Here is a 115,343-nt window from a genome sequence, read left to right as displayed (position 1 = left end):
TCGTGAGGGCGCTCGTGGACGTCGGCTCCACGGTGGGACAGGTGCTCACGGAGGTGGCCGGCCTCGCGGCGGCGCTCGTGGGCGAGGCCATCCTGGCGCTCCGGGAGGCCGCCGTCACCTTCGCCATGATCCTGCGCAGCGCCGCCGACCTCGCGGGAACAGCGCTGCGCAGGGTGGTCGGAGCGCTGATCGGCATCGGCCGCTCGGTCGTGCAGATCATGGCAGACGCCCTCGACGCCGCCGCGGGGATCCTGCGCGCGACCCTGGGCGCGCTGCTGGAGCTCGGCCGCACGGTGACCTCGCTGATCACCGACGTGATCACCGGTCGCCTGAGCCTGTTGGACGCCCTGGTGCGAGGCCTGCGGCAAGTGGGCCGGACCGTCTCCGACCTCCTCGACGCGGCCGCCGCCTCCGTGGCCGGCGCCGTCCGGGACGTGGTCCGCTCCCTGGTATCGATCGGGGAGACCGTCGCGGACCTGGTGCGCTGGGCGGCCGGCGCCGCCGTGGGCCTTGCCCGGGACGTGGTCGCGGCTCTGGTCGCCGTGGGCAAGTCCTTGGTCGACCTGGCGACCTCGGTGGGACAGTTCGGCCTGGCCCTGATGCGCACCGTCGTCGACGGCTTGTTCGCCCTCGGCCGCACGTTCGGGCAGCTGCTCCGGGAGGCGGCCGGGCTCGCGGCGGACCTGCTCACGAAGGTGGTCGAGGCGGCGTTCGCCCTGGGGAAGACCCTTGTCGAGTTCGTGGGGGAGACGCTGCGGACCACCTACCGGATCGCCAAGCGCCTGGTGGAGGCCGCGGTCCGGGCCGGCGCCGAGGTCGGTGCGCTCCTCCTCGAAGCGGCCAAGGGCACCTACTACACCCTGCGGAAGATCGTCGTGGGTCTCGCCGACGTCGTGGGAGTGGGCGACATCATGCGCTGGGCGCTGGACCACCTCGAGGGCGCCGTGGGGAACGTCGTGCACCAGGTCATGACGGCGCTGCGGTTCGCGGGCCGGAGATTGACGGAGGTGCTCGACTGGGTCGTCGGGCAGGGCGAGGCGGCGTTCGAGGCCGTGGTGGCGGCGTGGGAGTCGGTGCACGAGGACCTCCTCGACCTGTACCGGTGGGCGAAGGAGCAGGCGGCCGCCGTTGTCGACGAGGTGTGGGAGCAGATCGGCCGGGCCACCACCCGGCTGCGGAACTCCGTCACCTATGTCCTCAATTATCTGGAGACCGATTTCCTGCCGGGCGTCGGGCGCTTCGTCCGGGGGCTGCTCGACGCCGGGTACGAGCTCGCTGACCTGGCCGGTCGCCTGCTGCTGCGGTCCGTGGAGTTCGTGACCGCGGCCGTCCGAGCGATCCTGGAGCTCGGGGTCGAACTGGCCGACCTCTTCGCGGCCACGCTCCGGAACCCCGCCGCGGCGTGGGACAACCTCCTCACAGCGCTCCGGGACATCGGGTCCACCTGGACCGAGATCATGGCGGCCGCGCAGTCCGCAGGCGAGGACGCGGTGCGCGAAGTGATCGACGCCGCACGCCGCCTGGAACAGCCGCTGCGCGAGATGCTGGCGGGAGCCCTGGAGGTCGGGGGCGGTTTTCTCGGCACGGTCGTGGCCGGACTCCTCAACCTCCTGGCCACGTACCGGCCGCTCAGCGACCCCGAGAAGTTCGTCGCCGGACGCGTCTTCGGAGGCTCCATCGACCTCGACCTGGTGTCCATCTCGGCCGAGAGCCTGGACAACGACATCATCTTCGGCATTCAGGGCCTTTTCAACGACAGCCCGGAGGCCCGGGCCTTCGTCACGGGGACGCTGATCAACAGGGACGCTCGCGAGCCGCTCACGGACGCCGTCCTGATCCACGAACTGACGCACGTGTGGCAGAACTTCGCGGTGGGTCCCATCTACCTGATCGAAGCCATTCACGCGCAGACCACTCCGGAAGGCTACAACTACGGATACAACGAGAATCCCGAGGGTGAAGCCAGCGGCGAGGGCGCCCAGGACGAGCTGCGGGCAGCTCGGGGGAACTTCGAGTCGTTCAACCGCGAGCAGCAGGGGCAGATCGTGATGCACTACCACGTGCGGAAGTACGAGAGGGGGCTCGTGGAGATCGAGTGGGCCGACTGGCAGCCGTACATCGACGTGGTCCGGACGGCATGACGTGCCCGGTCACCTCCCGGCACGCCCGGAGGGTCCGGCGGGCCTGCGAGTCGTGGTGCTGGCCGCGTCCGGCGGGGAGGGGGCCCGTGCCGCAGCGGCCGAGGCGGCCCGGCGCCTCACGGCGTCGATCGGGGGCGGCAGGACGGACGTCGTGGTTCTCCCGGAGACCGGCACCAGGACCCGCGATCCGTTCCGCCTGCGCGAGCGGATCGCCGGGACGGATGCCGACGCGTTCGTCCTGGTGACCCCGCGCCGCTGGAGGCCGTACCGCTCGGTTCCCGCGCCGGCGATCGACGGCCGGGCAGTGGCGCTCGTCCGGGCCGACGTGCCGGCGGACCTGCCCGTCCCGGGTCCTCCGGCCGCTGCGGAAGCGCCGTGGGTGGTCTCCGCCATGGCCAAGGACGTGTTCCTCGGCCCCGCCGGGCGCTGGGCCGACACTTTGACCCGGGCCGGGTGCAGTGTGGCGGATCTGCGCGCCGACCGGGCGCGACGGGAGGACCTGGTCGCGGCGCTGCGGTCGGGCCCCTCGGTGGTGCTCTACGCCGGTCACGGGCGTCCGCGGGGATGGGGCGGATACCAGGGGGTGCGCTGGAACCACGTCGACCCCGCATCGGCAGGGCGGGGCCGTCCGGCAGGACTGGTCGTCGCCTTCGCCTGCGACACGCTGAAAGGTTCCCGCAGCGGTGTCCCCTTCGGCAACCGGGTCGTCGAGGGCGGCGTGGCGGGAGCCTATCTCGGGGCGGCCCGCGCCCTGCAAACGGCGGAGGCCGAGGATCTCGCCGACATCGTGGTGGGTCTTCTCGCTACGGGAACGGGCCCCACCGCGGCGCACCTCGTGGCGGCGGTCGACCACGAGGTGCGGGGCAACCCCGGTGCAGCACGCGCCTGGCGCCAGTTCCGCCTGGTGGGTGATCCCTTTGTCTCCCTCGAGCGCACCGTGGGGGAACGCCATGGCGCGCAGGCGCACGGCTGAACGAGACCGTGCCGTGGCCTCCCGGCTCCGGTCGCGGCGCCGAGGGCCGGCCATGACTCCCTGCTGCGGTAGGTGGTCGCGATTCTGGTGGCCGGACTCGTGCTGATGCTGGTGTTCGCAACGACCCCGCTGGTCACGGACGTCCCGGTGTTTCCGAGCGTCCTGGGTGAGAGCCCGGCCGTGATCCAGTTCGAGATGACGCCGACGGACCAGTACGGCGCGCCCCATCCCTGACGAGCAGGGTCCTGCTGTCGATGCCGGAAGTGCGTGATCTGGGCGGCGTGCAGGAAGGGACCACCCTCTGCCACGGCAGGATCCTGCTGTGACTGTGCCGTCGTTCAGCGCATGGGCCGCCCGTGCTAGCCTGGTGCGGTTGCCAAGGCGAGGGGACCCCTGCGGGTCCCGTGATCGACGACGGCTGGTTGAACGTTCCCGCCCCCACCGGTGCGGCGCCCCGCGAGGCGCGTCGCTCGGAGTCCAGACGACGGGGGAGGGTCTGCGGCCGGTATCGCCTGGCCATTCAGACGACAGACCCGACTTCGAGGAGTTCCCATGGCTGACACCATCCGCATCCCGGCCACCACGCGCAGCGACTTCGGCAAGGGCTACGCCCGCCGCATCCGCAACAACGACCAGATCCCCGCGGTCGTCTACGGCCACGGCGCCGAGCCGCAGCACGTGATCATCCCCGGCCACGAGACCATGCTCGCCGTGCGCCACTCCAACGCCGTGCTCGAGCTCGACGTCGAGGGCAGCACCCAGCTGGTCATGGTCAAGGACATCCAGCGCCACGCCACCCGCCCCGAGATCCTGCACATCGACCTGCTCGCCGTGCGCCGCGGCGAGCGCGTCGAGGTCGAGATCCCCGTCCACGTCATCGGCGAGGTCGACCCGACCGCCGTGCACAACGTCGAGGAGAACACCCTCACCGTCGAGGCCGACGCCCTGAACGTGCCCGACTCCGTCACCATCAACCTCGACGGCCACGGCGTGGGCGACCACGTCTACGCCGCCGACGTCCGCCTGCCCGAGGGCGTGACCATGGTCTCCGACGCGGAGCTGCTGGTCATCAACGTCTCCGAGCCCCAGGCCCAGGACCTCGGCGACACCGAGGGCGAGACCGAGGCCCCCACGGGCGACGTGGTCCCCGAGAACGAGGCCTGAGCCTCACCGCTCACCCGATCCACGTGATCCTCGAAGTGCGGGGCGGCTTGCGAGCCGCCCCGCACTTCGTATGACCGCACTCTTCACACCCCCACTCTTCTCACCTTTGATGGAGGCACCGATGTCCGACGCATGGCTGGTCGTGGGACTGGGCAACCCCGGGCCCGAGTACGCCCGGACCCGGCACAACGTGGGCCAGATGGTCCTCGACGAGCTCGCCTCCCGGCTCGGCGGCACCTTCAAGGTGCACAAGACCCGGGCCCAGGTCCTGGAATCCCGGCTGCGCCCGGGCGGCCCGCGGGTGGTGCTGGCCAAGCCCATGACCTACATGAACACCTCCGGCGGGCCCGTGGCCGGCCTCGCCAAGTTCTACGACATCCCCGCCGAGCGGGTGATTGCCGTGCACGACGAGATCGACATTCCCTTCGCCGCCCTCAAGCTCAAGATCGGCGGGGGAGAGGGCGGGCACAACGGCCTGCGGGACATGTCCAAGGCCCTGTCCACCAAGGACTACTACCGCGTGCGGGTGGGCGTGGGCCGCCCGCCGGGCCGGATGGACGCCGCCTCCTACGTGCTCAAGCCGTTCTCCTCCACCGAGGGGAAAGAACTGCCCTTCCTGCTCGACGACGCCGCCGACGCGGTGGAGCACCTTGTCGAGAACGGCCTGCTCGAGGCGCAGCAGAAGTTCCACGCGCGGTGACGCTCGCCCGCGAGCTGTGGGCGCGGAAGGCTGCCGTGCCTCGGCCCGTGCAGATCGCGGGTGTGGTCATGGTGGTGAACGCCCTGCTGCTGATCGCCCATGTCCTCCACCGCGGCGGATTCGTCCTGGACCCGGACGGCAGCTGGTTCCGCATCTTCCGCACGAGCACCCTCTGGAACGGCGGGATCGACGGCTCCCTGATGGAGCTCTTCGGGCTGCTCCAGCTCGGCGCCGCCGCCGTCCTGCTTCTTCGCCTGGGCCTGCGGCAGTCGGCGCACCGCGTGCTCGCCGCATGGGGCGGTGTCTTCCTGCTGCTGATCGCCGACGACCTCTTCCGCATCCACGAGCGGGTGGGCGCCCGCCTCGCCCTCGACCGGCTGCTGCCCTCGCTGGGCGCGACCACGGCCCAGGAGCTCGGCGGACTGCTGTTCTGGGCGGTGTCGGGACTCGTGCTGGTCGGTGGTCTGATCCACCTGCACCGCCGGAGCGGAGCCCGCGCGCGCACCGAGTCCTGGGCGCTGCTGGCCACCGTGGTGCCCTTCGTGCTCGTCGCCGTGGGCTACATCCTGGTGGGCGCCGTCCGCCCCGGCCTGTTCGGCGGTCCCTGGGGCGAGGTCGCGGCAATGGTGCGGATCACGGTGAAGCTGCTGACCATGACGCTCCTGCTCGTCCGGACGGTGCACTGGAGCGCGGCGTCCCAGTAGCGCGCGTCCGCGTTGTGCCGGACGCGTTCCGCGGTTGTGCCGAGATCAACGCCGGGACAGGAGGCGCTGGTTGCCACGGACCTCTGCTTCGGATCGTGCGTCCGTGTTCGTCCGAGGCGCTGTTTGGCGGGCATCAGTCATCGTCCGTGAGCAGTTCGCGCCGCAGGGTCTCCTGTAGTGCGTCGTTCGGTTCACCTTCTTCGCCGTCCAGGTCCAGGTAGATGCCCATTTCCGGGCCGTGGTACTCCCAATAGGCGAAGCTGAGGTCGTACTTCCGCAGCAGGGTCAGCACGTCGCTGACCCACTGATCGCCGCCTTTGCCGTCTATCTCGAAAACATGCCGGACCGCACCGAATTCGAGCACCGACATCGGAACCTCGTGCTCGGCGCCGAACCGGAGATTCTCCGCCATGATCTGGTCGAGATACTCGATGTCGCGCGCCATGAAGCCGTCTCCCGGCGCGTCGTGTTGTTCACCGTAGAGTTCCAACTGGAGTCCCACCCGGGGACTTCTGCCCTGGAGCCCGGTCACCTCGTCACCGCGCATGTATCCCTGAATGCGATATTGATTGCCGGGCACCACCGTGAACAGATTCTCGCTGCTGCTCCAACCAGCTCCGGACGTCACTGTTCCACTGATCGACAGGCTGGCGTCGTCCTGATGTCCCGAGGACTCCCTCATGTGCGTCACGGACGATGCTCCACCGTCTTGGCCCGTCCAGGGGAACCACGTGGTGGTGCTGTCCCCGGTCAGTTGATCTTGGAGGACCTCGCGGATTTCGACCCCGGAGGGGTCGTACTCCGTGACGCTGATGCTGTCGATGTGAACGGTCCCGCTCATTCCGCCCTCCACCACGATCTGAGGAGAAGCTGTCGTGGCGGCGCGTTCGTCGAGGGTGACCTTGCCGCTGTCGAACTCCGTCCAGCTGGTCGTCCCGGTCGGCAGGGGTGGCGTGCCGATGCGGTTACCCTTCAGCACCCGTGGCGGAGTGGTCGGGACCAGGTGATCGGGATCGGGATAGCGGCCGCCGTCCCGGAGCGTCGGCACCCACGACGCGAACTGGTGCGTGTACCGGTAGGGGTCGTAGAAGTGGAAGTCGTACATGACGTTGTCATCGTCCACGAGCAGATGACGTTTCGCTCCCTCCGGGTCGAAGGCGCCGTCTATACCGTAGACGGCGCCGACCACCAGAAGGTGGTTCTGGTCCACTGACCGGATCGCATCAGCGATGTCCTGTGCGAGACTCCGCCATTGCTCGCCGCTCGAATCAATCGTCACCGGCTCATTCAGCAGGTCGTAGGCCGCGACGGCAGGCTCCTCGCGGTAGCGCTTCGCGATGCTCGCCCAAAGATCGATGTTCTGCTGTCGGAGTTCGTCGTCGGTCCACATGTCGAAGTCGGCGGCGCCGGTGCTGGACCCCAGCCAATAGCCGCCGATGGGAATGTGGAGGTCGAGGATCAGCCGGACACCGTGCTGCCGGGCCCACTCCACGTTCTGGTCCAGCCACGCCCAGAACGACTCCGGGTCCTCCATGTACCAGTCACCCTTGAATGCGAAACGGATGCTGTCGAACCCCAGGTCCTTCACGCGCTCGTAGTCACGTTCGGAATGGTGGCCGGATGTCAGCAGCTCGTTGGGCGCGATGTCCAGTTCGTACTCGTTGGTGAAGTTGACGGCCTTGAGACGAGTGGGCTGTCCATCGACTACCAAGCCCCTGCCTTCTGCTCGCACGAACCCGGTGCGCACATCGCTCTCTGGGGCAGGACTGCTGTTTCCCAGATCGATGGTGCATCCGGAGCACACCAGGATCACGACCCCGAGCAATATCTTCAGCCGGGTGAGCCGTACCGTCATCCCACAGGGGTGAGGCGGTCTCGATGGGGGGACAGGCACAGGAGCCTCCTGCTCAATGCGTCACAAGTCACGGCTCGCCCGACGAGCTACGGTGCCAAGTCCGCGAATACGACAAGTATGTGGCTGCTTTCCGGGCAGCCGACCCACCGGCTGGACTCAGCGCTTCGCGAGCCAGGCCTCGGCCTCCTGGGACTGCAGGGACAGGGCCTTGCCGATGAACGGCTCGGCGGCCTCGGCGACCATCTTGCCCACGAACGGGATGTTGGCCTTGACCACGCAGTGCACGTGCACGTCGGTGGACCCGCCCTGCGGAGTGAGCGTCTGGGTGGCGGAGCCGGAGACCGGCAGGGCGCCCACGGAGATCTCGGTGCGAACGATCCGGATCCCGTCCGCGTCCGGGGTGTGGTAGGTGTCCACCTGGGTGAGCTGCACCGAGGAGCCCACGAACTTCCGGGCCATCTCCGGCAGCCGGTCCGCGGCCATGGTCCGCACCGTGGTCACGGCGAACTGCGCCTCGACGTCCCCGACGACCTCCACCGAGTCCAGGGTGGCCCCGGCGCGGTGGGTCACGTGCCGGATGAACTCCTCGTCGGTGAAGGTCACCACGACCTGGTCGAGGGGAGCGGGGACGGTGGTGGAGGCGGTGACGGCCATGGAGGACTCCTCGGTTGCGGCGGATCGGCAGCGGCGGTTGCGTGCTCCCATGGTAGGCGGGCGCCCGTGGCCCCGGGCTGTCGGCGGGACCGGGAGAACCGGACGGGGCCCTGTCGGGGCCCGGGAGTAAGCTGGGGCCCGCGAACGTTGGCTCCGACAGCCTCTGTGCTCCACCAGCACCCCACTCAGCGTCCCAGGAGACTGCCACCCCATGACCTTGTCCGGACTGCTCGCCGCCCTCGGGGCGGAGCGCTCCTTCGCCAATCTCCGCACCCAGGCCGGCCTGCCGCCGGGGGAGCGCAGCGCCGAGACCGTGATCAGCGCCCCGGACGGGATGCGCGCGGTGCTCACGGCCCAGCTGCGCGGCGCCCTCGACGACGCCCCCGCGCCGGCGGACTCCCGCGCCCCGGTGCTGCTGGCCGTGACCGCGACCGGCCGCGAGTCCGAGGACCTCGCCGCGGCCCTGGGCGCGTACCTGCCGGCCGAGGAGGTCGCGGAGTTCCCGGCGTGGGAGACCCTGCCGCACGAGCGGCTCTCGCCGCGCTCCGACACCGTGGGCCGCCGCCTGGACGTGCTGCGCCGGCTGGCCGGCAAGGACGCCGAGCGCCCGCTGCGGGTGGTCACGGCCCCGGTCCGCTCCGTGCTCCAGCCCGTCGTCGAAGGCCTGGGGGACATGGCCCCGGTGCGCTTCGCCCGGGGCGAGGAGCTCGACTTCGACGCCGCCGTGACCTCGCTCGCCGAGGCCGCCTACGCCCGGGTGGACATGGTGACCCGGCGCGGGGAGTTCGCCGTGCGCGGCGGGATCATCGACGTGTTCTCGCCGGTCGAGGACCACCCGGTGCGCATCGAGTTCTTCGGGGACGAGGTCGACGAGCTGCGCTGGTTCGCCGTGGCCGACCAGCGCACCCTGACCACCGGGGACCACCCGGAGCGGCTCGTGGCCCCGCCGTGCCGCGAGGTGCTCATCACCCCGTCCGTGATGTCCCGGGCCGCGAAGCTCAAGAACTCCCTGCCCGGCGCGGAGTCCATGCTCGAGCGGATCGCCGGCGGCATCTACGTGGAGGGCATGGAGTCCCTCGCGCCGCTGCTGGTGGACGGCTTGGTGCCCATGCTCTCCCTGCTCCCGCCCGGCTCGCTCGTGGTGGTCATGGAGCCGGAGAAGGTCCGCACCCGCGCCCACGACCTCGTGGCCACCAACGAGGAGTTCCTCCTCGCCGCGTGGGACTCCGCCTCGGACGGGCAGTCCGCGCCCATCGACATCACCTCCGCCGAGCACGTGGTGCGCAACGACGACGGCGAGGGCCGCACCCTGGCCTCCGGGTCCTTCCAGACCCTCGCCGAGGCCCGGGCCACCGCGCTGGAAACCGGTCTCGGCTGGTGGGCCGTCACCGCGCTCAACGTCAACGCGGTGGCCGGTCAGGACGTGGATGCGGACACCGCCGCGGAGGACATCGCGCTGATCGACTCGGACGCCGACACCCTCACCGTGGCCGCCCGGGATCCGCTGGGCTTCCACGGTGACGTCGAGGCGATGCTCGAGTTCCTGCAGGGGCGGGTGGCGGACGGCTGGCGCGTCGTCGCCGTCACGGAAGGACCCGGTCCGCTGACCCGGATCGCGGAGCTGCTGCACGAGGCGGAGATCCCCGCCGCCCGCCGCGAGACCCTCGCCGAGCAGCCGCAGCCCGGGATCGTGGAGCTCACCACCGCCGTGGCCGGCAAGGGCTTCGCCCTGGACGGGCCGCGGATCGTGCTGCTCACCGAGGCGGACCTGCTGGGCAAGGCCAGCCCCTACACCACCAAGGACATGCGCAAGCTCCCGGTGCGGCGCAAGCGCAACGCCGTGGACCCCCTGGCGCTGAGCCAGGGCGACTTCGTGGTGCACGAGCAGCACGGCATCGGCCAGTTCGTGGAGCTCATCCAGCGGCCCATCGCCGGGGCGATGATCAAGCCCGGCCAGCCCAAGCCCGTGCGCGAGTACCTGGTGCTCGAGTACGCGCCCTCCAAGCGCAACGGCCCGCGGGACCGCCTGTTCGTGCCCACCGACCAGCTGGACCAGGTCACCAACTACGTGGGCGGCGAGACCCCCACCCTGTCCAAGATGGGCGGGACGGACTGGAACAAGACCAAGCGCGCCGCCAAGAAGGCCGTCCGGGACATCGCCAACGAGCTGATCCGCCTGTACTCGGCGCGGATGGCCTCCCGCGGGCACGCCTTCGCGGAGGACACCCCGTGGCAGCGCGAGCTCGAGGAGGCGTTCCCCTACATCGAGACGCCGGACCAGCTGACCACCATCGACGAGGTCAAGGCGGACATGGAGCGGGAGGTCCCCATGGACCGGCTGATCTCCGGGGACGTGGGCTACGGCAAGACCGAGGTGGCGGTGCGCGCGGCGTTCAAGGCCGTGCAGGACGGCAAGCAGGTGGCTGTGCTCGTGCCCACCACGCTGCTGGCCCAGCAGCACGCCGAGACGTTCACCGAGCGCTTCTCCGGCTTCCCGGTGCGCCTGGCCGCACTCTCCCGGTTCCAGACCGCCAAGGAGACCAAGGAGACGCTCGCCGGGCTGAAGGACGGGTCCGTGGACGTGGTGATCGGCACCCACCGGCTGCTGTCCAAGGAGGTCCAGTTCAAGGACCTCGGCCTCGTGGTCATCGACGAGGAGCAGCGCTTCGGCGTGGAGCACAAGGAGAAGCTCAAGGCGATGCGGACCAACGTGGACGTCCTGGCGATGTCCGCGACCCCCATCCCGCGCACCCTGGAGATGTCGCTGACCGGCATCCGCGAGACCTCCACCCTGGCCACCCCGCCGGAGGAGCGCCACCCCGTGCTCACCTACGTGGGCGCCTACACCGACAAGCAGGTCTCCGCCGCCGTCCGGCGCGAGCTCATGCGCGAGGGCCAGGTGTTCTACATCCACAACCGGGTCTCCTCGATCGAGCGCAAGGCCAAGGAGCTCGCCGAGCTCGTGCCCGAGGCCCGGATCGCCGTGGCGCACGGGCAGATGTCCGAGTCCCGGCTCGAGCAGATCATCGTGGACTTCTGGGAGAAGAAGTTCGACGTTCTGGTCTGCACCACCATCGTGGAGACCGGCCTGGACATCGCCAACGCCAACACCCTGATCGTCGACGGCGCGGACCGCTACGGCCTCTCGCAGCTCCACCAGCTGCGCGGGCGCGTGGGCCGCGGCCGGGAGCGGGCCTACGCCTACTTCCTGTACCAGGCCGAGAAGCCGCTCTCCGAGACGGCGCTGGAGCGGCTCAAGGCCGTCGCCGCCCACAACGAGCTCGGCGCCGGCATGCAGCTGGCCGTCAAGGACCTCGAGATCCGCGGCGCCGGCAACCTGCTGGGCGGGGAGCAGTCCGGGCACATCGCCGGGGTGGGCTTCGACATGTACCTGCGCCTGGTCGGCGAGGCCGTCGCCGAGTACCGCGGCGAGGAGGACGAGCGGCCCACCGAGATGAAGATCGAGCTGCCGGTCAACGCCTACCTGCCGCACGACTACGTCCCGGGGGAGCGGCTGCGCCTGGAGGCCTACCGCAACCTCGCCAACGCCGCCACGGAGGAGGCGATCCAGGAGGTCGCCGACGAGCTCGTGGACCGCTACGGCGAGGTGCCCGAACCCGTGCAGAACCTGCTCGAGGTCGCCCGCTTCCGGGTGACCGCCCGCGCCGCCGGCCTCACCGACGTCGCGGCGCAGGGCAACATGGTCCGCTTCGCCCCGGCCGACCTCCCCGAGTCCCGGCAGATGCGGCTCACCCGCCTCTACCCGGGCGCGCAGGTCAAGGCGGTGCCCGGCACCGACACCTTCCAGGTGCTCATCCCCAAGCCCAAGACCGAGCGGATCGGCGGCAAGGACCTCGTGGACGGCGCAGTGCTCGCCTGGGCCCGCGGCGTGGTCGAGGCCGTCTTCGCGAAGGAGCCGGCCACGGCCTGATCCATCGGCCCAGCCTCCGCAGTCCGGGCCACCGGGCACGGAAAAGGTCCCCTCCCGCGGTGGGAGGGGACCTTTGCGGTGCGAGCGGTCGTCGGGTCGTCGTCGTCGGACCCGGCGCGGCCCTACTCGACGTTCTTGCCGTACTTGTCGCCGTGGTGGACGGCCGCGGTCCTGGCGTCGCGCTCGCGGGCGTCGCGGGGGCCGTCGTCGAACGCGGCGGCGGTGCGGCCCCGCCCCATCTCGGGGACCTCGGTGGTCGAGGGGACGTCCATGAGGACCGTGCGGCCGCCGAAGGCCTTCTTGGCGGTGCTGTTCTGCAGGATGCCCACCGGGATGAGCAGGGCCAGGGCGTAGAGGCCAAGGCCGAGGATCCAGATCAGAGGGCTGTTCGGGTAGCTGGCGAAGGCGATGAAGCTGCCGATCATGATGGCCATGCACAGCGCGAGGAACACGAGGTTGTTGACCGTGCGTCCCTGGCCCGAGTGCGAGCGGACGGTGGCGCCGCCGCTGCGGCCGGTCGACGCGTCCGCCGAGGCGCTGGGGGAGGACTGGGCTCTGTTGGCCATGGATCTAACCCTTCTGGCGGTGTGAGGCGGCCGGTCACAGGCGGCCGCGAAGCATTCCCAGCCAGTCTAGTCGCACCGACCGACGCCCGGCTGCTCCGCGCGACCGCCTCGTCCGGAACGCCGACGGCCCCCTGCCGCGGGTGCGGGAGGGGGCCGTGCGTCGTGGTGCGGGACGGGCTACTGGGTCGCCTTGCCCAGGGTGTCGTTCTTGTGCTCGGCACGGACCTCGGCGTCCCGGGTGCCGATGTTGCGGGGCGGGTCCGGGAAGGCCGCCGCGGTGGTCGGCTCGCCGGCGACCTCCGTGCTCGGCGGGACGTGCATGAGGATGGTGCGCCCGCCTTCGGCCTTCTTCGCGGTGCTGTTCTGCAGGATGCCCACGGGGATCAGCAGTGCCAGGGCGTAGAGGCCAAGGCCGATGAACCAGATCAGCGGGCTGTTGGGGTAGCTGGCGAAGGCGACGAAGCTGCCGATCATGATGGCCATGCACAGCACGAGGAAGATCAGGTTGTTGACCGTGCGTCCCTGGCCCGAGTGGGAGCGGACGGTGGCGCCGCCGCTGCGGCCGGTCGACGCGTCCGCCGCGGTGCTGATGGACGACTGGGCTCGGTTGGCCATGGATCCAATCCTTCTGACGGTGGGAGCGGCCGGCCACGGCGGCCGCTGAGGGCTCGCGGTCAGTCTAGTCGCTCGGGCGCGGGCCGCGGCGGTGTCCGGTGGAGGGCGCGGCGGACTCAGCCGAGGAGGGCGGGACCGCTGCTGGCGCCGATCCGGGAGGCGCCGGCATCGATCATCGCCAGGGCGTCCTCACGGGTGCGGATCCCGCCGGAGGCCTTGACGCCGATGTCCGGGCCCACGGTGGCCCGCATCAGCCGGACGTCCGCCACGGTGGCCCCGGCGGTCGAGAAGCCCGTGGAGGTCTTCACGTAGTCCGCGCCGGCGGCCACGGCGGCCTCGCAGGCGAGGACCTTCTGCTCGTCGGTCAGCAGGCACGTCTCGATGATCACCTTCAGCCGGGCCCCGCCCTGGTGGGCGGCCTCGGCCACGGCGCGCACATCGGCCTCGACCCGCTCGCGCTCGCCGGCGCGGGCGGCGGCGATGTCGATGACCATGTCGATCTCGTCGGCCCCGGCGGCCACGGCCGTGGCCGTCTCGAACGCCTTGACCTCCGTGGCGGACGCGCCCAGCGGGAAGCCGACCACGGCACAGGTCAGCACGTCGCTGCCCGCGAGCTGCTCCCGCACGAACGGCGTCCACAGCGGGTTGGCGCACACCGAGGCGAATCCGTACTGCCTGGCCTCCGCGCACAGGGTGGCGATCTGCTCGCGGGACGCCTCCGGCTTGAGCAGCGTGTGGTCGACGTAGGAGGCGAGCTGGGGGATGGTCACGGGCGGCCTTTCGACAGGACGGGCGGGTCGCGCCCAGCCTACCGGCGATTCAACGACGCCTTGAGCTGGCTCACTTGAGTTCGGACACCTGCACGAACTCGAATCCGAGGTCCTTGAGGCCCTGCACCGTCTTCTTCAAGTACTCCAGATCGAGATAGGGGTGGAAGAAGAAGCTGGCCGTTGACTCGCGCACCACCAGGTTCGCTTCGGCACGGGAGACGAGGAACTTCGGATCACGGACGGCGTGGTTGTTCTGCTCGGTCTCGGTGATGTTCCCCAAGTTCTCGGGGTAGACCTTGGTCCCGTAGATGTCATGGACGGTGTAGGGGAAATGCTGGCTGTAGGCCTTCCCGGGCTCGCTGGGCTTCTGCGACAGTATGCCCGCGAAGTAGTCCGACTGCTCGTAGCGGGCATCGTAGACCTCGGATATGGCGGCGTATGCGTTGACTGAGGCGGCGTAGTGCGGAGTTTCGAAGATCACCGGTTCACCCAGACCAGCATCCTTCATGACCTGACGACCCTGCTCGATCCGGGCGACATGCTGCTCCACGCTGTCCTCGGCCACGGGTCCGATCTGGCGGATGTAGGAGTCGTTCTTGCACTTGCCGAATTCATACGGTTCTTGTGCCCTCGTGCTGCAGCCGTATCGATAGAACTCGTAGTCCTCGCCGGTGCGCCCGCTGTAAGGGTTGTCGGCCGCCCCGAACTGATGGGTCGTTCCGTGCTGAATCAACGTCCCTCCCCGTTCCTGCATGTATTTGAGGGCGTCCACCACCTCAGGACGATCCAGCAGGCTCAGCCCGTACCAGTCGTTTCCATCCGGCGTTCGTGCGACGTGGATCGGCATCACTGCAACCTGGAAAGGCACGCCGGCCCCGTGCAGAAAATCGGCCACGGCACGGAGGTCCTGCGGGTCCGCCTCCGGGCCGACATCCTCGAGCCGCACTGCGGCCTGCTTCACTTCAGGCGTCTCCGGGGCCAGGAGGTCGTAGAACAAGTCGGAGTAGATGAGGTAGACATCGTTCACGTCGATGTAGTCCAGAGGAATCTCCGCGACATAGGTGAGGTTTCCGGAGCGAATCGCCCACGGGGCTTCACTGGACGGCACACGTTGCTCCGGACTGCACTGCGTCGCTCCGTCGTCGTTCCGGCACTGGGAGGTCGCGAGAACCTCCACGGCCTCGTCAACCTCGATGACCGGCGCCGCGAGTTCCGCAACACCCTCGGCTGTGCGGGACACCTCACGGTCCTTGTACGCGACTGTCCTCACCAGTCCGCTGTCCACCGTGAGGGACTTGTGCGGGTCCCAACCGTACTGATCGACGAACGCGGCCGAACTGCCGGCTTCCCACCCTGCGAGGTCGTCGATGTTCTGATCGACCCACATCACCGGTATCCCGCCTTCACGGACATCGTCGAGGAATCCTCGAGGAGGGGAGGCCGCGAAGTCGGTCCCGATGTAGATGACGGCGTCGAATGACTCCATCGTGTTCGCCGCATAGTCAGCCACCGGCTGGATCTCTGCTTCACCGAAGTGCGTCGCCAGATTGGCCGTTGCCACGGCATACATTTCAGCGTCGTCGGACGTCTCACCGGTGTTGTCGTAGAGGACCAAGGTGGACATCTTTCCGGTCTGCCCGAATCGACGATCGAATACCGCTTCCGCAGCGCGAGCATCTGGGCCCTCCTTCGCCTCGGCTGCATACTGCTGCGCTAGAGGAGAGCCTTCCCCCTCCACCAGGGTGTCATCGGTGAGACCGAAGACAGTTCCGACGGACACGGCCAGCAGGGCGGCCAGACCGACGAACCACTCGACTCGCCCCCGTCTCGTCAGCTGGAAGGGCTTGCTCATGAAATCTCCTCAGCGAGGCTCCCCGGGACCCCAGTGGAACGGCCCGGGGAGCTCGGCGTGCAATATCTGATATGGATCAGCTGGTGGTTGACGCAGCGAACTGGGGTTCGTAGGTGAACTCCTCGACGAGATCGTCGAACCCAAAGTGTCGAGCCAGGGCGCGCACAGTGCGCTCCGCAGCGCGTCCGTCACCGTAGGGATTGAGAGCCCTGGCCATGCGGCTGTACTCGTCCTGATCCGTGATGAGTATCGAGACCTCTCGCACGATCGCCTCTTCGTCGGTGCCCACGAGCTTGACGGCCCCGGCAACAACGGCTTCCGGACGCTCAGTGGTTTCCCTCATGACGAGAACCGGCTTGCCGAGGGACGGGCCCTCCTCCTGGACGCCTCCGCTGTCGGTGAGGATGATGGACGCCCGTTCGAGCAGGGCGCAGAACTGTGCGTAGGGAAGAGGCTCCGTCATCAGGACGTTCTTCACATCTTGAACGGCCGGCCGGATTGCATCGCGAACCAGAGGATTACGGTGCGCGGGGAAGACAAAGTCGTGATCGGGATGCCGTCGAGCAAGTGCTGCTATCGCTCTGCCGACAGCCTCGAGAGGCTTACCCCACGACTCGCGCCGATGCGCGGTCACGAGGACCACGGGTCGTCCCTCTGCGAGGCGCTCCGCCAGAGCCGGCTCCTCAATCCGAGGCAGTGAAGCCACGGTGATGAGCAGAGCATCGATGACAGAGTTGCCGGTGACCACGATCGTCGACGCATCGATGTTCTCCTTCAGGAGGTTCTCGCGGCTCGCCGCCGTCGGAGCCAGGTGCAGGCTGGCGATCTGCCCGGTCAGCCGGCGGTTGATCTCTTCGGGGAACGGGGAGTACTTGTTGCCCGTCCGCAGTCCTGCCTCCGTGTGCACCACGGGGATCTCCGCGTAGAAGGCGGCCAAGGCGCCTACGAAGGTGGTAGAAGTGTCTCCTTGTACGAGAACGGCATCGGGGCGGTCTTTTTTCAAAACCTCTGTGAGGCCTTCCAGCGTGCGATTGCTGATCTGCGTCAGGCTCTGCCCAGGCGCGTGGATGTCGAGGTCGCTGTCGGGGACGATGCCGAAGCTCTGGTTCACCTGGTCGAGCATCTCCCTGTGCTGTCCCGTGACGACTACGCGTACTTCGAAGCGCGGATCGTCGCGGAGCGCGAGGACGAGAGGGGCCATCTTGATGCCCTCTGGGCGAGTGCCATAGATCGCCATGATGGTGATGGGCTTGCTGGGGGACGTACTGGACATGGTTGCTCCTGATCCATCAATGGGTCCGCGCTGATGCAGCGGATATCACGCGTTCGTGCTGTCGTTGACTTCCAGGTCCTGGAATCGGACGCGGGCGTCCTCGGTGTACAGGCCGATGGCGCCGCCGCGGTACGGCCGCTCGTCATCGACGATGGTGGTCAGTTCTCGGCCGTCGACGCGTACGGTCATTCGAGGCCAGTCCTGCTCGACCTCGACCCGGTACGCCTGACCGACAGGGAAGGTCCGGTCGTCACCGGTTGCGAGGAATCGCTGACTCCCGGGATAGGCCGGGTCCTGTTTCGAGATCTCCCACCCGTTGGGCTTGAGCGCGACGGCATAGAAGTGGTCGTTGTCCTTGAAGTTCCAGAGGACCCAGCCCACTTCCCACACATTCGGGTCGCCCTGCCGGAGTTGTTCCTCCGTCTTCATCGTGATGGCGAAATCAGCGTCCTCATAGGCCTGCGTGGTGTGCACCAGCGATCCATGGGTGACGTCAGGTGATGCAGCGGAGTTCGGCTCCAGGACCACCTGCTTGTCCGAGCCAACAACGCGTCCGTATCCGGTGTAGAGGGCGGACCACTGGCCATGGGTCTCGCCGTCGGACCACGGTTGAATACGCCACATGTTGTTGACCCCTGCCACGACGACCAGAACAATGATCCCGAGTGCTAGAACGATTCGTACGGGTTTCCTCATGTGCGCACCTCGGTGGCGAGCTCCTTCGCCGACGAGTCGACCTGGGCTTTGTTCTCGACGATACGTTCGGTCTTCGACCAACCGTTGTGCCCGCGCGCCGCTCTGTAGGCCGCCTTCCATCCTGCGAGATACCACAGCGTCGCGTAGAGCACGTACGCGTGCATGAGGAGCACAGCAGTCGGCGCTCGCAGGCCGTGGTGCCGTTCTTGGGACCAGTACACGAGACCGAACAGGAGGGCCGGCCCGAATGCGACGAGATAGGCCGAGATCCACCACCGTGAGACGACGGCGTCGCCCACCACGATCCCGAGGATGACGTCGAATGCCCACAGGGCGAAGGCCACACTGAGGAATGACGTGATCAGCAGGAGAAACGGACTGGTCAGGTGGTACACCAGGTCGGCTCGCCGTGTACCGGTGAGGTCGCGGAGCACCCAGGGGACCAGGCCCCAGGACTGCAGGTGTCCCTGGAACCAGCGCGTCCGTTGCTTCACCCATCGTTTGATGTCCACGAGTCCTTGCTGGTGCACCGACGACGTCGAACAGAACTCCGTCTCCCATCCATCGATGAGGAGCCGCACACCCAGGTCGAGGTCTTCCGTGAGGCTGCGCGACCACGGTGACTCTCCCAGCCCGTTGAGGGCGGAGAGTCGGACGAATTGACCGTTGCCACCGAGTCCGACGCTCCTGAGATGACGTCGCCCACGCTGGAAGACGTGTGTGTAGAGCACGAACTCCAGATCCTGCATACGAGCCAACAGGCTTTGGTGCCGGTTGTTGATACGGACGCCGATCTGGGCCGCACCGAGCCGGTCGTCCAAGAAGAGCGGCATCACGTCACGAAGAGCATGGGAATCGAGTCGCCCGTCTGCGTCCATGACGCAGACGACCACGTCCGATTGCGGTGTGCCGGCGATCAGATCGCTGGTCCGCAGATGTTGGATCGCGGCGTTCAAGGCCTCCCCCTTGCCTTGGCGTGCCTCGGGCAAGGTTCGCTGGAAGATGTGTACCCGCGGGTCAGGATGTGATTGGACGATGGCGGCTGTGTCGTCGTCGGAGCCGTCGTCGATCACCAGAATGTGCACACGCGGATGCTCGAGACTCGCGAGACGGTCGAGGCTGGCCCCGAGAACGCGATCCTCGTTCAGGCACGGAACGACGAACACGACGGTCTTGTCGTCCCGCATGTTCGACACCTGACGTCGGCGTGCCCGCGCGTGCCGGGGTTCAGAACGGGAAAGTACGAGAAGCGTCATGCCGTACAGCACGCTGAGTGAGACCAATAGGACGGCGAGAGCCAGGATCAAATCGATCCGCTCTCCGAAGAGCATGATCATGTCGGAAAGCTCAGGCGCTCATGGCGCGCTCATCGGGGCCCGGGACCAGTCGATTTCCCCAGCCGTCATCGAGAGGCAGCGGAAGGGACGTCACAGTGGCCCTGGGCTCGGTGGTGAGGGGACGACGCAACGCATTCACCTTGGTGATGGCGCCGGAAATCGTCACCGCACTCAGCATGAACAGCAGATAGGCTAGGAACAGCGCCATGGCGATCATGAGTAAGACACGACTTCCGCTCTGCAGGAACGACTGTGCCGATTCCGCGACGGAAATAGTACTCATAGGCATGACAAAAAAAATCGGCATGAGAAACTCCCCTGAGAAAGGCTGGCCCGTCCCCCCGACGCGCCGGTCGATCTCCTTCCCCAAGGCGACCGACCAGAATTAGCCTTTCAGAATCCCGATACCTCCGCAAAGCCGCTGTGGGCGTGGCGCCCACCTCGGAGGGGTTACAATAGCAAACGCTATTTGGCCAAACGTTGAAAACGCTTCTATTTGCCTGGCCACGATCGGTGGTCGGTCTCTATTTGTGGACCGCTTGGGGGACAGGCCCCTGGGATACCGAGGCGAAGCCAGATTATTGACATCCGAAGGTTCGTCGACAGATGACGGCTTGTTGCACTCCGTAAAGGCGCCGGGGAGGGAAGCATGGGTGGTGCGTCGACCATCGGTGGCCGGGTGGGTGTACTGCTGGATACCCGTCGAGGCCGGTGACGTCCGGACCGTGACCATTCCGACACAATTACATCAGGAAAGTGTTCGCTAATCCGGTGTGATCTGCTACATTCGGTGCACGGCGAACAAAATGTCCGCCTGACCTGCGGCCTTGGCGGTTGCCGAGCGGTCGCAGGGGTGCGTCGGGATACCCCCGGTTCCCCTGACCCCCGTCCTGGCGCGCCCCCGCAATCGTCCCGCGCCCGCCCAGGCGCCGGGTCTGCCCGCGGTCGGAGCGGCTACTGCCCGTTGTCGTCGGGCTGTGCGCCGGAGAGGGCGTCGGTGAGCTGCTTGAGCATCGCGCCCATCCGGAACCGCTCCGGCACGAGCGGCTCGATCCCGAGCTCCAGCAGCGGCGCGGCCGTCACGGGCCCCACGGTCGCGGCGAGCATCCCGCCGCGGAACGCCGCCAGCAGCTCCTCGTGCAGCCCCAGCTCCTCGGCCGTACTGAACAGCGCGTCCACGGCCGGGGCGGCGGTGAACGTCACGGCGTCCACCCGCCCGGCGGCGGCCTCGCGCACGAGCACGGGCACCTGCCCGGCGTCGTCGGCGGAGGCCCACCGGTAGGGGGTCACGGTGAGCACGCGGGCCCCGGCGTCGGTGAGCCGCCGGCGCTGGACCACGTCGGCGATCCCGTGCAGCTGCAGGCCGATGGTGCGCCCGGTGAGGTCCCCGCCGTGCTCGGCCAGGACGAGGTCCACGAGCCCGGCGGTGGTCTCGTCCGCGGACATCCCGGCGTCCTCCAGGCCCAGGCCGCGCACCGCGCCCCGGCCCTTGGGCCCGCGCACGTAGACGGCGGCCTCGCGCAGGCACAGCAGCAGGTCCGCGTCGAAGCCCTGGGCCACGGCGGCGTCGTGCCAGCGGCGCAGGCCGTAGCCGGTGGTCAGCAGCACGAGGTCCGGGCGGGCCTCGAACATCGCCCGGGAGGCGGCCGCGAGCCCGGCGTCCTCGCCGACCGGCTCCACGCGCAGGGCGGGGGCGTGCAGCACGCGGGCGCCGCGGCGCTCGAGGGCCGCGATCTGGTCCTCGGAGCGGCGGTGCGCGGTCACGCCCACCACCCGGCCGGCCAGCGGCAGGTCCTCAGCAGCCATGGGCGGTGACCTCCGCGAGGAACGCGTCCCGCTCGGCGGTCGCCAGGCGGACCACGGGACCGACGACGACGACGGCGGGCGAGCCGCAGCCCGCCGCCGCGGTGTCCGCGACCGCCGTGGCGAGCGTGGTGATGGTGGAGCGCTGCCGGTCGGTGAACCCGCGCTCCACCACAGCGAGCGGGGTCTTCGGATCGGCGCCGTTGCGGACCAGGCCGGCCACGAGGTGGGGGAGGGTGGCCACCCCCATGAGCACCACTAGGGTGCCCCCGCCGGCGCCGAGTCCGGCGAAGTGGGCGAGCTCCGCCTCGGAGAACGGCACGTGCCCGGAGGCGACCGTGAACATCCGGGAGACCTCGCGGAAGGTCACGGGGATCCCGGCCGCGCCCGGCACCGAGACTGCGCTGGTGATCCCCGGGACCACGTCCACGGGGATGCCGTGGGCGGCGCACGCGGCGAGCTCCTCGGCGCCGCGGCCGAAGACGTAGGGGTCCCCGCCCTTGAGCCGGACGACCGAGCGGCCGGCCAGGGCGTGCTCCACCATGAGGTCCTGGATCTGCGACTGCGGGACCGGGTGGTGGCCGGGGGTCTTCCCGACCGGGACGATCTCGGCGCCGGGGGCCGCGGCGGCCACGGCGCCCGCGGGGGCGAGCCGGTCGACGAACACCACGTCCGCGTCCTGCAGGGCCGCCACGGCGCGCACGGTGAGCAGGTCGTCCGCGCCGGGGCCGCCGCCGACCAGGGTCACCCGGCCGCCGGTGCGGGCCGCGGGCTCCTGGACCACGGGTGCGCGGGCGCCGGCCGCGTCCAGGGCCTCGCGCCAGCGCTGCGCCGCCGGGCCCACGACCACGGCGAGCGCGACGCCCGCGAGGTCCGCCCGGCCGAGCAGCGCGGGCTCGGCCACGGAGCGGACGGCGGCGCCCGCCGCCTCGTAGCGGCGCCGGGCGCGGCGGGCGTCGTCCGGGGCGCCGAGGACGAGCACCGGGACTCCGGTGAGGTCGGCGGTCAACAGCATGCGGTCCTCCAGGGGGAGAGCGGGGGTCGAGGCGGGCCGGCCGCCACTACCAGGATGCGGCACGCGTGTTACAGCACGGTTGCCCCCATGACGTCGCGTGACGCCGGCGACCGCCGCGGGCCGTCTTTCGTAGGCTGGGATCCATGACGACCTCCGACGCCCCCGTCCTGCTCGCCTGCGCCCACGGCACCAGCTCCCCGTCCGGGCGCACCGCCGTGCAGCGCCTCGTGGACGCCCTCGCCGCCGAGCTGCCGGACGTCGAGGTGGTGCCCACCTGGGTGGACGTGCAGACCCCCGACCTGGCCGAGCGCACCGAACAGTACGCCGGACGCCCCGCGGTGGTGGTCCCGCTGCTGCTCTCCGCCGGCTACCACGTCTACGTGGACGTGGCCGAGGCGGTCGCCGCCGACGACCTCCACCGGGTTTCGGCCGCCCTGGGCCCGGACCGGTCGCTCGCCCGGCTGCTCGCCCGGCGGGTGCACGAGGCGTGCACGGCCGCCGGGGCCCCGCTGGCGGAGCACGACGCCGTGGTGCTGGCCACCGCCGGGTCCTCCGACCGCCGCGCGGTGGTGGACTGCGCCGCGGTGGCGGACCTGCTGGCCGAGGAGCTGGAGCGGCCCGTGACCGTGTCCTACCTGGCCGCCGCCCGCCCGCGCGTGGCCGAGGCGGTGTCCTCCGCCCGGGCCGGCCTGGCGGACGGGGGGCGCGTCGTCGTCGCCAACTACCTCCTGGCGCCCGGCTACTTCCTGGACCTCTCCCGGAAGGCCGGCGCGGACGTGGACACCGACCCGCTGGCCGTGCCGGAGGGAGAGGTCCCCGCCGAGCTGGTGGACGTAGTGGTCTCCCGCTACCACTCGGTGGCCTGAGCCCTTGGCTCGCCCTCCCGAAACGCCGAGTCCCCCATGATGTCGCAGTTCCCCTCGATCGAGCGGGGGGAACTACGACGCCAGGGGGGACTCGGCGGATATGGGGCCGGGGGTCAGTCGCGGGGGCGGGTGAGGTCGGCGTCCTCGTAGCGGACCATCGTCGAGCCGGTGACCAGCTTGTGCCCGAACCACAGGGCCAGGAACAGCGGCAGGCCGATGTACGCGGTCAGGGCGGCCATGAGGTCCATGTCGCCGATGAACGCCTGGTAGTTCTGCCCGAGGATCACCACGGCGCACAGCACGAGCGCCACCAGGGGCCCGAGCGGGAAGAAGCGCGCCCGGTAGGGCAGGTCGGCCAGGTCGTGGCCCTGGGTGGTGTACGCCTTGCGGAACCGGTAGTGGCTCCAGGCGATGCCCATCCACACGATGAACCCGGCCAGGCCGGAGGCGCTGACCAGCCACACGTAGGCGTCCCCGTCCCCGATGAAGGTGGTGAGGAAGGACGCCCCGCCCACCAGGGTGGTGGCGATGAGCGCGTTCATGGGCACGCCGCGGCGGTTCACCTTGGCCAGAAACCTGGGGGCCTTGCCGCTGTCGGCCAGGGCCCAGAGCATGCGAGTGGAGGCGTAGAGCCCGGAGTTGCCGGCCGAGAGGATGGCGGTGAGGATCACCGCGTTCATCACCGAGGCCGCCGCGAGCACGCCCGCGTTCTGGAAGACCAGGGTGAACGGGGAGATCGAGATGTCCTCGACGCCGTTCGTGAGCAGGTTCGGGCTGGTGTAGGGGATGAGGAAGCCGATCACGGTGATCGCGCCCACGTAGAAGAGCAGGATGCGCACGAACACGGTGCGGATGGCCCTGGGCACGTTCTTCTCGGGGTTCTCCGCCTCGCCGGCGGCCACGCCCACGAGCTCGGTGCCCTGGAAGGAGAAGCCGGCCACCATGAAGATCGCCAGGATGCCGAGGCCGCCGCCCACGAAGGGCGCCTCCCCGGTGGTCCAGTTCTCGAAGCCGGGCGACTCGCCGCCCAGGACGCCGACGATCATCAGGATGCCGAGCCCCAGGAAGAGCACGATCGTGACGACCTTGACGAGGGAGAACCAGAACTCGCTCTCGCCGTAGGCCCGGGCGCTGAGTGCGTTGAGGGCGAACAGGATGGCCAGGAAGGACCCGGACCAGATCCACGAGGGCGAGTCGGGGAACCAGTAGCGCATGATCAGGGCGGCAGCCACGAGCTCGGCGGCCACGGTGATCGCCCAGTTGTACCAGTAGTTCCAGCCGATGGCGAAGCCGAAGGACGGGCTCACGAAGCGGGTCGAGTACTCCTCGAAGGCGCCCGAGACCGGCAGGTAGGTGGCCATCTCGCCGAGGCTCTGCATCAGCAGGAAGACCATGAAGCCGATGACCACGTAGGCCAGGAGCGCCCCTCCCGGCCCGGCGGTGGCGATGGTGTTGCCCGAGGCCACGAACAGGCCGGTGCCGATGGCCCCGCCCATCGCGATCATGGTCAGGTGGCGGGGCTTGAGGCTGCGGCGCAGCCTGTCCTGGGCCGGCGGCTGCTCCTGGATCTCAGGAGCGCTCTGCTCGGCCTGCGAGCGTGCGGTGATGGTCACGCGGAATCTTCTCCTCTGCTGCGGTGGACGGACCACGGAAGGAGGAAGTGGGGGGCGCCGTCCCCCCGAACGGTCCTGGCCGATTATGGGGGAACGATTGCAAAACCGAAATTCGGCGGGAGGCCGCCGCCGGTCCGTGCCCCTAGGATGGACGGGTGAAAACGCATCCGGATCCGGGCCAGGCCGCGCCGCGCCGCGGATCCCGCCGGATCGTGGATGTGGCCATTCTCACCGGCGCCCTCCTGGCCCTGGTCGCCGCGACGCTCGCCGCCCGGTGGGCGTGGACGACGGCCCCGGGGCCGGACGAGCAGGTCTCCTGCGCCCCCTACGGCCTCGAGGACGTGAGCACCGCCCCGCGCGGCGGAGCCCGCCCGCTCAGCACCGGCCCGGTGCTCTCCGGCGGACTGCGCTGGGCGGAGGGGACCGCGGACCGGCTCGACGTGCCCTTCGAGCACGACGGCACGACCAGCAGCTACCACGTCTTCGCCGACGGCATCGACTGGAGCGAGCCCGTGGGCGTGGTCTTCCGCCTGCACGGGGACGGGGCCTACGAGTACGAGCACCCGGGGCACAAGGTCTCCTGCCTCGCGGAGGTGGCGCGCTCGCACAACGCGGTGCTCGTGGCCCCCCGCACCCCGGACCGGCAGGGCGAGCCCACCTGGTGGGAGGACCTCGACGGCAACGCCGAGTGGTTCCTGGCCCTGGCCGAGCAGCGGATCTTCGCCGAGTACGACCTCGACCGCTCCCGCACGTGGTTGCACGGCTACTCCGGGGGCGCCGAGTTCATCAGCTACGAGCTGCTGGCCGACCGTGCGGACTTCCTGCAGAGCGGCGGCGCGGTGCTCTCCGGCGGCGGCGGGGCGCCGTCCACCGGGACCTCGGAACCGACTCAGGAGCAGCTCGAGCAGCTCGTCCTGCACTGGGACGTGGGCCTCGAGGACGACGGCACCGACCCCTACGCCCCGTTCGACGCGCTCTCCGCGGCGGCCGCCGGGCACGCCTGGTACGAGGACGCCGGCTGGGCGCGGACCAGCGTGCGCTACCGCGAGGGAGTGGACCACTTCGAGCTGCCCGAGGCCCGGGTGCTCGACGCCGCGATGACCGCCGGGGAGTCCCCGGCAGAGCGCTCGGCGGAGCTCTCGGGGGAACCCCCGACAGAGCCCCCCAAGAGGGGACGTGACTGATCTCTCGTCGTCGTCGCAGGTCAGGAACAGATCCGCGGAATGGCGGGGCGCAGCGGGAGGAGGCTCCGCTCGGAGGACGGACCACGAGTGCCCTGTCGGCTTGCATATGCAATAGCACCGACCGTACGGTGCAGTAAGCAAAGCTGGCAGGGGAGCCGGCTCAGGGGGAAGGCCGATGCGGGGGCATCACGGCCGAACACTCACTCACGGCACCGCGCTGATCCGGCGCGCGTGCTCCCGGGTGCCTTCCGTCCGGTCCGTCCGGTCCCTGGGCCCGTCCTTCCTGTCGGCACCGGCCGCTGTGCAGATCCGCAGCGGCAGTGAAGTCGATGGGGGATTCAATGACAGTGCGCCCAACCACGCGCAGCGGCTCGACCCGCCAGGGAGGCGGTCGGCACCTGCTCGAGGACCGCTACCCGGAGCAGGACCCGATGGAGGACGGCGAGGTCCTCGACCGCGCCCTGCACACGCAGCCCATGCCGCAGCTCCCGGGCCGCGCCGTCTTTCCCGTCTCGCCCGCGCCGGCCCCGCGCACGCTCGTGGACATCGTCATGGACACCGTCTCGCGCCACCCGGACGCGGTGGCCCTCGACGACGGGACCACCGTGCTCAGCTACGCCGAGTTCCTCGAGCGCGTCGAGGCCCAGGCCCAGCGCCTGTGGGACCTCGACATCGGCCGCGGGGACCGCGTGGGCATCCGCGTCCCCTCCGGGACCGTGGACCTCTACGTGGCCGTCCTCGGCACGATCTTCGCCGGCGCCGCCTACGTCCCGGTCGACTTCGACGACCCGGACGAGCGGGCGAACACGGTCTGGGAGGAGGCCTCGGTGTGCGCCGTCTACGGCGCGGACCTGTCCCTCCGGCCCCGCACCGGCGTCCGCGCGGGCGCGGACTGCCAGCAGCCCGGCACGGGCGACGACGCCTGGATCATCTTCACCTCCGGCTCCACCGGCAAGCCCAAGGGCGTGGCGATCAGCCACCTCTCGGCCGCCGCCCTCGTGGACGCCGAGGCCGAGCTCTACCTGCCCAGGCGCCCCCTGGGCCCGGGCGACCGCGTGATGGCGGGGCTCTCCGTGGCCTTCGACGCCTCGTGCGAGGAGATGTGGCTGGCCTGGCGCTCCGGCGCCGCCCTGGTCCCCGCCCCCCGCGCCGTGGTGCGCTCGGGCACCGACCTCGGCCCGTGGCTCGTCGAGCGGGACATCACCGCCGTCTCCACGGTGCCCACGCTCGCGTCGATGTGGCCGGCCGAGGCGCTGAGCCGCATCCGCCTGCTCATCTTCGGCGGGGAGGCGTGCCCCAACGAGCTCGCCGCCCGCCTGGTGCACCCCGGCCGCGAGGTCTGGAACACCTACGGACCCACCGAGGCCACGGTCATCGCGACCGGCGCCGTGCTCACCGGCGAGCCGCCGGTGCGCATCGGCCTGCCGCTGCCCGGGTGGGAGCTGGCGATCGTCGACACCTCCGGCAACCCCGTGCGCTGGGGCGAGGAGGGCGAGCTGATCATCGGCGGCGTGGGCCTGGGCCGCTACCTGGACCCCGCCAAGGACGCCGAGAAGTTCGCGCCCATGGACACCCTGGGCTGGGAGCGGGCCTACCGCTCCGGGGACCTCGTGCGCGCCGACCCCGAGGGCATCGTCTTCGTGGGCCGCGCCGACGACCAGGTCAAGATCTCCGGCCGGCGCGTGGAGATGGGTGAGATCGACGAGCAGATGTCGCGGCTGCCCGGCGTGCAGGCCGGCGCCGCCGCCGTGCACACCACCCCGGCCGGCAACCAGGTCCTCGTGGGCTACCTCGTGGCCGAGGCCCCGGGCTCGGTGGACCTCGCCGACGCCCGCCGCCTGCTCGCCGACCGGCTGCCGGGCCAGATGGTGCCCGCGCTGACCCTGATGGACGAGCTGCCCCTGAAGACCTCCGGCAAGGTGGACCGCAAGGCCCTGCCCTGGCCGCTGCCCTCCGCCGGCGCCGCCGCGGAGGCCTCGCAGATCGACGCCGAGCTCGAGTGGCTCGCCGCCCTGTGGGCCGACCAGCTCGGCCCCCTGCCCATCGACGAGGACAGCGACTTCTTCGTCCTCGGCGGCACGTCCGTGGCGGTGGCCAAGCTCGTCTCCGAGATCCGCCGCACCTACCCGGACGCCGCGATCGCCGAGATCTACCGGCACCCCACGCTCGCCGGGATGCACGAGTACCTGACCACGCTGGCGCCCGTCGACGTCGTCGCCCAGGACGCCGCGCGCGAGCGCCGGGTGGCGGACGTCCCCCGCTGGAACGGCCTCGTGCAGATCCCCTTCCTCACGGCCCTCTACGCCGTCTCGGGGCTGCGCTACGTCCTCGGCGCCTCGATCGTCGTGTGGCTGCTCTTCAACGTGCTCGGTGCGGGCTGGGTCCCGAACCCGCCGCTGCTGCCCCTGGTTCTCGGCTGGCTCGTGCTCTTCGCCCTGCCCGGCCGGCTGGTGCTCACCGCGCTGTTCATCCGGCTGCTGACCTTCCGGCTGCGCCCCGGCGCCCACGCCCGCGGCTCCTGGACCCACCTGCGGGTCTGGATGGCCGAGCGGGTGCTGATCTTCAACAAGTTCGAGCCCCTCATGGGCGCCCCTGTGATGGTGCTGTTCTTCCGGCTGCTCGGCAACCGGGTGGGCCGCCACGCCCACCTGGACACGATGCCTCCCGTCAGCGGCATGGCCCGCATCGGCGACGGCGCCGCGATCGAGCACGAGGTGGACCTCTCCGGCTACTGGCTCGAGGGCGACGTCTTCCACCTCGGCGGTGTGACCGTGGGCGAGAACGCCCGGGTCGGCACCCGCACGCTCCTGAGCCCGGGCGCGGTGGTCGAGGCCGGCGCGGAGGTCGACCCCGGCTCCCACGTCACCGGCACCGTCCCCGCCGGCCGCCTGCAGGGCGGCTCCCCGCTCGTGGACCTCGGCCCCGCCGGGGAGTCCTGGCTCGAGTGGGCCCCCGGCCGCAGCAACCGGTTCCTGACCGGGCTGCTGTACGCCCTGGGCCTCGGCACGGTCGGGATCCTGCCCGTGCTGGCCGTGGTCCCGGGCGCGCTGATCGTCTTCACCCAGGTGCGCGGGCTCGAGCTCTACGAGCTGGTCTTCCCCGTCATGGCCCTGTGGGTGCCCGTCTTCGCCGTGCTCACGGTGCTCGTCTACCTCGCCCTGCTCGTGCTGGTCGTGCGCGCGCTCGCCCTGCTGATCCGTCCCGGCCACCACCCCGCCGACGGCACCGTGGGCTGGGCCGTGTGGCTCACGGGCGTGCTGCTGCAGAAGAGCCTGGTCTCCACCTACCCGGTCTACGCCTCCATCGCCACGCCGTTCTTCCTGCGGCTGCTGGGCGCCCGGGTGGGCAGCCAGGTGGAGATCTCCACCGTGGAGACCCTGCCGCACCTCACCACCTTCGAGTCCGGCTCCTTCATGGCCGACCACTCGATGGTCAGCTCCGCCCGGATCGGCTTCGGCTGGATCCACGTGGGCCCCTCGACCGTGGGGGAGCGCTCCTTCGTGGGCAACTCCGCGATCGTGGGCCCGGACCGGGACGTGCCTGAGGACTCCCTGGTCGCCGTGCTCTCCTCCGCCCCGGCCGACGCCGAGCGCGGCACCTCCTGGCTGGGCCGGCTCCCCGAGCCGATCAGCCGCGTCACCGACACCGCGGACGAGGCCGTCACCTACCGGCCCCGCCGGCGCCTGGTCGTGGCCCGCACGCTCGTCGAGTCCCTGCGCGCCGTGCCCTTCATGGTCACCGCGTGGATCGACCTCGCGATCGTCTTCGTGCTCACCACCGTGTACATGCGGGCCGGGGGAGGCCTCGACGGCATCCTCTCGGCGTTGCTGTGGGCCACGCCCGTGGTGCTCGCCGCCGGCGTGCTGGCCGCCCTCATCCCCGTGCTGGTCAAGTGGGCCCTCATGGGCCGCTTCCGGGAAGGCGAGCGCCCGCTGTTCAGCTCCTTCGTGTGGCGCAACGAGCTGGCCGACACCTTCGCGGAGTCCCTGGCCGTGCCCGGGCTGATCCGGCTGGCCGTCGGCTCCCCGGTGTTCAACGCCTGGGCCCGGCTGATGGGCGCGAAGATCGAGCGCGGCGTGTGGTGCGAGACCTGGTGGCTGCCCGAGTTCGACCTGGTGCACCTGGGCCGCGGCGTGTCCGTCAACCGCGGGACCGTGCTCCAGACCCACCTGTTCCACGACCGCATCATGCGGCTGCAGCCGGTGTCGATGGAGGCGGGCTCCACCCTGGGGCCCAACAGCTTCGTCCTGCCCGGCAGCACGGTGGAGGCCGGCGCCACGGTGGGCCCCGGCTCCCTGGTCATGGCCCAGGAGACCGTGCCCGCCGGCAGCACCTGGGGCGGCAACCCGATCCGCCCGCTGCACGCCGAGGCCCTTCCCGCCGGAGGTGTCACCCGTGAGCGTTGAGCACGCGGCCGCCACGCGCGGCGGGGGCACCGCGGTGCTCAACGTCCCCGGCGCCTCCGGGCGGCGCACCCGGCGGCGGCTGGTCGGCGTGGACGCCGCCCGGGGCTTCGCCCTGCTCGGGATGGTCGCCGTGCACACGCTGCCCGTCTGGGACGCGGAGAACGAACGCGCCTCCCTGGCCTGGTCCCTGTTCGCCGGGCACTCGGCCGCCCTCTTCGCGACCCTGGCCGGGGTGAGCCTCGCGTTCCTCTCCGGGGGCCGCACCCCGCACACGGGCCGGCGCCTTGCTGGGGACCGGGCGGGACTGGTGGGCCGCGCCGCGGTGATCGCCCTCGTCGGGTTTCTCGTGGGCTTCGTGGCCCTGCCGGTGGACAACATCCTCATCTACTACGGGATGTTCTTCCTGCTCGCCATCCCGTTCCTGGGCCTGCGCATCCGGCACCTGCTGATCAGCGCGGCGGCCTTCACCGTGCTGGCCCCGTTCCTCATGCAGTGGGCCGTGGACGTCCTGCCCGCCCACGTGTACGGCAACCCCACCCTGTGGAACCTGGTCACCGACCCGGTCACCGTGCTCTCCCAGCTGCTGCTGACCGGCACCTACCCGGCGCTGCCGTACATGGCCTACCTGTGCGCGGGGATCGCCCTGGGCCGGATGAACCTCACCAGCCGGCGGGTGCAGCTGTGGCTCGTGGGCGCCGGCGCGGCGCTGGCCCTGCTCTCCTGGACGGTGTCCATGGGGGCGCTGCTGGCCCTCGGCGTCTACGACCGGATCTGGGAGGCCACCCCGTGGCTGACCGAGCAGCAGATCGACGAGATCCTCGTCTTCGGCCCGGACCCGTCCCTGCCGACCACCACCCTGTGGTGGCTGATGGTGCCCGCCCCGCACAGCAACACGCCCGTGGCGCTGCTCCTGAGCCTCGGCATGGCCGCATTCGCGCTCGGGGCGTTCCTGCTCCTGGCCCGGCTGATCGGCAAGGCGCTCACGCCGCTGGCGGCCGCCGGGTCCATGACGTTCACGCTCTACACCCTGCACCTGCTGTTCCTCGGCACCGGGGTCTACGACCTGCACCCGGGGTTCTGGTTCTGGATGCAGGTGGCCGTGTTCGGCCTCCTGGCCGTGGCGTGGCAGCGCGCCGTGGGCCAGGGCCCGCTCGAGAAGCTGGTGGCCCGCACCTCGAAGCGCATCGCCGGGAGGGTCGCCGCCCGCTGACCTGTGACCCCGGCCCCCTCGCGGCGCCGGCCCCGCGGCCCAGCCGTGACCGTCGAGTCCCCCATGTGTGCGCAGTTCCCCAGTTCGATCCTGGGGAAACGCGCACACATGGGGGACTCGGTGCGTGAGAGGGCCGGGGCTGGGGACTCGGCGTGGCACGGGGCGCATGAGGGCGCCCGGGGACCTCACACGGGCGTCCCGGCGCTGTGAGTGGAAGTGCATCGAGGCGTTACTCCCGCCGTCGGGGACCGAAACACGGGGTTCGTAGCGTGGGAGCACCGCACGCCGCCGTCGCCGTGCTCCGCCCCGCTCGCCCAGGAGGTCACCCGTGAGCTCAGAACTGCATCCCGACCCGGCCACCACGGCAACCGGCACCCCGGCGCCCCCGCCGCTCGCCCTGCGGGAGCGGCCCGGCCGCTGGCTGGACGGCTACCGCCCCGAGGACCCCGACTTCTGGGAGTCCACCGGCCGCCCGATCGCGCGCACCAACCTGAAGTGGTCCGTCTTCGCGGAGTTCCTCGGCTTCGCCGTCTGGCAGCTGTGGGCCATCACGGTGATCTACCTGCCGGCGGCGGGCTTCGCCTTCAGCGACTCCCAGATCTTCTGGCTGATCTCCATCCCGTCCCTGGTGGGCGCCACGCTGCGCATTCCCTACACGTTCATGGTGGGCCGGTTCGGCGGCCGGAACTGGACCATCGTCTCGGCCCTGCTGCTGCTGGTCCCCACGGTGGGTCTGGCCCTGGCGGTCGGCAACCCGGAGACGCCGTTCGCGGTCATGCTGCTCCTGGCGGCCACGGCCGGCTTCGGCGGCGGCAACTTCGCCTCCTCGATGGCCAACATCACCTACTTCTATCCCGTGCGGGAGAAGGGGTGGGCGCTGGGGCTCAACGCCGCCGGCGGCAACCTCGGCACGGCCGTGGCCCAGCTGCTCGTCCCGATCGCGGTCACCGTCCTCGCCGCCGGGGCCCTGGACCTCCCGCTGGCCGGGTGGATCTGGGTGCCGTTCATCCTGCTCGCGGCGTGGGGCGCCCGGAAGCACATGCACAACCTCTCCCACGCCAAGGGGGACGTCGCAGGGTCCCTGGCCACGGTCCGGGAGCCGCACTTCTGGATCATGTCCTTCCTCTACGTGGGCACCTTCGGCTCCTTCATCGGCTTCTCCAGCGTGTTCCCCAAGCTGATCGCGGACACCTTCCCGGAGTTCTCATCCTTCGGCGTGGGCGCCGCGGCACTGTCCCTGGCGTTCCTCGGCCCCCTGGTCGGGTCGGTCTCGCGGCCCTACGGCGGCCGGCTCGCGGACCGCTTCGGCGGCGCCCCCATGACGGTCGCGGTGTTCGCCGTGATGGCGTTGCTCGCGCTCGCCGTGGTGCTCACCCTGCCCCTGGCGAACTTCTGGCTGTTCCTCGGCCTGTTCCTGCTGCTGTTCACCGCGGCGGGCATGGGCAACGGCTCCACCTACCGGATGATCCCCTCGATCTACCGGGTGCTGGGGCTGCGGCAGCAGCAGGACGCGGCGGTCTCCACCGAGCGCAAGGCCTCGGCCGCCCTCGGGCTGATCGGCGCGGTCGGCGCCTACGGCGGCTTCCTGATCCCGCAGGCGCTCAACCTCTCGAACAGCACCACCGGGGCCTACAGCGCGGCCTTCTACGGCTTCGTGGCCTTCTACATGGTGGCGCTCGCGGTCACCTGGTGCTGCTACCTCCGCCGGGGCACCGAGATGGGCGACAGCCACATCTGAGCCCGCAGCCCCGCCCCGTCCCGCCGACCCCAGGAGGAACCGCCCGCATGAGCACCACGGCCACCCACTGCCCGTACTGCGCCCTCCAGTGCGCCATGACCCTGGACACCGGATCGGCGGCCGCCGCGGAGCAGGGCTACCCGGAGGTCGCCGCCCGGCAGTTCCCCACCAACCGGGGCGGGATGTGCCGGAAGGGCTGGACGTCGGCGGAGCTGCTCGCCGACCCCGCACGGCTCACCGCGCCGCTGCTGCGCGGGACGGACGGCGTCTTCCAGGAGGTGTCCTGGGCGGCGGCCCTGGACCGGATGGCCGCGGAGTTCCGGGCCGCCCAGCAGCGCCACGGCCCGGACGGGGTGGGGATCTTCGGCGGCGGGTCGCTGACCAACGAGAAGGCCTACCAGCTGGGGAAGTTCGCGCGGGTGGCCCTGCGGACCTCGCGGATCGACTACAACGGCCGGTTCTGCATGTCCTCCGCCGCGACCGCCGCCAACCGCTCCCTCGGCCTGGACCGCGGCCTGCCGTTCCCCGTGACCGACCTCGACGACGCCCACACCGTCCTGCTGCTGGGCACGAACCCCGCCGAGACCATGCCCCCGTTCGTCCAGCACCTCCAGCACGCCCGCCAGCACGGGGGCCTCGTCGTCGTCGACCCCCGCCGTTCCGCCACGGCCCGGATGACCGACGACGACGGCGGACTGCACCTGCAGCCCACCCCCGGCTCCGACCTCGTGCTGCTGCTCGGTCTGGCCCACGTGGTCCTGCACGAGGGCCTCGCCGACCGGGACTACCTCGAGCGGCGCACCACCGGCTCGGAGGCCTTCACGACGAGCGTCAACGCGTGGTGGCCCGAGCGGGTCGAGCAGGTCACCGGCGTCCCGGCGGAGCGGATCCGCCGGGCCGCCCGCCTGCTGGCCCGGGCGCGGAAGGGGACCTACGTCCTGACCGGGCGCGGCGTGGAGCAGCACGTCGACGGCACCGACACCGCGACCGCCGCGATCAACCTGGCCCTGCTCCTCGGGCTGCCCGGGCGCGAGGGCTCCGGCTGGGGCACCCTGACCGGGCAGGGCAACGGGCAGGGCGGCCGGGAGCACGGGCAGAAGGCCGACCAGCTGCCCGGCTACCGCAGCATCACGGACCCCGCCGCCCGCGCGCACGTGGCCGGGGTGTGGGGCGTGGACCCCGCCGAGCTGCCCGGCCCCGGGATCCCGGCCGCGGAGCTGCTGACCACCCTCGGCACCGACCACGGCGTCCGCTGCCTGTGGGTCAACGGCTCCAACGTGGTGATCGGCGCCCCGGACACCGACGCCGTGGTCCGCGGGCTGCAGGCCCTGGACTTCCTGGTGGTCTGCGACTTCTTCTTCTCCGAGACCGCCGAGTTCGCCGACCTCGTCCTGCCGGTGCTGCAGTGGGCCGAGGAGGAGGGGACCATGACGAACCTCGAGGGCCGGGTGCTGCGCCGCCGCCGCGCGCTCGACCCGCCGCCCGGGGCGAGGGACGAGCTGTGGATCATGGCCGAGCTCGCCCGCCGGCTCGAGGCCCCGGGCACGTTCAGCCCCGACCCGGAGGAGGTCTTCGAGGAGCTCCGCCGGGCCTCCGCCGGGGGGAAGGCCGACTACTCGGGGATCGGCTGGGCCGCCCTGGACGCGGGCGAGGCCTGCTGGTGGCCGCACCCCGCCGGGGCGTCCGCGGGCACGCCGCGGGTCTTCCTCGACCGCTTCGGCCACCCGGACGGACGGGCCGTGCTCGTCCCGGTCCGCCCGCGCGCCGCCGGCCGGACCGTGGACCCGAGCTCGCCCGGGCACCGGCGGGAGCCCCTGCACACCGCGGGGACCCTCACACTGACCACGGGCCGCTACCTGGAGCACTACCAGTCCGGCAACCAGACCCGCCGCGTGCCCTCGCTGCACGGAGCCCGCCCCGCGGCGCGGCTGCAGATCCACCCCGCGACCGCCGCCGCCCACGGGATCCGCGACGGCGCCGCGGTGGAGCTGACCAGCGCCCGCGGCCGGGCCGTGGCCCGCGCCGAACTGAGCACCGACATCCGCCCGGACACGGTGTTCCTGCCCTTCCACTACGCCGGGACCCAGACCGCCAACCGGCTCGTCTCCTCGACGGCCGTGGACCCGGTCTCGGCCATGCCCGAGTTCAAGGCCGGCTCCGTGACCGTCCGGGCGATCGACGCCGAGGAGACGACCCGATGACCGTGCACCGCCCCACCCGTGCCCACGGCACCCCGATGCGGCCCGGCGAGCACGTCGTCGTCATCGGCTTCGGCCCCGTGGCCGCCCGCTTCGTCGACGACGTCGCCGACCTCGCCGCCGCGGGCACGATCCGCCTCACCGTGATCGGCGGGGAGACCGACCCCGCCTACAACCGGGTGCTCATCGGCGAGCACGCCATGGGCCGCACCGAGCGCGCCACGATGGCCCTGGCCGACCCCGAGCTCCTCGCCCGCACCGGGATCGACGTGCTGCTCGGCACGCAGGTCACCCGGATCGACCGCTCCCGCCGGGTCCTGCGGCTCACTGACGGGCCGACGGGGGAGACCCGGGAGCTCGGCTACGACCGCCTGGTCCTGGCCACCGGGGCCCGCCCGAACCTGCCCGTGCTGCGCGGGATCAACCCGGACCCCGGCGCCTACGAGCACCTGCCCGCCGGGGTCACGGCGCTGCGCGACCTGCGCGACGCCCGGGCCGTGCGCGCCGTCGTCGAACGGCGGGGCCGCGTGGTGGTCCTGGGCGGCGGCGTGCTCGGGCTCGAGGCCGCGCTCGCGGCGAGCGAGGCCGGCTGCCCGGTCACCGTGGTCCACCACGCGGCGTGGGTGCTGACCCGCTCCCTCGACGCCCCGGGTGGCGCGCTGCTGGGCCGCGCGCTCGCCGAGGCCGGCGTGGAGGTGGTCTCCGGCGCCCAGGCGCGCGAGGTCTCCCTCGACGAGGACCGCTCCTTCCGCGGGCTCGTGCTCGAGGACGGCCGGACCCTGCCGGGTGACCTGCTGCTGCTGTCGATCGGCGTCACGGCGCGCACGGAGCTCGCCGAGGGCGCCGGGCTGCGCACGGCCCGCGGGATCGTGGTCAACCACGAGCTCGAGGCCGACGTGGAGCAGCGGGTCTTCGCGGTGGGGGACTGCGCCGAGGTGCTGTGCAAGGACCCGTCCTGCCGGGTCTGCCCCGGCCGGGACGGCATGGGCCCGTCCGGTCTGATCGGTCCCGGCTGGCGGCAGGCCGAGTGGCTGGCCGCCCGGATCCGCGCCGAGCTGGACGCCGTGGCCGAGGGCGGGACGGCCGTGCTCGCCCCCCTCACCACCGGTCCCGCCGGCGCGGTGCGGCTCAAGGCCCACCAGGTGGAGCTCGCCTGCGCCGGGACGGTCGGGGGCCTCCCCTGGGAACCCCGCCCGGACGGCGGGACCGTGGTGCAGTGGGCGGACGGCTCGGCCGGGACCTACGCCCAGCTCGTGCTGCGCCCCGACCGCACCCTCGAGGGCTACATCGTGCTCGGCCTGCCCCGCGCCGCCGCCGAGATCGGGCTCCTCCACGACCGCGGCGAGCCCGTGCCCGAGGATCCCGGCGTCCTGCTGCGCCTCGACGGCCCGGACGCCGGGGCGCAGCAGGAGACCCGGCTGACGCCCGAGTCCACGGTCTGCCACTGCGCCGGCGTCACGATGGGCCGGATCACCGACGCCGTGGCACAGGGCGCCGCCACCCTCGAGGAGGTCAGCTGCGCCACCCGCGCCTCGACCGGCTGCGGGGGCTGTACGGACACGGTGCGCCGGCTCGTCGAGGAGCACGCCGCCGCGGTGTGAGGGGTCCCCGTGCCGCCGGAGGGCCACGCACCGGCGTGTGCTTTCGCACAAGGGTGGACAGGGTCACCGGCCCGTCACGATTGGTCGGCGTGCCCCGGGGTGCGAAGATGGTCGCGCCCGCCGCCCGCCCGCGCGGGCCTGCACCGACGAACAGGACGACCATCCATGAGGGAGCGCCCCACCGAGCACCGGCCCGCGGCGGCCGCGTCCCGCGGCGCCGCACCGCGGTCCTCGAGGCGCCTGGTGGGCCTCGACGCGGCCCGCGGGCTGGCGCTCGTGGCCATCATGTGCGTGCACATCCTGCCCGTGTCCTACGCCGCCACGGGCCGGCCCACGGTGACGTGGATCCTGTTCCCCGGCGACTCCCCGGCCCTGTTCGCCCTGCTGGCCGGCACGGGGCTGGCGCTCACCTCCGGCGGGCGCCGCCCGCTCCGCGGCCGCGAGATGACGGCCGCCCGGGCCGGCATCGCGGTGCGCGCGCTGCTGCTGCTGATCCTGGGGCTGGTCATCGGCCACCTCATGCCGCCGGAGCCCCCGGCGTACAACATCCTGATCTACTTCGCCGCGTACTTCCTGCTCGCCCTGCCCTTCCTGGGGCTCGGGCCGCGGGCCCTGTTCCTCGGCGCGGGCGCAGCCCTGGTGGCCGGCCCGCTGCTGCTCCACTTCGCCGGGGAGTCGCTGCCGGGCTTCTCGTCCTACAACCCGACCTTCGTCACGCTGGTCACCGAACCGCTCGCGGTGCTCGGCCAGCTGCTCCTGACGGGGACCTACCCCGCCCTGCCGTACCTGGCCTACCTGCTGGCGGGCCTGGCCATCGGCCGGCTCAACCTGCGCCGCCGGGACGTCCAGGTCCGGCTGGTCGTGGTGGGCACGGTCCTCGCGGTGACCGCGAAGCTGGTCTCGCGGCAGCTGCTCTACGCCGGGGACGTCTACACCCGGCTGCTGTTCAGCGACCCGGACCTCACCGTGGCGCAGCTCGAGAGCCTGCTGACCTACGGCCCCGAGGACACGCTGCCGACGACCACGCCGTGGTGGCTCGTGCTCACCACCCCGGACGTCAACACCCCGTTCTCCGTGGCGTGGAGCCTCGGGGTGAGCCTGGCCGTCGTCGGCACCTGCCTGCTCCTCTCCCGCCGGCACAGCGCCTGGCTGCTGCCCGTGACGGCCCTGGGCGCGATGAGCCTCACCCTGTACACGACGCACCTCGTGTTCCTGTCCTTCGAGCTCTTCCACACCGCGCCCCTGCTCTGGCTGATCGCGAGCCTGGTGCTCTCCGTGCTGTTCGCCCTCGCCTGGCAGCGAGCCTTCGGACGGGGCCCGCTGGAACGGGCGATGAACGCGGCGGTCCGGCCGGTCCGCCGGGCCGTGGCTCAGGGGTCCAGCCGGTAGCCGCGCTTGATCACGGTGGCGACCAGGGGAGCGGGCAGGATCCGGCGCAGCCGGGAGATCACCATCTCCAGGGCGTGCTCGGTCTCCAGGCCCGGCACCGCGGACAGCAGCTGCCCCCGGGAGACCACCGCCCCGGGGTGCGCCGCGAGCGCCCGCAGCACCGCGACCTGGGCGTCGGAGAGCGGGACGAACACGCCCTCCAGGGCGGCGCCGGTGCTCATCAGCCGCAGCGTCCCGTGCCGAGTGGGCACCACCAGGGTGCGCTCCTCGACCGCGTGGGTGCACACCGCCCGGACCAGGGCCCCCAGCCGGTAGCGCTCCGGCACGAGCGGCTCCACCCCGACCTCCAGCAGGGGCCCGGCGCACACGGGTCCCACCGCGGCGGCCGTGACGTCCGTGCGCAGGGCGTCCACGAGGTCCTCACAGCGGCCCATCTCCTGGGCGGTGCTGAACAGGGAGTCCACGGCCGGGGCAGCGGTGAAGGTCAGCACGTCCAGGCGGCGCTCGCACACGTCGCGGATCAGGCCGGGCAGGCGCTCGCCGTCGTCGGCGGAGAGCCACCGGTAGGGGGAGACCGTGTCCACCTGCGCCCTGGCGGCCACGAGCCGCTCCAGCTGGATCTGGTCCGTCAGCCCGTGCAGCTGGACGGCCACGCGGGCGCCGGCCACACCGTCGGCCAGGAGCCGGTCGACCACCGACGAGGTCCGCTCGTCCTCGGAGACCTCCGCGTCCTCGAGCTCCAGGGAGAGCACCTGGCCCCGGGCCTTCGCCCCGCGGGTGAGCACCCGGGCGGCCCGGAAGGCGTCCCGCAGGTCCTCCCCGAGGCCCGCGGCGTCGGCGGCCTCGAACCACCGCCGCAGCCCGTAGGCGGTGGTCACCACGATGATCGCGGGCCGGTGGGCGAGCAGCGTGCGCGTGTCCTCGACCACCCGGGTGTCCTCGGCCACGGGGGAGATCATCAGGGCGGGCGCGTGCACCACCTGCGCGCCGCGGCGCTCCAGGGCGGCGATGAAGTCCGTGGCGCGGCGGTGGGCCGTCACGCCGACGCGGAACCCGGTCAGTTCCCCGAGCGCGCCGGGCGCGCCGTGGTCACCGGGTGCTGGGGCGGTGGGTGCGGCGGTCATGCCCCGAGCGTAGGTCGGTCCTGTGACCACGGTGTTACCCCAGGTTTCCGATTCCGCACCGCCTGCCCCACGGACGCGGTGCGGGGAACCGCGGCGTGCCGGACGTCCCGCTGACGTGCACGGTGGGGCCTGCAGACTTCACGGAATCGTGAGGTGTGCGCAACGGGAGCGCCACGTGCGGCAGAGATCCTGGGTCCGGAAAGGTCCCGGAGCACTGGGACCTCGGATGCGGCTCGGGCCCTGGCAGTGCCGGGGCGGGCCCGCGAGGACGGGGGAGTCATGAGGTGGACGTCCGGAACGGAGCGTTTCGCCCCGGCCGCGGCCACGGGCGGGGCCCGCAGGTCCCCGGCGTGGTGGGCGGGCCTCGACGCGGCCCGCGGGCTGGCGCTGATCGGGCTGATGGCGGTGCAGGTCCTGCCCGGCCGCCACGCCGTGACCCCGGCACCGGCCTGGCCGCACGTCCTCCTCTCGGAGGCCTCGGCGGCACTGTTCATCCTGCTGGCCGGGGTGGGACTGGCGCTCGGGTCCGGGGGGCGGTTCCCGCACCGGGGCAGATGGCTGGCCGCCGATCGGATGGGGGTGGCCGTGCGGGCGGTGCTGCTCGCCGTGGTGGGACTGGGGCTCGGGGCGCTGATGCCCGGGGACGCCCCGGCGGACGACCTCCTGGTCTGCTGCGGGGTGCTCTTCGTGCTGGCCATCCCGTTCCTGCGCCTGTCCGCGACGGCGCTGTTCGTCTGCGCGGCGGTGCTCTGGATGGTGGGCCCGCTGCTGGTGCAGGGCGTGACGGACCTCCTTCCGGCCCTCGCCTCCGCCCACCCCGCGTTCGCCGACGTGCCGGCGGAGCCGGGCGGGACGGTCTCCCGGCTGCTGGTGACCGGAACCTACCCGGCCCTGCCGTACCTGAGCTGTCTGCTGGCCGGGCTGGGGGTGGGGCGGATGAACCTGCGCGACACGGGGATCCAGGTCCGTCTCCTGGCGGTGGGGGTGGGCCTGGTCGTCCTCGCCCGGACCGCCGACCCCTTCGGACCGTACGTCGTCGGCGGTCACGGCCGGGTGCCGACGACCGGCGGGACGGGCGCGGACGAGCTGGCCGAGGTGCTGGCGCGGGGCCCGGACCCGTGGCCCGTCGACGGGGTGTGGGCGATCGCCGCCGGCCTGGGCGTGGCACTGCTGGTGCTGGGGGGCTGTCTGCTGGTCTCCCGCAGGTCCGGGGCGTGGCTGCTGCGGCTGTCGGCCGTGGGGGCGATGGGCCTGAGCGTGTACACCGCCCACCTGGTGGCGCTGTCCGTCGAGGTCCGGTACGACCTCCCCGTCCTCTGGTCCGTCGCCCACCTGGGGGCGGCGGTCCTGCTGGCCGTCGGCTGGCGCCGGGCGCTGGGCCGGGGGCCGTTGGAGCGGGTCCTCGACGCCGTCGGGGACGCCGGCCGCCGCACCGTGCTTGACCGGCACCGCCGGCTCCACCTGACGTGACCCCAGGCGCCGCGGCCAGCTCCGGCCCGGTTCCGGCCGGGAGCCCGATCCGGACCCGGGCGCATCTCCCCGGCGGCCCCGGGCCGCATCAAGCCCCGGAGGTCGCGGCGCCCTCGCGCACCGGGATCCGCGGACCGGTCAGCAGCACGGGGCCGTCGCCGGCCTCGGCGGCGGCGCGCTCGGCGTCGGTCGCGGGGCGGCGCTGACCGCGCTCGAGCACGTAGTCCTGGGAGTCGTCCGGGGCGGCGTCGTTGACGAAGGAGCGGAAGCGGCGCAGCCGCTCGGGGTCCTTCAGCGTGGCGGCCCACTCGTCCTCGTAGCGGTCCACGTGCCGGGCCATCGCGGCCTCGAGCTCCTCGCCGATGCCCAGGGAGTCCTCGACGACGACGGCGCGCGCGTGGTCGATCCCGCCCTCGAGCTCCTCCTGCCACCGGGCCGTGCGCTGCATCCGGTCCGCGGTGCGGATGTAGTACATGAGGTACCGGTCGATGTACCGGACCAGGGTCTCGTCGTCCAGGCCCTGGGCCAGCAGCTGGGCGTGGGCGGGGTTCGCGCCGCCGTTGCCGCCGGTGTAGAGGTTCCAGCCGTCGGTCGTGGAGATGATGCCCACGTCCTTGCCGCGGGCCTCGGCGCACTCGCGGGCGCAGCCCGAGACGCCCATCTTGAACTTGTGGGGGGAGCGCAGCCCCCGGTAGCGCAGCTCCAGCCGCACGGCCATGCCCACGGAGTCCTGCACCCCGTAGCGGCACCACGTGGAGCCCACGCAGGACTTCACGTTGCGCAGCGCCTTGCCGTAGGCCTGCCCGGACTCGAAGCCGGCGTCCACGAGCTCCCGCCAGATCTCCGGCAGCTGCTCGAGCCGGGCCCCGAACATGTCCACGCGCAGGGCCCCGGTGATCTTGGTGTAGAGCCCGTACTTCCGGGCCACCTCGCCGAGCACGATGAGCTTTTCCGGGGTGATCTCCCCGGCCGGCACGCGCGGGACCACGGAGTACGTGCCGTCCTTCTGCATGTTGGCCAGCGCCCGGTCGTTGGTGTCCTGCAGGGCGCCCCGGCCGGAGTCGAGCACGTACTCGTCCCGCTGGGAGGCGAGCACGGAGGCGACCACGGGCTTGCAGATGTCGCAGCCCAGGCCGGTGCCGAAGCGGGCGACCACCTCGTCCCAGGAAGACAGGTCCAGGGCGCGCACGGCCTCGAAGAGCTCGGCGCGGGAGGGCTCGAAGTGCTCGCACAGCGCCCTGGAGACCTCCACGCCGGCCTTCGCCAGCTCCAGGTCCAGGGTCTTCTTGAGCATCGGGACGCAGGACCCGCACTGCGTGCCGGCCCGGGAGCACTTCTTGAGCTCGCCGATCTCGTGCACGCCGCAGGAGATCTGCTCCCGCACGGCCCCGGTGGTGACGTTGTTGCAGGAGCAGATCACGGCGTCGTCGGGCAGGTCCCCGGCCGGGGCGTCCACGCCGGAGGCGGAGAGGTAGGCGCCGGGCTCGCCGGGCAGCTCCCGGCCCAGCAGCGGGCGCAGGGCGTTGTACGGCTCGGCGTCCCCCACGAACACCCCGCCCAGCAGGGTCCGCGCGTCCTGGGTGACCACGACCTTCTGGTACATCCCGCGGGCGGGGTCCGCGTAGACGACCTCGAGGCAGTCCTCGGTCTCGCCGTAGGCGTCGCCGAAGGACGCCACGTCCACGCCGGAGAGCTTGAGCTTGGTCGCGGTGTCGAAGCCGTCGAACGTGGAGCGCCCGCCGGCCAGCCGGTCGGCGACGATCTCCGCCATGGTGTTCGCGGGGGCCACGAGCCCCAGGCACTCCCCGTTCCAGGAGGCGACCTCGCCGATCGCCCACACGTGCTCCGCGGAGGTGCGGCAGGCCTCGTCGATGACCACGCCGCCGCGCGGGGCCGTTTCGACGCCCGCGTTGAAGGCCAGCCGGTCCCGCGCCCGGATGCCGGTGGCCACGATGACCAGGTCCGCCTCGAGGTCGGCGGAGTCCCGGAACTCGACGGCGCACACCTCGCCGTCGGACTTGCGCAGCCCCACGCCGGAGGGGCGCTCGCCCAGGTGCAGGCGCACGCCGCGCGCGGTGATGAGGGCGTTGAGGGAGCGGCCGGCGCCCTCGTCGAGCTGCGCGTTCATCAGCCACTTGCGGGAGTGCACCACCGTGGCCTCCGCGCCGAGCTCCTGGAGCCCGCCCGCGGCCTCGAGGCCCAGCAGGCCGCCGCCGATGACCACGCCGCGCGGGGTGCGCCCGTAGCGGGCGCGCAGCCGCTCGACCTCGGCGCGGATGGCCGCGACGTCGTCGAGGGTGCGGTAGACGAAGGCGTGGTGGGCGCCGGGGACGTCCAGGCGCGCGGCGTCGGAGCCGGTGGCGAGGACGAGCTCGTCGTAGCCGGTCACGGTCCCGTCCGCCGCAGTGACCGTGCGGGCCGCGGGGTCGATCTCCCGGGCCTTCACGCCCTGGCGCAGGTCCACCCGCGGGTCCTGCCACACCGTGCCCCCGCCCAGGGTGAGGTCGACCGCGCCGGCGGGGCCCGTCAGCGCCTTGGACAGCTGGACGCGGTCGTAGGGGACCCACGGCTCGTCGGCGAACACGGTGAGGCGCACGTGGTGGTCCTCCGCGGACAGCACCGCCTCCGCGAAGCGGTGGGCGGCGGGGCCGCCGCCGACCACGACGACGTGCTGGGGGGACTGCGGGGAGAAGGGGGAGCGCGGCACGGGGACCTCCGGGAGCTGGCGGGCGGCTGGGGCGTTGCTCCGACTCTAGGGAGACGGGATTGCCCCGCCGTTGCCCCGCCGTTCCGGTCGCTTTTCGCTTCCCTCACCGGGGCCCCGGCCCCCTGTGAGCGGGCTTTGACCGGGGCGAAACGGCCCCGGAGCGCGCCCGTCATCCGCCCCGCCTAACGTCGAGCACGACGTTCCGCCGAGCCGCAGGAGGCCCCTCATGACGACGACCCTCACCCCGACCACGACCGCGACCACGACCGCGACCACGACCGCGACCACGGTGGACGCGGCGAGCCGTGCCGCCGGCACCGAGTGGCACGACGTGTGCGCCCTGACGGACCTCGAGCCCCTGTGGGGCGAGGCCGCCCGGGTGGCGGGCCGCCAGGTGGCGCTGTACCGAGTGGACGCCACCACGGTGCTCGCGGCCGACCACCGCGATCCCCGCACCGGGGCCTGCGTCATGGCGCGCGGCATCCTCGGCTCCCGCGGCTCGGCCGTCACGGTCGCCTCGCCGCTGCACAAGGAGGTCTACGACCTCGCGACCGGGCGATGCCTCACCGGGGACGGGCCCGCCCTGCCGGTGCACCCGGCCGAGGTGCGCGACGGGCGGGTGCTCGTCGGCCTGCCCCGCTGACGGCACGTCGCCGGGGTTCTCCCAGGTACTCCTTCGTAAGATGACCGGGTGACACGACAACACCCTCGGAGCGGTCCCCGGTGGCCCTGGTCCTGGCTGCCGCACCGGCACCGCCACCGCGGCGCGACGTCCCGGGGCGCCCGGCGGCGGCTGCGCCTGCTCGGGGCCGGTGCCCTGGCGCTGGTGCTCCTGCTCGTGGCGACCGTGGCCCTCCTGGTCGGCCGGGACGAGGAGACCCCGGAGGCCGAGGCCCCCGAGACGGTCTCGTGCGCCCGCTACGGCCTCGACGGCGTCCGGGTCACGGCCCGCGGCCCCGGCGGGCCCACGGACGGGGCCGTGCTGGACGCACGCGTGTTCGGCCCAGGGGAGGAGCGGCAGGACCGCTTCCAGCTCGAGCACGAGCACGACGGGATCAGCAGCGCCTACCACGTCTTCGCCGAGGACCTGGATTGGGACCGTCCGGTGGGCGTCGTGTACCACTTCCACGGGGACGGCGCCTTCGAGTACGAGAGCCCCGAGTACACCGCCTCCTGCCTGGCGGAGGTCGCGCGGGAGCACAACATGCTGCTGGTGGTCCCGCGGACTCCCGATCGTGCGGGGGAGATCACCTGGTGGGAGGAGCGGGACCTCAACGCGCAGTGGTTCCTCTCGCTCGTCGAGGAGCGGCTCGAGCCCGAGTACGACATCGACCGCTCCCGCACCTGGCTGACCGGGTACTCCGGCGGGGCCCAGTTCATCAGCCAGGAGCTGCTGGCGGACCACGTGGACCTCGTCCCGGGCGGCGGCGCGATCATGATGGGCGGCGGACAGGCCCCGGACCGGCCCTCCGCGGAGCCCACCTCCGAGCAGCTGCAGGAGCTGCGCCTGCGCTGGGACGTGGGCACGGAGGACGACGGGACCGACCCGCAGGCAGAGTTCGACGCCGTGTCCGCGGCGTGGGACGGGCACCAATGGTACGAGGAGCAGGGCTTCGAGCGGGCCCGGATCCGGTACCGGGACGGCGTGGACCACTTCGGGCTGCCGTATGCCCGCATCCTCCAGCGCGCGCTGAACGCCGCCGAGGAGGACGCTCAGGACGCGTCCTAGCCCTGCTCCCTGCCCGGGTTCCTCGAATTCTCCGCGGCTGGGGACCCGCTCCGCGTTTGCTCTAGTAAGCTCAGGCGTGCACCAGTGCGCCGCGAGCCCGTCGTCCACGACGGGCGGGCGGGCGCCGGGCGCCGTGCCGGGGGGCGCGGCCGGGGCCGGGACCGGCACGGGTGCACGAGCCGATCGATCCGTGGGGGAACCGCATGTCCGCAGAACGCACGCCGCCGGCCGGGACGGCCACCGCCACCGGTGTCCCGACGGCAGGACCCGGGCGCGACGTCGCCGGGTCCCCCCGGACGACCCGCCGGCTCACCGGAGTCGACGCCGCCCGCGGGTTCGCCCTCTTCGGCATGGTCGCCGTGCACACGCTTCCCCTCTTCCACGAGGACACCGGGGACCCGACCCTGACCTGGACCCTGTTCGCGGGTCACTCGTCCGCCCTGTTCGCGACCCTGGCCGGTGTGAGCCTGGCCTTCACCACGGGCGGGCGCACCCCGCACACCGGCCGCAGGCGGACCGCCTCCCGGTGGGCGCAGGTCTGCCGTGCTGCGATCATCGCCCTGGTCGGCTTCCTGCTGGGATTCCTGGTGCTGCCGTGGGACAACATCCTCATCTACTACGGGGTGTTCTTCCTGCTGGCCATCCCCTTCCTCGGCCTACGGACCCGGTACCTGCTCCTGAGCGCCGGCCTGTTCGCGCTGATCTCGCCCTTCGTCATGCAGTGGTCCCTGGGCTTCCTCCCGGCCCACGTCTACGACAACCCCAGTCTGCTGGACCTCGTGCAGGACCCCGGGAGCGTCGCCGCCCACCTGTTCCTCACGGGCTCCTATCCGGCCCTGCCGTGGATGACGTTCGTGTGCGCCGGCATCGCCCTGGGCCGGATGAACCTGGCGCACCGCCGCGTGCAGGCCGGCCTCGCCGCGGTGGGGGCGGCGCTCGCCGCCGTCACCTGGGCCGCCTCCGACCTCGCCCTGCGTCTGGGCGGCTACGACGCCATCGCCGGGGCCACGCCGTGGATGAACGAGGAGGAGATCGACGAGATCCTGGTCTTCGGGGCCGACCCGGAGCTGCCGACCACCACGCTGTGGTGGCTGCTCGTGCCCGGCGCGCACTCGAACACGCCGTTCTCGCTGCTCCTGAGCCTGGGCCTCGCGGTGTTCACGCTGGGCGTCTTCCTGCTGCTCCCGCGCGCGGTGGGAAGAGCGCTCATGCCTCTGACAGCCATCGGGGCCATGACCTTCACCCTCTACGTGGCCCACCTGCTGGTGATGTGGCTGGAGCTGTTCTGGGACGCCCCCCAGCTGTGGTTCTGGGGACAGATCGCAGCCTTCGCGCTCGTGGCCGTCCTCTGGCAGCGCTACCTGGGCCAGGGCCCGCTGGAGAAGGTGGTCACCCGGTCGACCAAGGCCGTCTCGCGCCGGGTCCTCGCCCGGGAAGGGGGCGGGGTCCGGCCGCCGGCCGCCTGAGCCTGTGCGCCGTCAGAGGCCCAGTGCGGCCTCGAGCTCAGCGCGGATCCGCCCGAGCCGCTCCTGCGCCTCGGCCCGGGCGGCGGGCAGCGCGGCCCGGCCGGCCACCGGGGCGACCACCTCGAGGTAGCACTTGAGCTTCGGCTCCGTGCCGGAGGGGCGGACGATCACCCGGGTGCCGTCCGCGGTGAGCAGGCGCAGGCCCTCGGTGGGCGGCAGCCCCGTGCTCGGGGCGGCGAGGTCCGCGGCCTCGACGACCTCGGAGCCGCCCAGCGCCGCGGGCGGGGCGTCCCGCAGGGCGGCCGCCATGACCGGGATGCGGCTCAGGTCCGCCACCCGGATGCTCAGCTGGTCGGTCGCGTACAGCCCGTGGGCCAGGGCGAGGTCGTCCAGCACGTCCAGCAGGGTCCGGCCCTGCGCGCGCAGCTCGTCGGCGAGCACCGCCACCGCCACGGCCGCGCTGATCCCGTCCTTGTCCCTGACCACCTCGGGCGCCACGCAGTAGCCCAGCGCCTCCTCGTAGCCGAACGCGAGCCCCGGGACGCGGGCGATCCACTTGAAGCCGGTCAGCGTCTCCTGGTGCGCGATCCCCGCCGCGGCGGCGATCCGTCCCAGCAGGCGGGAGGAGACGATGGAGTTGGCGAACACAGCACTCGCGCGGCCCCCGTACCGGGCCGCCGCGGCGTGGCCGAGCAGCGCGCCGACCTCGTCGCCGCGCAGCATCCGCCAGTCCTGCGCTGTGCCCCCGGAGCCGGTGCCGGCCCCGGGCACCGGGACCGCCACGGCCACCCGGTCCGCGTCGGGGTCGTTGGCCAGGACGAGGTCCGCGCCCACGGCGCGGGCCGTGGCCAGGGCCAGGTCCAGGGCGCCGGGCTCCTCGGGATTGGGGAACGCGACCGTGGGGAAGTCCGGGTCCGGCTCCGCCTGCTCCGGGACCACGTGCACGTCGGCGAGACCGGCCCGCCGCAGGGCCTCCGTCGTCGTGCGCCCGCCCACCCCGTGCAGCGGGGTGAGGACGACCCGCAGGGGACGTTCGGCGCCCGCGGCGGCGGTGACCACGGCGGGGAGCACGGCGTCGAGGTAGTCCTGCTCGACGCTCGCGGGCAGGATGGTCCACCCTTCCTGCGCCCGGGGGATGTCCTCGACGGGCCCGACGGCCGCGATCCGCTCGGCGATCATCCGGTCGTGCGGGGCCACGATCTGGCAGCCGCGGGCCGCCGGCTCCACGGCCCGGCCGCCGAGGTAGACCTTGTAGCCGTTGTCCGCCGGCGGGTTGTGGCTGGCGGTGACCATGACTCCCACCTCCGCCTCGAGGGCCCGCACCGCCCACGCCAGGACGGGGGTGGGCAGCGGCGCGGGCAGCAGCACCGTCTCGATGCCGGCGGCCGTGAACACCGCGGCGGTGTCCCGGGCGAAGATCTCGGAGCCGTGCCGGGCGTCGTAGCCGACCACCGCACGGGGGCGCCGGGCGGAGCCCGCCGCACCGTCCGCCGGGGTCTGCACGGCCAGGACGTGGGCGGCCAGCCCCGCCGCGGCGCGCAGCACCACCACCCGGTTCATCCGCATCGGCCCGGCCCCCAGGGCCGCCCGCAGCCCGGCGGTGCCGAACTGGAGGGTGCCCGAGAAGCGGTCGGCCAGCTCTGCCCCTGCTGCGGCGTCACCGGCGGCGGCCGCCTCGACGAGGGCTGTCAGCTCGGCGCGGGTAGCGGGGTCCGGGTCGGCGGCGCCCCACGCGCGCGCGGCGTCGAGCAGTTGCGGGTCGGTGCGGGGGTCGGTGGTCATGGCGCGGCCTCCTGGGGGCGTCCGGTGCGCCGGGGTGCCGGGCCGGGAACCCGTCCCGGCCCGGGGCCGGTCAGAGCTGGGCGACGATGCGGGCGAGCAGTCCGGAGATCCGGGCGCCCGCGGCGCGCCCGGCTTCGAGGACCTCCTCGTGGGAGAGCGGGGTCGCGGAGATCCCGGCGGCCTGGTTGGTCACGAGGGAGATCCCGAAGACCTCCATGCCTGCGTGCCGGGCGGCGATGGCCTCCAGGGCGGTGGACATCCCGACGAGGTCGGCGCCGAGCACCCCGGCCATCCGCACCTCCGCCGGCGTCTCGTAGTGCGGGCCGGGGAACTGCGCGTAGACCCCCTCGTCGAGGGTGGGGTCCACCCCGCGGGCCAGCTCGCGCAGCCGCGGGGAGTACAGGTCGGTGAGGTCCACGAACGTGGCGCCCTCGAGCGGGGACCGGCCCGTGAGGTTGAGGTGGTCGCTGATGAGCACCGGGGTGCCGGGGCCCCAGGACGGGTTCAGCCCGCCGCAGCCGTTGGTGAGGATCATGGTGCGCGCCCCGGCGGCGGCCGCGGTGCGCACGCCGTGGACCACGGGGCGCACCCCCCGGCCCTCGTAGTAGTGGGTGCGGGCGCCGATCACCAGCGCGTGCCGGCCCGCGGCGGTGCGCACCGAGCGCAGCGTGCCCACGTGGCCCTCGAGGGCGGGCGGGGTGAAGCCGGGGATCTCCGCGGCCGGGATCTCGGCGACGGTCTCGCCGATCAGATCGGCGGCCTGGCCCCAGCCGGAGCCGAGGGTCAGGGCGATCTCGTGCGTGTCGACCCCGGTGGCCCGGCGGAGGGCGTCCGCGGCCTCCTGGGCGAGCTCGAAGGGGTCGGCCCGGTCAGCGCTGTGCTCTGTGTCCACCCGCCCCAAGCTACCGCATGGTCCCGGGCCGTCCGGTGCGGCCGGGCCGGTTCCGCCGCCGGAGCGGCACCTGCAAGAATGGCCGGGTGACTGCACACAGCGAATTCTCCATCCAGAAGCTCGTCATCATCGGCGGCGGTCCCGGCGGCTACGAGGCCGCCCTGGTCGCCGCCAGCCTCGGGGCGGACGTGACCATCGTCGAGCAGCAGGGTCTCGGGGGCTCCGCCGTGCTGACGGACGTGGTCCCCTCCAAGACGCTCATCGCCTCCGCCGACGCGATGACCCGTTTCGCCGAGGCCGCGGACCTGGGGGTGCACGTGCGCGGCGGCAGCAAGGACGGCAACGAGATCAACGACCTCACCGTGGACCTGGAGAAGGTCAACACCCGCCTGCTGCGCCTCGCGGCCTCCCAGTCCCGCGACATCAAGCGCGGTCTCGAGCGGGTGGGGGTGCGCGTGATCGCGGGCACCGGCCGGCTGCTCAGCCCCACCAGCGTCCAGGTCAGCACCGAGGACGGGCTGGAGTACACCCTTGACGCGCAGGCCGTGCTGCTCGCCGTCGGGTCCCTGCCGCGCGAGCTGCCGTCGGCGAAGCCGGACGGGGAGCGGATCTTCAACTGGAAGCAGGTCTATCACCTCACCGAGGTGCCCGAGCACATGATCGTGGTGGGCTCCGGCGTCACCGGCGCGGAGTTCGCCTCGGCCTACCGGGGCCTCGGGTCCGAGGTCACGCTCGTCTCCTCCCGGGACCAGGTGCTGCCCGGCGAGGACCAGGACGCGGCGGCCGTCCTCGAGAACGTCTTCGAGCGACGCGGCATGAACGTGCTCAACCGCACCCGCGCCGACTCCGTGGAGCGGACCGAGAACGGCGTGGTGGCCACGCTCTCGGACGGGCGCAAGATCGCGGGTTCGCACTGCCTGCTCGCCGTCGGCGCGATCCCGGCCACCGACGACCTCGGGCTCGAGGAGGTCGGGGTGGCCCGCGCCGAGTCCGGGCACATCAAGGTGGACGGCGTCTCCCGCACCACCGTGCCGGGCGTCTACGCCGTGGGCGACTGCACGGGCGTGCTCCCGCTCGCCTCGGTGGCTGCGATGCAGGGCCGGATCGCCGTGGCGCACCTCATGGGCGACGCCGTCAAGCCGCTGCGCACCCACCTGGTGGCCTCCAACATCTTCACCTCGCCGGAGATCGCGTCCGTGGGCGTGAGCGAGAAGTCCATCGAGGACGGCACCTACCAGGCGGACACCATCATGCTGAAGCTCTCCACCAACCCGCGCGCCAAGATGATGGCGGTCGAGGACGGGTTCGTGAAGATCTTCTCCCGCAAGGGCTCCGGCACGGTGATCGGGGGCGTGGTGGTGGGTCCCCGCGCGTCCGAGCTGATCTTCCCGATCTCCCTGGCCGTTACCCACAAGCTGCACGTCGACGACCTCGCCGACACCTTCACGATCTACCCGTCCCTCACGGGGTCGATCTCGGAGGCGGCCCGGCGCCTGCACGTGCACGTCTGATCCCCGCCGGCACGCGAAACGGCCGCATCCCCGCTGCGGGGATGCGGCCGTTGTGCGTGCGGCGACGAGGGGAGCGGGTCAGCGGCGGGTGACGACGTTCTCCATGTCGACGTCCTTGGTCTCCGGGGAGAACCAGAGGGCCACGAGGGTCAGCACGGCGCCGAACGCCAGGTAGAGGCCGACGGAGCCCACGCCGTAGCTCGCGTTGAGGGTGACGGCGACGTACGGGGTGATGGCGGCACCGAGGATCGACGCCGTGTTGTACGCGACGCCGGAGCCGGTGTAGCGCACGTTCGTGGGGAACAGCTCGGGCAGGATCGCCGACATCGAGCCGAAGGTCAGGCCCATCAGGGTCATGCCGACCACGAGGAAGAACAGCACGCGGCCCGTGCTGACGTCCGCACCGGTGCCGACCGCGGCCGGGTCCATGAGCAGGCCGAAGCTCAGCCCGAAGAGCAGGATCACCGAGGTGATGACCAGCTGCGAGCTGCGCCGGCCGAAGCGGTCCGCGACCCACCCGGAGACGGGCACCATGGCGGCGAACAGCAGCACGGCGAGCAGCTGCAGCACCAGGAAGTCCCGGTAGGGGATGCCGAGGCCGCCGTTGGCGGGGCTGCCGATGCCGTAGGAGAGGATCCACGCGGTCATCAGGTAGAAGAGCATGTAGGTGGCGAGCATGATGAACGTGCCCTGGATCATCTGCAGCCACGAGCCCCGGAACGCCTCGACGAGCGGGGTCTGGACCTTCTCGCCCTGGTCCAGCGCCTTCTGGAAGACCGGGGTCTCCTCGAGCTTGAACCGCACGTACAGGCCGACGACCACCATCACCACGGAGGCGAGGAACGGCACGCGCCAGCCCCAGGTGAGGAACGGGTGGTCGGTGCCCTGCTCGGCGACCGAGACGAAGCCCATCACCACGGTCAGCACCAGGAAGAAGCCGTTGGCCAGGATGAAGCCGAACGGGGCGCCGAGCTGCGGCCACATGGCGGCGCGCGCCCGCTTGCCCTCCTCGGCGTACTCGGTGGCCAGCAGGGCCGCGCCGGACCACTCGCCGCCCAGGCCCAGGCCCTGGCAGAAGCGCAGGATCGTCAGGATGAGCGGGGCCCAGATGCCGATCGAGTAGTAGGTGGGCAGCAGGCCGATGAGGAACGTGGCGACGCCCATGGTCAGCAGGGCGCCGATCAGGGTGGCCTTGCGGCCGATCCGGTCGCCGAAGTGCCCGAAGATCACGGAGCCGATCGGGCGGGCCACGAAGGCCGCGGCGAAGGTCGCCATGGAGGCGAGCAGCTTGGCCGTCTCGTCCTCGCCCGTGAAGAACAGGGCCGGGAACACGGCCACGGCCGCGGTGGCGTAGACGTAGAAGTCGTAGAACTCGATCGTGGTGCCCACGAGGGAGGCCAGGATCACCCGGCTGCGGGGCACGCGGTCGGACAGGGAGAGCGAGGGGGAGGACGCGCCGTTGGCGTCCTGCCCGGTCACCGGAGAGGACATGGGGAAACCTCGGTCGTAGCAATGGGTGGGGACAAGATCCCGATAGTACGCCGGGCCGTCCGCATGGCGGGTGGCCCGTCTCACATCCTGGAACGACGACGAGGTCGAGGACGCGCTCGACGACGACGCCCCTCCCAGGTGTCGACCGGCCCGGCGGACCCGGCCGGTCGACACCCGGAGGCGGCCGTCACCCGTACCGACGTACCTCGTGGAAGAAGGAGTCGATGGTGTGCAGGCCGCCGGTGCGGGCGACCGTGTCGTAGACGTGCTTGCCCACCGCAAGGTCGAGCACGCCCAGGCCGAACGGCGAGAAGACCACGGTCCGGTCCGCCGGCACCTCCACGGCGCCGGTCATGACGTCGTACAGCGTGCCGGCGAGGAAGTCCCGCGAGCCGGTGAGCTGCTCGGTGAGGTGCACGGACGTCTGGGCCTTGAGGCAGTGCTCCACGTCGTCGACGATGTTCGTGGCGGCGAGGATCACCTCGGGCCCGAGGTCGCGCAGCGAGATGTGGAGCACGAGCGGGTGGTGCTCGAACCACGACGGGTCGGTGACGTGCGGCTCTCCCGCCGTCGTCGCGAACACGACCAGGTCGCTCGAGCGGATCAGCGACTCGGCGTCCTCGTGGACGGTGACCGTGCTCTCGGGCGCGGAGCGCTCGAGGTAGCCGCGGAAGCCCTCGCAGCTGCCCGGCAGCAGGTCGAACACCCCCACCTCGTCGAAGCCCCACCCGGTGTCCGCCAGGAACGCGTGGACGAAGCGGGCGATGAGCCCGACGCCGAAGAAGCCCACCCGTGCGGGGCGCCCCCGCTCCCGGCTGAGCCAGTCCGCGGCCAGGGCCGCGGAGGCGGCGGTCCGGGAGGCGCTGATGATGGAGCTCTCCAGGCAGGCGAAAGGGTAGCCGGTGTCCGGATCGTTGAGGATCAGCACGGCGGAGGCCCTCGGGATGCCGAAGTCCACGTTGGTGGGGAAGCTGGAGATCCACTTCAGGCCGTCCACGGCACGGGGTCCCCCTAGGGAGGCGGGCAGCGCGATGATCCGTCCGGTCGGGCGGTCCGGGAACCGCAGGAAGTACGACGGCGGGTTCACCGTCTGTCCGGCGCCGTGCAGCCGGTAGGTCTCCTCCACCAGCGCGACGATCTCGGCCCGGTGCCCCTGCAGCACCTGGTCGACCTCCGCGCCGGAGACGACCGCGAAGGACGGGATGGTCGGTTGCCGTCCGGGGGCGTCCTGCCTGTGGTCCGTGCCGGGTCCGCTGGTCAGTGTCATCGTCCCTCCTCCTCCGAGGCCGTGCCCTGGAGCGACACCGGGTCGCTCATGGCGACGAGGATCTCCCGCTCGCCCTCGTACGGTTCGCGGCTGTGCGCCGTCCGGACGTTGTCGACGAGCATCAGGTCGCCGGCGCGCCACGGCTCGCGCAGCGTGTGCGACTCGTAGATCTCGTTCAGCATGGCCACGACGTCCTCGCCGATGGGGTCGCCGTTGCCGAACGCCGTCGTGAACGGGAGGCCGTCCTCCTCGTACATGTCCACGAGGTACTCGCGGACCTCCGGGTCGATCGTCCACTCGCTGAGGAAGGCGACCTGGTTGAACCAGCAGCGCTCCCCGGTGACGGGGTGACGGACGATCGCGGCGCGGCGCTGACGCGTGCGCAGGCCGCCGTCGGGCTGCCACTCGAACTCGATCCGGTTCTCCGCGCAGTAGCGTTCGACCGCGGCGCGGTCGTCCGTGCCGAAGGCGTCCGCGACGGAGGCGCCGATCTCGTCGTTGTAGTTGCGGATCAGCATCCAGCCGTCGCGCTCGAACCGCGTGACCAGGTCCGCGGGAAGGGCGCGCAGCACCGCCTGGGAGTCCGCGACACCGGTCACGCCGCCGGCGGCCGGGGCGGTGAGGCAGGCGAGGAGCAGCAGCCCGGGGGCGTGGAGCGTGTAGCTCAGCTCGTGGTGCATGCACATGGGCTGGTTCGCCGGCCAGGTGGCCGAGGAGTACACGCCGGGCGCATAGGAACTGCGGGCGGCGAAGGCCTCCCGCTCGGTCATCAGCTCCGGGCTGACGGCCCGGAAGACGGCGGCGACCTGGTCGGGGTGGGACAGCCCGAGGCCGCGCACGAGGACGGCCCCGTGCCGGGCGACGGTCGCCCGCAGTGCGTCACGGTGCTGCTGGGCCCAGGACACCGGGTCGCCCGGGGGAGAGACCAGGGCGGTGGCCGGCGCACCCGGGCGCGCGTCGACGTCGAGCTCCGGAGGTGCGGAGGTGGCGGACATGGTGGTTCCTTCCGGTGGGATCACGGTTGGGCGGGTGAGCCGGCCGCGGCGGACCTGGAGTCCAGCTCCGTGGCGAGGTCGGTGAGGACCGGGTGGCTGAGGAGGTCCTTGAGCGAGACCTTCCGGTCCAGGGCGATGGCGAGCCGGACGGCGGTGAGCGACGTGCCGCCGCGCTCGAAGAAGTGGTCACGGCGGTCGATCCCGTCCTCCGGCACGGCGAGCACGCGCGACCACGCCGCCGCCAGCCACTGCTCGGTGGGGGTGCGCGGAGGCTCGAGCGAGCGGCCCTCGGGCTCGACGTCCGCCGCCAGCGCGGTGAGGCGCTTGCGGTCGATCTTGCCGTTGGCCGTCAGCGGGAGGGCCGGCTGCCACTGGAACACCTGCGGGACCATGTACCCGGGCAGCGACTGCGCCAGTCGCTCGCGCAGCGTGCCGGGGTCCAGCGGCTCGGGGGCGTGGTAGAAGGCGACCAGGTGCTTGCCCCGGTCCGGTCGCTCCGCCACGACGACCGCCCCGTCGCGGACTCCGGGAACCCGCAGGAGGGCGTTCTCGATGTCGCCGATCTCGATCCGGAACCCGGAGATCTTGACCTGGTTGTCCCGCCGGCCCAGGTACTCCAGCCTGCCGTCCGGCGACCAGCGACCGAAGTCGCCCGCCCGGTAGAGCCGCGCGCCGTCCACATGGGGATCGGCGGAGTACGCCTGTGCCGTCCGCTCCGGGTCGTTGACGTACCCGCGGCCCACGCACACCCCGGAGAAGGCGATCTCGCCCGGTGCGCCGAGCGGCACGAGCCGCTGCCGCTCGTCGAGGAGGTGGATCCGCACGTTCGGGACCGGCCGGCCCAGCGGCACGTGATCGCCCGCCGGCGCGGCGCTCATCACCTCGTGGTTCGTGTCGTCCGAGGTCTCCGTCAGCCCGTAGGCGTTGACGAGCTTGACGTCGGGCAGCACGTCGAACCAGCGGCGGACCAGCTCCTGCTTCAGGGCCTCCCCGGTCGCCGAGACGCTGCGAAGACGGGGCAGCTCGCGGGGCCTGCCCTCCAGGTAGGCCACCACCGCGTCCAGGTACGAGGGCACGACCTGGAAGACGGCGACCTGGCCCTGTTCCACCGTGTCGACGAACCGCTCGACGTCGAGGATCCGGTCCTGCCCGACGATGAGGGTGCGGCCGCCGACGAGCAGGGCCGAGACCAGCTGCCACAGGGAGATGTCGAAGCACTGGGGGGCGCTCTGGGCCACGACGTCGCCGGGTCCGATCCCCAGGTCCTCGATCTTGGCGTACAGGTGGTTCAGCATCCCGTCGTGCTCGCACATCGCGCCCTTCGGCTCACCCGTGGAGCCCGAGGTGAAGTAGATGTAGGCGAGCTGGTCCGGGCGCACCTCCAGGCCGAGGTCGTGGTCGGCGTGTCCCTCGGCCTCGACGGCCTCGAGGTGGAGCTTCGTCACGGCCGGCATCCCGGCGAGCGCCCCGTCCAACGAGGTGGTGCTGCCGTCCTCGGTCAGCACCGTCCGGCACCCGGCCCGGGTGAGCGTCCTGGCGATCCGGTCCGGTGGGAAGTGTGGTTCGAGCGGCAGGTACGCGCCGCCGGCCTTGAGGATGCCGATGACGGCGGCCATCCACTCGAGGTTCCGCTCGGCGACGACCGCCACGACGTCCTCCGCCCGGAGTCCGCGTGCGAGCAGGGCGCGGGCGATCCGGTTGGCGCGGGCGTTGAGCTCGGCGTACGTCCACTGTCGCGTGTCCTGGACGGCCGCGAGGCGCTCGGGATGCTGCCGGACGCGATCCTCGAAGAGCTCGTGGAAGCGGCGCCGGGGCCGGGGGCGCACGGGCCCGGCCAGCTGCTCGAGCTGGAGGCGCCGCTCGTCCGGAGCGACCAGGTCGGCGTCCGCAGGCTCCGCCTCGGGGTCGGTGGTCAGGTGGCGGAGGGCGGTCAGGTGGTAGCCGGCGATCCTCAGGGCGGCAGCGGCGTCGAGGACGTCCTGCCGGTACCGCAGGCGGAGCACCTCGGCCCCGGCCGCCTGCCTGGGGGAGACACCGAGCACGACGCCCTCCGGCAGTTCGGAACCGGCGTCCCGGCGGGTGTCGAACACCACCTCGTATCCCGCAGGGGCCGCTCGGCGCGGGGCTTCTCCCCGGTCGGAGTGCCCGGTCTGCCCGGCGCGGGCCCGGACCAGCCGGTCGTGCGCCTCGCGGACCAGGACCCGCCAGGACGGCCGGTCCAGGTCGAGGGTGTACGGCCAGGTGCCCCCCGCGTCCCTGCAGCCGGTGGTGACCTCCTGCTCGCCGGACAGTGCCTGGAGCACCCTTGCGTGGGCGGCCAACCAGATCGCGTCCGGTGCCACCTCCCAGTCCCGGGCCAGGGACCGCACGGCGGTGCTCAGGTCCTCGGGCACGGTTGCTTCGACCTGCGCCTGGTACGACCGGCGGTCGTGCGTCCACCGGGGGATCCGTGTGGGGGCGGCCCCCGGGACGGCGGGACGGTCGTCGGCCGGGGCCGGCGGGTGGTCGGCGACGGCCCGGCAGGTGAGCGCACGGGTGGTGGTCATGACGGGGTCCTTTCCGGGGCGACGGAGGATGTGGTGACCGCACGGGCCTCGTCGGCCGGGTTGCCGGCCCACAGGGATCCCCGAGAGAGGGTCGTTCCCTTCATCACGAAGGAGTCGGTGGCGACGACGACGCCGTCCTCGACGGTCACGCCGTAGTGGACGAGGGCGGCGACGCCGATCGTGACGTCGTCGCCGATGACGTCCTGGTCGGACTTGAACATGCCGTCCTCCTGGGAGTGGCACTGGATGTTGGTGCCGGCGTTCAGCGTGCAGCGCGAGCCGATCGACACGAGGCTCCGCTCGGGGATCGAGCAGCCGTCGTCGAAGACCCGGCTCCCCATCCGCACGCCCAGCCGTCGCCAGATGAACGGCTTGAACGCCGTCCCGTTGAGCATGTTCATGCGGAGGTTGACGATCTGCAGCTTCCAGTACCGCTCGTGCCACCAGAAGTACGGGTGGTAGATGGAGCAGAGCTGGGGTTGAAGTCCCCGGAACCGCGTCATGACGTTCTCGATCACGATGGGGACCAACAGCCCGACCACGAGCATCACGACGAACGACGCGGAGAGGGCCAGGACACCGAACCGGTCGGACAGCTCGAGAGCGGCGAACGCGGCTAGCATGGCCAGCGACGCGTTGAGCCACCGCACCAGCAGGAAGAGGGCCATCGTGCGCAGGTTGTGCTTGTTCTTGGCCGAGAGGGACCGCTGGAAGCGGGCCGGATCGGCGTGCTCCTCGAGCGGGGCGTCCCGCAGGACCGAACGGGGGATCTCGAACGCCGGCGACCCGAGCAGCCCTACGTCGTGGCGCACCGGGCCGTCGACGGGGACCATCACCTTGGTCGCGAGCAGACAGTTCTCCCCGGTCCTGGCCCCGGCCGGGTAGAGCACGAAGTTCCCGAGGAAGTTGTGCGCGCCGATCGCGACCGGACTGATCTTGAAGGACGTCGCCGAGTAGTCGGTGTTCATGAACGACACCCCGTCGGCGATCATCGTGCCGGTGCCGATCGTCGACATGTACGGGTTGTCGTGCTTGAACAGCGTGCCCAGGTTCGAGCCCGTCTGCTGCAGCTGAGGCTGCTGGTACCCGATGGCACGGACGTAGTTCACGACGTAGGAGCTGTCGCCGAAGAGGGTCCCGAGCATGGGCCTGTTGGTCAGCCTCTCCACGCCCCGCTCGGCCGCGTGCTGCAGTCCGAACAGCGGGTACACCGTGTCCGGCTTCAGCAAGAGCTGGAGCACCCGTGGAACGGTTGTCGTGATGAGCAGCATCACGATCGTTCCGCCGAGGACGCCCACGCCGGCGAAGGCGACGGCGTCGGCGTAGAAGACCCAGTTGGTGAACGCGTGCGGATGCGATTCCAGGAGCGCGGCCACGCGCGGGAACGCCAGGACGGCCAGGATCAGGGTCAGCCCCACCATGACGCGGCCCAGTGCGAGCGTGGCCACCAGCTGTGCCGCGGCATACACGGCGCGCCGTCCCGGGCGGTAGGGTGCCGGGGCCACCGTGGCGAAGTCCGTCTCGGTGGGCCTGCCCGGCGAACCGTGCCAGTGCTCGGCCTCGGGCACGATCTGGCCGGTGTACAGGGTGGACCGGTGGCCCAGCTGCGCGCCGTCGCCCATCGTCGTGCCGATGTCCAGGACGCTGCCCTCGCCGACGATCACGTCCCGGCCGAGCGTTACCGCACCGGTCTGGATGACGCCGCCGTGGGCGCGATAGCCGTTGGCGTACACGTCCTTGCGGATCACCGTTCCCTCCCCGATCGTGATCAGGTCGGTGCAGACCGGCAGGTGAGTGGTCAGGATCGTGACGTTGCGGCCCACCTTGGCGCCCATGGCCCGAAGGTAGAAGGTGGTCAGCGGGGAACCGGTCATGAGCCCGAGGGGCGAGGTCCGCATGAGGGTCTTGACGAGCCAGAAGCGGAAGTAGCCCAGGCTCCAGATGCGGATCTCGCCGGGCCGGAAGCGCCCGATGAGGATCCACTTCCCCACCACCGGCAGGATGCACAGCAGCAGGAAGGTCGCCGCGGCGAGGGCGACCGACCGCAGGTAGAGCTCCCCGAAGCCCATCCCATGGCCCACCCAGTGGTGGTCGCCCGGCCCCGCGGCCGGGAACACCCACAGGTATCCCACGACGGCGACCGCGCCGGCGAGCAGGCAGTAGCCGAGGTAGACGAGCACCTGCAGGACGCCACAGGTGACGTACTCCCACGTCCGCGCGTCCATGGGCGCCGGTGTCGACGGCACGGAGGCCACGACCGGATCCGGCTCCTGCGGCTGGTCCTGCTGCGCGGCGCCGCTCATCGCCGCGGCGAGGGCGGAGACACTCGGACTGCTGTAGACGTCCTTCATGGACACCGACGGCAGGTCCGGCTGCTTGCGCACCCGGGCGCAGAACCGCGCCATGACCATCGAGTCGGCGCCCAGGTCGTCGAAGAAGTCGGCGTCCACCGGCACCCGCTGCCCGCCCAGCACCCCGGTCAGCACCTCGGCCAGCCGGTCCTGCACCGACACTGTCAGCGGTGCCGCCGGGGCGAGAGCACCGACCAAGGATGTGATCGTCGGGTGCTGGTAGATGTCCTTCATGGACACCGCCGGCAGGTCCGGCTGCTTGCGCACCCGGGCACAGAAGCGCGCCATCACCAGGGAGTCCGCGCCCAGGTCGGCGAAGAAGTCGGCGTCCACGGGGATGTCGTCCTGCTGCACCACCGAGGCGAGAAGATCCGCCAGCCGGCGCTCGAGCGGCAGGTCCGCGCCGGTCCTCTCGACGGCCGGTGTGGACGGGGGCTCGCGCCTGGTGGGGACCGAGATCGGGGGGAGGGGAGACGCCGGGGGGGCGTCGGCGAGCTTCTTCACTGCGAGAGACTCCTCGGGGAGGAGGTGGCCGCGGATTCGGTCACCGGTGTGGTTGCTGCCTGCCGACGCCATGACACCTGGTGCGGCGGTCGGCTCAGAGCGGCAGTCGAGTCGGAGCCGGCGAGCGCCTCGGCCCCGAAGTGGTCGAGGACCCAGTCCGGCTGGTAGATGGTGTCCAGGTACGGGCGGCCCAGGTCCGGGGAGATGGCCACCGCGGTGACGTCCTCGGCGTGGTGGGCCGCGAGCCACGTCATGGCGCCGTGGACCACGGTCCCGGTGGAGCCCCCGAGCAGGAACCCGCGCCCGGCCAGGCGGTGGCAGGTGCGCACCGTGTCCAGCTCCTCGACCATCACCACGTCGTCGACCAGGGACTCGTCGAGCTGGGGCGGCCGCACGCTCATGCCGAGTCCGGGGATCAGACGGGTGGCCGGCGGGCGACCGAACGAGACCGAGCCGGCGGCGTCCACCGCGACGATCCGGACGTCGGGCCGGTGCTCCTTGAAGTACCGCGCGCAGCCCATCAGCGTGCCCGTGGTCCCGGCCCCCACGAACAGCACCTCGAGTTCAGGGAACTGGGCCTCGATCTCGGGGGCGGTCCAGCGGTAGTGCGCTCCCCAATTGCCGGGGTTGGTGTACTGGTTGAGCCAGACGTACCGCTCGTCGGACCTGCACAGCTCCTTGACGTGATTGAGGCGGGCGCCGAGGAAGCCGTCGACGGGGTCCGGCTCGGTGACCAGGTCGACGTGCGCCCCGAGCGACTCCATGAGCTGCCGGGTTGCAGGGTTGCAGCGCGGGTCGATCACGCACACGAAGCTGTATCCCTTGCTGGCGGCGATCATGCTGAGTGCGACGCCGAGGTTCCCGGAGGAGGATTCCACGAGCACGGAGCCGGGGCCGACCCGCCCTTCCCGCTCGGCCCGCTCGACCATCTCCCTGGCGGGCTTGAGCTTGATCGAGCCGGCGAAGTTGAACCCCTCGATCTTCAGGTAGAGGTGGCGGCTCAGCACGCCCTCCAGGTCGATGAACAGACTCTCCTCGTTGAACAGGTGCGGAGCCTTGATGATGGACATAGTGTTCCTCGTTCTCTCGCCGTGCGCTCGGTCCGTGAGGAGGGCGCGGGGACGGCGTTCTGCATTCGGGTCGGCTCGTAGCTCGGCTGACGGCCACCGCAAGGACCCTCTTCTCGGCATGCCGGTCGACGAGGGCTCCGACCTGCGGGGCGCGGCCCCGACGGATCGGTGCAACGCTGCGCTGCGAGCCCGGAGCGATCGACGGCTGTGAGTCCCCCACTCGCGGCAGGAGCCGCAGGACAGTGGTGCCAGCCGCGAAGGCGGCGGTCGTGACTGCTCAGGTGGTTCTTCTCATGGGTCTGTCCCATCCGGTGGAGAAGCGAGATCCGCTTCGCGACTGGTGCCGGCCGGTGGCGCGTTCCCCCGAACGCCCGTTGGGCCCTGTGTATGGTTCGACGTCACCAAAGTAATCCCAGGTCAGGGGGCCTCGACCAACATTTGCGAAGATGACGGACACGATTCGGACACGGCCCCGCTGGGGTCCGGATGATCGCGGAACCGGCTCTCCTCGTCAGCGCGGATATCCGGGTGCCGACAACGGCACGTGACGGATGATCCTGACGTGATGGAGTGCTGGGTCCGGAAGGTGCTCCGCTCCGGGAACTCGAGCAAGCACGGCACAGGGCGAGTGAGTTGTTCGCCGCTCCTGCCGGACCATGTTCCCCGGAGGGGGCCCGACATGCTTCAAGGATGGCCGACGGGTCGGACGCTGTAGTCGGCCTCCGGGTGGAAAAATCCTGTCCACCCGTGGTTGTACGCCGTGACGGTCACGGGACGTGGACGGTCAGCGCCGCCCGCGACTCCGCGCGGTCCGGACCGGGGGCCGGTGGGAGAGCCAGGTCCAGGATCCGCCACCCGGCCACGGGCCGCCCCGGGACGGGACCCGCCCCGACCTCGTCGACGGAGGGCTCGCGGAACAGTCCCGAGCCCATGGCCTTGAGCAGGGACTCCTTGCGCGCCCACACCGTGGTCACGGCGGCCGGCCGGTCGGCAGCGGGCAGGGCCCGCAGGGCGGCGATCTCGGCGGGGTGGAGCAGGGGGATCACCTGCTCGGCGGCGACCGGGTCCTGGAGGTGCTCCACGTCCACCCCCACCTCGCGCTCGGCGGTGGCCACGAGCACCTGGTCGCCGCTGTGCGAGAGGGAGAAGCGCAGGGCGTGGTCCTCGAGCCGCGGCTTGGGCCGGGGCCCCGCGGCGGGAACGGGCGGTCCCAGGCGCAGCGAGGCGGGGTCCGCGCCGGTGCGGGCGGCGAGCTCGTGGCGCAGCACGCAGTGGGCGACCACGAACCGCCGCCGGTCGCTCTCGTGGCGGAACGCCGCGGCCCGGGCCTGCTCGTCCCCGTCCAGGCAGTCCCGGACCGACTCCGCCCAGCCGATCAGCGGGGCCACGCGGGCGAGCACGACCCGCACGTCCGCGGGGGCGCCCGGCACCGGCAGCTCGACCGTGCCGGGCACGCCCGGCGGGAGCGTCGTCACGACGACGGGCTCACCGGGAGCGGCCGGGTTCGGCGCACGCCTCGAGGTCCTCGAGCAGGCGGTGCCGGTTGTCGGCGAGCGGGTGGTGGCCGCCGGGGTATTCGCGCCGCTGCACGGTCCCGGTGCTGACGGGACGCCAGGCGTCCATGCCGGCGGCGTCCACCGTGTGGTCCTCGGTGCCGCGCAGCAGCAGCAGGGGCGCCCCGACCGGGGCGGGGAGCCGGTCGTGGGCCATCGAGGCCCGCAGGTCCGCGCGCAGGGCGGGCAGCTGCAGGGCCAGCAGCTCGGGGTTCGCCAGCACCGCCTCGGGGGTGCCGCCGAGCCGCCGCAGCCACCGGGCGAGTGCCACGTCCGCGCCCGGGTCCTGCGGGTCGAGCCCGGCCCGCAAATCGTCGTCCCCGTCGTCCGCCGCGTCCACGGCGCCCGGGGCGGTCTTCGCGGACAGCGCGAGCAGCGACACCCGGATCCCCTCCCGGTGCTCGAGGAGCGAGGCGAGCTCGGCCGCGACGGAGGCGCCCATGCTGTGGCCCAGGACCACGAGCGGGAGGTCCGAGGCCGCCCACGGCGCGCCGGCGACGGCCTCGGCCGCCTCCGCGGCGAGGGCGGCGACCGAGGGCGCCGGCGGCTCCCGGAAGCGGCTCTCCCGGCCGGGGTACTGGACGCCGAGGACGTGCACGTCCTCGCGGAGCAGGAACCGCCAGTACCCGGCGGCCGCGCCCGAGGGCGGGCAGCAGAGCACGCGCAGCCGGGGCGTCCGGGCGGGGGCGCCGCTACGCAGCCGGTCCTGCGCGGAGAGGTCCACGAGGCAGCGCCCGGGGGCGCCGGTCGGTCGGGTGCTCATCGGGGCCGGGCCGCCCGGATCAGGAGATGGTCGCCAGGACGGCGCCGGCGGAGACGGTGTCGCCGGGGCTCACGGAGAGCCCCGAGACCGTGCCCGACTTGTGGGCGGTCAGCGGCTGCTCCATCTTCATGGCCTCGAGCACCAGCACGAGATCGCCCTCGGCCACCTCGTCCCCGTTGTCCACCGCGATCTTCACGATGGTCCCCTGCATCGGGGAGCTCAGGCTGTCGCCGCTCGCCGCGGCGGTGCCGCCGCCGCGCGCGGAGCGGGACTTGCGGGGCTTGGCGGCGGTCCCGTTGGGCTTGGCCGTGCCGGGCAGGGCGGGCAGGACCACCTCGAGGCGCTTGCCGGAGACCTCGACGACGATCGCCTGCCGCTCCTCGGCCTCGGGCCCGGCCTGCGGGACGCCCTCGAAGGGCGGGATGGTGTTGTCGAACTCCGTCTCGATCCACCGCGTGTGCACGGAGAACGGGGCGCCGTCCGCGGGGGCGAACGCGGGATCGGCGACGACGGCGCGGTGGAAGGGGACCACGGTGGGCATGCCCTCGATGCGCAGCTCGGCCAGCGCCCGGCGGGAGCGCTCGAGCGCCTGCTGCCGGGTGGCCCCGGTGACGATCAGCTTGGCGAGCATGGAGTCGAAGTTCCCGCCCACGGTCTCGCCGGCCTGCACGCCGGAGTCCACGCGCACGCCGGGACCGCCGGGCAGGTCGAGGGCGGCGATGGTGCCGGGGGAGGGCATGAAGTGCCGTCCCGGGTCCTCGCCGTTGATGCGGAACTCGATCGAGTGGCCACGGACCTCGGGGTCGTCGTAGCCGAGGACCTCGCCGCGGGCCAGCCGGAACTGCTCGCGCACCAGGTCGATGCCCGTGACCTCCTCGGACACGGGGTGCTCCACCTGCAGGCGGGTGTTGACCTCCAGGAACGTGATCGTGCCGTCCTGGCCCACCAGGAACTCGCACGTGCCCGCGCCCTGGTAGCCGGCCTCGCGCAGGATCGCCTTCGAGGAGGCGTAGAGGAGGCGGTTCTGCTCCTCGGACAGGAACGGCGCCGGCGCCTCCTCCACGAGCTTCTGGTTGCGCCGCTGCAGGGAGCAGTCGCGGGTGGAGACGACCACCACGTTGCCGTGGGCGTCGGCCAGGCACTGGGTCTCGACGTGCCGCGGGGCGTCCAGGAAGCGCTCCACGAAGCAGTCGCCGCGGCCGAACGCAGCAGTGGCCTCGCGCACGGCGGACTCGTAGAGCTCCGGGATGTCGTCGCGGTTGCGGACCACCTTGATGCCGCGGCCGCCGCCGCCGAACGCGGCCTTGATGGCCAGGGGCAGCCCGTGCTCGTCGGCGAACGCGAGGACCTCCTCGGCGGAGCCGACCGGGTCGGTGGTGCCGGGGACCTGCGGGGCGCCGACCTTCTCCGCGATGTGGCGGGCGGCCACCTTGTCGCCGAGCTTGGCGATGGCCGCGGGCGGGGGCCCGATCCAGGTCAGCCCGGCCTCGAGCACGGCGAGGGCGAACTCGGCGTTCTCGGACAGGAAGCCGTAGCCGGGGTGCACGGCGTCGGCGCCCGAGCGGGCGGCGACGTCGAGGATCTTGTCGATCACCAGGTACGAGTCCGCGGCGGTGGACCCGCCGAGCCCGTACGCCTCGTCCGCCGTGCGGGCGTGCAGGGCGTCCCGGTCCGGGTCGGCGTACACGGCCACGGAGGCGATGCCCTCGTCGCGGGCGGCGCGGATCACGCGCACCGCGATCTCGCCGCGGTTGGCGACGAGCACCTTGGTGATGGGGCGGATGGCGCCGTCCGCGGGGTTCTTACCGGTCACGTCTCACTCCTTGTCGAATCCTCCGATGCACTGTATTCCCCGTCGTGAGCAATCGCCCAACCACCCGGCGGCGGACCGGAAATGCGACGCCGTTTCTGTAGGAGTCCTACAAAGCGCAGGGCGGTCCCGGCGGGGAGCGGTCCTCAGCGGGCGGTGGTCCACAGCTCGGGCACGCCGACGCCCGCCCGGCCGAGCAGCGTGCGCAGGGTGCTGAGGCTCAGGCCGACGACGGCGTGCACGTCGCCCTCCACCCGCTCCACGAACGCCGCGCCGAGCGAGTCGATGGTGAAGGACCCGGCCACCTCCAGGGGCTCGCCGGTGGCCACGTAGGCCGCGACCTCGTCGTCGGACATCTGCGCGAAGAACACCTCGGCGCTGGCGGGCGCGCCGCCGCTCCAGCCGGTCCCGCCGTCCGCCGGGCTGCGCGTGTCCACGAGCCAGTGGCCCGTGTGGAGCACCCCCGAGCGCCCGCGCATGGCCCGGATCCGGGCGGTCGCCGTCGCGGCGTCCAGGGGCTTGCCGTGCACCTCGCCGTCGAGCTCGAACACCGAGTCGCAGCCCACCACGAGGGCGCCGGCGGCCTCGGGCAGCGCCGCCACAGCCTCCGCCTTGGCCCGGGCCAGGACCATCGCGGTCTCCTCGGCGCCGGTCACCCCGCGCTCCCGGACCACGGCGTCCTCGTCCACGTCGGAGACGAGCCGGTCGTGGCCGATCCCGGCGTCGGCCAGCAGCTTGGTGCGGGCGGGGGAGCGGGAGGCGAGGACGAGGCGGGGAGTCACCGTCCCAGGATACGCAGGCCGTGCGCGCGAGGTCGCGATCGGCTCTGACCGCGCGCGAGGGGCCGCGTCCTGTCGGTGAGACGTTCTCTCACCGACAGGACGCGACCCCTCGCGATTGCCCGGGACAAGACGCGACACCTCGCGTCCGCCCGGCTCAGTACTCGACGACCACGCGGCCCTCGATCTTGCCCTTCTCCATCTCGTCGAGGATCGCGTTGACGTCCTCGAGCGGACGGGTGCTGTAGGTCGGGTGGATCAGACCGCGCGCGTAGAAGTCGAGGGCCTCGACCATGTCCTGGCGCGTGCCCACGATGGACCCGCGGATGGTCAGGCCCTTGAGCACGATGTCGAAGATCGGCGCGGGGAAGTCCCCCGGGGGCAGGCCGTTGAACACGATCGTCCCGCCGCGGCGGACCATGCCGATCGCCTGGCCGAACGCGGCCGGGTGCACGGCGGTCACCAGCACGGCGTCCGCGCCGCCCGGGATCTGCGCGAGCACGGCCTCGGCCGGGTCCTCCGCGAACGCGTTGACGGTGATCTCCGCCCCGTGCTTGCGGGCGAGGGCCAGCTTGTCGTCGGCGACGTCGACCGCCGCGACCCGCAGGCCCATGGCCACCGCGTACTGCACGGCCAGGTGCCCCAGGCCGCCGATGCCGGAGATCACCACCCACTCCCCGGGCCGCGCCTCGGTCATCTTCAGGCCCTTGTAGACGGTGACCCCGGCGCACAGCACCGGCGCCACCTCGTACGGGTCGGCGCCCGCGGGGATCTGCGCGGCGAAGCGGGCGTCCACCAGCATGTACTGGCCGAAGGACCCGTCGATGCTGTAGCCGCCGTTGACCTGCTCCTCGCACAGCGTCTCCCAGCCGGTGCGGCAGTTGCGGCAGTGCCCGCACGCCGAGGCCAGCCAGGCGTTGCCCACGAGGTCGCCCTCCTGCACCTCCGTGACGCCCGGGCCGAGGGCCACCACCGTGCCCACGCCCTCGTGGCCCGGGACGAAGGGCGGGGTGGGCTGGACCGGCCAGTCGCCGTGGGCGGCGTGCAGGTCGGTGTGGCACACACCGGTCGAGATCAGCTTGACGAGGACCTGGCCGGGGCCGGGCTCGGGGACCGGGAGGTCCTGGACCTCGAGGGGCTGCCCGAAGGCGGTGACGACGGCGGCGGTCATGGTGCGGGGGACCGCGGTGGCCGCGGACTCCTGGACGGTCGGGGCTTGCTGGGCGTTCATGGTGCTCCTCCTGGAACGGGACGGACGGTCGGGACGGGTGAGGGCGGTTTAGAAGAAGCCCTGGGCGTCCTCGGAGTAGGAGACCAGCAGGTTCTTGGTCTGCTGGTAGTGGTCCAGCATCATGAGGTGGTTCTCGCGGCCGATGCCCGAGGACTTGTAGCCGCCGAACGCGGAGTGGGCGGGGTAGTTGTGGTACTGGTTCACCCACACGCGCCCGGCCTGGATGTCGCGGCCGGCGCGGTAGGCCAGGTTTCCGTTGCGGGCCCAGACCCCGGCGCCGAGGCCGTAGAGGGTGTCGTTGGCGGTGGCCATGGCGTCGGCGTAGTCGGCGAAGCGGGTGACCGACAGGACGGGCCCGAAGATCTCCTCCTGGAAGATGCGCATCGAGTTCTCGCCCTCGAACACCGTGGGGGAGACGTAGAAGCCCTCGGCGAGGTCCCCGTCCAGGACGTTGCGCTCGCCGCCCACGAGGACCTTCGCGCCCTCCTGCCGGCCGATGTCGATGTAGGAGAGGATCTTCTGCAGCTGGTCGTTGGAGGCCTGCGCCCCGACCTGGGTGTCGAGGTCCAGCGGGTTGCCCTGGACCATTCCCTTGACCCGCTCGACGCCGTCCGCCAGCAGCCGGTCGTAGATCGAGCCCTGGATCAGGGCCCGCGAGGGGCAGGTGCAGACCTCGCCCTGGTTGAGGGCGAAGAACGCGAAGCCCTCCAGCGCCTTGTCGTAGAAGGAGTCCTGGGCCGCGGCGACGTCCTCGAAGAAGATGTTCGGGGACTTCCCGCCCAGCTCGAGGGTCACCGGGATGATGTTCTGGGACGCGTACTGCATGATGAGCCGGCCGGTGGTGGTCTCCCCGGTGAAGGCGATCTTGCGGATCCGCGGGCTCGAGGCCAGCGGCTTGCCGGCCTCCACGCCGAAGCCGTTGACCACGTTGACCACGCCCGGGGGCAGGATGTCCGCGAGCAGCTCCATGAGCACCATGATCGAGGCCGGGGTCTGCTCGGCCGGCTTGAGCACCACGGCGTTGCCCGCGGCCAGGGCCGGGGCCAGCTTCCACACGCCCATGAGGATCGGGAAGTTCCAGGGGATGATCTGCCCGACCACGCCGAGGGGCTCGTGGAAGTGGTAGGACGTGGTGTTGTCGTCGAGCTGGGAGAGGGTGCCCTCCTGGGCGCGGATGGCCCCGGCGAAGTAGCGGAAGTGGTCGATGGCCAGGGCGATGTCCGCGTTGATGGTCTCGCGCACGGGCTTGCCGTTGTCCCAGGTCTCGGCCACGGCCAGCATCTCGAGGTTCTGCTCCATCCGGTCGGCGACCCGGTGCAGCACCAGCGCCCGCTCGGCGACCGGGGTCTTGCCCCAGGCCGGGGCGGCGGCCCACGCGGCGTCGAGCGCGGCGTCGATGTCCTCGGCGGTGCCGCGGGCCACCTCCGTGAAGGGCTTGCCGTTGACCGGGGAGATGTTCTCGAAATAGCGGCCCTGCACGGGCGGGACCCACTGTCCGCCGATCCAGTGCTCGTAGCGGGGCTTGAAGGTGACCTTCGAGCCCTCGGTGCCCGGCTGCGCGTAGACGGTGGTGAGGGACTGGGTTTCAACGCTCATGGTGACCTGCTCCTGGTGCGTGACGGTGCGTGTGGCACGGGTGCGGACCGCCTCGTCCGCACCATCGTGTGATGCGGATCACGCTACGGGGGGCCACGTTGCACGCACGTTGCACGCACGGTGCGGCGGGCGCCGGGGCCGGTCAGCGGCGCAGCCGCTCCAGCTCGAGCACGGCCTCGGCGCGGGCGGGGGAGCGGGCCGGCAGGAGGCGCAGCAGCAGCGCCCACGCCTCGGCGTCGTCGGCGGCCTCCGGCAGGGTGAGGTACTCGCGCACCGCCTCGGCCGAGCCGTCGGTCAGGACGGCCTCGCGCAGGAGCCCGGTGAGGCGGTGGCGCAGCGCCACGAGGGACGGCGCCTCGGAGTGCGGCAGCAGCGCCCCGGTGTACTCGCGCAGCGCCCGCCGGTGCGAGCCCCGGGCGAGCAGCTCGAGCACCCGGCCCGCGTCCGAAGGCAGCGGGGTCTCGAGCCGGTAGGGGCGGGAGGCGATCGCCGGCCCGCCCCGGGACTCGAGCAGCCGGCGCAGCCGCAGCACCTCGGCGCGCACCGTGGTCTCCTGCGCCCGGCCGGCCCACAGCTGCTCCGACAGCTCCGCGGTGCACAGGCCGTTGCCGGCGCGGGACAGGGCCAGGAGGATCTCGGCGTGGCGCTCGGTGAGCTCCAGCGCCTGCCCGTCCAGCACCAGCGCCGGCGGGGCGTCGCCGAGCACGCGCAGGAACGCGCCGTGGGCGGGGGCGGCGGACGGAGCCGCCGCGGCGTTCTCGGAGCGGTGCGCGGAGCGCAGGGCGAGGGCGAGCTCGGCCCGGGCGGCGCGCACGGCCGCGCCGACCAGCGCCCGGGTGGCGGGGGCGGCGGCGGCGTCCCCGCCCGTGAGGTCCACGGCCCCCAGCAGCGCCCCCGTGACAGGGTGCAGCAGCGGGGCGGCCGTGCAGCTCCAGGGCCGGGCCTCGGGGTAGAAGTGCTGCTCGCGGTGCACGGTCACGGGCCGGCGCAGCACCAGGGCGGTGCCCGGGGCGTTGGTGCCCACGGCCGGCTCGGACCAGTCCGCGCCCTCGACGAAGCCCATGGACTCGGCCCGCCGCCGGGTCGCGGCGCTGCCCCGGACCCGCAGGATCACCCCGCCGGGGTCCGTGACGGCCACGACCAGCCCGGTGTCCTCGGCCAGCGGGGTGAGCAGCTCGTCGAGCACGGGCATCAGCAGCCGCAGCGGGGAGCGGGCCTCCCGGACGTCGGAGCCGTCCAGCACCACCCGCGGGGCGCAGCGCTCGGGCGCCGAGAGGTGGTCCAGCGAGCGGGCCCAGGACAGTCGCAGCAGCGGGTCCGTCGTCGTCGGTCCGTCCGCCGGTGCGCCCACGCGCCGCCTCCTGTCCCGTGCTGTGACCCAGCTCTCATGCCCGTCCCAGGGTAGCCCGCGACGCGTCCAGGAACAGCGAGGGGCGGGGAACTGCCGGAATGCGTCGAGCATTCTCGCAGTTCCCCGCCCCTCGCGGTGGGGACGGCGGCGCCGGGGCTCAGCGGGCCGCGGTCGCCGCGGCGTCCTCGGGAGCGGCGTCCTCGGGAGCGGCGTCCTCGGGAGCGGCGTCCTCGGGGACGAAGGGGTCGCCGGAGCGCGGGGCGTCGTAGAGCTCCCGGTCCAGCAGCCCCTCGCGGTGGGCGACGATCGTGGGCACCAGGGCCTGGCCCGCCACGTTGAGCGCGGTGCGGCCCATGTCGATGATCGGGTCCACGGCCAGCAGGAGGCCCACGCCGTCGAGCGGCAGGCCCAGCGTGGACAGTGTCAGGGTGAGCATCACGGTGGCGCCGGTGGTGCCGGCGGTCGCGGCGGAGCCCAGCACGGACACGAGCGCGATGAGCACGTAGTGCGTGACGTCCAGCTCGATCCCGTAGAACTGCGCGACGAACAGGGCGGCGATCGCGGGGTAGACCGCGGCGCAGCCGTCCATCTTGGTGGTGGCCCCGAGCGGCACGGCGAAGGACGCGTAGGCGCGGGGCACGCCGAGGCTGCGCTCGGTGACGCGCTGCGTCAGGGGCATGGTGCCCACCGAGGAGCGGGAGACGAAGCCCAGCTGCACAGCCGGCCACACGCCGGAGAAGTACTGCCGGACGGAGAGCCCGTGCGCCTTGACCAGGGCCGGGTAGACCACGAACGCCACGACCAGCAGGCCGGCGTAGACGGTCGCGACGAACGCCAGGAGCCCGCCCATCGAGGTCCAGCCGTACTCGAACACGGCCCGGCCGATCAGCCCGAGGGTGCCCAGCGGGGCGAGGCGGATGATCCACCAGACCACCTTCTGCACCACGGCGAGCGCGGCCCGGACCACGGCCAGGAAGGGCTCGGCGGGGGCGCCCACCTTGAGCGCCGCGATGCCGACGGCGGCCGAGACCACGAGCACCTGCAGCACGTTGAAGCCGAGGGACGTCTGGACGGTCTCCGGGTCCACCACGGAGGAGGAGACCTGCAGGCCCAGGAAGTTGGCGGGCACCAGGCCGGTGAGGAAGCCCAGCCACGAGCCCTGCGTCCCGGTGTACGCCTCGGCGGGCGCGGCCGCGCCGCTGCCGGCGCCGGGCTGGACGACCAGGCCGAGCACCAGGCCGACCGTCACGGCGATCAGGGCCGTGATCCCGAACCACAGCAGCGTCTTCCACGCGAGCCGGGCGGCGTTGGAGACCTCCCGCAGGTTGGCGATCGAGGAGATCACCGCGGTCACGATGAGCGGGACCACGGCGGCCTTGAGCAGGCTGACGTAGCTGGTGCCGATGGTGTCCAGGGCGGTCATCAGCCAGTTGGGGTCCGTGTCGGGGTCGCCGCCCAGGGCGTCGGCCACGGTGCCCAGGACCACGCCCATGAGGAGGGCGAGCACGATCTGCGGGCCGAAGGAGGTCATCCACCGGGGCAGCCGTCGAGTGCTTTCTGCGGAAATCATGTGGCCACGATAGGGCGCGGGAATATACAACACCGAATGACGGTGACGAAATGTGACGCCGGAATGACGGAGGTCACAGGGCGAGCGCGTACCGCAGGGTGTCCAGGCCCACCGAGCCGACCCGCAGCGCGCGGGTGTGGAAGTCCTGGAGCAGGAACTCCGGGCCCGCCGCGGCGCGGGCCGCCTCCCGCGCCTGCTCCCACAGCTGCTGGCCCACCTTGTAGGACGGCGCCTGCCCGGGCCAGCCCATGTAGCGCATCCACTCGAAGCGCAGCATCGGGTCCGCCATCACGATGTTCGAGCGCAGGAACTGCCAGCCGTCCTCGGGCGTCCAGACCTCGCCGGGGCGGGCCCCGCCGAGGGCGTCCCCGAGCTCCGCGGGGATCCGGTAGCCGCAGTGGAAGCCGACGTCGAACACCACCCGCGCCGCCCGCAGCCGCTGGGCGTCCAGCATCCCCATCCGGTCCCCGGGGTCCTGCAGGTGGCCCAGCTCGTCCATGAGCCGCTCGGCGTACAGCGCCCAGCCCTCCCCGTGGCCCGAGACCCACACGCCCATCCGCCGCCACCGGTTGAGCTCGCCCGAGTTGGCGAGCGCGGTGGAGAACTGCAGGTGGTGGCCGGGGACGCCCTCGTGGTAGACGGTCGTGGTCTCCTCCCACGTGGTGAAGGTCCGGGTGCCCTCGGGCACGGACCACCACATGCGCCCGGGGCGGGAGAAGTCGGCGCTGGGCATCGAGTACCAGATCCCGCCGTCGTGGGTCGGTGCGATGCGGCACTCGAGCCGGCGCATGGGACCGGTGAGCTCGAAGTGCGTGTCCGCGAGGGCGTCCACGGCGGCGTCGGAGAGGTCCTGCATCCACGCCTGCAGCGCCTCGGTGCCGTGCAGCTGCCGCGCCGGGTCCGCGTCCAGGGCCGCCATGGCCTCGGCGACCGTGGCGCCGGGGGCGATCCGGCGGGCGAGCTGCTCCTGCTCCGCCACGATCGTGCGCAGCTGCTCCACGCCCCACGCGTAGACCGTGGCCGGGTCCAGGACGGCGCCCAGGAACTCCTGCAGGCGCAGCGTGTACACGTCCGGTCCCACCGCGTCCGTGCGGGGCGCGTCCGCGGCGAGCTCCCTGCCCAGCACGGCGGCGAGGCCCCGGTAGGCGTGCCGCGCCGCCTCGGCCGCCTCCCCGACCTGCTGCCGCAGCGCCTCGGGGACGCGGGGACTGCGCGCCAGCCGGTCGAAGAAGCCGTGGCGCGCCGCGTAGCCGGTGCACTGCCGGGCGGCGTTGCGCAGCTGCGCCGCGGAGGCCGAGCGGCCGAGGGAGCGGGCGTGCCGCAGGCCCAGGACGTAGGAGTCCACGGCGGCGGGCACGGCGCGCAGCCGGCCGGCGAGGTGCGCCCAGTCCTCGGCGGTGCCCCGGGGCAGGTCGTCGAAGACCTCCCGGATCTCCTGCACCGGGGAGGAGATGTTGTTGACCTCCCAGCCCCGCAGCCCCTCCTCGTACAGGAGCAGATCCAGGCCCAGGCGCTCGCGCAGGGCGTGGCCGGTGATCCGGTCGACGTCGTCGACCGGGGCCGCGCGATCGAGCTCCGCCAGCGTCCGGCGGGCGGCGTCGGCGTGGGCCTCCAGGCCCTCGGGCCCGAAGTCGCGGTACTCGGTCTCGTGCCCGGGGAAGCCGTGCACGGTGGCCTGGGCCGGGTCCAGCTCCATGGCGCGCGCGAACCAGCGCTCGGCCACGGCGTCCACGTCCGTGGGCTCGCGCCGCCCCGCGCCGAGGGGCGCGGGGCCGGCGCCGGTCAGGGGGTCGGGCCGTTGATCGGTCATGCACGTCACAGTAGCGCCGGGCGCTCCCTAGACTGCGGAGCATGTCCGCTCCTGCGCCGCGCGCGAACTCCGCGCCCCCCGCGACCTTCCCCGCCGGGCCCTCGGGGACCGCCGGGACCGGGCCCGCCCTGCTCGTGGTGGTCGCGGGGGTGGTGGGCGCCCTGCACGTGTGGAAGCTGGCCCCGGCGCTGCCCGTGCTCTCCGCCGAGCTCGGCCTGAGCCTGGTGCAGGGCGGGTTCCTGCTCTCCACCGTGCAGGTGGCCGGCATGCTGCTGGGCGTGGTGGTGGGGCTGTCCGGGGACCGGATCGGCCTGCGCCGGGGCCTGGTGCTCGGGCTGGGCCTGCTCACCGCGGGCTCCGTGACGGGCCTGCTCTCCACGGGGTACGGCCCGCTGCTGGGCTCCCGGGTGCTGGAGGGCGTGGGGTTCATGCTCGTGTCGATCTGCGCCCCGGCCCTGATCCGGCGCACCGTGGCCCCGGCCCGGGTGTCCCTGCTGGTAGGGCTGTGGGGCTGCCACATCCCGGTCGCCGCGGCCCTCTCCCTGCTGCTCGGCGGGCTGCTCAGCGAAGCCCTCGGCTGGCGCACCTGGTGGGCGGCCGCCGCGGCCGGCTCCGCGCTCCTGGGCGTGCTGGTGCTCGCCGTGCTCCCGCCGGACCCGGCCCACACGGTGGTGCACGGGGTGCGGCAGCGCCTCGGGCTGACCCTGCGCGCACCGGGGCCGTGGCTCGTGGCCCTGGTGTTCGGGCTCTACACCGCCCAGTGGAACGGGGTGGTGCAGTTCCTGCCCTCCATGTACGCCGAGGCCGGGATCGCGGCGGGCGCCGCCGCGGGGCTCAGCGCGCTCGCCGCGGGGGTCAACGTGGTGGGCAACCTGGGCGCGGGCCGGGCCCTGCAGCGCGGGGTGCGCCCCGTGGTGCTGTGGTGCACGGGCTTCGCCGTGCTGGGCCTGGCCGCCGTGGTCGCGTTCGGGATCGCCCCGCTGCTGGACGAGGGCGTGCGCTTCGGCGCCCGGTACGGCGCGGTCCTGGTGTTCTCCGCGGTGGGGGGAGTGGTGCCGACCACGGCGATCGCCAGCCTCATGCGCGTCGCGCCCACCCCCACCACGGTGGCCACCACGCTGGGCCTGGGCCAGCAGTTCAACGCCCTGGGCCAGTTCGCCGGCCCGCCCGCGGTCGCCTCGGTCGCGCAGGCGACCGGCTCCTGGGACCTGACGTGGGCGGTGACGGCGGTGCTCGCCCTCGCGGGCATCGCGGTGGCGCTCGTCGTCTCGCGCCGGATCCCCCGGGAGCCGTGACCGGGCTCCACCCGGGTCACGGTGTGCGGGTCACTCCTCCGGCCCGGTCACTCCTCCGGCCGGGTCCGCCGCCACGCGCCGCGGCCCGGGCGCAGCTTCAGGCCCAGCCGCATCCGGCGGAACTGGTCACGGCGCCCCGGGGAGCCCTTCGCGTCGTCCTCGCCCGCGTGCCGGCGCGCGAGCAGGACGGCCGTGACGGCGGCGACCTCCTCCGGCGTGGGGCTGCCGGCCGTGAAGCGCAGGGACGGGGTGCCCTCGGCGGGCTCACGGGGGGTCACAGCGGGATGTTCCCGTGCTTCTTGGTGGGCATCGACGCGCGCTTGTCGCGCAGGGCCCGCAGGGCCTTGAGCACCTGCACCCGGGTCTCGGACGGGGAGATCACCGCGTCCACGTAGCCCAGCTCGGCGGCCTGGTAGGGGTTGAGCAGGCTCTCCTCGTACTTGCGCACCAGCTCGGCGCGCAGCGCCTCGACGTCCTCGTCGTTGTCCGCGGCGGCCTTGAGGTCCCGGCGGTAGAGGATCTCCACGGCGCCCTGTGCCCCCATCACGCCGATCTGCGCGGTGGGCCAGGCCAGGTTGACGTCCGCGCCGAGCTTCTTGGAGCCCATCACGATGTAGGCCCCGCCGTAGGCCTTGCGGGTGATCAGGGTGACCAGCGGGACGGTCGCCTCGGCGTAGGCGTAGAGCAGCTTGGCGCCGCGCCGGATGATGCCGTTGAACTCCTGGTCGGTGCCGGGCAGGAACCCGGGCACGTCCACGAGGGTGAGGATCGGGACGTTGAACGCGTCGCAGTGGCGCACGAACCGGGCCGCCTTCTCGGAGGCCGCGATGTCCAGGGTGCCGGCGAACTGCATGGGCTGGTTCGCCACGACGCCCACGGTGTGCCCCTCGACCCGGGCGTAGCCGATCATCACGTTGGGGGCGTAGAGGGCCTGCATCTCCAGGAAGTGCCCGTCGTCGACGATCGCCTCGACCACCGCGCGCATGTCGTAGGGCTGGTTCGCGGAGTCGGGGACCAGCACGTCCAGGGCGAGGTCCTGGTCGGTGACCTCGTCCTCCTGGTCGTGGTCCACCAGGGGCGCCTCCTGCAGGTTGTTCGCCGGCAGGAACTCGAGCAGCTCGTGCACGAAGTCCAGCGCGTCCTGCTCGTCCTCGGCGAGGTACGTGGCCGTGCCGGTCGTCGCGTTGTGCTGGCGCGCCCCGCCCAGCGTCTCCATGTCCACCGTCTCGCCCGTGACCGTCTTGATGACGTCCGGGCCGGTGATGAACATGTGCGAGGTCTTGTCGACCATCACGATGTAGTCGGTCAGGGCGGGGGAGTAGGCCGCCCCGCCCGCGCACGGGCCCATGATCAGCGAGATCTGCGGGACCACCCCGGAGGAGCGGACGTTCATGTTGAAGATGTCCGCAAACATGGCCAGGGAGGCCACGCCCTCCTGGATCCGTGCCCCGCCGCCGTCGTTGATCCCGATGACCGGGCAGCCGTTGCGCAGGGCGAACTTCTGGACCTTGACGATCTTCTCCCCGTTGACCTGGGACAGCGACCCGCCGAAGACCGCGAAGTCCTGGGAGTAGACCGCCACCAGGCGCCCGTCCACCGTGCCGTAGCCGCTGACCACGCCGTCGCCGGGCAGCTTCTTCGACGCCATCCCGAAGGCGGTCGAGCGGTGGGTCGCGAGGGCGTCGAACTCCACGAACGAGTCCTCGTCCAGGAGCATCTCCACGCGCTCGCGGGCGGTGTTCTTCCCGCGGGCGTGCTGCTTCTCGACCGCCGCCTGCCCCGCGGGCACCTCGGAGCGGGCCCTGCGGTCGTGGAAGTCGGCGATCTTGCCGGCGGTGGTCGTCAGGTCGTGGGTCACAGGCACCTCGTGGTCTGGTACGCGGCCGGCCCGGCGGGCCGATCGGTCCGGTCCGGGGTGGTCAGGGGACCTGCTCACTCTAGTCCGCGGCCGCGGGGGCCTCCGTTGTAGAACTCCTACAAAATCCGTGCCCGGGTCCGGGGGACACGGGACGGTGCTCAGCCGACGCTGCCGAGGACCACCTTCCAGGGACGGACGGTCCGCTCGGTGACCACCCCGTGGCGCACCAGCGGGTCCTCGTCGGTGAGCCGCTCCACCGCCCCGGCGTCCTCGGCGGCGAAGACCAGCAGCGCGCCGGGCGCGCCGTCGTCGTCGAAGGGACCGGACGCGAGCAGGTGCCCCTGCTCCACGAGCCCGCCGAGGTACTCGCGGTGCTCCGGCCGGCGCGCGGCCAGGACGTCGGCGGGCCCGCCGTAGACGTAGGTGACGGCGAAGGTCGTGCGGTTCTCGGCTGCGCTCACGGTGGCTCTCCCGGGGGTCGTGCCGCGGCCCCGCCCGGCCGGACGGGACCGTCCAGCCGGTTCCCGGGGAACGGGGCTACTACTGTGGATGTGGTCCGAACACTACGCGGACGGCGCCCGGCCGGACAGCACCGATCGCCCCGGCCCGTGCGGACCCGCCCGTGACGACCGACCCGTGACGACCGACCCGAGGAGCACCGTGCCCGACCCCTGCGCCGCCGACCTGCGCGAGCCCGCCCTGCTCGCGGCCCTGGCGGACCTCGGCCTGGGGCGGATCGACGTCCTCGACGAGGTCGGCTCCACGAACGAGCACCTGACGGCCGCCGTCACCCGGCAGGCGCGCGGGCCCCGCCCGGACCGGCCGTGGACCGACCTGTCCCTCGTGCTCACCGGCCACCAGAGCGCCGGGCGCGGCCGGCTGGACCGGGTGTGGACCACCGAGCCCGGCACCGCGCTGACCTTCAGCCTCCTGCTGCGCCCGGCCGACGCGCGCGGCCGCCCGCTGCCCACCCAGCACTTCCCGTGGCTGACCCTGCTGATGGCCGCGGCCGTCGTCGACGCCCTGGACGGGCTCGCGGCGGCCGGCGCACGGATCAAGTGGCCCAACGACGTCCTGGTGGACGGGCGCAAGGCGGCCGGGCTGCTCGCAGGTCTCGTGCTGGACGGGCAGCACCCGCCGGCGGTGGTCCTGGGCACGGGCATCAACGTCGCCCAGCAGGAGCTGCCCGTGGACACGGCCACGTCCGTCCGGCGCGCCACCGGCCGCGAGGTCGAGCGCGCCGCCGTCCTGCGGGCCGTGCTGGGCGCGTTCGTCCCCGTCTACCGGCAGTTCTGCGCGGACCCGGAGGCGGCCGTGGGCCCGGGCGGGCCGCTGCGCGCCCGGGTCACCGGGCGGATGGAGACCATCGGCCGCCCGGTGCGCGCCGAGCTGCCCGGCGGGGCCGCCCCCGTCACGGGCACCGCGACGGGCCTCGGCGCGCACGGGGGGCTGCTGGTGCGCGAGGACGGCGGCGCCGAGCGCGAGGTGACGGCGGGCGACGTGGTGCACCTGCGCCCGGCCCCGGACGCCCCCGGGGCGGTCTGAGCGTGCCCGCCCGTCCCGCCCTGCAGCCCGGGGAGCGCGTGCTCGTGTCCACGCGGGCCCACGGCGCCCGGCTGACCCGGCCCTTCCTGGTGCTGCTGCTCACGGTGTTCGCGCTCTCCTTCGCCCAGCGGGCCCTCGAGCTGCGCTGGCGCCCCGTGGCGGAGCCGTGGACCACGGTGCACGCCGGGGTGGAGCTCACCCTGCTCGTCGCAGCCGGCTGGGTGGTGCTCCGCAGCTGCCTGCGCCCGCTGGTGCGGTGGTGGCGCACCCGCTACGTGCTCACCACCCGCCACCTCGTGCTGCTGCGCCCCGGCGGGGCCCGCAGGACCGTGTCGCTGCCCCTGCAGCAGCTGCGCCGGGTCTCGGTGGAGCGCCGGCGCGGTCCGGCCCTGGGCCGGCACGACGGGCGCGTCGTGGCCGACTTCGGGCCCTTCGGCGGCCTGCGCCTGGAGCACGCCCCGGAGGCGCAGCGCCTGGCCGGGCTGATCCGCCGGGCCGCCGAGGACGAGTGGGCGGCGGGCGGCGGCGCCGGCCGGGCGGGGGATCCCGGTCCCGGTGGGAGTGCGCCGTGGCTCCGTCCCACTAGAGTGGACCGCGACGCGGTCGTGGCACCACGCCCGGGCCCGTCCGGCGCCCCGCGCCGACTGTGGAGCCGGCGGGCCGTCCACCAGGAACAGGAGTGACGTGTGGCGAGTGAGGACCCGGAGAACCAGGGCGAGCCGGAGCTCGGCCCCCAGACGGCACAGCTGAACCTGAACCTGCACAACCCCGTCCAGGCCAACCTGTACCGCTCGGACGAGTCCAAGGCCGCCGTGCAGGCCCTCGAGCAGACCCTCCTGGGCTCCGAGCGCGACCTGCGCCGCCGGGAGGCCGCGCGCCGGGGCGGGCTGTCCCTGCTGTCCGCGCGGAAGGTGTGGCGGGCCCTGGGCTTCCCGAACCTCACCGACGACGACCTCTGGTTCACCGAGCAGGACTCCGAGGCCCTCCGGGTGCTGTCCACCATGGTCCTCGAGGAGAAGGTCACCGAGGAGGCGGCGCTGTCCCTGGTGCGCTCGATCGGGCAGATGACCGACCGCATGGTCGTGTGGCAGGTCGAGGCGCTCGTCGAGGACATGGTCGTCCACCGGGGCATGACCGACGCCGCCGCCCGGCGGCAGCTGCTGCACCTGCTGCCCGACCTCATCGACGCGATCGAGAACCTCCTCGTCTACTCGTGGCGGCGGCAGATGAACGCCGCCGTGCAGCGGCTCGCGATGCGCGTGGAGCGCCCGGACGGCTCGACCGCCACCGGCCCCACGTCCGACGACGGGGCGTCCGCCGTTCTCCCGCTCGCACGCGGGGTGGGCTTCGCGGACCTGGTCTCCTACACCTCGCTGTCCCGGCAGATGAACGAACGGACCCTGGCGAACCTCGTGCAGCGCTTCGAGAACCGCTGCGCCGAGGTGATCGCCGTGGGCGGCGGCCGGCTCATCAAGACCATCGGGGACGAGGTCATGTTCCTCGCCGAGACCCCCGAGGGCGGGGCCCAGATCTCCCTGGCCCTGGCGCGCGCTATCCGGGACGACCCCGAGCTGCCGCAGGCCCGCGTGGCCTTCGTCTGGGGGCGCGTGCTGCCGCGGCTCGGGGACATCTACGGGCCCACGGTGAACCTCGCCTCCCGGCTCGTGTCGCTGACCGAGCCGGGCTCCGTGCTCGTGGACGCCTCGACCGCCGCGGTGCTCTCCGGCGACGACCGCTTCATCCTCCTGCCGCAGCCCACCCGCAACGTGCGGGGCTTCGGCGACGTCCAGCCCGTCGCGCTCTCCCAGGGCGCCGGTCCCGGGCTGGAGGTCGACTTCGAATGAGCGCACCCCTCGTCATCCGCGCGGGCGCGTCCACGGACCGGGGCCTGCGCCGGGAGTCCAACGAGGACGCCCTGGTGGTCACGGCCGCGATGTGCGCCGTGGCGGACGGGATGGGCGGGCACGAGGCCGGTGAGGTGGCGAGCGCCCTGTGCGTGCGCACCCTCGGGGCGTCCCCCCTGTTCCAGCTGGAGGACTTCCGCTCCTTCGAGGTCCTCGAGCCGGAGCCGCCCCGGGACATCGCCCGGTTTCGCGCCGTGGTGGAGCGCGAGCTGCGGCTGGACCCGGAGATCCCCGACGACGCGATCGAGGCCGTCCGCCGGGTCCGCTCCGTGCTGTGGCAGGCGGACCAGCACATCCAGCACGCCGTGGAGGGCCGGGCGGGCACCACCGTCACCGGTGTGTGGCTGCTGCGCATCGACGGGCGCATGCTGTGGGTCGTGTTCAACACCGGCGACTCCCGGACCTACCGGCTGGTCTCGCCCCAGCCCGGGGGGCGGGCAGGCGAGGGCGAGGGCGGGCCGCGGATCGAGCAGCTGACCGTGGACCACTCCGAGGTGCAGTACCTCGTGTCGATCGGGCAGCTCACCGCCTCCCAGGCGCTCGTGCACCCGCGCCGCAACGTGATCACCCGCGCCCTGGGCACCGGCCAGGTGTGGGAGCCGGACGTGTGGGTGCTCCCGGCCCGGCACGGGGACCGGCTGATGCTGTGCTCGGACGGGCTGACCAACGAGCTGAGCCCCGCCCACATGGCCCGGGTGCTCGCCTCGGTGCCCCACCCGAAGGAGGCGGCCGACGTCCTGCTGCAGGCCGCGCTGCGCACCGGGGGGCGGGACAACGTCACCGTGATCGTGGCCGACGCCGTGCGGCCGGGGGAGTACGCCCCCGGCTTCTGAGCCGCGCGCGCCGCGTCCCCCGAAGTGGGGGGCATCATGATCCGTCACAACGGCACCGCTCCCACCAGGCCTGTTTACCTTTGAGAACATGGTTCTCTCGCGCCGCTCGTTCGTCCTCTCCGGCCTGGTGCTCGCCGCCTCCGGGGCCTTCGGGGGCGCCCTGACGGAGCTCCCCGCCGGCCGGCGGCCGTTCGTGCTGTGGGGCTCCTCCTCGGCGGCCAGCGCCCTCCACCGGGACCGCCCGCGGGGCTTCCCCGCGGTGCGCATCGACGACCTGCTCTCGCAGCTGCTGGAGGTGCCCGGGACCTCGCGCGCGGTCAGCGGCGACCGGTCGTGGCAGACCCTGGCGATGCGCAGCAGCGCCCACCCCTACCTGCCCCGGCTGGGCTCCGGCTACGGGGTGGGGCGGATCCCGGCCCACGGGTCGCTGGTCGTGCCCACCGTGGACGGCCGGGTGCCCAGCGTCCACCTCGCGATCCCGGGCACCGTCTCCGGTCTGCCGTGCACGATCCAGGCCGTGGGGCGGGACGAGGGGGACGTGGTGCTGCGCCGGGCGGTCCCGGGGGCCGAGCTCGAGGTGGCGCCCGCGTCGGAGGCCCGCTGGCGCACGGCGCTGGAGGAGGAGCACCGGGGCCACGTCCATCTGCTGTGGACGGGCAAGAACAACATCGAGGACCCGGACCAGGTGCTCTCCGACACCCGTGCCGCGTGGGGGGTCGAGCCGGGCACGTCCGTGGTGATGGGCCACTGGCACACCGCGGCCGACCGTCCCGGCACCGCGGGGTGGGAGGAGGTGCGCGCGGTGAACGCGGCCCTCCGGGCCGAGTACGGCGACCGGTTCTACGACACCATGGCCGATCTGCGCGATCCCGGTCTCTGGTCCCTGGCGGCGCTGCGGGCCCACCGGATCGGGGCCTCGCCCGCGGACCGCCGGTGGCTGGGCCTGGGGCTGCCCCCGCGCTCGGTGGTCGCCGCGGACCGCCGGCACCTGAACGCGCTGGGCAACACGATCGTGGCCCACGGTCTGCGCCGCCACCTGACCGGCGCGGCGGGCCTCTACTGAGCGCTCCGCGGCCCCGGAGGTCACACCCGGGTCCGAGGACCCGGACCTCTTGCGCCGGGACACCGAGCGTCCTAACATACAACCAAATGGTTGTACGAAATGAACTGACGGACGACGAGGTCGACCGCATCTTCCAGGCCCTCGCGGACTCGACGCGACGGGACATCGTGGTGCGGGTGCTGCGGCAGGAGCAGTCGGTCTCCGCGCTGGCCGCGCACTACCGGATGAGCTTCGCCGCCGTGCAGAAGCACGTGGCGGTGCTCGAGCGGGCCTCGCTGGTCACCAAGGAGCGGCGCGGCCGGGAGCAGGTGGTGCACGCCGGGGTGGCCACGCTGCGCCGGGCGGCGGCGCTGCTGGCGGACTACGAGCAGATCTGGCGCGGGCGGGCCCGCGCCATCGAGGACCTCCTCGCCGAGGAGACGCCCCCGGGGGACCCGGGGGCCCAGGAGGAAGGGAGCATGACATGCCGGTCATCGACGTGCACAAGGACACCGAGGCACTGACCCTGACGTTCGTCGCGGAGTTCGCCGCGGACGTCGAGCGGGTCTGGCAGGTCTGGGCCGACCCGCGCCAGCTCGAGCGCTGGTGGGGCCCGCCCGAGTGGCCGGCCACCTTCGAGGAGCACGAGCTCTCCGAGGGTGGGCGGTGCCGCTACTACATGACCGGCCCCGGCGGGGAGAAGGCCCGGGGCTGGTGGACGGTCACCGCCGTGGACCCGCCGCACCGGCTGGAGTTCGACGACGGCTTCGCGAGCGAGGACGGCGAGCCCGACCCCGCGCTGGGGGCCACCCACGGCGTCGTGACGTTCGAGGCCGTCGACGGCGGGACGCGGATGACCACGGTCTCGACCTTCGAGAGCGCGGACCAGCTGGAGCAGATGTCCGCGATGGGCATGGAGGAGGGCATGCGGGAGGCCATGGGCCAGATCGACGGCCTCCTCGCCGGCGCCGTACCCCGCTGAGCCGCCGGGGCCCTGGCCGCCGACGGCGCAGCCCTCCCCGGTCCTCGCCCGCGCCGCGGGACCGGACGACGACGCCGCCCCGGGGCCTCCGGGGCGGCGTCGTCACCGCCGGGCCCGCCGACGGGTGACGGCGGGCGACGGCGGGTCAGGCGTCCTGGGTCACGGCAGCGCCCTCGGCCGGCGCGGTGCCGGAGGCGGGCTCACGGCCCTCCGCCGGCTCCCGGCCCTCCGCGGACCTGCGGCCCGGCTCGGCCGCCCGCTGCGCGGACGCCGCGGCCCGCTGCGCCGCCTTCTTCAGCGGCTTCAGCTCGAGCCGGCGCTCGTGCTTGCGCTCCGCCCGGCGCTCCGTGCGCCGCTCGGCCTGCTTCTCGGCGCGGCGCTCCCGCTTCGCCTCCTCCGGTGCCTTCTCGCCCGGTGCCCCGGCGGCGGGGGTGGCGGTCTCCCGGCGGGGGGCGCGCTCCTTGACCGGGGCGCTGCCCGAGGCGCGCAGCCGCCGGTAGTGCTCGGCCGCCTCCTCCTGGCGCCGGGCCTCGATCCCCGTGGCGATCTCGGCCCGCAGGTGCTCCGGCTCGAGCTCGAACGCGGCCACGAGGTCGAGGGCGTGCGGGCGCAGGCGGGCGAGCAGCCGGTCGATGTACTCGTCGAGGCTGCGCCCGCGCCGCATGGACAGCCGTCCGTAGGAGAGGTACCACGCGAGGTTCTTCTCGATGAGCCGCAGCCCGAAGACGTCGCGCAGCCAGGTGAGCACGGTGCGGGTGCCCGGGTCCTCGACCTGCTCCAGGCCGCGGGTGAAGGCCTCCCACTGCAGCAGCTCCGCGTGGGCGCGCGCCGCGGCGATGATCTTGTGCTGGTTCTCGTTGAACAGCGCCGCGGCCTCCGCCCGGGGGAGCTTGGCGCTGGGCCGCAGGTTCTCCGCGATCTCGGCGACCATGGTCTGCACCCGGTCCGTGAGCAGCGCGCGCTGCGCGGACTCCTCGCGCAGGGCGTTGACCGATCGGCGCACGTCCCCCGTGTCCCGGAAGGCCTGGCCGAGCTTGCGCAGCCCCGACCGGTGGTAGGTGGCCTCGGTGGCCCGGCCGGCCACGTAGCGGGCCATCACGCCCACGTCGACGTGCTTGAACTCGTCCGCCCAGTCGGAGAGCAGCCGCTTGGCCACGAGCTGCAGCAGCACCGTGTTGTCGCCCTCGAACGTCGCGTAGACGTCCAGGTCGTGGCGCAGGGAGGTGAGCCGGTTCTTGGTCAGGAACCCCGCCCCGCCGCAGGCCTCGCGGCACTCCTGGACGGTGTCGAGGGCGCTCCAGGTGGACAGCGCCTTCAGAGCCGCGGCGAGCGTCTCGAGGTCCTGCCGGTTCTCGTCGGTGTCCTCGCGGCCGGAGAAGACGTCGTCGTACTTGTGCAGCAGCTCCTGGTGGGCGAAGTGCATGGCGTAGGTCTCCGCCAGCCGCGGCAGCAGCCGCCGCTGGTGCTGCTGGTAGTCCATCAGCACCTCCTCCTGGACGTCGGAGGACGCGTTGAACTGCCGGCGCTCGCTGCCGTAGCGGATCGCGATGCTCAGCGCGGCCTTGTTCGCCAGGACGGCCGCGCCGTCGAGGGAGACCCGGCCCTGCACCAGGGTGCCGATCATCGTGAAGAACCGGCGGCCCGGGCTCGCGATGGGCGAGCTGTAGGTGCCGTCCGGAGCCACGGCGCCGTACTTGTCCAGCAGGTGCGTGCGCGGGACCCGCACCCGGGTGAAGTGCAGCCGCCCGTTGTCGATCCCGTTGAGCCCGCCCTTGTGGCCGTCGTCCTCGCCGCCCACGCCGGGCAGGAAGTTCCCGTCCGCGTCCCGCAGGTCCACCCAGAACGCGTGCACGCCGTGGTTCACGCCGAGCGTGACCAGCTGGGCGAAGACCACGGCGGCGCGCCCGTGCACGGCGGCGTTGCCGAGGTAGTCCTTCCACGCCGCCGTGAAGGGGGTGTGGATCTCGAACTCCTCCGTGGCGGGGTCGTACGTGGCGGTGGTGCCGATCGAGGCGACGTCGGAGCCGTGGCCGATCTCGGTCATCGCGAACACGCCCGGGATCTTCAGGTCCCGGATGTCCGCGAGCCAGCGCCGGTGGTGCTCCTCGGTGCCGAGGTTGAGCACCGCGGAGCCGAACAGGCCCCACTGCACCCCGGCCTTGATCTGCATCGAGGGGTCCCCGAGCAGCAGCTCCTCGAAGCCCGAGACGTTGCCGCCCGGGTCGTTGTGCCCGCCGTACTCCTCCGGCAGCCCGCGGCTCATCGCCCCGTGCTCCACCAGCAGGTGCAGCTGGCCCAGCACCCGCTCGCGGTGCTCGTGGTGGGTGAGGCCCGGCTGCTGGTGCAGCCGCTCGTCGAGCAGCATCCGGCGGGTCTCGCGCCGGACCTCGGCCCAGCGCCCGAGCAGCACCTCGCCGAGGGCGGCGACGTCCACGGCGGGCGCCGGGAGTCCGGCGCCGTCCGCGGTGGCGGGCCCGGCGGCGGAGCCGGCGGCGGCGGTGGTCGGTCGGTCGACGGTGGTGGTCATGTTCGCTCCTGTCGTGGGTGACCGGCGGTGGCCGGTGCGGTCACGGGGTGGTGGGGGCCGGCCGGGGTCCGTGCCGGCCCGGGCGGTGGTCAGGTCGAGGGGGGCTCCGGCACGGGCGCGCCGGGCGGGCGCAGGCCGTCGACGGCCCAGCCCACGATCAGCTCCGTCATCCGCTCGCGGGACGGTCGCCGCGTGCCCCCGGGGGTGTTCATCCAGGCCTCGCCGGCGCCGCGCACCATGCCGATCGTGGACGCGGCCCAGTAGCTGAGCACCGGCTCCTCGAGCCGGCGCTCGGCGGGGGTGTGGCGCACGTGGGCCTCCGCGAGCAGCCCGCTGACGGACTCGGCGAACTCCTGGATCAGCCAGCGCTCGCCGCCGTCCCCGGCCGGGGCGTCCTCCTTGCCGGAGCGCTCGCCGCGGGCCCGCTCGGCCCGGTGCCGGTCGTGCCGCGAGCGCCCGGGGTCGGGGGAGAGGGCCACGACGAAGCGGTACACCGACGCCGAGCGCTCGATGCTGAGCAGGTACTCCGCGACCATCGCCTCGACCGAGTCCTCGAAGGAGCCGGCCGCGCGGGCCGCCTCCTCGAGCCGGTCGCGCATCCGCGTCACGGTGTACTCGCCGACCGCCCGCTGCAGTCCCGCCTTGTCCCCGAAGTACCGGTAGTAGACGGACTTGGAGGTCTGGCACGCGGTGGCGATCTCCTCCATGGACGCCTGCGCGCCGAGCTCGTCCACGGCGCTGCGCGCGGTGCGGATGAGCTCGATCCGGCGCTGCGCGCGGTGCCGGGCCCAGCGGGAGGAGCGTCCGTCCGTGGCGGGCGTGCCGCCCGGGGCGGCGGAGTCAGTGGCGTCGACCTGTTTCACGATACCCAGAGTATCAGGTATTGTCTTTCGTGACGTGATCATCATCACAACACCACCGAGGAGTTACCTGTGAGCGAGTCCACCCCCGAGCAGACCGTCGAGCCCACCGCCGAGCACACGACCCCCAGCGGCGCCGGACGCACCGGCGTGGCCCGCCGTGCGGTCGTGGTCGGCGCCAACCGCATCCCCTTCGCCCGGGCGCACGGCGCCTACGCCAACGCCGGCAACCAGGACATGCTCACCGCCGCCCTGGACGGCCTGGCCGCCCGCTACGGCCTCGCCGGGGAGCGGATCGGCGAGGTCGCCGCCGGCGCCGTGCTCAAGCACCCCAAGGACTTCAACCTCACGCGCGAGTCCGTGCTCGGGTCGGTCCTGGACCCCCGCACCCCGGCCTTCGACGTGCAGCAGGCCTGCGCCACCGGCATGGAGGCCGTCTCCACGCTGGTCAACAAGATCCGGCTCGGCCAGATCGACTCGGCCGTCGCCGGCGGCGTCGACTCCGCCTCGGACGCGCCCGTCGTGGTGAGCGAGCGGCTGCGCCGGACCCTGCTCGAGCTCAACCGGGCCAAGAGCACCCCGCAGAAGCTCAAGGCCCTCGCGGGCCTGCGCCCGGCCGACCTCAAGCCGGTGGCCCCCGGCACGGGCGAGCCGCGCACGGGGCTGTCCATGGGCGAGCACCAGGCCCTCACCACCGCCCGCTGGGGGATCTCCCGCGAGGCCCAGGACGAGCTCGCCGCCGCGAGCCACCGCAACCTGGCGGCCGCCTACGAGCGCGGGTTCTTCGACGACCTCGTCACCTCCTTCCGCGGCCTGTCCCGGGACAACAACCTCCGCCCGGACAGCACGGTCGAGAAGCTCGCCGGGCTCAAGCCGGTCTTCGGGAAGTCCCTCGACGCCGGGGCCACCATGACGGCGGGCAACTCCACGCCCCTCACCGACGGCGCCTCGACCGTGCTGCTCGCCTCCGAGGACTGGGCGGCGGAGCGCTCCCTGCCCGTGCTCGCCGACGTCGTGGACGTCGAGGCGGCCGCCGTCGACTTCGTGCACGGCGACGAGGGCCTGCTGATGGCCGGCGCCTACGCCGTGCCCCGCCTGCTGGCCCGCCAGGGCCTGGCGCTCGAGGACTTCGACTTCGTCGAGATCCACGAGGCGTTCGCCGCGACCGTGCTCGCGACCCTCGCCGCGTGGGAGGACGAGCAGTTCGGCCGCGAGCGGCTGGGCCTGGACGGCGCCTTCGGCACCGTGGACCGCAACCGGCTCAACGTCACGGGCTCCTCGCTCGCGGCCGGGCACCCGTTCGCCGCGACCGGCGGGCGCATCGTGGGCACCCTCGCCAAGCTCCTGCGCGAGCGCGCCGACGAGACCGGCCGCCCCGCCCGCGGGCTCATCTCGGTGTGCGCCGCCGGCGGCCTGGGCGTCACCGCGGTCCTCGAGGCCCGCTGAGCCCGCGCCCCCGACACCCCGCCGACCCCCACAGCAAGGACCACACCCCCATGGCAGACACCTATCTCGACCTCGTCAGCTCCGGCCCCGGCGGCCGGCTCGCCCGGCAGCTCGGGCTGCCCGCCCCCGCCCGGCTGCGCCGCCACCGCGCCGGGGACCCGCTCGTGCCCGGCCCCGTTCTCGTGCTGGGGCGGGGGGAGGAGGCCGACCGGATCGCCGCGGCCCTGCTCGGCTGGGACCTCGACGTGCGCCGCCACCCCGACGACGTCCACCGCCTCGGCGCGGTCGTGCTGGCCCTGACCGAGCTCGCCCGGCCCGCCGAGCTGGCCGAGCCCGCGCTCGGCCTGGGCGGGGCGCTGCGCTCGCTCGCCCCCGGCGGCCGGGTGGTCACCGTGTCCCGGCCCGCCCCGGGCATCGGCACGGGCGCGGCCTCGGCGACGCCCGCGGCGGCGGAGCCGCTCGACCCGGCCGTCGCCGCGGCCCGCCAGGCCGTCGTCGGCCTGCTGCGCTCCACCGCCCAGGAGATGCGCGGCGGGGCCACCGCCAACGGCGTCCTGCTCGCCGAGGGCGTCGCCCCCGAGGCCCCCAGCGTGCTGGGCGCCCTGCGGTTCCTGCTCTCCGGGCGCAGCGCCTTCGTCTCCGGGCAGTTCGTGACGGTCGGCGACGACGCCGGGGCTCTGCCCGAGGACTGGGAGGCCCCCCTGCGGGGCAGGGTCGCCGCCGTCACCGGCGCCGCCCGCGGCATCGGCGCGCAGATCGCCCGCACGCTCACCGGCGCCGGCGCGCGCGTCGTCGTCGTGGACGTCCCCGCCGCGGGCGAGCCCCTGGCCGCCCTCGCCAACGAGCTCCACGCCGTGGCCCTCCAGCTCGACGTCACGGACGAGCACGCCGGCGAGCGGATCCTCGGGCTCGCCCGGGAGCGCTTCGGGCACCTGGACGTGGTGGTGCACAACGCCGGGATCACCCGGGACAAGCTGCTGGCCAACATGGACGAGTCCCGCTGGGCCTCGGTGCTGGCCGTGAACCTCGAGTCGCAGCTGCGGATGAACGACCAGCTCCTGGCGGGGGAGGGCCTCGGCGAGGCGCCGCGGATCGTCTGCCTGGCCTCCACGAGCGGTGTGGCGGGCAACCGCGGCCAGACCAACTACGCCGCCTCGAAGGCCGGGGTGATCGGGATGGTCGCCGCCACCGCGCCCCTGCTGGCCCGGCGCGGCGGCAGCATCAACGCCGTGGCCCCCGGGTTCATCGAGACGGAGATGACCGCCCGGATCCCGGCGGCCCGCCGCCAGGTCGCGCGCCGGCTGAACTCCCTGCAGCAGGGCGGGCTGCCCGAGGACGTGGCCCAGGCCGTGCTGTTCCTCGCCTCGGACGCCGCCGGCGGCGTCAACGGGCAGACGCTGCGCGTGTGCGGCCAGAACCTGGTGGGGGCGTGAGCATGACCGCCGACCGGCACGAGACCGTGGTCCTGCCCGGCGTCCCCTCGCTGGGCGGGCTCTACGCCCGTGCGGCCGCGGGTGCGGCCGGGGACCTGCTCCCGCGCGCCCTCGCCGACCGGCTGCCCGGCCGGCCGGCCGGGTCGCACCGCGGCACCGGCGACGCCCCGCCCGTGCTGCCGGCGGCGGCGCACGTCGTCGAGGACGTGGTCGTCGACCCCGCCGGGCACGAGGCGTTCTGCCGCGCGGTCGGGGCGCCGCTGCGCGAGGGCCCCGGCGGCACCGAGGCCTTCTCCGGGCACCTGCACGCCCTGGCGTTCCCCGTGGCCATGAGCGTGCTCACCCGCCCGGACTTCCCGCTGCCGGTCCTCGGCATGGTGCACCTGGCCAACGAGGTCGAGCACCGCGGGACCACGGCGGTCGGGGAGCACCTCACGGTCACCGCCACCGCCGAGCGGCTGCGCCCGCACCGCTCCGGCGCACAGGTCGACGTCGTCGCCCGCCTCGCCCGCCGGGACGGCGAGACCGTCTGGACGGGCCGCTCCACCTACCTCGCCCGGGGCGTGCGCGTGCCCGGGGCGGCCCACGACGCCCCGCGCGCTGAGTTCGTGCCCCCGGCGCCGACCGGGCACTGGCGGCTGGCGGCCGGCGCGGGGCGGGACTACGCCGCGGTGAGCGGGGACTGGAACCCCATCCACCTCTCCGGCCCGAGCGCCCGGGCGCTCGGCATGAAGGGCGTCATCGCCCACGGCATGTACTCCGCCTCGCGCGCCCTCGCCGAGGTCGGGGTGCCGTCCGGGACGCCCTTCCGCTGGACGGTGGAGTTCGCGGCCCCGGTCCTGCTCCCGGGCACGGTCGCGGTCGCGATCACCGACGACGGCCGGGGCCCCGGCTGGCGGGGCTCGCGCTTCGCCGGGTGGGACCCGCGGCGCAGGCGCCCGCACTTCACGGGGACGGTGGCGCGGCTGGACGGCTGACCCGCCGCCGCGGGCCCGGTCGACGGTGGCGTCCGGCGCGTGGGCCACAATGGTCGGGTGAGCCCACAGCAGAGGACAGACGCACGACCCGTCGACGCCACCGGCCAGGACCTCAACCCCGCCCCGCCCAGCGAGGACCTCAAGGAGCAGTACGCGGAGCTCGTGGACCGGGTGCGCGCGGCGCGGACCGCCTACTACGTCGAGGACGCGCCCACCATCTCGGACGCGGAGTACGACGAGCTCTACCGGCGGCTCGAGGAGGTCGAGGCGCTGCACCCCGAGCTGGTGGCCAACGACTCGCCCACCCAGGAGGTCGGCGGCGAGGTCTCCGCGGCGTTCACGCCCGTGACGCACCTCGCGCGGATGTACTCCCTCGAGGACGTCTTCTCGATCGACGAGCTCACGGCCTGGCTGGCGAAGACCTCCGCCTCCATCGAGGCGCTGCCGGACGCCCCGGAGTCCGCGTGGCTCACCGAGCTGAAGATCGACGGGCTGGCCGTGAACCTGCTCTACCGCAACGGCGAGCTCGTGCGGGCCGCGACCCGGGGGGACGGCACCACGGGCGAGGACGTCACGCACAACGTGCGCACCATCGCCACCATCCCCACCGTGCTCACGGGGGAGGACGTGCCCGAGGAGGTCGAGATCCGCGGCGAGGTGTTTATCTCCTCCCGCGACTTCCGCGCCCTCAACGAGGCGATCGTGGCCGAGGGCCGGGCGCCCTTCGCCAACCCCCGCAACGCCGCGGCGGGCTCGCTGCGGCAGAAGGACCCGGCGGTCACGGCCCGGCGCCGGCTGTCCATGTACGTGCACGGGGTGGGGGCCGCCACGGGCCTGCACGCCGACACCCAGTCCCAGGTCTACGAGCTGCTCGAGCGGTGGGGCCTGCCCGTCAGCCCGTACTGCCGCGTGCTGCCCTCCACGGAGGACGTCCTCGCGTTCATCGAGGAGTACGGCCGCCGCCGCCACGACCTCATCCACGAGATCGACGGCATCGTGGTCAAGGTCGACGACCGCCGCACCCAGTTCCGGCTCGGGCACACCTCCCGGGTGCCCCGCTGGTCCGTGGCCTACAAGTACCCGCCCGAGGAGGTGCACACCCGGCTCAAGGACATCCTGGTCAACGTGGGCCGCACCGGGCGGGTCACCCCGTTCGGGCTCATGGAGCCGGTGCGGGTCGCCGGGTCCACCGTGGAGATGGCCACCCTGCACAACCAGGACGTGGTGCGGGCCAAGGGCGTGCTCATCGGGGACACCGTGGTGCTGCGCAAGGCGGGCGACGTGATCCCCGAGATCGTGGGGCCCGTGGTGGCGCTGCGGGACGGCACGGAGCGCGAGTTCGTGATGCCCACCCACTGCCCGTCCTGCGGCACGGAGCTGCGCCCGGCCAAGGAGGGCGACGTCGACATCCGCTGCCCCAACGCCCGCAGCTGCCCGTCCCAGCTGCGGGAGCGGGTCTTCCACGCCGCCGGCCGCGGCGCGTTCGACATCGAGGCCCTCGGCTACGAGGCCGCCCTCGCCCTGACCCGGCCCGACGAGCCGGAGACCCCGCCGCTGACCAGCGAGGCGCACCTGTTCGACCTCACCCCCGAGGACCTGCGCGAGGTGCGGATCCGGCGGGAGAAGAAGTCGCGCGGCACGCCCACGGGCGAGACCGAGCTCGTGCCCTACTTCTGGACGAAGGGCACGGCCAAGAAGCCCTCCGAGCCCACCGCCAACACCCGCAAGCTGTTCGAGGAGCTCGAGAAGGCCAAGGCGCAGCCGCTGTGGCGCGTGCTCGTGGCCCTGTCCGTCCGGCACGTCGGCCCGACCGCGGCCCGCTCCCTGGCCACGGCCTTCGGCTCGCTGCCGGCCATCCGCGACGCCGACGAGGAGACCCTGGCCCAGGCCGACGGCGTGGGGCCCGTGATCGCCGCGGCCCTCACCGAGTGGTTCGCCGAGCCGTGGCGCCGGGAGATCGTGGAGCGCTGGGCGGCCGCGGGCGTGCGCATGGAGGACGAGGTGGACGAGTCCGTGCCGCGGACCCTCGAGGGCACCACCGTGGTGATCACCGGCACCCTCGAGCGCTTCAGCCGCGACTCCGCGAAGGAGGCGGTGCTGGTGCGCGGCGGCAAGGCCTCCGGCTCCGTGTCGAAGAAGACGCACTTCCTGGTGGCGGGCGAGAACGCCGGCACCAAGCTGGACAAGGCCGAGCAGCTCGGGGTGACCGTGCTCGACGAGGCCGGGTTCGAGCGGCTCCTCGCCGAGGGGCCGGACGCGCTCGCCGGCGCGGGCGGGAGCACCTCCGAGGACGCCCCGGCCGGCACGGAGAGCGGCACGGAGAACGGTACGGACGACGAGGACGGGGCCTGAGCATGGGACGCCACGACGACGCGCTGGAGGGCCTCGGCCCGACCGGCGCCCACCTGGAGGAGCTGCTGGAGCTGGCCCTGGCGGCCGCCGAGTCCGGGGCGGAGGTCCTGCGGGGCCGCGACGCCGGCCGGCTGGGCGTCACCGGCAAGTCGGGGGAGGGGGACTGGGTCACCCGCTTCGACGTCGCCGCCGAGCAGGCCGTGCTGCGCACCATCCTGGACCGCCGCCCGCACGACACCGTCACCGGCGAGGAGTCGGGCACGCACCGGCCGGAGCACCCCTCCGGGATCCGCTGGTCGGTGGACCCGCTCGACGGCACCACCAACTTCATCCGCGGCATCGTCTACTACTGCACGTCCGTGGCCGCCGCCGACGCGCAGGGCAACTGGCTCGTGGGCGCCGTCAACGCCCCGGCCCTGCGCCGCACCTACTTCGCCGTGCGCGGGGCCGGCGCCTGGGTGGAGGAGGACGGGGCGTCCCGCCGGCTCGAAGGGCCCGTGCCGGACCGGCCGGGCCGGCTCTACGGCACCGGCTTCTCCTTCGACGCCGACCGGCGCGAGCGCCAGTTCCCGGCCTTCCTGGCCACCATGCGGCAGTACACGGACATGCGGCGCCTGGGCTCGGCGGCCCTGGACCTGTGCATGGTCGCCGACGGCGCGCTCGACGGGTACGGCGAGCAGGGTCTGCACGAGCACGACTGGGCCGCCGGCGCGCTCATCGCCGAGGAGGCCGGCGCCCTCGTGACCCGGCCGGAGCTGCCCTCCCCGGCGGCGGGCGAGGTGCCGGCCGCCGACCGCCTCGCGGCCTGGATTACCGCACGCGAGCGCGGCATTCCGGGCTGAGCGCGGGCCGGGGCCGGGCCCGCCGACGGTGTGAGATGGCTCTCGTCACTTGACCGAGACCAAAACGTTGCCATAGCGTGACCTTTGAAGCGTTCTTCCCGAGGGCATGCCCTCCGCTTCCCGGAGTGCGAGCTCCGGCGCCGGCGTCCTTCACGGGCCGGCACCCCTGCAGACCGCGAACGTGTGATACCTCACGACGGGCCGAAAGGGGTAGCGCAACGAAAATCGTTACGCTATCGTGATAATCAGCTTCCCCGAGGATTCCTCCGGGGATCCGGTGTGCCTGGAGTCCGACTCCCGGCGCGCCACCACACCATGCTGGGTGCTGCCGTAACACCGCACGTCGTCTGAAGGGCAGACACCTGTAAGCACTTACCCACCAACACCTTGACGGGTAGACGACGACGCGAAGACATCCGGGGACGGAAACGAGCGCAGGTGGCCCAGGGAGCATCATGACCAACGCTTTCGCTGTTCGTCGCAACGTCCGTCGCGGTGCCGCCGCTCTGATCCTCGGCGGGACCGCCGTGGGCGCCATGGCCCTCCCGGCCAACGCCGCCCCGGCCTCCACCTGGGACGCCCTCGCCGAGTGCGAGTCCGGTGGCAACTGGAACACCGCCACCGGCAACGGCTTCTCCGGCGGCCTGCAGTTCACCCCCTCCACCTGGGCCGCCTTCGGTGGCCAGGGCGCCCCGCAGGACGCCTCCCGTGAGCAGCAGATCGCCGTGGCCGAGAACGTTCTCGACGGCCAGGGCTGGGGCGCATGGCCCGCCTGCTCCGCGAAGCTGGGCCTGTCCGGCTCCGCGGCTCCCTCCGCCAACCCGATGGGCTCCGCGTCCGTGACCCCGCAGTCCGTCGAGGCCCCGGCCCCGATCGAGGCTCCGGCCCCCGCCCCGGTCGCCGCCCCCGAGCCCGGCCCCGTGGCCGCTCCCGTCGAGGCCCCGGCCGCCGTCCAGGCCCCGGTCGTCGAGTACGTGGCCCCCGCCGCCGCCGTGGCCCCGGCCTCGGTCTCCGCCGAGACCTACACCGTGGTCGCCGGCGACACCCTCGGTTCCATCGCCGACAAGCTCGGCATCGAGAACTGGGAGGACCTGTACGCCGCGAACGAGGGCACCATCGCCGACCCCAACCTGATCTTCCCCGGCCAGGTGCTGAACATCCCCGCCTGATCCCCACAGGATCTCGCACGGCGCGGCCACGGCCGCGCGGCAGCACACGAAAGGGCCCCTCCGTCCGGAGGGGCCCTTTCGTGTGCCCGGAGGCGGCTCGGCGCCGCGCGTGCGCTCAGCTCAAGGAGCTGCGCGTGCGCTCAGCTCACGGCGTGCGCTCGGGCCGGCTCCACAGCCACGGCTCGGCAGGCTCGGCCCCGGCGTCGCCGAAGCTCACGGAGCGCTCCGCGCCCTTGACCCGGTACGGCTGGATCACCGTCAGGGACTCGCCCTCCCGGTGCTGGGTCTCCACGGCCACGGCCGTCTGCCCGGAGCGGTCCGGCAGGGTCACGGGGAAGGCGACCGCGGCGCAGAGGAGGTCGTCCCGCAGCTCCACCGCCCGCGCCCGCAGGGCGTCCAGGGCGGCCTCGGGGCTCAGCTCCTCCGCGTCCTCGGCCGGCAGGCTGTCGAGCTCGTACTCGCCGTCCTTGCGCGCGGTGACGAGGAAGGGGGGGAACGCCCCGTGCTGCCCCAGCTGCTGCTCGGCCACGGCCTGGACGTGGGCCATGACCGTGTCGATCGTCGCGGCGGCGTCCTTGCTGACCCGCTGGCGCCACGCATTGGCGGCGTCCGTCGCGGAGGTCGCGCGCGCGGCCTTCCCGGAGCGGGCGCCGGGGCGCCCGCTCTTGGCGCCTCGGTCCTTCTTCGTGCGGGCGGGGGTGCTCTTGGCCATGTCCGGGTGCTCCTGTGCGGTGGTCGGTGCGTCCCTCCAGGGTATGCCCCTGAGGGGCCCCCTCCGGCCGGGAAGGAGGGGAGTGCCGCGCGGCTAGACTGGACCGGAAACCACCCCCGATCACGAGCAGGAGTGCGCATGTCTGCGATCACCCGCGAGCAGGTCGCCCACCTGGCGAAGCTCGCGCACCTCGAGATGACCGAGGAGGAGCTGCGGTCCATGGCGAAGGAGCTCGACCTCGTCGTCGACTCCGTCGCGTCCGTCAGCGAGGCCGCCGGCCCGGACGTCCCGGCCACGAGCCACCCCATCCCGCTGCAGAACGTCTTCCGCGAGGACGTCGTGGGCGAGACCCTCACCGCCGAGGAGTCGCTGCTCAACGCACCGGACGCCGCCGAGGGCAAGTTCAAGGTGCCCGCGATCCTGGACGAGGAGTAGCCGCATGAGCAGCACCGGAACGCCCCAGGGACCCGTCGGTCTCTCCGCCGCCGAGCTCGCCCTCCGGCTCGCCGCCGGCGAGATCACCTCCGTCGACGCCGTCCAGGCCCACCTGGACCGCATCCGGGAGACCGACGGCGATCCCGTCGACCCCGCCGACCGCAGCCGCGGCAGGACCGGGCTCAACGCCTTCCTGCACGTCAACACCGAGGAGGCCCTGTCCGTGGCCGCCGAGGTGGACGCCGCCCGTGCCCGCGGCGAGGAGCTGCCCGAGCTCGCCGGCGTGCCGATCGCGGTCAAGGACCTCATCGTCACCAAGGGGCAGCCCACCACCGCGGCGTCCCGCATGCTCGAGGGCTGGATGAGCCCCTACGACGCCACCGTGACCCGGCGGCTGCGCGCCGCCCGGATGCCGCTGCTGGGCAAGACGAACCTCGACGAGTTCGCGATGGGCTCCTCCAACGAGCACTCCGCCTTCGGCGACACCGCCAACCCGTGGGACCTGTCCCGCATCCCCGGCGGGTCCGGCGGCGGGTCCGCCGCCGCCGTGACCGCGTTCCAGGCGCCGCTGGCCCTGGGCACGGACACCGGCGGGTCCATCCGCCAGCCCGCGGCCCTGACCGGGTCGGTGGGCGTCAAGCCGACCTACGGCGGGGTCTCGCGCTACGGCGTGATCGCCATGGCCTCCTCGCTGGACCAGGTGGGCCCCGTGTCGCGCACGGTGCTCGACGCCGCGCTGCTGCACCAGGTGATCGGCGGGCACGACCCGCAGGACTCCACGTCCCTGCCCGACCCGGTCGGCGACCTCGCCGCCCAGGCCCGGGCCGGCGCCGCCGAGGGCGGGCTGGCGGGCCTGCGCGTGGGCGTCGTCAAGGAGCTCACGGGCGAGGGCTTCCAGCCCGGCGTCCAGCAGCGCTTCGAGGAGGCCGTGGAGCTGCTGCGCTCCGCGGGCGCCGAGGTCGTGGAGGTTTCCACCCCGAACTTCAAGTACGCCCTGGGGGCCTACTACCTCATCATGTCCTCCGAGGTCTCCTCGAACCTCGCCAAGTACGACGGCGTGCGCTTCGGCCACCGCGTGCTGCCCGCGGACGGGCCCCTGACCATCGAGCGCGTGATGGGCTCCACCCGCGCCGCCGGCTTCGGGGCCGAGGTCAAGCGCCGCATCATCCTGGGCACCTACGCGCTGTCCGCGGGCTACTACGACGCCTACTACGGCTCGGCGCAGAAGGTCCGCACCCTCGTGCAGCGCGACTTCGCGGCCGCGTTCGAGCAGGTGGACGTGCTGGTCTCCCCGACGTCCCCGACCACCGCGTTCGAGCGGGGCGCCGTGGACGAGTCCGCCGACCCCATGCAGATGTACCTGAACGACATCGCCACCATCCCCACCAACCTGGCCGGGGTCCCCGCGATCTCCGTCCCCGGCGGCCTCGCCCCCGAGGACGGGCTGCCCGTGGGCATCCAGTTCATGGCCCCCGCCCGCCAGGACGCCCGGCTCTACCGCGCGGGCGCCGGCCTGGAGGCCCTGCTCGAGCAGCGCTGGGGCGGACCGCTCTGGCAGCGGCTGCCGGACACCGCCGCCCTGGTCCGGGACCTGGCCGGCGGCCCCGCCGCGTCCGATCTGTCCGCACCCGTCCGGGGAGGAGCCCGCTGATGAACCGGAGCACCGAAGAGGTCCTGTCCTTCGACGAGGCCATGGAGAAGTACGACCCCGTGCTGGGCTTCGAGGTCCACGTGGAGCTCAACACCCGGACCAAGATGTTCGACGCCGCCCCCAACGTCTTCGGGGACGAGCCGAACACCAACGTCACCCCCGTCTCGCTCGGCCTGCCCGGGGTGCTCCCCGTGGTGAACCGGGTGGCCGTGGAGTCCGCGATCAAGCTCGGGCTCGCCCTGGGCTGCGAGATCCGCCCGGTCTCCCACTTCGCCCGGAAGAACTACTTCTACCCGGACACCCCCAAGAACTTCCAGACCTCCCAGTACGACGAGCCGATCGCCGAGAACGGCTCCGTCGACGTGGAGCTGGAGGACGGGACCGTGTTCACGGTCGAGATCGAGCGCGCCCACATGGAGGAGGACGCCGGGAAGCTCACGCACATGGGCGGCGCCGCCGGGCGCATCCAGGGCGCCGACTTCTCGCTGGTCGACTACAACCGCGCCGGCGTCCCGCTCATCGAGATCGTGACGAAGCCCATCGTGGGCGCCGGCACCCGCGCGCCCGAGCTGGCCCGCGTGTACGTGGCCCTGATCCGGGAGATCGTGAAGAACCTCGGGATCTCGGACGCGAAGATGGAGCGCGGCAACGTCCGCTGCGACGCCAACGTGTCCCTCATGCCCAAGGGCAGCGCCACGTTCGGTACCCGCTCCGAGACGAAGAACGTGAACTCGCTGCGCGCCGTGGAGCGTGCCGTGCGCTTCGAGATCCAGCGCCACGCGGCGGTCCTCGACTCCGGCGGCACGATCGTGCAGGAGACCCGGCACTGGCACGAGGACACCCGCTCCACCACGAGCGGGCGCCCCAAGTCGGACGCCGACGACTACCGCTACTTCCCTGAGCCCGACCTCGTGCCGGTCGTCACCGACCACGAGTGGATCGAGCGGCTGCGGGCCGAGCTGCCCGAGCCCCCCGCCGAGCGCCGGAAGCGGCTCAAGACCGACTGGGGCTTCTCCGACGAGGAGTTCCGGGACGTCGTCAACGCGGGGGTCCTCGACGAGATCGAGCAGACCGTGTCTGCCGGCGCCGCCCCGGCCGCGGCCCGCAAGTGGTGGATGGGCGAGATCGCCCGGCTGGCCAACCAGCGGGAGGTGGAGATCGCCGAGCTCGGCGTCACCCCACAGCACGTCGTCGAGCTCAACGGGCTCATCGACGCCGGGAAGATCAACGACAAGCTCGCCAAGAAGGTTCTCGCCCACGTCCTGGAGGGCGAGGGCTCGCCCGCGGAGGTCGTGGAGCGGCGCGGCCTGGCCGTGGTCTCCGACGACTCGGTGCTGACCGCGGCGATCGACGACGCCATGGCGCAGATGCCCGACGTCGTGGCGAAGGTGCAGGCCGGCAAGGTCCAGGCCGTCGGCGCCCTCATCGGCCCCGTCATGAAGGCCACCCGCGGCCAGGCCGACGCGGGCCGGGTGCGCGAGCTGATCCTGGAGAAGCTCGGCGTGCAGGGCTGACCGCCGCCCGCGCGCCCGCGCAGGACCGCGCGCGCCGGCCCGGAACACCGAGGGGTCGCCTCCTGTGGGAATCTTCAACGGATTCCGGCAGGACGCGACCCCTCGCCGCGCGGCGGGGTCCAGACGTGACCCCTCGCCGCGCGGCGGTGTCCGGTAGCGACCCCTCGCTGAGCGGCGGGGTCCGGACGCGACCCCTCGCTGCGCGGCGTGCGAGCATGGGCGCATGGACCCTGCGTGCGACGTGCTCATCATCGGCGGCGGCATCGCCGGACTGTCCCTGGCCTCGGAACTGGCCGAGCGGCGGGGGAGCGGCGCCGGGATCGTGCTCGCGGAGACCGAGCCCGCCCTGGCCCACCACACCTCCGGGCGCTCGGCCGAGCAGCTGATCCCCAGCTACGGCCCGGCCCCCGTCCGGGAGCTGACCGGGGCGACCGTGGCCCGGCTGCTCGACCCGCACCCGGCCCCGCCGCGGCCCCTGGCCTGGCCCAGCCGCATGGTGCTCGTCGGGACCGAGGCCCGGCTGCGCGCCGAGGCCGCCCCGGGGACGCGGCCGCTGTCCCGGGCGGAGCTCGTGGAGCTGTGCCCCGAGCTGGCCTGCTCCCCGGCGGACGCGGTCGAGGCCGGCCGCCTCGACAGCACCTCCGTGCGCACCGACGCCGCCGCGCTCGTGGCCTGGCACCGCGACCGGGCCGCGGCGGCGGGCGCCCGGCTGCTCACCGGCGCCGCGGTGACCGCGGCCGAGCCGGACGGCGCCGGCTGGCGGGTCGCGGCCGGCGGGGACCGGATCCGGGCCCGGCAGGTCGTCGTCGCCGCGGGCGCCTGGGCGGACGAGGTGGCGGGCCTGTTCGGCGCGGCCCCGCTGGGCCTGCGCCCGTTGCGGCGCACCGCGGCCCTCGTGCGGCTCGCGAAGCCGCTGGCCCCGGACCACCCCATGGTCGTCGCCGCGGACTCCGGCTGGTACTACCGGCGGGCCGGGGACGGCGCGCTCGTCTCCCCGTCCGAGGCCGTGCCGAGCGAGCCCTGCGACGCGCAGCCGGTGCTCGAGGACGTCGAGGACCTGCTGGGGCGGCTCAACACCGTGACCTCCCTCGGCGCCACGGGGATCGAGCGGGCCTGGACCGGTCTGCGCACCGAGTCCCCGGACGGCGTGCCCGTGTGCGGGACCGACCCGGCGGTCCCGGGGCTGGTCTGGCTCGCCGGGCAGTCCGGCTACGGGTTCCAGACGAGCACGGCCATGGCCCGGGCGGCCGCGGACGTGCTCCTGGAAGGGACGGTGGGCCCGTGGTGCTCCCGGGACACGGCCGCCGCCCTGGACCCGGGCCGCTTCCGGCGCTGAGCCACCGGGGGGGTGCGGCGCGGCGGGTCCCGTGCCGTCGGGCGCCGTGCCGCTCGGCCGCGGGGGCCCGGCGGGGGCAGGTCGCGCGCGAAACCCGCCGGCCCGGCTCAGGCGCCGGCGAGGCCCATCCGGTCCAGCACCCAGGCGTACTCCCAGGCCGTGTCCTTCCACTGCGAGTACCGCCCCGAGGCGCCGCCGTGGCCCCCGGCCATCTCGCAGCGCAGCAGCACCGGCTCGCCGGAGGTCGAGGCCCCCCGCAGCGCGGCGACCCACTTGGCGGGCTCCACGTAGAGCACCCGGGTGTCGTTGAGGCTCGTGACCGCGAGGACCGGGGGGTAGGGGAGCGGCCGAACGTTCTCGTAGGGCGAGTAGTCGCGCATGTACCCGTAGACGTGCGCGTCCTCGATGGGGTTGCCCCACTCCTCCCACTCGAGGGCCGTGAGCGGCAGGGACGGGTCGAGGATGGAGGTCAGCGGGTCCACGAACGGCACCGCCGCCAGCGCGCCGCAGTACCGCTCCGGGGCGAGGTTGAGCACCGCGCCCACCAGCAGGCCGCCGGCGGAGCCCCCCATCACCAGGATGCGCCGCTCGTCGACGTCCGGCCGGGCGGCGAGGTGCTCGGTGACCGCCACGTAGTCGGTGAACGTGTTCGTCTTGTGCAGCTTCTTGCCGTGCTCGTACCAGGTCCGCCCCAGCTCCCCGCCGCCGCGCACGTGGGCCACGGCCCAGACCACGCCGCGGTCCAGCAGGGACAGCCGGGAGACCGAGAACGCGGGGTCGGTGCTGTGCTCGTAGGAGCCGTAGGCGTACTGCAGCACCGGTGCCGGCACGGAGGGGTCGAGGTCGGCGCGGCGGACCAGGGAGACGGGGATGCGGGTCCCGTCCGCCGCGGTGGCCCAGTCCCGCTCCACCGCGTAGTCGGCGGGGTCGTAGCCGCCGAGCACCGTGGCCTCGCGCCGCAGCAGCGGCTCGGCGGGCAGTGCGCCGTCGTCCCCGGTGGCGCCCGCCACGAAGAGGTCGTAGACGCGCGGGGGCGTCGTGAAGGACGTGTAGGACAGGCGCACCACGGGGGCGTCGTGCTCCGCGGCGGAGACGCTCGCGGTGTAGAGCTCCTCGGCGAAGGCCGGTTCCACGGGGGCGGCCTGGGCGGCCGTGCCCAGGCCGGCGAGCGGGAGCAGCCGGACCCGCAGCGTGGTGTCCGCCCGGACGGAGACCACCAGGTGGGTGGCCGTCACGGCGCAGCCGTTGACGCGGACGGTGTCCGAGGCCGGCACGACGTCGCGCAGGACCACCTCCGCGACCGGGCGGCCGAGGTCGGCCGGGTCCATGAGGGAGATCCGGGAGTTCGGGGCCTCGTGGTCGTGGGTCAGCAGGATCTGCTCCCGCCCGTCCAGCAGCAGGGGCTCCGCCTCGTAGAGCACCCGGTCGGTGCGGGGCAGCACCACCCGCAGCGGCGCGGCCGGGTCCGCGACCGGCTGGATGAGCTGCTCCGAGAACTCGGAGCACATGGCCTCCACCACGATCCAGCGCCGGTCCGCGGACAGGCCCGCCCCGAGCCACAGGCCGGGGTCGGCCTCCTCGTGGACGAGGACGTCCTCGGCCACCGGGGTGCCCAGCTCGTGCCGGCGCAGCTGGTGGGGGCGCCAGGACTCGTCCACCACCGTGTAGTACACGGCGCGCGCGTCCGGGGTGAGGAAGGACCCGTAGAACGTCCCGGGGATCTCGTCGGCGAGCAGCGCCCCCGTGGTGAGGTCCCGGACCCGCAGGGTGAAGCGCTCGTCGCCGGTGACGTCCTCGGCCCAAGCCAGCAGCTCCCCGTCCTCGGAGACGTCGAAGCTGCCCAGGGAGTAGAACTCGTGCTTCGCGGCCTCCGCGTTGGCGTCGAGGAGCACCTGCTCCCCGGCCATGGGGGTGCCGGGCTCGACGACAGGCGGGGTCCAGTCCGCCAGCACGTCGCCGGTGGTCACGGCCGGGACCCGGCAGAACACCTGGTGCGCGCCGCCCTCCACGGTGCGGGCGAAGTACCACCAGGCGCCGCGCCGGCTGGGCACGGACAGGTCGGTCTCCTGGGTGCGGTCCTTGATCTCCCCGAAGATCGCCTCCCGCAGGCCCGTGAGGTGGGCGGTGGCGGACTCCGCGTACTCGTTCTCCGCGGTGAGGTGGGCCAGCACCTCGGGGGAGTCCTTGTCCCGCATCCACTCGTACGGGTCGGAGAACACGTGGCCGTGGAAGGCGCGCTCGACGGGCTGCTGGCGGATCTGCGGGGGAAGGACAGTCATGGTCCCCATCCTAGGGAAGACGTCCCGGGTGGGGAGGGCGGTCCGGTCGGGCCCGGGGGCGCCCGGCGCGGGGTGCGCGGGGCGGCCGGCGGGCCGGTGCCAGAATGGCCGCATGAGCACCCCTGCCCACCTCGCCCCGCGACCGCCCGCCTTCGGCTCCACCCGCGCCGATCTGTGGCTGCAGGTGCTCCTGGTGCTCGGGGTGTCCCTGGGCGCCTCGGCCCTCTGGGCGGTGCTGTCCCTCGCCGAGCACCTGGCGCGCGGACCGCTGTCCGAGGCGCAGGCCACGATGAACCCGCCGCTGAGCCCGCAGCCCCTCATCGACCTGCTGCGCCAGCTCACCGGGATCGCCCTGGACCTGGTGCCGGTGCTGCTCGCGCTCTACCTGCTCGCCGGCTCCGCCGGCGCGCTGGGCACGGTCCGCCGGCGGATCGGCCTCGACGCCCGGATGCCCCTCCCGGACCTGGGCCTCGGCACCGTGCTCTTCCTGCTCATGGGCCTGGGCACGCTGGCGCTCTACGGCGCCGGCCGGGCCCTGGGTGTCACCGCGGAGGTGACCACGTCCGGGCTCGCCGCGCACTGGTGGACGGTGCCCGTGCTGCTGCTCTCGGCCGTGCGCCACGCCCTGGTCGAGGAGGTCGTGGTGGTCGCGTTCCTGACCGACCGGCTGACCCGCATCGGGTGGAGCTGGCCCGTGGTGCTGGTGGTCACGGCCCTGTTCCGCGGCAGCTACCACCTCTACCAGGGGATCGGGCCCTTCCTCGGCAACGTGGTGATGGGCCTCGTCTTCGCGGAGCTCTACCGGCGCACCGGCCGGGTGATGCCCCTCGTCGTCGCGCACTTCCTGCTGGACGCCGTCGGCTTCCTCGGGGCCGCCCGGCTGCTGGGCTGAGCCCCGCCCCGCGGTGCCCGGCCTCAGATGGTGACGGCGCCGTCCGGGGTGCTGAACGTGACGGAGAGCACCCCGGGGGTGCCGTCCGGATAGCGCCAGTCGACCTCGAGGTCCTCGAGGGCGGTCTCGACGGGAGCGCCCAGCCACTCGGCGACCCGCTCCGGGGCACCGGCGATGGTCATCCCTGCGAGCCCGACGTCCGTGATCCGCGCCTGGGACGGGTGCATCTCCGGGGCGGAGTCGAAGTGGATCATGAACGGCAGCTGCGGATCGGCGATCAGGCCCTTGACGCCGATCTGGTGCCACTCCAGGCACCGGCCGTCCGGGAACACCCGGTGGCCGGGCACGGAGCGGCGCCCCAGGCGCTGCTCGAAGGGGGCGAGGTCCTCGACCTCCACGACCCAGCCCAGCCAGCCGCCGCCGGCGGCGGACCGCGCGCGCACGGCCTGGCCGAAGGGCGCCTTCTCCGCCGCCGGGTGCTGGAGGACCTCGACGACCTCCACGTACTGGTGGTTCGTGAGCGGCAGGATCATGTTGCGGGTGCCGAAACGGGGGTGCACCCCGCCCTTGACCGGTTCGATCCCGAGCTGGTCGGCGATGCGCTCGGTGGTGGCCTCCAGGCCCTCCGGGCGGCAGGCGTAGGACACGTGGTCGACTCTCATGGGCACATCGTGGCACCCTGTGAGTTTCGTCTCCAAATCGGTCCGCGACGCGCCAGGCGCCGTGCGGGCGACACCCCTGCGGGGGCGTCACGCCGAGCCCCGGCTTGACGCCGTGCGGGCCTGATCCGGAGAATGCTGTCCAGGTCATGAGCGCCAGCGTCCAAGCCCCAGCTAGCTGGCCGGCAACCCTCCACCGCGGTGGGGTGCCCTGGGTGAAGACCAGGCTCCTCGCGACCGGCGAGCGAGCAAGCGCGGGTCCCCGGCGCCCGGCCGTTCCCGGCCGCACCGCCTCGGCCGGGACGGGACCCCTGAGATCCACAAGGAGTCCCACGGCATGTCCGATCTCCCCAGCACCGACGCCTCCGCCGCCCGCACCGACGCGGCCGAGCGCCCCACCCCCGAGAACCCCGGGGGCTGGGCCTTCGAGACCCGGCAGATCCACGCGGGACAGAGCCCCGACCCGGTCACCGGCTCGCGCGCCCTGCCGATCCACCAGACCACGTCCTTCGTCTTCCCCGACGCCCAGGCCGCCGCCGACCGCTTCGCGCTCGCCGAGCTCGGCCCGATCTACACGCGGATCGGCAACCCGACCACGGAGGTCGTGGAGAACCGGATCGCCGCCCTGGAGGGCGGCGTGGGCGCCCTCATGCTCAGCGCGGGGCAGTCGGCGACGACGTTCGCCGTGCTCAACGTCGCCGGCGCGGGCGACCACCTCGTGGCCAGCCCCAGCCTGTACGGCGGGACCTACAACCTCTTCAAGTTCACGCTGCCCAAGCTCGGCATCGAGACCACCTTCGTCTCCGACCCCGACGATCCCGAGGCGTGGCGGCGGGCGGTCCGGCCCAACACCAAGGCCTTCTTCGCCGAGACGATCCCGAACCCGCGCAACGACGTCCTCGACATTGAGACGGTCTCCGGGATCGCCCACGACCACGAGGTCCCGCTCATCGTGGACAACACCGTGGCGACCCCCTACCTCGTCCAGCCCCTGCGCTGGGGCGCGGACGTCGTGGTGCACTCGGCCACCAAGTTCCTCGGCGGGCACGGCACGGCCATCGGCGGAGTGATCGTGGACTCCGGGGCCTTCGACTACGGCCGCTACCCGGACCGCTTCCCCGGCTTCAACCAGCCGGACGAGTCCTACGGCGGCCTCGTCTACGCCGAGGCCCTGGGCGCTGAGGGGCCCTTCGGCGTCAACCTGTCCTACATCCTCAAGGCCAGGGTGCAGCTGCTGCGCGACCTCGGCTCGGCGATCTCCCCGTTCAACGCGTTCCTCATCGAGCAGGGCATCGAGACGCTGTCCCTGCGGATGGAGCGGCACGTGGCCAACGCCGGGACGGTGGCCCGCTGGCTCGAGGCCCGCGAGGACGTGCGCTCGGTGACCTGGGCCGGGCTGGAGTCCTCCCCGTGGCACGAGCGGGCGCAGAAGTACGCGCCCCGGGGCGCCGGGTCGATCCTGGGCTTCGTCCTCGACGGCGGCCGGGAGGCCGGGGCCGCCTTCGTGGACGCCCTGACCCTGCACTCGAACGTCGCCAACATCGGCGACGTCCGCTCCCTCGTGATCCACCCCGCGTCCACCACGCACAGCCAGCTCCTGCCCGAGGAGCAGCTGGCCGCCGGCGTGGAGCCCGGCTTCGTGCGCCTGTCCGTGGGCCTGGAGCACATCGACGACATCCTGGCGGACCTGGAGCAGGGCTTCGCCGCGGCCGCGGCCGCGCAGGGAGGACAGGAGTGACCGTGACGGTCGTGAGGGGCTCCGGCGCCGGGACCGCCGTCCGCGAGGACGGCGTGCCGCGGGTCGCCGGGATCGGCGAGCTGGAGCTCGAGTCGGGCTTCCGGCTGCCCGACGTCCGGATCGCCTACGAGACGTGGGGCACGCTCGCCCCGGACGCCTCCAACGCGGTGCTCGTCGAGCACGCCCTCACCGGGGACACCCACGTGGCGGCCGGCCGGGCCCGCCCCGGCGCCCCCGAGGCCGAGCGGCGCGCCGCCGAGAGCGGCGGCTGGTGGGAGGGCCTGATCGGCCCCGGCGCCGCCATCGACACGGACCGGTGGTTCGTGGTCTGCACCAACATCGTGGGCGGCTGCTACGGGTCCACGGGCCCGGCGACCCCCGCGCCGCCGAGCGTGGACCCCGAGGGCCGCCCCTGGGGCTCCCGCTTCCCGCTCATCACCGTCCGGGACTCCGTGCACGCCGAGGCGGCGCTGGCCGACGCCCTCGGCATCGACGCCTGGCGCCTGGTCATCGGCGGCTCCATGGGCGGGGCCCGCGCCCTGGAGTGGGCCGTGACCCACCCGGACCGCGTCCGGGCGTGCGCGGTGGTCGCCGCGTGCGCCCAGTCCAGCGCCGAGCAGCTCGCGTGGGGCCAGGCGCAGAACCTCGCGATCCGCCAGGACCCGCACTTCCGCGGCGGGGACTACTACGACGGCCCGCCGCCCGTCACGGGCCTGGGCCTGGCCCGGCGGATCGCCCACATCACCTACCGCTCGGCCGACGAGCTGCACCACCGGTTCGGGCGCTCGCCGCAGGCCGAGGAGCAGGTCATCGACACGCACGCCGGCGGGCGGGGGCGCTACCAGGTGGAGAGCTACCTCGACCACCAGGCGTCCAAGCTGGCGGGCCGCTTCGACGCCAACAGCTACCTCGCCGTCAACGAGACGCTCATGTCCCACGACGTCGCGCGGGGCCGCGGCACGCTCGAGGAGGCGCTGTCCGTGACCTCGTGCGAGTGGCTCGTGGCGGCGGTGGACTCCGACCGGCTCTACCTGCCCCGCGAGTCCGACGTCCTGGCCGCCGCGCTGCCGGGGGACGTCCGGCGGCACACCCTGACCTCGCCCTCGGGCCACGACGGCTTCCTCATCGAGGCGCCCCAGCTCGGCAAGCTGCTCGTGGAGACCGTGCTGCCCGAGCGCTGAGCCGGGACGGGGTCCTCAGCAGTTCCCGCTCGCTCAGCCGTCCGCGGCCCCCCGGTCGTCGCCGGGCCCCTCCCCGGGGGACTCGCCGGGCGCGACGCCGCCCCCGGGCACCGTGGGGGTGCCGAAGTGCGGCCGCTTCGGCCGGACCTGCGCCCCGGAGCTGGTGCGCCGGATCCGGCGGGCCACCCACGGGCGCAGATAGCGGTGCGCCCAGACGAGGTCCTCGCCGCGGGCCTGCCGCCAGGACGAGGGCGGGCGGTCGGGCACCACCTCGGGCACGAGGCCGTGCGCGAGGCCCAGGGTGTCGAGGGCCTCGACCGCGATCCGGTGGTGGCCCAGGGGCGAGAAGTGCAGCCGGTCGGGGTCCCACATCGCCGGGTCCGCCAGCTCCTCGGCGACCCGGTCCGCCCAGCCGCGGTGCCCGCCGGGGGAGCCGGGGTCCGGGTCCCCGATGCCCTCCGTGAACGAGTCGCCGATCGCCACCATGCGGCGCCACGGGTGGACTGGAAGTGCGGTGTCCGGGGGCCCCGGCGTCGTCTCGGTCATGCCTCCCGGTCTACCACCGGTCCCGGCGGGCGTCCACGCGCCCGCGCCGCGGGCCCCCGGGACCGGGTGGCACACTGGTGCCATGACCGACGCCACCGTCCCGACCGGGACCGCCACCCCCTTCGCCGTGTGGAGCAGGGACGCCGACGCCCGCCCCGGCACCCCGCTGCTCGTGCTCCTGCACGGCTACGGCTCGCACGAGCAGGACCTCATGGGTCTCGTCCCGGCCCTGCCGGGCGAGTTCAGCGTGGCGTCCGTGCGCGCCCCCCAGCCCGCCGGGTTCGGCTACCAGTGGTTCCCGCTGGCCGCGGACCTCAGCTTCTCCCTCGACCGGGTGGCCGAGGCCGTGGAGCCCGTCGCGGCGTGGCTGCGGAAGCTGGCCGCGGACCACCCCAGCACCACGCTGCTGGGGTTCTCGCAGGGCATGGCCATGGCCACGTCCCTCGCCCGCCACATGCCGGGCGAGATCGCCGCCGTGGTGGGGCTCTCCGGCTTCGTGGTCCCCGGCGAGCACCCCCTGTTCGCCGACGAGCAGCTGCGGGAGCGGCCGCTGCGGATGTTCTGGGGCCGTGACCCGCAGGACCCGGTCATCCCGCAGGAGCTCGTCGACTCCACCGCCGAGTGGGCGCTGGAGCACGCCGACGTCATGAAGGTGCACTACACCGGGGTCGGCCACGGGATCAGCCCGCAGGAGGTGGGGCACGTGCGCGAGTACCTCACCCACGTGGTGCTGGGGGACCCGGACCGCCCGGTCAGCCGCCCGCGGTGATCCGCACCGAGGCGCCCCCGGCGGAGACGACGTCCCCCGGGTGCAGCTGCCGGCCGCGCCTCGTCTCGACCTCGCCGTTGACCGAGACCTGACCGTCCTCCACCAGGCCCCGGGCGTGCGCCCCGTCCTCGGCGAGGTTCGCCAGCTTCAGGGCCTGGCCCAGCCGGATCATGTCGTCGCGGATGGGCAGTTCGTCGGGGCCGCCGGGCTGCTGGGGAGTCGTCATGCCCCCATTGTCCCAGGTCCCGCCCGGTCGGCGGGCACGGCGGGAATTGGCTACCCTGGGACGAGGACGTCGCACGCGGCGTCCTCGTTCGTGACGGCCGACGACGGCCGGTCCCCGCCCGGCGCACCGCCGGGCCACACCACCCACCACGCGCGTCCGCAGCCGGCGGTCGGGCGAGACCCTGGAAGAATCCCACATGGCCCCCAAGTCCACACTGGACAACGTCATCTCGCTGGCCAAGCGCCGCGGTTTCGTGTTCCAGGCGGGTGAGATCTACGGCGGTTCCCGCTCGGCCTGGGACTACGGGCCCCTCGGCGCGGAGCTCAAGGAGAACATCAAGCACGAGTGGTGGCAGACCTTCGTGCGCGGGCGCGAGGACATGGTGGGCCTCGACTCCTCGATCATCCTCCCGAAGGCCGTGTGGGAGGCCTCGGGTCACGTGGCGACCTTCACGGACCCGCTCGTGGAGTGCACCTCCTGCCACAAGCGCGCCCGCCAGGACCACCTGGTCGAGGCCTTCGAGGAGAAGAAGGGCCGCGCCCCCGAGAACGGCATGGCCGAGATCCCCTGCCCCAACTGCGGGACCAAGGGCCAGTGGACCGAGCCGCAGCAGTTCTCCGGGCTGCTCAAGACGTTCCTCGGCCCGGTCGACAACCAGGAGGGCCTGCACTACCTGCGGCCCGAGACCGCCCAGGGCATCTTCGTGAACTTCAACAACGTGGTCACCGCCGCCCGGAAGAAGCCGCCGTTCGGCATCGGGCAGATCGGCAAGGCGTTCCGCAACGAGATCACCCCCGGCAACTTCATCTTCCGCACGCGCGAGTTCGAGCAGATGGAGATCGAGTACTTCACCCACCCGTCCGAGGCCGGGCACTTCTTCGACGAGTGGGTCGAGGCGTGCTGGACCTGGTTCACGGACCTGGGCATCGACCCGGACCACATGCGCCGCTACGACGTCCCCGAGGACGACCGGGCGCACTACTCCGCCGGCACCATCGACATCGAGTACCGGTTCGGCTTCCAGGGCAACCCGTGGGGCGAGCTCATGGGCGTGGCCAACCGGACCGACTACGACCTCGGCGTGCACAACGAGCACTCCAACACGGACCTCAGCTACTTCGACCAGCAGACCAACGAGCGCTACGTCCCGTACGTGATCGAGCCGTCCTTCGGCCTGACCCGGTCGATGATGGCCTTCCTCGTGGACGCGTACACCGAGGACGAGGCGCCCAACTCGAAGGGCGGGGTGGACAAGCGCACGGTCCTCAAGCTGGACCCGCGCCTGGCCCCGGTCAAGGCCGCGGTGCTGCCGCTGTCCCGCAACGAGGACCTCTCGCCGAAGGCCAAGGACCTGGCCGCCGAGCTGCGCCGGAACTGGAACATCGACTTCGACGACTCGGGGGCGATCGGGCGCCGCTATCGCCGCCAGGACGAGATCGGCACCCCGTTCTGCATCACGGTGGACTTCGACACCCTCGAGGACCAGGCCGCGACCATCCGCGAGCGGGACGCGATGACCCAGGAGCGCGTGGCCCTCGACCAGGTGAAGTCCTACCTCGCCGGGAAGCTCGTCCGCTGATGAGCGGCGCGCTGACCGGCCCCGGGCTGCGGCCCTGGCGGGACGGGGACGACCTGCGGCTGCTCGAGGTGTGGCCCGACCCGGAGACGCCCCAGGCCGCCGCCTTCCGGGCGACCCTGCGCCCCGACGACGACGCCCCGTGGTCCCGCACGGTCGTGGCGGAGGACTCCGGCGTGCCGGTCGCCGCCGGCACGGTCTACGAGTCGGCGCTGCACCCCTCGAGGCTGTGGGCCTACGTGGAGGTCGCCCCCGACCGCCGCGGCGAAGGCCTCGGACGGGACCTGCTGGAGCGGCTGCGCACCGAGGCGGCGGGCTCGCCCTCGGGCGTGCAGGCCCTGCGCACGAAGGCGGCGCCCGGCTCGGCCGGCGAGCGCTTCGCCCGGGCCGCCGGCCTGGACCCCGTCCAGGACTCGCGCGTGGTCCGGGTGGCGGCCGGTGCCCTGCCCCTCCAGCCGCTGCGGGAGCACCCCGACGGGACGCCGGCGCAGGCCGTCGAGGACCTGGCCACCGGCTCCGTCGAGCTGACCCGGGCGCTGTGGGCGTTCTACCGGGCCGTGCACGCCTGGGACGAGCCGGCGGACCTGTCCGTGGGACGGGTCAACCAGCTGTTCCTCTCCGACGCCGCGCACGCCTTCGGGGCGCTCGTGCTGCGCAATGGCGTGGGCCCGGGGGAGCGGGGCAGGATCTCCGCGTTCGCCGTGAGCTACCGGCCCGTCGAGCTCGACGCCGCCCCCGGCGCCCCCGCCCCGGAGGACGCGCCGGACGAGCCCGCCCACGTCGTGCTCGGCTGGACGCCGGGGGACGCCGCGGCAGGTCCCGCGCTCGAGCAGCTGCTCGCGCTGCTGGCCCACCACCACCCCGTGCAGTTCCAGGTGGACGGGTCGATGGAGCCGCTGACCGCCGTCGTCGACAACCTCCTGGCGGCCGGCGCCGCCACGGTCGTGGAGACCTCCGTCGTCCTCGCGGAGCCCGGGGACTGAGCGCACGGGCCGAGCACCGGTACGCGGGAGGCCCCGGCACCTCGAGGTGCCGGGGCCTCCCGCGTGCCGGCGCCGGGTCCGGCCGCCGCGGGGAAGGGCTCAGCCCGCCGTGCTCGCGTCGACGCGCCGGACCTCGGCCCGGTCGCCGGCCTCGGCGCCGGTGTAGTCCTGCTCCCCGTAGAGCCAGTCGGTGTAGTCCCAGATGCCGTGCCGGTCCGCGGACTTCCACAGCATGTTGCGCACGGTCCGCTCGACCGGGCCGGTGAGGTGCCAGGACTCGCCCCACACCCGCGCCGTCGTCTGGATCCGCGCGGTGCGCGGCTGGCGGACGGCGTTGTACTCCCGGAACACGGCGTTCCACCGGGAGGCGTCGTGGTGCTCCGGGTCCGCGAACACGGACCGCGCGGCGATGGCCTCGAGGGCGGCGGCGTCCTCGAGGGCTTGGCAGGCGCCCTGGGCGAGGTACTGCAGCATCGGGTGCGCGGCGTCGCCGGCCAGGGCGATGTTGCCGTCCACCCAGTTCTCGATCGGCACGCGGTCGAACATGGGCCAGCGCTGCACGTGGCTGAGGTTGTCGAGCGCCGCCCGGACCTCCGGCACGCAGTCCCGGTAGGCCTCGCGCAGCTCGGCGTCGCCCTCGTAGACGAGCTGACCGGCGGCGAAGGACGGCGAGCGGTAGACGGCCACGGTGTTGAACAGCTCCCCCTGGCGCAACGGGTACTGCACGAGGTGGCACTCGGGGCCCATCCACACGACCACGGCCTCCATGTCCCCGGCGTGGGTGATCTGCGAGATCGGCAGCGCGCCGCGGTAGGCCACGTACTCGGAGCCGACGGGCTGGTCGTCGGAGAGCTGCGCGCGGACCACGGACCTGATCCCGTCCGCGGCGACGATCGCGTCGGCCTCGAAGACCCGGCCGTCGTCGGCGGTCGCCCGGGCCACGGCGCGCCCATGGACCTCCACGTTCTCGGTCTTCGAGACCCGGACGTTGTTGTGCAGGGTCACGCCGAGCTCGGCGCACTCCTCCATGAGCAGGCGGTGCAGGTCCGAGCGGTGGGCCACGATGTAGGGGGCGCCGTAGCGCTCGTAGTACTCGCCGGTGACGTCCTCCCGGAGCAGCTCCTCGCCCGTGAGGGCGTCGCGGAAGACGATGTACCGGGGGGCCACGCCGGTCTCGACGGCCCGGTCGAGCACCCCCCACTCACGCAGCAGGCGGGTGGCGTTGGGGGACATCTGCAGGCCGGCGCCGACCTCCCCGAACTCGGGGGCCTGCTCCACGAGCTCGACCTCCGCGCCGAGCCGGCGCAGGGCGAGGGCGTTGCCGAAGCCGCCGATGCCGCCTCCGATGACGAGGACCTTGGTGTGCTGTGCCATGGTGGTGATTCCTTTCGAGCTGTGCGGGACGATGTCAGGCAACCGGCTGGGTCCGTACGACCCGGGGCGCTTGGCGGGCCTTGGTGATGACGGGCAGGAGGGCGAACTGCAGGACCGTGGCGACGGCCGCCGCCCCCGCGAAGAGCAGGAACACGGGGTGGACGCCGTCGGCGGGGTCGGCGTGGGCGCCGAGCACGAGCCCCGCCGTCTGCGGGGCGAGGACGGCGCCGATGCGCCCCACGCCCAGGGCCCAGCCGAGGGCGGTGCCGCGGAGGCTGTCCGGGTAGTACAGGGTGATGGCGCCGATGATCAGGGACTGCGTGCCGTGCGTGCCGACACCGGCGAGCACGAGCATCAGGTAGATCAGCCAGACCGGCTCGTCGCCGACGACCATGATCACGAGCAGCCCGGCCGCGGCGGCGCCCGAGGCGACGGCGCCGGTGAGCACCGGGCCGAACCGGTCCCCGGCCCAGGCCGTGAGCACGGAGCCCAGCACCGCGCCGAGATTGAGGACGAGCGCGAACGTCAGGGCCCCGCCGATCTGCGCGCCCTGCAGCCGCATGAGGTTCGGCAGCTCGGTGCCCAGCCCGTACCAGGCGAAAAGGGTCGCGAGGGTGGCGGCGGCGAACAGGATGCTCATGGTCAGGTGGGGCGGGCGGAGCAGGGACCCGAAGCCGGGTCCGTGCACCTGCGCGGCGGCCGCGGCGGCCCGCTGCTCCGGGCCGGGATCGGCGGGGATCACCTTCAGGGCCACGGGCACGAGCACGACGAGGGCCAGGACGGGGAAGACGAACATCCACCGCCAGCCCTCCCATCCGAGCCAGTCCGCCGGGATCACGGGGATGCCGGTCAGGGCGGCGAGCGAGCCGCCGATCGGCACGCCGGACATCATGAGCGTGGCCATGGCCGAGCGCCACCGGGGCGGGATGAAGTCCGCGGCGAGGGCGTTGGCCGAAGGCACGAGACCGCCCAGGCCGAGCCCCGCCACGAGGCGCAGCAGCGCGAAGACCCACTCGTCGGGGGCCACGGCGCACGCCACGGTCGCCAGGGAGAACACCACCGTGCACCAGACGACCGTCTTCTTCCGGCCCAGCCCGTCGGAGAGCCGCCCGGCGAAGACCGCCCCGATCATCATGCCGAGGAACGCCGAGGAGCCCACCGTGCCGGCGGTCGCCTGGGACATCCCCCACTCCTCCATGAGCGAGGGCTTGACCGTGCCGAAGACGATGAGGTCGTAGCCGTCGAAGACGATGAGCAGCCAGCAGACCAGCACGGCGATCCATCGGGCGCGCCGGCCCACCGGGGCGGGCGGGGCGGCGGCGGCAAGAGCCGTTGCGGACATCGGGACTCCGTTTCACAGGTGAGGGGCGCCACCGGCGTGCGGCGCGTCACACCAGGATGTGCCCGTGACCGGCACGCCCCGAAACTTATTCTGCTGGATGGAACAAACGGTGTGCCGTGGATCTCCACCGGGGTGCGGCGGGCGCCTACACTGGGCCCGTGCAGAACCAGGACCTGGAGCGGAAGCCGGCCTACTCCCTGCAGTCCGTGGACAACGTCCTGCGCCTGCTCCAGATGCTGCGCGACTCCGGCGGGGTGCGGCTCAAGGACGTGGCGCAGGAGCTGGGGGTCGCCCCCTCCACCGCGCACCGCCTCCTGTCGATGCTCGTCTACCGCGGCTTCGCCGTCCAGGACGACTCCCGCCGCTACCTCGCGGGGCCGGGGCTCGGCGTCTCGGTCCCCGAGTCCGGCTCGCACAGCCGGCTGCGCGCTCTCGTGCAGCCCTACCTGGAGCTGCTCAGCGAACGGACCCACGAGACCACGAACCTCATGGTCAGGGTCGGCACCACGGTCCGCTTCCTCAGCTCCGTGGAGGGGGCGGGGCTGCTCAAGGTCGGCGACCGGCGCGGCGCCGTCCTCCCGGCGGCCGCCACCTCCGCGGGCAAGCTCCTGCTGTCCTACCTCTCCGAGGAGGACCTCGCGCGGCTGTTCCGCACGGGCTCGGCCCGGACCGTGGGGGAGTACCTGGACGAGGCCGCCTTCGGCTCCTTCGTCCGGTCCCTCGCGATGATCCGCTCCGTGGGACTGGCCTTCAACCGCGAGGAGGCCGAGCGCGGCGTCTCCGCCGTGGCCTGCGCCGTGCGCGATCCCGAGGGGCGCCCCCTGGCCGCCCTGTCGGTGTCCGTGCCCGTGCAGCGGGCCGGCGTGATCGAGGACCGGGCGGTGATCCGGGCGCTGCGGGAGGTGTGCCGGGAGATCGAGGGGGAGATCGCCGCGGAGATCGAGTCCGGCCGGCCCCGGTGAAGCGGCCGCGGAACACCGGAGGAAGTTTCCATCCAGCAGAATTCATTGCCGGTCCCGCCGGTGCCTGCTCTAGCGTGGCCAGTAACTCACATCACAGCGCAGGGTGGTCCGCCCCGCGACCCGCGAGCACCGAGGAGCTCACCATGAGTCACGACAACCAGATGACGGTCCCGGCCCCCACGCCTCAGGAGCAGGCCCAGCTCGACGCCCTCTACCAGGACTTCGAGTCGGGCCACATGGTCCCGCTGTGGACGGAGATCGGCAACCTCATGCCGGAGGCCCCGGCCTCGGCGGCCGTCCCGTTCGTGTGGGAGTGGGGAAACCTGCTGCCGCTGGCGCAGCGGGCCGGGGACCTGGTGCCCGTGGGCCGCGGCGGGGAGCGGCGGGCCATCGCGCTGGCCAACCCCGGTCTGGGCGGGCGCCCGTACGCCACCCCCACCCTGTGGTGCGCCATCCAGTACCTCGGCGGCCACGAGGTGGC

Annotated in this window: 89 protein-coding genes, 1 pseudogene and 1 riboswitch (1 of these 91 running past the window's edge); of the genes and pseudogenes, 46 read left to right on the top strand and 44 right to left on the bottom strand. The window is 73.0% G+C overall.

The window, feature by feature from the left end:
- From RF644_RS14895 to RF644_RS14870, 6 genes are all read left to right on the top strand, one after another.
- On the top strand, nucleotides 1-2,141 hold the 3' portion of the coding sequence (locus tag RF644_RS14895) for a hypothetical protein (protein WP_368797067.1). It extends 703 nt beyond the left edge of the window; 2,141 of the gene's 2,844 nt are visible here — the last part of the coding sequence; its start codon lies off the left edge, out of view; it ends in the stop codon at nucleotides 2,139-2,141.
- A gap of 151 nt (nucleotides 2,142-2,292) precedes the next feature.
- A complete protein-coding gene (locus RF644_RS14890; RefSeq protein WP_368797066.1) occupies nucleotides 2,293-3,114 on the top strand; it encodes a C25 family cysteine peptidase in 822 nt (273 codons plus the stop codon).
- Nucleotides 3,115-3,201: 87 nt separating this feature from the next.
- Nucleotides 3,202-3,348 carry a hypothetical protein gene (locus tag RF644_RS14885; RefSeq protein WP_368797064.1) on the top strand — a complete coding sequence of 49 codons (147 nt, stop codon included), beginning with the start codon at nucleotides 3,202-3,204 and terminating at the stop codon, nucleotides 3,346-3,348.
- 318 nt (nucleotides 3,349-3,666) lie between these two features.
- Complete coding sequence (locus RF644_RS14880; RefSeq protein ID WP_368797063.1) at nucleotides 3,667-4,278, top strand: 50S ribosomal protein L25/general stress protein Ctc; 612 nt, start codon at nucleotides 3,667-3,669, stop codon at nucleotides 4,276-4,278.
- 121 nt (nucleotides 4,279-4,399) lie between these two features.
- Nucleotides 4,400-4,978 (top strand): aminoacyl-tRNA hydrolase, encoded by a 579-nt coding sequence (pth, locus tag RF644_RS14875; RefSeq protein WP_368797062.1) that lies wholly within the window; start codon nucleotides 4,400-4,402, stop codon nucleotides 4,976-4,978.
- Nucleotides 4,975-5,682, top strand: a complete 708-nt coding sequence (locus RF644_RS14870; protein WP_368797061.1) for a hypothetical protein — start codon at nucleotides 4,975-4,977, stop codon at nucleotides 5,680-5,682. The genes pth and RF644_RS14870 overlap by 4 nt, the downstream gene beginning before the upstream one ends.
- Before the next feature lie 133 nt (nucleotides 5,683-5,815).
- On the opposite strand, the gene RF644_RS14865 is transcribed toward RF644_RS14870, so the two are convergent.
- On the bottom strand, nucleotides 5,816-7,537 hold the full coding sequence (locus RF644_RS14865; protein ID WP_368797060.1) for a glycoside hydrolase family 5 protein: 1,722 nt from the start codon (nucleotides 7,535-7,537) through the stop codon (nucleotides 5,816-5,818).
- A gap of 156 nt (nucleotides 7,538-7,693) precedes the next feature.
- Entirely contained in the window at nucleotides 7,694-8,191 is a 498-nt protein-coding gene (locus tag RF644_RS14860; protein ID WP_336650061.1) for a DUF2505 domain-containing protein, read from the bottom strand.
- Between the two features lie 211 nt (nucleotides 8,192-8,402).
- On the opposite strand from RF644_RS14860, the gene mfd reads away from it, so the two are divergent.
- A complete protein-coding gene (mfd, locus tag RF644_RS14855; protein ID WP_368797059.1) occupies nucleotides 8,403-12,122 on the top strand; it encodes a transcription-repair coupling factor in 3,720 nt (1,239 codons plus the stop codon).
- Between the two features lie 122 nt (nucleotides 12,123-12,244).
- Here the strand turns inward: mfd and RF644_RS14850 are convergent, their stop codons facing one another.
- From RF644_RS14850 to cobA, 10 genes are all read right to left on the bottom strand, one after another.
- Nucleotides 12,245-12,688, bottom strand: a complete 444-nt coding sequence (locus RF644_RS14850) for a hypothetical protein (protein ID WP_368797058.1) — start codon at nucleotides 12,686-12,688, stop codon at nucleotides 12,245-12,247.
- 177 nt (nucleotides 12,689-12,865) lie between these two features.
- Nucleotides 12,866-13,303, bottom strand: a complete 438-nt coding sequence (locus tag RF644_RS14845; protein WP_368797057.1) for a hypothetical protein — start codon at nucleotides 13,301-13,303, stop codon at nucleotides 12,866-12,868.
- 116 nt (nucleotides 13,304-13,419) lie between these two features.
- On the bottom strand, nucleotides 13,420-14,073 hold the full coding sequence (gene deoC / locus RF644_RS14840; protein ID WP_368797056.1) for a deoxyribose-phosphate aldolase: 654 nt from the start codon (nucleotides 14,071-14,073) through the stop codon (nucleotides 13,420-13,422).
- Between the two features lie 70 nt (nucleotides 14,074-14,143).
- On the bottom strand, nucleotides 14,144-15,925 hold the full coding sequence (locus RF644_RS14835; RefSeq protein ID WP_368797055.1) for a DUF2334 domain-containing protein: 1,782 nt from the start codon (nucleotides 15,923-15,925) through the stop codon (nucleotides 14,144-14,146).
- 76 nt (nucleotides 15,926-16,001) lie between these two features.
- Nucleotides 16,002-17,198, bottom strand: coding sequence for a non-hydrolyzing UDP-N-acetylglucosamine 2-epimerase (gene wecB, locus RF644_RS14830; RefSeq protein WP_368797054.1), 1,197 nt, complete (start codon nucleotides 17,196-17,198; stop codon nucleotides 16,002-16,004).
- A gap of 45 nt (nucleotides 17,199-17,243) precedes the next feature.
- Nucleotides 17,244-17,894, bottom strand: coding sequence for a family 16 glycoside hydrolase (locus RF644_RS14825; protein ID WP_368797053.1), 651 nt, complete (start codon nucleotides 17,892-17,894; stop codon nucleotides 17,244-17,246).
- On the bottom strand, nucleotides 17,891-19,231 hold the full coding sequence (locus RF644_RS14820) for a glycosyltransferase (RefSeq protein ID WP_368797052.1): 1,341 nt from the start codon (nucleotides 19,229-19,231) through the stop codon (nucleotides 17,891-17,893). Before RF644_RS14820 ends, RF644_RS14825 begins: the two co-directional genes overlap by 4 nt.
- A 10-nt stretch (nucleotides 19,232-19,241) precedes the next feature.
- Nucleotides 19,242-19,538, bottom strand: coding sequence for a hypothetical protein (locus RF644_RS14815; protein ID WP_095651450.1), 297 nt, complete (start codon nucleotides 19,536-19,538; stop codon nucleotides 19,242-19,244).
- Nucleotides 19,539-20,185: 647 nt separating this feature from the next.
- Nucleotides 20,186-21,037, bottom strand: a complete 852-nt coding sequence (locus tag RF644_RS14810) for a uroporphyrinogen-III synthase (RefSeq protein ID WP_368797051.1) — start codon at nucleotides 21,035-21,037, stop codon at nucleotides 20,186-20,188.
- Complete coding sequence (gene cobA, locus RF644_RS14805; RefSeq protein WP_368797050.1) at nucleotides 21,027-22,049, bottom strand: uroporphyrinogen-III C-methyltransferase; 1,023 nt, start codon at nucleotides 22,047-22,049, stop codon at nucleotides 21,027-21,029. The genes RF644_RS14810 and cobA overlap by 11 nt, the downstream gene beginning before the upstream one ends.
- Before the next feature lie 143 nt (nucleotides 22,050-22,192).
- Between cobA and RF644_RS14800 the strand changes: the two genes are divergently transcribed.
- On the top strand, nucleotides 22,193-22,915 hold the full coding sequence (locus tag RF644_RS14800; protein WP_368797049.1) for a sirohydrochlorin chelatase: 723 nt from the start codon (nucleotides 22,193-22,195) through the stop codon (nucleotides 22,913-22,915).
- Nucleotides 22,916-23,028: 113 nt separating this feature from the next.
- Here the strand turns inward: RF644_RS14800 and RF644_RS14795 are convergent, their stop codons facing one another.
- Nucleotides 23,029-24,483 (bottom strand): amino acid permease, encoded by a 1,455-nt coding sequence (locus RF644_RS14795; RefSeq protein WP_368797081.1) that lies wholly within the window; start codon nucleotides 24,481-24,483, stop codon nucleotides 23,029-23,031.
- 200 nt (nucleotides 24,484-24,683) lie between these two features.
- Between RF644_RS14795 and RF644_RS14790 the strand changes: the two genes are divergently transcribed.
- The 7 genes from RF644_RS14790 to RF644_RS14760 all read left to right on the top strand — a co-directional run bounded on the left by RF644_RS14790 (nucleotide 24,684) and on the right by RF644_RS14760 (nucleotide 38,254).
- Nucleotides 24,684-25,712 carry a hypothetical protein gene (locus RF644_RS14790; RefSeq protein ID WP_368797048.1) on the top strand — a complete coding sequence of 343 codons (1,029 nt, stop codon included), beginning with the start codon at nucleotides 24,684-24,686 and terminating at the stop codon, nucleotides 25,710-25,712.
- A gap of 341 nt (nucleotides 25,713-26,053) precedes the next feature.
- Nucleotides 26,054-30,118 carry a Pls/PosA family non-ribosomal peptide synthetase gene (locus RF644_RS14785; RefSeq protein ID WP_368797047.1) on the top strand — a complete coding sequence of 1,355 codons (4,065 nt, stop codon included), beginning with the start codon at nucleotides 26,054-26,056 and terminating at the stop codon, nucleotides 30,116-30,118.
- Nucleotides 30,108-31,328: a heparan-alpha-glucosaminide N-acetyltransferase domain-containing protein gene (locus RF644_RS14780; protein WP_368797046.1), complete on the top strand. Its 1,221-nt coding sequence runs from the start codon at nucleotides 30,108-30,110 to the stop codon at nucleotides 31,326-31,328. Before RF644_RS14785 ends, RF644_RS14780 begins: the two co-directional genes overlap by 11 nt.
- A gap of 340 nt (nucleotides 31,329-31,668) precedes the next feature.
- On the top strand, nucleotides 31,669-33,066 hold the full coding sequence (locus RF644_RS14775; protein ID WP_368797080.1) for an MFS transporter: 1,398 nt from the start codon (nucleotides 31,669-31,671) through the stop codon (nucleotides 33,064-33,066).
- Between the two features lie 47 nt (nucleotides 33,067-33,113).
- Nucleotides 33,114-35,267 (top strand): molybdopterin oxidoreductase family protein, encoded by a 2,154-nt coding sequence (locus RF644_RS14770; protein WP_368797045.1) that lies wholly within the window; start codon nucleotides 33,114-33,116, stop codon nucleotides 35,265-35,267.
- A complete protein-coding gene (locus RF644_RS14765; RefSeq protein ID WP_368797044.1) occupies nucleotides 35,264-36,865 on the top strand; it encodes an FAD-dependent oxidoreductase in 1,602 nt (533 codons plus the stop codon). The genes RF644_RS14770 and RF644_RS14765 overlap by 4 nt, the downstream gene beginning before the upstream one ends.
- A 165-nt stretch (nucleotides 36,866-37,030) precedes the next feature.
- On the top strand, nucleotides 37,031-38,254 hold the full coding sequence (locus RF644_RS14760) for a heparan-alpha-glucosaminide N-acetyltransferase domain-containing protein (protein ID WP_368797043.1): 1,224 nt from the start codon (nucleotides 37,031-37,033) through the stop codon (nucleotides 38,252-38,254).
- Here the strand turns inward: RF644_RS14760 and RF644_RS14755 are convergent.
- The gene (locus tag RF644_RS14755) at nucleotides 38,236-39,378 is read right to left on the bottom strand and encodes a uroporphyrinogen-III synthase (protein ID WP_368797042.1); all 1,143 of its coding nucleotides are present in this window, start codon (nucleotides 39,376-39,378) and stop codon (nucleotides 38,236-38,238) included. The genes RF644_RS14760 and RF644_RS14755 overlap by 19 nt on opposite strands.
- A gap of 279 nt (nucleotides 39,379-39,657) precedes the next feature.
- On the opposite strand from RF644_RS14755, the gene RF644_RS14750 reads away from it, so the two are divergent.
- Nucleotides 39,658-40,848: a heparan-alpha-glucosaminide N-acetyltransferase domain-containing protein gene (locus RF644_RS14750; RefSeq protein WP_368797041.1), complete on the top strand. Its 1,191-nt coding sequence runs from the start codon at nucleotides 39,658-39,660 to the stop codon at nucleotides 40,846-40,848.
- Nucleotides 40,849-40,936: 88 nt separating this feature from the next.
- Here the strand turns inward: RF644_RS14750 and nirB are convergent, their stop codons facing one another.
- The gene (gene nirB, locus RF644_RS14745; protein WP_368797040.1) at nucleotides 40,937-43,555 is read right to left on the bottom strand and encodes a nitrite reductase large subunit NirB; all 2,619 of its coding nucleotides are present in this window, start codon (nucleotides 43,553-43,555) and stop codon (nucleotides 40,937-40,939) included.
- Between the two features lie 226 nt (nucleotides 43,556-43,781).
- On the opposite strand from nirB, the gene nirD reads away from it, so the two are divergent.
- From nirD to RF644_RS14730, 3 genes are all read left to right on the top strand, one after another.
- Nucleotides 43,782-44,198, top strand: a complete 417-nt coding sequence (gene nirD, locus RF644_RS14740) for a nitrite reductase small subunit NirD (protein ID WP_368797039.1) — start codon at nucleotides 43,782-43,784, stop codon at nucleotides 44,196-44,198.
- A gap of 48 nt (nucleotides 44,199-44,246) precedes the next feature.
- Nucleotides 44,247-45,284 carry a hypothetical protein gene (locus RF644_RS14735; RefSeq protein ID WP_368797038.1) on the top strand — a complete coding sequence of 346 codons (1,038 nt, stop codon included), beginning with the start codon at nucleotides 44,247-44,249 and terminating at the stop codon, nucleotides 45,282-45,284.
- A 203-nt stretch (nucleotides 45,285-45,487) separates the two neighbouring features.
- The gene (locus RF644_RS14730) at nucleotides 45,488-46,750 is read left to right on the top strand and encodes a heparan-alpha-glucosaminide N-acetyltransferase domain-containing protein (protein WP_368797037.1); all 1,263 of its coding nucleotides are present in this window, start codon (nucleotides 45,488-45,490) and stop codon (nucleotides 46,748-46,750) included.
- A 12-nt stretch (nucleotides 46,751-46,762) separates the two neighbouring features.
- On the opposite strand, the gene RF644_RS14725 is transcribed toward RF644_RS14730, so the two are convergent.
- On the bottom strand, nucleotides 46,763-48,532 hold the full coding sequence (locus RF644_RS14725) for a phospho-sugar mutase (RefSeq protein ID WP_368797036.1): 1,770 nt from the start codon (nucleotides 48,530-48,532) through the stop codon (nucleotides 46,763-46,765).
- Nucleotides 48,533-48,602: 70 nt separating this feature from the next.
- Nucleotides 48,603-49,424 carry a purine-nucleoside phosphorylase gene (locus RF644_RS14720; RefSeq protein WP_062736658.1) on the bottom strand — a complete coding sequence of 274 codons (822 nt, stop codon included), beginning with the start codon at nucleotides 49,422-49,424 and terminating at the stop codon, nucleotides 48,603-48,605.
- Between the two features lie 86 nt (nucleotides 49,425-49,510).
- Between RF644_RS14720 and RF644_RS14715 the strand changes: the two genes are divergently transcribed.
- Entirely contained in the window at nucleotides 49,511-50,935 is a 1,425-nt protein-coding gene (locus RF644_RS14715; protein WP_368797035.1) for an NAD(P)H-quinone dehydrogenase, read from the top strand.
- Nucleotides 50,936-51,013: 78 nt separating this feature from the next.
- On the opposite strand, the gene RF644_RS14710 is transcribed toward RF644_RS14715, so the two are convergent.
- The 15 genes from RF644_RS14710 to RF644_RS14640 all read right to left on the bottom strand — a co-directional run bounded on the left by RF644_RS14710 (nucleotide 51,014) and on the right by RF644_RS14640 (nucleotide 73,622).
- Nucleotides 51,014-52,426, bottom strand: a complete 1,413-nt coding sequence (locus tag RF644_RS14710) for an MFS transporter (protein WP_109243371.1) — start codon at nucleotides 52,424-52,426, stop codon at nucleotides 51,014-51,016.
- 187 nt (nucleotides 52,427-52,613) lie between these two features.
- Nucleotides 52,614-53,693 (bottom strand): 2,3-diaminopropionate biosynthesis protein SbnB, encoded by a 1,080-nt coding sequence (gene sbnB / locus RF644_RS14705; RefSeq protein WP_368797034.1) that lies wholly within the window; start codon nucleotides 53,691-53,693, stop codon nucleotides 52,614-52,616.
- A complete protein-coding gene (locus RF644_RS14700; protein ID WP_368797033.1) occupies nucleotides 53,690-54,688 on the bottom strand; it encodes a TauD/TfdA family dioxygenase in 999 nt (332 codons plus the stop codon). Before RF644_RS14700 ends, sbnB begins: the two co-directional genes overlap by 4 nt.
- A 20-nt stretch (nucleotides 54,689-54,708) precedes the next feature.
- A complete protein-coding gene (locus RF644_RS14695; protein WP_368797031.1) occupies nucleotides 54,709-57,234 on the bottom strand; it encodes an amino acid adenylation domain-containing protein in 2,526 nt (841 codons plus the stop codon).
- Complete coding sequence (locus RF644_RS14690) at nucleotides 57,231-60,089, bottom strand: Pls/PosA family non-ribosomal peptide synthetase (RefSeq protein ID WP_368797030.1); 2,859 nt, start codon at nucleotides 60,087-60,089, stop codon at nucleotides 57,231-57,233. Before RF644_RS14690 ends, RF644_RS14695 begins: the two co-directional genes overlap by 4 nt.
- Complete coding sequence (sbnA, locus tag RF644_RS14685; RefSeq protein ID WP_368797029.1) at nucleotides 60,086-61,159, bottom strand: 2,3-diaminopropionate biosynthesis protein SbnA; 1,074 nt, start codon at nucleotides 61,157-61,159, stop codon at nucleotides 60,086-60,088. The genes RF644_RS14690 and sbnA overlap by 4 nt, the downstream gene beginning before the upstream one ends.
- A 767-nt stretch (nucleotides 61,160-61,926) precedes the next feature.
- The gene (locus tag RF644_RS14680) at nucleotides 61,927-62,634 is read right to left on the bottom strand and encodes a 4'-phosphopantetheinyl transferase superfamily protein (RefSeq protein WP_368797027.1); all 708 of its coding nucleotides are present in this window, start codon (nucleotides 62,632-62,634) and stop codon (nucleotides 61,927-61,929) included.
- Between the two features lie 10 nt (nucleotides 62,635-62,644).
- Nucleotides 62,645-63,475: a thioesterase II family protein gene (locus RF644_RS14675; RefSeq protein WP_368797026.1), complete on the bottom strand. Its 831-nt coding sequence runs from the start codon at nucleotides 63,473-63,475 to the stop codon at nucleotides 62,645-62,647.
- 19 nt (nucleotides 63,476-63,494) lie between these two features.
- On the bottom strand, nucleotides 63,495-65,288 hold the full coding sequence (locus tag RF644_RS14670) for a biotin carboxylase N-terminal domain-containing protein (RefSeq protein WP_368797025.1): 1,794 nt from the start codon (nucleotides 65,286-65,288) through the stop codon (nucleotides 63,495-63,497).
- Nucleotides 65,289-65,431: 143 nt separating this feature from the next.
- Nucleotides 65,432-66,067: a nucleoside triphosphate pyrophosphatase gene (locus RF644_RS14665; protein ID WP_058873431.1), complete on the bottom strand. Its 636-nt coding sequence runs from the start codon at nucleotides 66,065-66,067 to the stop codon at nucleotides 65,432-65,434.
- Between the two features lie 154 nt (nucleotides 66,068-66,221).
- Nucleotides 66,222-67,295 carry an alcohol dehydrogenase AdhP gene (gene adhP / locus RF644_RS14660; RefSeq protein WP_058873432.1) on the bottom strand — a complete coding sequence of 358 codons (1,074 nt, stop codon included), beginning with the start codon at nucleotides 67,293-67,295 and terminating at the stop codon, nucleotides 66,222-66,224.
- Between the two features lie 48 nt (nucleotides 67,296-67,343).
- Nucleotides 67,344-68,891 carry an aldehyde dehydrogenase family protein gene (locus RF644_RS14655; protein ID WP_035926457.1) on the bottom strand — a complete coding sequence of 516 codons (1,548 nt, stop codon included), beginning with the start codon at nucleotides 68,889-68,891 and terminating at the stop codon, nucleotides 67,344-67,346.
- A gap of 142 nt (nucleotides 68,892-69,033) precedes the next feature.
- A complete protein-coding gene (locus RF644_RS14650) occupies nucleotides 69,034-70,242 on the bottom strand; it encodes a transcriptional regulator (protein ID WP_368797024.1) in 1,209 nt (402 codons plus the stop codon).
- Between the two features lie 157 nt (nucleotides 70,243-70,399).
- Complete coding sequence (locus RF644_RS14645; protein ID WP_368797023.1) at nucleotides 70,400-71,812, bottom strand: dicarboxylate/amino acid:cation symporter; 1,413 nt, start codon at nucleotides 71,810-71,812, stop codon at nucleotides 70,400-70,402.
- Nucleotides 71,813-71,885: 73 nt separating this feature from the next.
- On the bottom strand, nucleotides 71,886-73,622 hold the full coding sequence (locus tag RF644_RS14640) for a DUF885 domain-containing protein (RefSeq protein WP_368797022.1): 1,737 nt from the start codon (nucleotides 73,620-73,622) through the stop codon (nucleotides 71,886-71,888).
- Between the two features lie 41 nt (nucleotides 73,623-73,663).
- On the opposite strand from RF644_RS14640, the gene RF644_RS14635 reads away from it, so the two are divergent.
- Nucleotides 73,664-74,917 (top strand): CynX/NimT family MFS transporter, encoded by a 1,254-nt coding sequence (locus RF644_RS14635; protein WP_368797021.1) that lies wholly within the window; start codon nucleotides 73,664-73,666, stop codon nucleotides 74,915-74,917.
- A 47-nt stretch (nucleotides 74,918-74,964) separates the two neighbouring features.
- On the opposite strand, the gene RF644_RS14630 is transcribed toward RF644_RS14635, so the two are convergent.
- The 3 genes from RF644_RS14630 to RF644_RS14620 all read right to left on the bottom strand — a co-directional run bounded on the left by RF644_RS14630 (nucleotide 74,965) and on the right by RF644_RS14620 (nucleotide 77,236).
- Complete coding sequence (locus RF644_RS14630) at nucleotides 74,965-75,195, bottom strand: acyl-CoA carboxylase subunit epsilon (protein WP_115163552.1); 231 nt, start codon at nucleotides 75,193-75,195, stop codon at nucleotides 74,965-74,967.
- On the bottom strand, nucleotides 75,192-76,775 hold the full coding sequence (locus tag RF644_RS14625; RefSeq protein ID WP_017833849.1) for an acyl-CoA carboxylase subunit beta: 1,584 nt from the start codon (nucleotides 76,773-76,775) through the stop codon (nucleotides 75,192-75,194). The genes RF644_RS14630 and RF644_RS14625 overlap by 4 nt, the downstream gene beginning before the upstream one ends.
- A gap of 158 nt (nucleotides 76,776-76,933) precedes the next feature.
- The gene (locus RF644_RS14620; RefSeq protein WP_133410501.1) at nucleotides 76,934-77,236 is read right to left on the bottom strand and encodes a YciI family protein; all 303 of its coding nucleotides are present in this window, start codon (nucleotides 77,234-77,236) and stop codon (nucleotides 76,934-76,936) included.
- Between the two features lie 199 nt (nucleotides 77,237-77,435).
- Here RF644_RS14620 and RF644_RS14615 point away from each other — a divergent pair, with 199 nt between their 5' ends.
- The 7 genes from RF644_RS14615 (at nucleotide 77,436) to RF644_RS14585 (ending at nucleotide 83,081) form a co-directional block, all read left to right on the top strand.
- Nucleotides 77,436-78,320, top strand: a complete 885-nt coding sequence (locus RF644_RS14615; RefSeq protein ID WP_368797020.1) for a biotin--[acetyl-CoA-carboxylase] ligase — start codon at nucleotides 77,436-77,438, stop codon at nucleotides 78,318-78,320.
- A 2-nt stretch (nucleotides 78,321-78,322) separates the two neighbouring features.
- A complete protein-coding gene (locus tag RF644_RS14610; protein ID WP_368797019.1) occupies nucleotides 78,323-79,003 on the top strand; it encodes a hypothetical protein in 681 nt (226 codons plus the stop codon).
- Between the two features lie 63 nt (nucleotides 79,004-79,066).
- The gene (locus RF644_RS14605) at nucleotides 79,067-80,164 is read left to right on the top strand and encodes an adenylate/guanylate cyclase domain-containing protein (RefSeq protein WP_229588571.1); all 1,098 of its coding nucleotides are present in this window, start codon (nucleotides 79,067-79,069) and stop codon (nucleotides 80,162-80,164) included.
- Complete coding sequence (locus RF644_RS14600; RefSeq protein WP_035926436.1) at nucleotides 80,161-81,057, top strand: PP2C family serine/threonine-protein phosphatase; 897 nt, start codon at nucleotides 80,161-80,163, stop codon at nucleotides 81,055-81,057. The genes RF644_RS14605 and RF644_RS14600 overlap by 4 nt, the downstream gene beginning before the upstream one ends.
- A gap of 88 nt (nucleotides 81,058-81,145) precedes the next feature.
- Nucleotides 81,146-82,120 (top strand): hypothetical protein, encoded by a 975-nt coding sequence (locus RF644_RS14595; protein ID WP_368797018.1) that lies wholly within the window; start codon nucleotides 81,146-81,148, stop codon nucleotides 82,118-82,120.
- Nucleotides 82,121-82,206: 86 nt separating this feature from the next.
- Nucleotides 82,207-82,623 carry an ArsR/SmtB family transcription factor gene (locus RF644_RS14590; protein ID WP_368797017.1) on the top strand — a complete coding sequence of 139 codons (417 nt, stop codon included), beginning with the start codon at nucleotides 82,207-82,209 and terminating at the stop codon, nucleotides 82,621-82,623.
- Nucleotides 82,584-83,081, top strand: coding sequence for an SRPBCC domain-containing protein (locus tag RF644_RS14585; RefSeq protein WP_368797016.1), 498 nt, complete (start codon nucleotides 82,584-82,586; stop codon nucleotides 83,079-83,081). Before RF644_RS14590 ends, RF644_RS14585 begins: the two co-directional genes overlap by 40 nt.
- A gap of 145 nt (nucleotides 83,082-83,226) precedes the next feature.
- On the opposite strand, the gene RF644_RS14580 is transcribed toward RF644_RS14585, so the two are convergent.
- A complete protein-coding gene (locus RF644_RS14580) occupies nucleotides 83,227-85,608 on the bottom strand; it encodes an acyl-CoA dehydrogenase (RefSeq protein WP_368797015.1) in 2,382 nt (793 codons plus the stop codon).
- Between the two features lie 89 nt (nucleotides 85,609-85,697).
- Nucleotides 85,698-86,471 (bottom strand): TetR/AcrR family transcriptional regulator, encoded by a 774-nt coding sequence (locus RF644_RS14575; protein WP_368797014.1) that lies wholly within the window; start codon nucleotides 86,469-86,471, stop codon nucleotides 85,698-85,700.
- A 147-nt stretch (nucleotides 86,472-86,618) separates the two neighbouring features.
- Between RF644_RS14575 and RF644_RS14570 the strand changes: the two genes are divergently transcribed.
- The 6 genes from RF644_RS14570 to RF644_RS14545 all read left to right on the top strand — a co-directional run bounded on the left by RF644_RS14570 (nucleotide 86,619) and on the right by RF644_RS14545 (nucleotide 94,687).
- Entirely contained in the window at nucleotides 86,619-87,914 is a 1,296-nt protein-coding gene (locus RF644_RS14570; RefSeq protein WP_368797078.1) for an acetyl-CoA C-acetyltransferase, read from the top strand.
- A gap of 50 nt (nucleotides 87,915-87,964) precedes the next feature.
- On the top strand, nucleotides 87,965-89,347 hold the full coding sequence (locus RF644_RS14565; RefSeq protein ID WP_368797013.1) for a 3-oxoacyl-ACP reductase: 1,383 nt from the start codon (nucleotides 87,965-87,967) through the stop codon (nucleotides 89,345-89,347).
- A gap of 2 nt (nucleotides 89,348-89,349) precedes the next feature.
- Complete coding sequence (locus tag RF644_RS14560) at nucleotides 89,350-90,324, top strand: MaoC family dehydratase (RefSeq protein ID WP_368797076.1); 975 nt, start codon at nucleotides 89,350-89,352, stop codon at nucleotides 90,322-90,324.
- A gap of 57 nt (nucleotides 90,325-90,381) precedes the next feature.
- A complete protein-coding gene (gene ligA / locus RF644_RS14555) occupies nucleotides 90,382-92,676 on the top strand; it encodes an NAD-dependent DNA ligase LigA (RefSeq protein ID WP_368797012.1) in 2,295 nt (764 codons plus the stop codon).
- A 2-nt stretch (nucleotides 92,677-92,678) separates the two neighbouring features.
- Complete coding sequence (locus RF644_RS14550; protein WP_368797011.1) at nucleotides 92,679-93,518, top strand: inositol monophosphatase; 840 nt, start codon at nucleotides 92,679-92,681, stop codon at nucleotides 93,516-93,518.
- Nucleotides 93,519-93,973: 455 nt separating this feature from the next.
- Nucleotides 93,974-94,687: a transglycosylase family protein gene (locus RF644_RS14545; RefSeq protein WP_368797010.1), complete on the top strand. Its 714-nt coding sequence runs from the start codon at nucleotides 93,974-93,976 to the stop codon at nucleotides 94,685-94,687.
- 145 nt (nucleotides 94,688-94,832) lie between these two features.
- Here RF644_RS14545 and RF644_RS14540 read toward each other — a convergent pair whose 3' ends face one another.
- Nucleotides 94,833-95,399, bottom strand: coding sequence for a hypothetical protein (locus tag RF644_RS14540; RefSeq protein WP_017833832.1), 567 nt, complete (start codon nucleotides 95,397-95,399; stop codon nucleotides 94,833-94,835).
- Nucleotides 95,400-95,537: 138 nt separating this feature from the next.
- Here RF644_RS14540 and gatC point away from each other — a divergent pair, with 138 nt between their 5' ends.
- The 4 genes from gatC (at nucleotide 95,538) to RF644_RS14520 (ending at nucleotide 100,335) form a co-directional block, all read left to right on the top strand.
- The gene (gatC, locus tag RF644_RS14535; protein WP_368797009.1) at nucleotides 95,538-95,834 is read left to right on the top strand and encodes an Asp-tRNA(Asn)/Glu-tRNA(Gln) amidotransferase subunit GatC; all 297 of its coding nucleotides are present in this window, start codon (nucleotides 95,538-95,540) and stop codon (nucleotides 95,832-95,834) included.
- A 4-nt stretch (nucleotides 95,835-95,838) separates the two neighbouring features.
- Nucleotides 95,839-97,485, top strand: a complete 1,647-nt coding sequence (gatA, locus tag RF644_RS14530; protein ID WP_368797008.1) for an Asp-tRNA(Asn)/Glu-tRNA(Gln) amidotransferase subunit GatA — start codon at nucleotides 95,839-95,841, stop codon at nucleotides 97,483-97,485.
- The gene (gatB, locus tag RF644_RS14525; RefSeq protein WP_017833829.1) at nucleotides 97,485-98,999 is read left to right on the top strand and encodes an Asp-tRNA(Asn)/Glu-tRNA(Gln) amidotransferase subunit GatB; all 1,515 of its coding nucleotides are present in this window, start codon (nucleotides 97,485-97,487) and stop codon (nucleotides 98,997-98,999) included. The genes gatA and gatB overlap by 1 nt, the downstream gene beginning before the upstream one ends.
- Nucleotides 99,000-99,222: 223 nt before the next feature.
- The gene (locus RF644_RS14520; protein ID WP_368797006.1) at nucleotides 99,223-100,335 is read left to right on the top strand and encodes an NAD(P)/FAD-dependent oxidoreductase; all 1,113 of its coding nucleotides are present in this window, start codon (nucleotides 99,223-99,225) and stop codon (nucleotides 100,333-100,335) included.
- Between the two features lie 107 nt (nucleotides 100,336-100,442).
- On the opposite strand, the gene RF644_RS14515 is transcribed toward RF644_RS14520, so the two are convergent.
- The gene (locus RF644_RS14515; RefSeq protein ID WP_368797004.1) at nucleotides 100,443-102,614 is read right to left on the bottom strand and encodes a S9 family peptidase; all 2,172 of its coding nucleotides are present in this window, start codon (nucleotides 102,612-102,614) and stop codon (nucleotides 100,443-100,445) included.
- Nucleotides 102,615-102,726: 112 nt separating this feature from the next.
- On the opposite strand from RF644_RS14515, the gene RF644_RS14510 reads away from it, so the two are divergent.
- Nucleotides 102,727-103,506, top strand: coding sequence for a CPBP family intramembrane glutamic endopeptidase (locus tag RF644_RS14510; RefSeq protein ID WP_133410485.1), 780 nt, complete (start codon nucleotides 102,727-102,729; stop codon nucleotides 103,504-103,506).
- A 23-nt stretch (nucleotides 103,507-103,529) separates the two neighbouring features.
- Here the strand turns inward: RF644_RS14510 and RF644_RS14505 are convergent, their stop codons facing one another.
- A complete protein-coding gene (locus RF644_RS14505) occupies nucleotides 103,530-104,168 on the bottom strand; it encodes a VOC family protein (RefSeq protein ID WP_284562468.1) in 639 nt (212 codons plus the stop codon).
- 142 nt (nucleotides 104,169-104,310) lie between these two features.
- Nucleotides 104,311-104,426: riboswitch (SAM riboswitch) on the top strand.
- Between the two features lie 76 nt (nucleotides 104,427-104,502).
- Between RF644_RS14505 and RF644_RS14500 the strand changes: the two genes are divergently transcribed.
- Both RF644_RS14500 and RF644_RS14495 read left to right on the top strand, forming a co-directional pair.
- Entirely contained in the window at nucleotides 104,503-105,903 is a 1,401-nt protein-coding gene (locus tag RF644_RS14500) for a bifunctional o-acetylhomoserine/o-acetylserine sulfhydrylase (protein WP_368797003.1), read from the top strand.
- An 11-nt stretch (nucleotides 105,904-105,914) separates the two neighbouring features.
- Nucleotides 105,915-107,084 (top strand): homoserine O-acetyltransferase, encoded by a 1,170-nt coding sequence (locus tag RF644_RS14495; protein ID WP_237740447.1) that lies wholly within the window; start codon nucleotides 105,915-105,917, stop codon nucleotides 107,082-107,084.
- Nucleotides 107,085-107,117: 33 nt separating this feature from the next.
- On the opposite strand, the gene RF644_RS14490 is transcribed toward RF644_RS14495, so the two are convergent.
- Entirely contained in the window at nucleotides 107,118-107,630 is a 513-nt protein-coding gene (locus RF644_RS14490) for a hypothetical protein (protein ID WP_368797002.1), read from the bottom strand.
- An 82-nt stretch (nucleotides 107,631-107,712) separates the two neighbouring features.
- Here RF644_RS14490 and RF644_RS14485 point away from each other — a divergent pair, with 82 nt between their 5' ends.
- Entirely contained in the window at nucleotides 107,713-108,399 is a 687-nt protein-coding gene (locus RF644_RS14485) for an alpha/beta hydrolase (RefSeq protein WP_368797001.1), read from the top strand.
- On the opposite strand, the gene RF644_RS14480 is transcribed toward RF644_RS14485, so the two are convergent.
- Complete coding sequence (locus RF644_RS14480; protein ID WP_035926391.1) at nucleotides 108,383-108,625, bottom strand: RNA-binding S4 domain-containing protein; 243 nt, start codon at nucleotides 108,623-108,625, stop codon at nucleotides 108,383-108,385. The two genes, RF644_RS14485 and RF644_RS14480, sit on opposite strands and share 17 nt — an antisense overlap.
- Before the next feature lie 196 nt (nucleotides 108,626-108,821).
- On the opposite strand from RF644_RS14480, the gene RF644_RS14475 reads away from it, so the two are divergent.
- Together RF644_RS14475 and RF644_RS14470 are read left to right on the top strand one after the other, a co-directional pair.
- Nucleotides 108,822-110,204, top strand: coding sequence for a glycine--tRNA ligase (locus RF644_RS14475; protein WP_368797000.1), 1,383 nt, complete (start codon nucleotides 108,822-108,824; stop codon nucleotides 110,202-110,204).
- Nucleotides 110,204-111,184 carry a GNAT family N-acetyltransferase gene (locus RF644_RS14470; protein WP_368796999.1) on the top strand — a complete coding sequence of 327 codons (981 nt, stop codon included), beginning with the start codon at nucleotides 110,204-110,206 and terminating at the stop codon, nucleotides 111,182-111,184. The genes RF644_RS14475 and RF644_RS14470 overlap by 1 nt, the downstream gene beginning before the upstream one ends.
- 99 nt (nucleotides 111,185-111,283) lie before the next feature.
- Here the strand turns inward: RF644_RS14470 and RF644_RS14465 are convergent, their stop codons facing one another.
- Nucleotides 111,284-112,558 carry an FAD-dependent monooxygenase gene (locus RF644_RS14465; protein ID WP_368796998.1) on the bottom strand — a complete coding sequence of 425 codons (1,275 nt, stop codon included), beginning with the start codon at nucleotides 112,556-112,558 and terminating at the stop codon, nucleotides 111,284-111,286.
- A gap of 34 nt (nucleotides 112,559-112,592) precedes the next feature.
- Nucleotides 112,593-113,900 (bottom strand): MFS transporter, encoded by a 1,308-nt coding sequence (locus RF644_RS14460; protein ID WP_368796997.1) that lies wholly within the window; start codon nucleotides 113,898-113,900, stop codon nucleotides 112,593-112,595.
- Between the two features lie 116 nt (nucleotides 113,901-114,016).
- Between RF644_RS14460 and RF644_RS14455 the strand changes: the two genes are divergently transcribed.
- A complete protein-coding gene (locus RF644_RS14455) occupies nucleotides 114,017-114,862 on the top strand; it encodes an IclR family transcriptional regulator (RefSeq protein WP_368796996.1) in 846 nt (281 codons plus the stop codon).
- A gap of 143 nt (nucleotides 114,863-115,005) precedes the next feature.
- Nucleotides 115,006-115,343: pseudogene (locus RF644_RS14450) on the top strand (cupin); the annotation flags it as partial.

It is taken from the genome of Kocuria sp. CPCC 205258 (assembly GCF_040981005.1).
In the GTDB taxonomy this organism is placed as follows: domain Bacteria; phylum Actinomycetota; class Actinomycetes; order Actinomycetales; family Micrococcaceae; genus Kocuria; species Kocuria rosea.
Note: the sequence above shows the minus strand (reverse complement) of the source record. Positions and strands in the feature narration are given on the sequence as shown.

Excerpts from the sequence above, each read along its gene's own strand:
- cobA (WP_368797050.1), bottom strand. The coding sequence starts at position 22,049 with ATGCTGTTGACCGCCGACCTCACCGGAGTCCCGGTGCTCGTCCTCGGC.
- wecB (WP_368797054.1), bottom strand. The coding sequence starts at position 17,198 with ATGTCCAGTACGTCCCCCAGCAAGCCCATCACCATCATGGCGATCTAT.
- RF644_RS14550 (WP_368797011.1), top strand. The coding sequence starts at position 92,679 with ATGGGACGCCACGACGACGCGCTGGAGGGCCTCGGCCCGACCGGCGCC.
- RF644_RS14800 (WP_368797049.1), top strand. The coding sequence starts at position 22,193 with ATGACGACCTCCGACGCCCCCGTCCTGCTCGCCTGCGCCCACGGCACC.
- RF644_RS14540 (WP_017833832.1), bottom strand. The coding sequence starts at position 95,399 with ATGGCCAAGAGCACCCCCGCCCGCACGAAGAAGGACCGAGGCGCCAAG.
- RF644_RS14865 (WP_368797060.1), bottom strand. The coding sequence starts at position 7,537 with ATGACGGTACGGCTCACCCGGCTGAAGATATTGCTCGGGGTCGTGATC.
- RF644_RS14510 (WP_133410485.1), top strand. The coding sequence starts at position 102,727 with ATGAGCACCCCTGCCCACCTCGCCCCGCGACCGCCCGCCTTCGGCTCC.
- RF644_RS14470 (WP_368796999.1), top strand. The coding sequence starts at position 110,204 with ATGAGCGGCGCGCTGACCGGCCCCGGGCTGCGGCCCTGGCGGGACGGG.
- RF644_RS14635 (WP_368797021.1), top strand. The coding sequence starts at position 73,664 with ATGTCCGCTCCTGCGCCGCGCGCGAACTCCGCGCCCCCCGCGACCTTC.
- RF644_RS14725 (WP_368797036.1), bottom strand. The coding sequence starts at position 48,532 with ATGACCACCGACCCCCGCACCGACCCGCAACTGCTCGACGCCGCGCGC.
- RF644_RS14600 (WP_035926436.1), top strand. The coding sequence starts at position 80,161 with ATGAGCGCACCCCTCGTCATCCGCGCGGGCGCGTCCACGGACCGGGGC.
- RF644_RS14815 (WP_095651450.1), bottom strand. The coding sequence starts at position 19,538 with ATGCCGATTTTTTTTGTCATGCCTATGAGTACTATTTCCGTCGCGGAA.
- RF644_RS14785 (WP_368797047.1), top strand. The coding sequence starts at position 26,054 with ATGACAGTGCGCCCAACCACGCGCAGCGGCTCGACCCGCCAGGGAGGC.
- RF644_RS14675 (WP_368797026.1), bottom strand. The coding sequence starts at position 63,475 with ATGAGCACCCGACCGACCGGCGCCCCCGGGCGCTGCCTCGTGGACCTC.
- RF644_RS14580 (WP_368797015.1), bottom strand. The coding sequence starts at position 85,608 with ATGACCACCACCGTCGACCGACCGACCACCGCCGCCGCCGGCTCCGCC.
- RF644_RS14860 (WP_336650061.1), bottom strand. The coding sequence starts at position 8,191 with ATGGCCGTCACCGCCTCCACCACCGTCCCCGCTCCCCTCGACCAGGTC.
- adhP (WP_058873432.1), bottom strand. The coding sequence starts at position 67,295 with ATGAACGCCCAGCAAGCCCCGACCGTCCAGGAGTCCGCGGCCACCGCG.
- gatC (WP_368797009.1), top strand. The coding sequence starts at position 95,538 with ATGTCTGCGATCACCCGCGAGCAGGTCGCCCACCTGGCGAAGCTCGCG.
- RF644_RS14590 (WP_368797017.1), top strand. The coding sequence starts at position 82,207 with ATGGTTGTACGAAATGAACTGACGGACGACGAGGTCGACCGCATCTTC.
- RF644_RS14695 (WP_368797031.1), bottom strand. The coding sequence starts at position 57,234 with ATGACCACCACCCGTGCGCTCACCTGCCGGGCCGTCGCCGACCACCCG.
- RF644_RS14850 (WP_368797058.1), bottom strand. The coding sequence starts at position 12,688 with ATGGCCAACAGAGCCCAGTCCTCCCCCAGCGCCTCGGCGGACGCGTCG.
- RF644_RS14835 (WP_368797055.1), bottom strand. The coding sequence starts at position 15,925 with ATGAGCAAGCCCTTCCAGCTGACGAGACGGGGGCGAGTCGAGTGGTTC.
- RF644_RS14515 (WP_368797004.1), bottom strand. The coding sequence starts at position 102,614 with ATGACTGTCCTTCCCCCGCAGATCCGCCAGCAGCCCGTCGAGCGCGCC.
- RF644_RS14500 (WP_368797003.1), top strand. The coding sequence starts at position 104,503 with ATGTCCGATCTCCCCAGCACCGACGCCTCCGCCGCCCGCACCGACGCG.
- RF644_RS14820 (WP_368797052.1), bottom strand. The coding sequence starts at position 19,231 with ATGATCATGCTCTTCGGAGAGCGGATCGATTTGATCCTGGCTCTCGCC.
- RF644_RS14505 (WP_284562468.1), bottom strand. The coding sequence starts at position 104,168 with ATGAGAGTCGACCACGTGTCCTACGCCTGCCGCCCGGAGGGCCTGGAG.
- RF644_RS14645 (WP_368797023.1), bottom strand. The coding sequence starts at position 71,812 with ATGATTTCCGCAGAAAGCACTCGACGGCTGCCCCGGTGGATGACCTCC.
- gatB (WP_017833829.1), top strand. The coding sequence starts at position 97,485 with ATGAACCGGAGCACCGAAGAGGTCCTGTCCTTCGACGAGGCCATGGAG.
- RF644_RS14480 (WP_035926391.1), bottom strand. The coding sequence starts at position 108,625 with ATGACGACTCCCCAGCAGCCCGGCGGCCCCGACGAACTGCCCATCCGC.
- RF644_RS14755 (WP_368797042.1), bottom strand. The coding sequence starts at position 39,378 with ATGACCGCCGCACCCACCGCCCCAGCACCCGGTGACCACGGCGCGCCC.
- nirD (WP_368797039.1), top strand. The coding sequence starts at position 43,782 with ATGACGACGACCCTCACCCCGACCACGACCGCGACCACGACCGCGACC.
- pth (WP_368797062.1), top strand. The coding sequence starts at position 4,400 with ATGTCCGACGCATGGCTGGTCGTGGGACTGGGCAACCCCGGGCCCGAG.
- RF644_RS14750 (WP_368797041.1), top strand. The coding sequence starts at position 39,658 with ATGAGGTGGACGTCCGGAACGGAGCGTTTCGCCCCGGCCGCGGCCACG.
- RF644_RS14640 (WP_368797022.1), bottom strand. The coding sequence starts at position 73,622 with ATGACCGATCAACGGCCCGACCCCCTGACCGGCGCCGGCCCCGCGCCC.
- RF644_RS14730 (WP_368797037.1), top strand. The coding sequence starts at position 45,488 with ATGTCCGCAGAACGCACGCCGCCGGCCGGGACGGCCACCGCCACCGGT.
- RF644_RS14460 (WP_368796997.1), bottom strand. The coding sequence starts at position 113,900 with ATGTCCGCAACGGCTCTTGCCGCCGCCGCCCCGCCCGCCCCGGTGGGC.
- RF644_RS14475 (WP_368797000.1), top strand. The coding sequence starts at position 108,822 with ATGGCCCCCAAGTCCACACTGGACAACGTCATCTCGCTGGCCAAGCGC.
- RF644_RS14700 (WP_368797033.1), bottom strand. The coding sequence starts at position 54,688 with ATGTCCGCCACCTCCGCACCTCCGGAGCTCGACGTCGACGCGCGCCCG.
- RF644_RS14765 (WP_368797044.1), top strand. The coding sequence starts at position 35,264 with ATGACCGTGCACCGCCCCACCCGTGCCCACGGCACCCCGATGCGGCCC.
- RF644_RS14770 (WP_368797045.1), top strand. The coding sequence starts at position 33,114 with ATGAGCACCACGGCCACCCACTGCCCGTACTGCGCCCTCCAGTGCGCC.
- RF644_RS14560 (WP_368797076.1), top strand. The coding sequence starts at position 89,350 with ATGACCGCCGACCGGCACGAGACCGTGGTCCTGCCCGGCGTCCCCTCG.
- RF644_RS14465 (WP_368796998.1), bottom strand. The coding sequence starts at position 112,558 with ATGGCACAGCACACCAAGGTCCTCGTCATCGGAGGCGGCATCGGCGGC.
- RF644_RS14565 (WP_368797013.1), top strand. The coding sequence starts at position 87,965 with ATGGCAGACACCTATCTCGACCTCGTCAGCTCCGGCCCCGGCGGCCGG.
- sbnA (WP_368797029.1), bottom strand. The coding sequence starts at position 61,159 with ATGTCCATCATCAAGGCTCCGCACCTGTTCAACGAGGAGAGTCTGTTC.
- RF644_RS14595 (WP_368797018.1), top strand. The coding sequence starts at position 81,146 with ATGGTTCTCTCGCGCCGCTCGTTCGTCCTCTCCGGCCTGGTGCTCGCC.
- RF644_RS14520 (WP_368797006.1), top strand. The coding sequence starts at position 99,223 with ATGGACCCTGCGTGCGACGTGCTCATCATCGGCGGCGGCATCGCCGGA.
- RF644_RS14760 (WP_368797043.1), top strand. The coding sequence starts at position 37,031 with ATGAGGGAGCGCCCCACCGAGCACCGGCCCGCGGCGGCCGCGTCCCGC.
- RF644_RS14810 (WP_368797051.1), bottom strand. The coding sequence starts at position 21,037 with ATGGCTGCTGAGGACCTGCCGCTGGCCGGCCGGGTGGTGGGCGTGACC.
- RF644_RS14880 (WP_368797063.1), top strand. The coding sequence starts at position 3,667 with ATGGCTGACACCATCCGCATCCCGGCCACCACGCGCAGCGACTTCGGC.
- RF644_RS14585 (WP_368797016.1), top strand. The coding sequence starts at position 82,584 with ATGCCGGTCATCGACGTGCACAAGGACACCGAGGCACTGACCCTGACG.
- gatA (WP_368797008.1), top strand. The coding sequence starts at position 95,839 with ATGAGCAGCACCGGAACGCCCCAGGGACCCGTCGGTCTCTCCGCCGCC.
- RF644_RS14825 (WP_368797053.1), bottom strand. The coding sequence starts at position 17,894 with ATGAGGAAACCCGTACGAATCGTTCTAGCACTCGGGATCATTGTTCTG.
- RF644_RS14485 (WP_368797001.1), top strand. The coding sequence starts at position 107,713 with ATGACCGACGCCACCGTCCCGACCGGGACCGCCACCCCCTTCGCCGTG.
- RF644_RS14710 (WP_109243371.1), bottom strand. The coding sequence starts at position 52,426 with ATGTCCTCTCCGGTGACCGGGCAGGACGCCAACGGCGCGTCCTCCCCC.
- RF644_RS14845 (WP_368797057.1), bottom strand. The coding sequence starts at position 13,303 with ATGGCCAACCGAGCCCAGTCGTCCATCAGCACCGCGGCGGACGCGTCG.
- sbnB (WP_368797034.1), bottom strand. The coding sequence starts at position 53,693 with ATGACACTGACCAGCGGACCCGGCACGGACCACAGGCAGGACGCCCCC.
- RF644_RS14490 (WP_368797002.1), bottom strand. The coding sequence starts at position 107,630 with ATGACCGAGACGACGCCGGGGCCCCCGGACACCGCACTTCCAGTCCAC.
- RF644_RS14655 (WP_035926457.1), bottom strand. The coding sequence starts at position 68,891 with ATGAGCGTTGAAACCCAGTCCCTCACCACCGTCTACGCGCAGCCGGGC.
- mfd (WP_368797059.1), top strand. The coding sequence starts at position 8,403 with ATGACCTTGTCCGGACTGCTCGCCGCCCTCGGGGCGGAGCGCTCCTTC.
- RF644_RS14545 (WP_368797010.1), top strand. The coding sequence starts at position 93,974 with ATGACCAACGCTTTCGCTGTTCGTCGCAACGTCCGTCGCGGTGCCGCC.